Raw genomic sequence first — 113,792 nt, forward strand, 5'->3', positions numbered from 1 at the left:
AGTTCCGGGCGGTCCTGCCGTTCCGGGCGGTCCTGCCGTTCCGGGCGGTCCTGCCGTTCCGGGCGGTCCTGCCGTTCCGGGCGGTCCTGCCGTTCCGGGCGGTCCTGCCGTTCCCGGCGGTCCTGTTATCCAGACCGCAGAACCCCTTGCCCGACTTCACCCCCACCCAGCCCCGCCCCTCACCCGGATCAGCCCTCCGGGTTCCGCTTCCCGCGCTGATCAAGAGGAATACGTCAGTTGGATCTCTAGGAATGACCTGAACCTCTTGATCAACACGGCGGGCTGGCTGCGGGGGCGCGGGGGTGGGGGTGGGGGTCTGGGGTGGGCGGGTGGGTGGGGGGGTCAGATGACCTGGAGGGTGGTGCAGAGCCAGCTGCCTCGGCGGTGTTCCAGGCGGAGCGCCATCGCCCAGGTCCGACCACCTGCGGCGACCACCACAGCCACCTCGACAGCTGCCGCGTGCGGCTCGAACACCCGCAGCCGGCGCAGGTGGACGGCGGGACGGGTGGAGCGCCGACGCACCGGCGGGGTACGCGATGAGGCGCGGGCGAGTTGTTCGCTCACCTCGGCGGTGTGCCCCGGCTCGACCAGTGCCCGGATCTGGCCGGGCGGCCGGTAACCGTTGAGGATTTCCAGGCAGGTGCCGACGAACCGGTGGGCCGCACGGGTCGCCTCGGGGGTGGCGGTGGCGGGCGGGGGCAGTGCCGGGGTGGCCGGATGCCCGGGGTGGGGTCGGGGGTCGGGCCGTCGGCCGGCCGGGCGACCGACGGGCGGCTGCCCGGTGCCGAACAGGTCGAGGGCGAGTTGGCCGGGCGGTCGGGGCCACAGATCCGGCACCTCGTCGACGTAGGGCGGGTCGGCGATGGGGGCGGGGCGCAACCGGATCGGTGGTCGGGTCGGCCCCGGACGGCGGGAGTCGGCCATCGCTGCACCCTCAATCCCTGCGTTTGCCTTCGTTTGCTTTCGACAGCGTCGATTGTCGACCACGGCAACGCCCAGGGTCAATGGCTCAGGGGGACGGGGCGATCACTCCGGGTCGCGGTCGGTGAGCGGGTTGCCGCGTACCCACTCGGCGGTCTCGGCGTACTTGAGCTGGATGTATTCCTCAAGCCGGGCGCGCTCCACCCGCCACTGACCCCGCCCGCCGATCTTGATGGCGGGCAGTTCGCCGCTGCGTACCATGTGATAGACCTGCGAATCTGAGACGTTCAGCTCGGCGGCCACGTCGGAGAGCAGGAGAAACCTCGGCTCCACGGAAACCCCTCGGCTTGACGTCGTTCGGATCAGTTTGCCACCGACAGCCTTCCCCGCCCAGCACCGGACCGTCCGCCCGGTGCGGCGTCTTCCACCGCAGCGGTGTGCGGTGTATGACGGTCTCGGCCGTCGGGTCCGCGCCCGTACCGCCCGTACGGCATGATCGGCGTTCGGGCGGGCGGTGCGGCCACGGTCCCGGGGGACGCGGCGAAACAGCCGGCACGGCAACGAGCGGGGGAGACGATGGCGGGCGACGAGCTGGTCCGGGTGTACGTGCCGGCGACCGTGCCGATGCTGGCCCTGCTGCGCGAGCGGGGACTGCCGGTCAGCGACGGGCACGCGGTCACCCCCACCCTGCGCGAGTGGTACGCCGAGGGCGACGAGGAGGAGTTGGAGTACGTCGCCTTCACCCGGGCCGCCCAGGACGCCCTGCAACTGTTGCGGGAGGACCCGGCCGCACCCCGACGGCGGGTGGTGGTCTCAGTCGACCTGCCCGGTGCCGCCGTCGGCCGGGGTGACGGCGAGCTGGGCTCCAGCGTGGTGGAGCTGGACGGACCGGTGCCGGCGTCGGCCGTGGCCGCGCTGCACGTGGACGGGGACGAAGCGGTCGAGGACGTCACCGCCGCCGTCGACGTGGTGCACGAAGCGCTCGCCGGCGACCCGGACGCCCAGTTCACCGTCGACGGGGCCGAGGACCACGAGTTGGAGTGGTACGCCCCCTCCGAGTGGGAGTTGCTGCTGCGTACCGCCTCCTGACCCGGGTCAGTCCTCGACGGTCTCGGGGTCGTCGTCGCGGTGGGTCGGGCCGAGGGTGCGGCCGAAGAGAACCACCGAGGTCAACGCGCCCACGAAGAGCACCCAGATGCCGTTGTCGATCCGGGAGGTGCCCATGCTGGTCTGGGCCACCGCGTCCGCCTCGCTGAGCGCGCCGGCCAGATCCAGCAGGGTCCGGCCGCCGATCCGGATGATCACCTCGGTGAGCAGCAGGAGCAGACCCGGACCGGCTCCGGCGAGCAGGTAGGCGGGCCAGCGTGGAGCAGGGGCGTCGGGGGCGCGGCGGACGGCCCGGCGGCGGGCCCAGCTGAGGTAGCCGAAGGCGAGCAGCCCGGCCAACAGTCCGCCGAGCAGCGACTCGGTGCGGGAGACCCACTTCGCGGCGCCGACCAGGGACGCCTGCGAGTCGTCCGCACCGAACAGGTCGAACAGCGGGTCGCGGGCCTGGCTGAACAGCACGACGAAGAGCAGGGTGCCGAGGGCGGCGGCGACCACCGCGCCGACCGGTGCCGGGGTACGCGCCCCGGCGATCGCCCCGCCGATGATGGCCGCCGCCGCGCTGGTGCCGGCGATGGTGTTGGTGGTGGCGTTGTCGGCGTAGGTCAGGTTGACGGCCAGGGCGGTGCCCAGCCCGACCAGCATGCCGGCCCCGAGCGCCGCCGCGAAGCGCAGTGCGGCGCGGTCGCCGAGCCGGCGGGCGGCCAGTTCGCTCGCGGCCAGCGCGACGGCCGTCCCGGCGACCAGCGCGGCGGAGATCACCCCGGGTAGGGCGAAGGCGGAGAGGGTGATCGCGGTGAGGCCGACCGCCGCCGAGTGGATCGCTTCCCGGGTGGACCACAGCATCGCGGCCAGCCATCCGAGCGCGAGCACCGCCAGCAGGGGCGTGCCCGGGGCGTACCCCGCCGGTGCGGTGTGGGTCTCCCCGCCGCCCTGCCCGGTGTCGACCGTCCGTGTGGACGCCGCCGTGGAGCTGCCGGGCTGCTTGCTCATCGTCTCCCCTTCGACACCGCGCCACCCCGGCACCGGGAGGGCCTCTGATCGCTCGAACCAGCGTACGCGGGCTGACGGTGCGGTCCCTGGCTGGGCGCGGACCGTCCCCACGCCCGGCCGGGCAGCCGGAGGGGGCGGGTGGCATGGGCGGTGCGGCTGCGGTCTGCCCGTAGCGCCGCCGGCCCGCGCCGGTCCGCCCGGCCGGGCCCGCGTCGGTCCGACGGCGGCTGCCCTCCCGGTGCCGCCGCCGTCGGACCGCCCTGTCTTTCTGCTGATCGACGGGGGCTGTTTGATACGAATCGTCGCCCTGAAGGTGTCGTGGCCTCGCGATCATCGGTGCGGGGCGGGCGGGGCGTGGTTCCGTCGGGGTCGGCGTGGGAGAATCCCCGGAGGTCCCGCCACCGCGCCAGGCACGCCGCGCGGTGTCCGGTGTCCGGCCGTCCGGTCGGTGCCCGCGGGGCCGATTTCGCCGCCGCTGTCGAGATCGCCCAGGAGCTGTGATGGACGCCGTGTTCTCCGTACCCGAGCCGCACAACGAGCCGGTACGCACCTACGAGCCGGGCAGCGCCGACCGGGAGCGGCTGCAACGGCGGCTGACCGAGCTGGCCGCCGAGCGGATCGACCTGCCGATGACCATCGCCGGTGAGCAGCGGATGGCCGGTGGCGACCCGATCGACGTGGTGCAGCCGCACCGGCACGCGCACGTGCTCGGGGTCACCGGTCACGCCACCCACGACGACGCCCGCGCCGCCGTACGGGCCGCCAAGGACGCCGCGCCGATGTGGCGGGCGTTGCCGTTCGAGGAGCGGGCCGCGGTCTTCCTGCGCGCCGCCGAGCTGCTGGCCGGCCCGTGGCGGGACACCCTCAACGCGGCCACCATGCTCGGCCAGTCCAAGACCGCCGTGCAGGCGGAGATCGATGCGGCCTGCGAGTTCATCGACTTCCTCCGGTTCAACGTGCACTTCGCCCGGGAGTTGCTGGCGGCCCAGCCGAACTCGTCGCCGGGGGTGTGGAACCGGTTCGACCACCGCCCGCTGGAGGGCTTCGTCTACGCGGTGACCCCGTTCAACTTCACCGCGATCGCCGGCAACCTGCCGTCCGCGCCGGCCCTGCTCGGCAACACCGTGGTCTGGAAGCCGGGCCCCACCCAGCAGTTCGCGGCGCACTTCACCATGCGGCTGTTCGAGGCGGCCGGCCTGCCCCCCGGCGTGATCAACATGGTCACCGGGCGGGGCGAGGAGGTCTCCGACGTGGTGCTCGCCGACCCGGACCTGGCCGGCATCCACTTCACCGGCTCCACCAGGGTCTTCCAGCAGCTGTGGCGCACGGTCGGCGAGAACATCGCCGCCTACCGGGGCTACCCCCGGCTGGTCGGCGAGACCGGCGGCAAGGACTTCGTCGTCGCGCACCCCAGCGCCGACGTCGACGCCCTGCACACCGCGCTGATCCGGGGCGCCTACGAATACCAGGGCCAGAAGTGCTCGGCCGCCTCGCGGGCGTACGTCCCCCGGTCGCTGTGGTCCGGTGGGCTGCGGGACCGGCTGGCCGCCACCGCCGACGCGTTGACCTACGGCGACGTGACCGACTTCGCCAACTTCGGCGGCGCGGTGATCGACGCCCGCGCGTTCGCCAGGCACACCGCCGCGCTGGACCTGATCGCCGGGGACGACAGCTGCCGGGTGCTGGCCGGGGGCACCGCCGACGACTCGGTCGGGTGGTTCGTCCGCCCGACGCTGTTCGAGTGCACCGACCTGGCCCACGAGACGTTCACCACCGAATACTTCGGGCCGATCCTCGGCGTGCACGTCTTCGACGACGCCAACTTCGACGACGTGGTCACCCAGGCCGAGTCCATCGCCCCGTACGCCCTGACCGGGTCGATCTTCGCCACCGACCGCCGGGTGGTCGACGCGGTGGCCGAGAAGATGCGGTACGCGGCCGGCAACTTCTACATCAACGACAAGCCGACCGGGGCGGTGGTCGGGCAGCAGCCCTTCGGCGGAGCCCGGGCCAGCGGCACCAACGACAAGGCCGGGTCGTGGCACAACCTGGTGCGCTGGATGTCGCCCCGGACGATCAAGGAGACGTTCGTGGCGCCGACCGACCACACGTACCCGCACATGGGGTGAACCGGCGACGACCGGCGGTGGCGGGTGATCCGGCCGCCGCCGGTCGGGGTCGTCCCGGGCGCGGGCGGCGCGGGACGGCCACCGCGCCGGCCACCACGGTCGGTGCGCCCCAGGTCACCGCCGATGGTGCGGGCCAGTGGGCGGTCGGGGGCGGTCCTGGGAGCACTGTCGTCCGCCGACAGTGCACATTGGAAATCCTCCCGGGTGGCAAATCCGGAAATCCTGGACGCCGGGACGGCAAAGTGGCAGCTTAGAGGGCATGGCGGATTCCGGAGTCAACCCCACTGCGGCGGCCCTGCTGGGGTTGTTGCATGAGGGCCCGATGACAGGCGGCCAGCTGATGGCCGCCGCTGAGCGCCGACTGGCGCCGTACTGGTCGATGACACGCAGTCAGGTCTACCGTGAGTTGCCGGTCCTGGCGGAGCGTGGTTTCGTGCGGCTGGGCAAGCCCGGGCCGCGGATGAGTCAACCCTACGCGATCACGGCGGCGGGGAAGCGGACCTTCTCCCGATGGCTGGCGGAGAATCCCGGTCGGGACACCATCCGCAACCCGATCGCCCTGCGGATCGCGTTCGGCAACCTGCACTCGGCCAGCCAGCTCAAGAACCTCTACACCTCGGCCAACGAATACCACACCGAGGCCCTCGCGTACGTCCGGGAGCAGGTCAAGACCGCCAAGAAGGAGGGCGACGAGTACGACGCCAGTGCGCTGGAGTTCGCCGTCGCCTACCACAAGGCGGCGCTGTCCTGGCTCAAGACCGCCCCGGTCGGCTGATCATCGGCCCTGGTAGGTGGTGTGACGTGAGCGGACCGCCGCACGCACAGTACCCTTGTCTGTCGTGACCGCTGCCGATTACGCCGAACAGCTCAAGGAACTCGACGCGACCCTGCGCAACATCGAGGCGGTGCTCGACCTCGACCGCCTGCGGGAGGAGAAGGCCCGGCTGGAGGAGCAGGCGTCCGCGCCGGATCTCTGGGACGACCAGGCCAAGGCGCAGCAGGTGACCTCGCAGTTGTCGTACGTCAACGGCGAGATCAGCAAGCTGGGCAGCCTGCGGTCCGGCCTCGACGACGCGCGGGTGCTGCTGGAGTTGGCCGAGGACGAGGCCGACTCCGGGGTGCTGGGCGAGGTCGAGTCGGAGATCGCCACGCTGACCAAGGCCATCCAGGAGATGGAGGTCCGCACCCTGCTCTCCGGCGAGTACGACTCCCGGGAGGCGCTGGTCGCCATCCGGGCGGGCGCCGGTGGGGTGGACGCGGCCGACTTCGCCGAGATGCTGCTGCGGATGTACCTGCGGTGGGCGGAGCGGCACGGCTACCCGACGGAGGTCTACGAGACCTCGTACGCGGAAGAGGCCGGCCTGAAGTCCGCCACGTTCACCGTCAAGGTGCCGTACGCCTACGGCACGCTCAGCGTCGAGTCGGGCACCCACCGGCTGGTCCGGATCAGCCCGTTCGACAACCAGGGCCGCCGGCAGACCAGCTTCGCCGGGGTCGAGGTGCTGCCGGTCACCGAGCAGACCGACCACATCGACATCCCGGAGAACGAGATCCGGGTGGACGTCTACCGGTCGTCCGGGCCGGGTGGGCAGAGCGTCAACACCACCGACTCGGCGGTGCGGTTGACCCACATCCCCACCGGCATCGTGGTGACCTGCCAGAACGAGAAGTCCCAGCTGCAGAACAAGGCCTCCGCGATGCGGGTGCTCCAGTCCCGGCTGCTGGAGCGCAAGCGGCAGGAGGAGGAGGCGAAGCTGGCCGGCCTGAAGTCCGGCAGCACCAGCTCCTGGGGCGACCAGATGCGCTCGTACGTGCTGCACCCCTATCAGATGGTGAAGGATCTCCGAACCGAGCAGGAGACCGGCAATCCGTCGTCGGTCTTCGACGGGGAGTTGGACAGCTTCCTCGAGGCGGGTATCCGCTGGCGCAAGCAGCAGCAGCTCGCCAACGACGCTGCGTGATCGATCGTGAACGGGGCGCGTCGTCGATTCCGGGTTGACCGGGCGAATCGATGACGCGCCCCGCTTCGGCGGGGCGTGCCACTTGGCTCTGCGGTTACACCGCGTAGACTCACGACCCGTGATTCAGCTTGAGCAAGTGACGAAGACGTACCCGAAGGCGTCCCGGCCTTCGCTCGACAACGTGTCCGTCTCGATCGAGAAGGGCGAGTTCGTCTTCTTCATCGGGCCATCAGGCTCCGGCAAGTCCACGATCATCAAGATGCTGCTGCACGAGGTCGCCCCCAACAAGGGCCGGGTCGTCGTCAACGGCAAGGACGTCACCTCGATGCGGTCCTGGAAGCGACCCCACTTCCGGCGCTCCATCGGCTGCGTCTTCCAGGACTTCCGGCTGCTGCCGAACCGCACCGCCTACGAGAACGTGGCGTTCGCCCTGGAGGTGATCGGCAAGACCAAGGCGGTGGCCCGCCGGGTCGTGCCCGAGGTGCTGGAGTTGGTCGGGCTCGGTGGCAAGGAGCACCGGTACCCGCACGAACTCTCCGGCGGTGAGCAGCAGCGGGTCGCGGTCGCCAGGGCGTTCGTGAACCGTCCGCTGATCCTGCTGGCGGACGAGCCGACCGGAAACCTGGACCCGGACACCTCGATCGAGATCATGCGTTTGCTGGACCGGATCAACCGCACCGGCACGACCGTCGTGATGGTCACGCACGACTCCAACATCGTGAACCAGATGCGCCGTCGCGTCGTCGAGATCGAGAGTGGCCGCATCGTGCGCGACCAGGCCCGCGGCGTCTACGGGTGAGCCGGCGCTCCACCCCTGCCGTACGACCTGACGACGAACACCTCACGCCGGAGAGCCGGAGGAACACCCGATGCGGATAAAGTACGTCCTGTCCGAGGTACTGGTCGGACTGTGGCGCAACGTCACGATGACGATCGCGATGATCATCACGATGGCGGTCTCGCTGACCATGCTCGGCGCCAGCGGCCTGATGTACAAACAGGTCGGCGACATGAAGGACCTCTACTACAAGAACGTCGAAGTCTCGATCTTCTTGAAGACCGACGTCACCGAGCAGCAGCGCACCGACCTCGACGCCAAGTTGAAGGGCGACCCCCTGGTCAAGGAGGTCCTCTACGTCAACAAGGACGAGGCGTACAAGACGTTCAAGGAGATGTACCAGGACGCGCCCGACCTGGTGAACGTCGTGAAGCCCGACCTGCTCCCCGAGTCGTTCCGGCTGAAGCTGGTCAACCCGGAGCAGTACAAGAACATCTACGACCAGTACCAGGGCACCGAGGGTGTCGACGTGATCGTCGACCAGAGCCGGCTGCTGGACAAGATCTTCAACGTGCTCACCGCCATCCAGAACATCGCGCTGGCCGCCGCAGTGGTGATGGCCATCGCCGCGTTGCTGCTGGTGGCGAACACCATCCAGGTGGCCGCGTACAGCAAGCGGCGTGAGGTCGCGGTCATGAAGCTGGTCGGTGCGTCGAACTGGTTCATCCAGGCGCCGTTCGTGCTGGAGGCGGTGGTCGCCGGCCTGATCGGCTCGCTGCTGGGCCTGATCGCGCTGATCGGCGCCAAACAGCTGCTGTTCAGCGGTTCGTTGAAGGCGCTCGAGGGGCTGCTCTCGCCGATCCAGTGGTCGGACATCTTCCTGATGTTCCCGCTGATGGCCGGCGTCGGTGGCCTGATCAGCGCCGCCACCGCCTGGGTCACGCTCCGCTTCTACCTGCGGGTCTAATCGCGGCAGGGGTCGACGTGCGGGCCCTCCCGCGCCGGGAAGAAACGGCGCGGGAGGGCCCTTGTCATTCGGGTAGCATGATCCCCGCTCACCGACCGGCCGGTCGGTGAGCGCACACGGAAGGGGGTGCGCCGGATGCCACGGGAAAAGGGCCGCAAGGTGGTCGCCTCCAACAAGAAGGCCCGCCACGACTACGCCATCCTCGACACGTACGAGGCGGGCATGGCGCTGACCGGCACCGAGGTCAAGTCGCTGCGCGCCGGGCGGGCCTCGCTGGTCGACGCCTTCGCCCAGGAACGCGACGGCGAGCTGTTCCTGCACGGCATGCACATCCCGGAGTACACCCAGGGCACCTGGACCAACCACGAGCCCCGGCGTACCCGCAAGCTGCTGCTCAAGCGGTTGGAGATCGACAAGTTGATCGGCAAGACCCGTGAGGGTGGCCTGACCATGGTCCCGTTGCAGGTCTACTTCTCCGACGGCTGGGCCAAGGTCGAGATCGCCCTGGCCAAGGGCAAGAAGTCGTACGACAAGCGGCAGGACCTCGCCAAGCGGGACGCCGACCGGGAGATCGCCCGGGTGTCGGGCCGGCGCGGCAAGGGAATGGACGACTGATTCATCCTGTTTGCCCGGCTCGGCACGCTGGGCCGGGCCTCGGGATGAAACCCGTTGCGGTAGGCGTTAGTCTGGACAGTGCCGCCACATCGGTGGCCCGTCGAGGGGGTGACTGGTTTCGACTTCGTACGCAGCGACAGGGGAAGCGAGCCGAGGAAGCCGACGTCGTCTCGAGAATCGGTCGTCGGAAACTTATAAGCGCCAAGCAAAATCGCGCTGACTTCGCTCTCGCCGCCTGAGGCGAGTAGTGAGTCTGTCGGCCTGGGAACGCCTTCGTCCCAGTTAGCCGGCATCAGTTAGGAGGCTGGCCAACCGGACCCGGTCGCGGGGTCCGTGCGGCGAGATCAATCAGCGACTGGGCCCGTCACACCAACTTGCTCGCGTGAGCGGTGGGGCCGAGTAGAGGCATAGCGAGCTGCGCTCGGAGAAGCCCTGACAAACCGGCGAAGGACCCGGGTTCGATTCCCGGCACCTCCACCACACGATGCGCCCCGGTCCCCAGGACCGGGGCGCATCGCCCTTCCCACCCGGCCCTCCCCCTCCCCCCTCCCGCGCTCCCCGCGCGTCCCGCGCTCTCCCCCGCGCGTCCCGGTCGCGTTGATCAAGAAGTTTGCGTCATTTTTGGAGATCAACTTGACCTGAACCTCTTGATCAACGGGGGGCAGGGCGGGGTGGGGGGAGAGGGCGGAGGGAGGGGGCGGGGGGAGGGTGGGAACCGGGGGCGGGGGTGGAGCGTCACAGGGGGTATGCGGCGACTTGTTGTGGTGGGGTGGGGGCTCGTGGTGGCGGTGGCGGGCGGGTGTGCGCCGGTAGGGTCGGTGCCGGTGGGGTCGGTGCCGGGTGGGGCCGGTGGGGCGGTCGGGGGTGATCCGGGGCGGCACCGGGAGGCGTTCGACGAGCGGGCCGCCGAGGTCGCGGGGGCGTGGCGGCCCGGGTCCGACTGGTCGAGTGGATACCTGCCGTTGCAGGACGCCACGGTGCTCACCGGTCAACCCGGCTTCACCGCCGACACCGAGATGGCCTTCCGTTCCGGTTGGTACCGCGACCAGATCCCGATGCCGACCGAGGTGCCCGCCGACGCGGCGATCCGCTTCCCGGACGGCGCACTGACCGTCCCGCTGATCAGCGCGGCCGAGGCGTACCGGCAACTGGACCAGGGGGACCCGCCACCGTGCGACGGGCGGCCCCGGGTGCCCCGGGCCGCCGCCCCGACGGCCGGCACCAGGCCGGACGATTCGGTCTCCACGCAGGCGGCCACAGCCTGCATCCCACTCACCGTCACCGGCGTGACGCTCGGCGAGGCCGAGGTACGCACCAGTCGGGGCGTCGCCGCCGTGCCAGCCTGGTTGTTCACCGTGGCCGAGTTGACCGCCCCGGTTGCCCGCCTCGCGGTAACGGCCCGGGCGGTCGGCGCCGTGCCCGAGCCGGCTGCCCCGACCCGGCCCCTTCCGGGCGGCGTGGCCGGTGCCGATCGACTCCAACGCGTCGATCACGCCCGGTTGACGTACACGGTGAGCATGGGCGCCTGCGACACCGGGCCCACCGCGCTGGTGTGGGAGAGCGACGGCGTGGTGGTGGTCGGCGGCGGAGTGGTCCAAGGCACCGGGGAGTGCGTCGACCTCGCGGTGCTCAAACCGGTCACCGTGACCTTGACGGCCCCCCTCGGCACCCGCCCGGTCCTCGACGTGGCAACCGGCCGCCTCCTCACCCTCACCCCCTAACCCCTCCTCTCCCCGTCCACCCCCACCCAGCTGGGTTGATCAAGAGGTTTGGGTCAAGTTGATCTCTGGAAATGACGCAAACCTCTTGATCAACGCGGGCGGGAGCGGGGTGCGGGTGGGGGCGGGGTGCGGGTGGGGGCGGGGTGTGGGTGGGTGGGAAGGTGGGCGGGCGGGGGGTCAGAGGAGTTTGGGAGGGGTGGGGTCGATCGGGGTGGACAGGAGGGTGGGGGTGTCGGCGTGGAGGGCTTCGGTCAGGGCGGGCGCGAGGTCGGGCAGGGCGTCGATGACGCGGGTGGCGCAGCCGTAACCGCGGGCGATGGCGGTGAGGTCCAGGCCCGGCAGGTCCAGCCCGGGCACGCCGGGAGTGGACTTCAACTCGGCGAACGCCTTGAGGATCGCGTACTGCTGGTTCACCGGGACCAGCACGACCACCGGCAGCCGTAGTCGCGCGGCGGTCCACAGTGCCTGCACCGAGTAGTGGAAGGAGCCGTCCCCGATCACCGCGACCACCGGCCGGCCCCGCCCGGTGTCCCGTTCGGCGAGGGCGATGCCGACGGCGGCCGGCAGCCCGTAGCCGAGCCCGCCGCTGGCCATGGTGAAGTACGACGCCGGGCGGGTCACCGGGAGCCGGCGTCGCAGCGCCGCCAGGTTGGACGGTGACTCCTGCACCAGTACCCCGTCCGTGGGCCAGCAGGCGGCCAGGGCGGCGAAGAGCGCGTCCGCGTCGGGCGGGTCACCGGGTTGTGGTGGTGACGGGGCGGGGCGGGGCTCGGGTGGGGGACGGTCGGCCGCCGGCAGCAGGTCCAGCAGCGCGGCCAGGGTCAGCCCGGCGTCACCGAGCAGGCTGTCGCCGACGGGGGCGCGGGCCGCCTCGTCCGCGTCGTCGGTGACGTGCAGCAGCCGCGCCCCGGGCGGCAGGTGGTCACCGGGCAGGTGCGGGTAGTAGCGGAACACCGGCGCACCGACCACCAGCACCACGTCGTGCCCGGTGAGTTTCTCGGCCAGCGGGGCGATCGCGTACGGCAGCACCCCCCGGTAGTGCGGGTGGTGCTCCGGGAAGGCGGCCCGCTCCGGTGCCGGCGCGGACCAGACCGGCGCGGCGAGCCGCTCCGCCACCGCCACCGCCACCGGCCAGCCGGCGGCCCGGTCCACCGCCGCACCGAGCACCAACACCGGGTTGCGGCTGGCCGCCAGCAACGCGGCGAACTCCCGCAGCCGACGCGGGTCGGGGGCGAACCGGGTGGCCACCGTGCGCACCGGCGGCGGCGGGTCCGCCGGCTGCTGCCAGTCGTCCAGCGGCAGGGAGAGGTAGACCGGGCCGGCCGGGGGTTGGGCCGCCGTGGCGTACGCCCGCATGAACGCCGCCGGTACGTCCTGCGCCCGCGTCGGCTCGTGGCTCCACTTCACGTACGGCTGGGGCAGTTCGGTGGGGCGTCGGCTGGCCAGCCGGGGCTCCAGCAGCAGCATCTCCCGGCTCTGCTGCCCGGCGGTGACGATCAGCGGGGTCCGGTTGTGCCACGCGGTGACGAGATTGCCCATGGCGTTGCCGGTGCCCGGGGCGGTGTGCAGGTTGACGTGCGCCGGTCGGCCGGTGGCCTGGGCGTACCCGTCGGCCATCGCCACCGCCGACGCCTCGTGCAGGGCGTGCACGTAGTGGAAGTCGGCTGGGAAGTCCTGGAGGAAGGGCTCCTCGGTCGAGCCGGGGTTGCCGAAGACCGTGGTTAGGTCGAGGGCCCGGAGCAGGTCGTAGGTGGTCTCCCGGACGGTCGCCATCGCCCCCGCCTCCGTGTCCCCGGCCCGTGCCGCTGCCCGCCGGGGCCGATGGTCTGCCGCCGACCTGCCGAATCTATCGGGTGGCAGGCGGTGGTTCGGGTGCTTTGCCGGCTATCGCCCCTGTGGCTGTGCCGCCATTGTGGCGGCACAGCCACAGGGGGGCAGCGCGTCGTCGCGTCGGCGGGTGCCCGAGCGCCCGGCCGGCCGGGGTGGCGGCGCGGCGTGGTGGGGGCGCGGTTGCGGTGCGGTCGCGGGAAGCGGTGGGGGCGGGAAGCGGTGGGGGTGCGGGAACGGCTCAGGGGAGGGGGAACGGGGTGCTGATGCCGTCCAGCGCGTGCCCGCAGGGGCAGTCGCGGTCGGCGGGCAGGGCGGCCACCGCGTCCAGCAGTACGCCCCGCAACCGGTCGGTGTTCTCCCCGAAGACCCGGAAGACCTCCTCCTGGGTGACCGAGTCGCCCGCCTCCACCCCGGCGTCCAGGTCGGTGACCAGCGCGATGGAGGTGTAGCAGAGGGCGAGTTCGCGGGCGAGCACGGCCTCCGGGTGGCCGGTCATGTTGACCACCGTGCCACCCATCGAGGCGTACCAGCGGGATTCCGCACGGGTGGAGAAGCGGGGCCCCTCGACCACCACCACCGTGCCGCCGTCCACCGCCGGCACGTCCCGCCCGGCCGCCGCGCCGAGCAGGGTACGCCGCCCCACCGGGCAGTACGGGTCACCGAACGCGACGTGCACCGCGCCCTGGTCGTAGTAGGTCTGCACCCGGCCGCTGGTGCGGTCGATCAGCTGGTCGGGCACCACGAAGGTGCCGGGGCCCAGCTCGGGGCGGAGCCCGCCGACGGCACACGGGGCGAGGACCTGGCGGACCCCGAGGGACCGCAGCGCCCACAGGTTCGCCCGGTACGGGATCAGGTGCGGTGGGTGGCGGTGGTCACGCCCGTGCCGGGGCAGGAAGGCCACCGGTCGACCGCCCACCGACGCGATCGTGACCACGTCCGAAGGGGCGCCGTACGGGGTCTCCACCTGGTGTTCTGTCGCGTCGTCGAGCAGCGCGTACAGCCCTGAACCACCGATCACCGCGATGTCCGCCGTCGGACCCATCGATCCTCCCTCGACCGCCTTCGATCACCTGTCGGTCAGACCTTAGCCACCGCACCGGGTGCAGGCTATGGTGCCAGACATGGCGGTGACAGCACGGATGGTCGGTGGTGCCCGGTTGTCGGACCCGGTGCGCGGCTGACGATGTCCGAGATGCAGGGGGAGGGACCGGCGATCAGCGGTCGTGCCGTGGAGTCGATGACCGGGCGGCTGCTGGTCGCGACACCGGCGCTCAAGGACCCGAACTTCGATCGTACGGTGGTGCTGTTGGTCGCCCACGAGGCCAACGGCGCGCTCGGGGTGGTGCTCAACCGGGCCACCGAGGTCGCCGTCGCGGACGTCCTCGGTGAGTGGAGCGACCTCGCCCGCCACCCGGCGGTGCTCTTCGAGGGCGGCCCGGTGCAGCCGGAGTCGGCGATCTGCCTGGCCCGGATGCGGCACCCGATGCGGCGGTTGAAGGGTTTCCAGCCGATCTCCGGCGCGGTGGGCACCGTCGACCTGTCGGCCGACCCGGAGCGGATGCGGGACAGCATCGGCGGCATCCGGGTCTTCGCCGGCTACTCCGGTTGGGGCTCCGGGCAGTTGGAGCAGGAGATCGAGGATGGGTCCTGGTTCGTGCTCGACGCGCTGCCCGGCGACGCCTTCGTCGACCGTCCGGACGACCTCTGGCCGATGGTGCTGCGCAGGCAGGGCGGCATGATGGCGGCGGTCGCGCACTTCCCGCCGGACGTGGCGTTGAACTGATCCGTCGGGCGCTCCCGGGGCCGGTCCGGGGGGTACCCCCGTGAGATGACCATGCCGGGCGTCGTGTGTATAGTTCTCTCCGTGCCCGGGCGACCGGGACGACCGCAAGGGGCCGTGGCGCAGCTGGTAGCGCACCACACTGGCAGTGTGGGGGTCAGGGGTTCGAGTCCCCTCGGCTCCACCCTTGAAGTGTCAGGTCAGCGACCTGGTCGAGTGATCATCGACCGGGTCGCTGATTCGTTTCCGCCCGCCGTCCGGCGGGTTCTCACCTCAGCCTCGCACGGCACACCCTGCCGGGCGCGTGGACACCGGGCAGCCGGGTCGTCGGCGATCGGTCACCGTTCCCGACCGGGGCCGGTCGCTACGTGTCGTCCTCGTCCGCATGGCTACGGATCACGGCTACCGGACAGGGGGAGCTGACCACGCACCGGGTCGACACCGAACCCATCAGAAGTCCCTTCCACCCCCCGTACCCGCGCGATCCGACGACCACCAGATCCGCGTCGTCGGCGGCCTCCAGCAGCGCCGGGGCGGGGGAACCTTCGACCAGCCGGATCTCGACGTCGGTACGCATGGCATCGACTGCGCCGCGTCGCATGCTGTCCTGCAGCGTCTCCGCCGCCTGGACGGCGATCTCGTCGACAGCCTCCTCCCGGAGGCCCCCCGGACCTCCGGCGAATCCGAGGTAGGGCCGGGACCAGGCATGTACGACCTGCAACGAAGCATGACGCCGGCGGGCCTCGTCATCGGCGAACCGCAGTGCACGTACCGACTGGGGTGATCCGTCGACCCCGACGACCACGCGTCCCGCTTCGGGCCTCGGCTCCGGCGCGGGGACGACGATCACCGTGCCGGTCGCGTACTGGACGCAGCCCTGGCTGACGGAGCCGAACAGCGAACCGGTGGTGCTGCCGTGTCCGCGTGAACCCACGACAAGGACGGAATCGCCGCCCGCCGCCCGGGTCAGTTCCCTGACGGGGTGGCCGTAGACGACATGCGAGGTCGTCGCGACGTCCGCCGCGCCTTCTCGTGCGATCACCGCATCCACGCTGGACGTGACGTCCCGAAGGAGACCGGCCCGGAGGTCGGCCACGGAGTGCAGGGCCGCGATCCGCTCGACCTCCAGGGGTGCGCCGCTCGGTTGCCAGACGTTGATCGCCCGTACGGGCAGATCCCGTATGCGGCCTTCCGTGAGCGCCCAGACCAGTGCGCGGTCGGATCCCATCGAACCGTCGACGCCAACCACCATGCTGGTAAGAGGCACGCGTACCGCCTTCGATCGGTAGTCGACTTCGGGGGAGAGGCTGGTCGTGGCCGGGCCCGGACAGGTGACCGTCTGCGGTTCCCTCGGCAGTCGCGCTTGAGGGACAGTATCTCGATCCGCAGCCCTCGACGTAACCCGATCTATGATCCGCGAGGAGCGTGCTTCGGGCCGGAGCCGCAGCGAGGTGGCACTATCGTGAGATTCAGGGCCGGCAGCCCGCGCCGTACGAACCGGTCCGCCCGGAGGGAAGCTCACGTGTCTTCAGACGTACCACCCGCCCCGGAGGTCGTGATGCCCGCGGCGTTCCTGGGCCACGGCAACCCGATGAACGCTCTCGAGGTCAACCGGTACACCTCGGCGTGGAAAGCCTTCGGCGCCGCGGTGCCGCGTCCACGCGCGATCCTGGTGGTGAGTGCTCACTGGTACATCAATGCCACGGCCGTCACCGCGATGCCCCGGCCGAGGACCATTCACGACTTCTACGGGTTCCCCCGGGAGTTGTTCGAGGTGCAGTACCCGGCTCCAGGGCTGCCCGAACTGGCCGAGGAGGTCAGTGACGTCGTCCATCCGACCTGGGTCGGGGCCGACGTCGACAGCTGGGGCATCGACCATGGCACCTGGTCGGTGCTGATGCACGCCTTTCCTGAGGCGACGATTCCCGTCGTCCAGCTCAGCATCAACGCGGACAAGTCGTTTGACTACCACCTTCAACTGGGTGCCAGGCTCGCTCCACTGCGCCGGCGTGGTGTGCTGATCGTGGCGAGCGGCAACGTGGTGCACAACCTGGGTGGCATGGACTGGGCGCTGACTGACGACGGGTTCGACTGGGCGCGGCGCTTCGACGAGGACGCCACCTCCCGGATGCTGACCGACCCGGGCGAGTACGCGACTCTCGACGCCCACGGGGACTTCCGCCGGGCGGTGCCGACGCCTGATCACTTCATTCCCGCGTTGTACCTCGCGGGTCTCGCCGCTGCCACGGACGCGCCTGACACCGGAATTCTTGTGGACGGTTACGCCTACGGCTCGTTGTCGATGACCGCGTACACCCTGGGGATGTCCTGCCCGCAGTTCGACGGCCGGGGCGGATCGCCCCAGCCGCCGTCCGGCCTGCCGCCGGACGGGTCCAACATCTGAGGGAGTGCCGGCTGTACCTGGCGGCAGGCTCAGTCCAGCCGGGTCGCGGACTACGTCGTCACCTTCGCCGAGGCACGCGAGCGGGCGTTAAACTCGGCGGAATCGCTGGAGTTGATCCGGCGGATCGCCAGGAGATGACGTGATGACCGCTCTCCCCACCCCCGATCGTGGCTGGTTCAAGTCCTCCCGCAGCGCGAACAACGCGGCCTGCGTCGAGGTGCGGTTCGTCGATGGCGCGGTGGACGTCCGCGACACCAAGGACCGCACCGGCCCGGTGCTCGCCTTCGACGGCCGCTCCTGGGCCAGCTTCCTGACCGGCCTCAAGGCCGACACCACGAGCTGACCTGCACCCTGAACCCGGAAGTTACCCCTGCGGCGTTGGCGGCCAGATCCGTTCTGGCCGCAGCCCCGCTCCGGCGGATCGACCGTTCTGGGCGGTAGGGCAGGCGCGCTCTTCTCGTCGGCCTGGTCGCGCTGTAACCCTGCGGCTCAGATGGACGCCGGGAAGTTGGCCTTGGCCGCGCGGCCCACCAGAGCAGTGAGGGCGGCATCCATCCCGGCTCCGACGAGGCCCCCCGCGATCGGGATGCCCTTGGCCAGGGTGATGGCCGAACGCTGCGTGCCGTACTTGGCGAGAAGCATGAAGCCGACCCGTTCGTTGATCTTCCGAATGGCGGTCATCGGGATCGCCCTGATCATCTGAGCGGTCAACTTCGCCCCGACCTTGACTCCCGCCCCTTGGAGCGAGCCTGCCAGCGTTCCACCTGCGGTGGTGAGAACGATGAAGGTCTGGAATTGCGGGTCCGAGATGTCGTAACCCCGCAGGTACGCGATCGACCCGACGAGTCGCGCGTTGATCACCAGTGACCCGGCGATGTTCGCGGGGAGGGTGACGGGCATGGCCACGAAACCGCCCAGACCGGTGACGAACCCGTTCGTCGACGCCGCAGCCACCGACTCCTTGATCAGTCGATCGATCACCCGCTCGATCGCCGCTTCGCTCGCGTTGTCACGCAGGGGCGCCCCGTCGGAGTCGACGATCGAGCAGGCCGGGAGGGCCTTGCCGAGGCGGGCCTCCGCGTAGGGGATCGACCCGGTGATCGGGCCGACGCCATCCTGGATGACCTTCACGGTCAGGTTCTGGAAGTGGCGGGCTATCGCGTTGGAAGGACCCTCGCTGTGCTCGTCCGCGTCCATCGTTGCTCCGTTCCTGGCCCTACAGATCAGCCGGCCGGTGACCAGGTGCGGGGTCGCACCGGTGCAGGCGTCGACCGCCGGACGTACGTATGATCCAGATAGGAGATACCAGATCGTCGGTTCGATCGGCTAACTGACAGACCCGGTGCGACGCGGCCTGCCGGTACACGTGCCGAGGGGAGGGATCCTCCGGGATCCCTCCCCTCAGTGCTGGGCCGTCACGACCTGATCAGGGTCACCTGCACCGTCTCACCCGGGCTCTGCCCGGCCGCGTTGGCGAACCCGACGGTGAACGCCACGTCCAGCCGACCGGTCCTGACCAGCGTCTGCCGGTACGCGGGCGCGACCGTCACGGTCACCGTCACCGTGTTGGCCTTGGCCACCTGCCGGCTGACCGCGTTGACCTTCTCACCGGTGAGGGTGAGGGTGCCGGCCGTGTTGACCGTCGCGGTGAGCGTCGCCGTACCCGAGGTGGGGTCGGCCTGCACCGACCCGATCCGTACGGTCGGTGCCGGGGTCGCCGGATCCACCGTGCCGACGACCGGCTTGGACAGCGTCGACTGCCCGGACGAGTCGACGACCATCGCCTGGAACCTGACCTGCTTGCCGGCGTCCTTCGCCGCCGGTGTCCAGTCGAACAGGTAGGGGGCGGTGGTGCTGGTGCCGACCAGGGTGCCGTTGACGAACAGGCTCGTCGAGGCGATGGCGAAGTCGTCGGTGCCCCGGATCAGCGGGTGCACCGTCGACCCGACCTGGAACACCGCCCCGCGTCCCGGGTCGGCCAGCTCGGCTGAGGGTGCGGCGTCGGCGACCCGACCCACCGTGGTCGGCACCGCCGGTGGCGGGGTCGGTCGGCGCTTGGTGACGGTGACCGTGGCGCTGCCGGTGCCGTCCACGCCGGAGATCGCCTCGATGCCGGTGGCCGGGACCGCCGGACCGCCCGGCACCGGCTGCCCGCTGCCGAGGTAGCTGCCGGTCAGCGCGAACGGTGCGCCCTCGCGTACCGCGGTGTTGTCGGCGTTGGCGTTGTAGACGGCGAAGCCGTTGCCGGTGAGGACGTTGCGGGTGCCGGTGAGCGCCCCGGCCGTCTCGGTGCCGGCGTCGGTCAGCAGGATGCCGTACGACCGCGACGGCGCGGGCGCGAAGTAGTTCCCGGTGATCCGGCTGGTGTTGACGAAACCGTCCGTCCCGCTGGTGTACGCGATGCCGGTCTGCGGGAACCGGCTGTTCGGCTCGCCGGTGACCACGGTGTCGGTCACGTACCCGTGCTGGCGGATGCCGGAGCGGACGGTGGTCTCGGGGGTGCCGTCGCGGCCCCGCGCGCCGTCGAAGAGGATGCCCCCGGACTGGTAGCCGCTGACCACGCTGCCGGTGACGGTCAGCTCGCTCTCGACGGTGCCGGTGCCCGCCCCCCGGATGATGCCGGTCTTGACGATGCCCCAGCCGTGCGGGTGCGCGACGAGTTCCTCGTCGGTGGTCGCGACCCGCAGCGGGCCGACGACGCTGTCGGCGACCCGGCCGGCCGCGCCGAAGAACGCGATACCCGCCTCGGCCCAGACGTCGCCGGAGGTGACCGTCACGCCGGAGAGGTCGAGGAACATCTCGTTGGTGTCGGTCGAGCCGAGCGACTGCCGGGACACGGTGATCACGTTGCCGCCGCCGTCACGCAGGTACGGCTGGTCGCCGGCCAGGTTGCCCAGCGACGGGTCCGGCTTGATGGTGACCTTGTCCGCGCCGGCCCCCTTGATCTTCAGGGGCTTGGTGATGGTCAGGCCGTTGCGGGCACCGGTCTGCACCGGGTTGGACGCGTGGTTCACCGGTGTCGACGACTCCTGGTAGACACCCGCGCAGACCACGATGGTGTCCCACGGCGACGCGAAGTCGACGGCCCGCTGGATCGAGGTGAAGTCCGCCGTCGGGCACTGCTTGCGGTCGTCGTCGACAGTCCAGGTGGTGTTGCCCTGCGGGTTGGCCACCGGGTCGACGAGCGCGACGGTGCCCGGGGTGTTGTCGTAACCGGCGAGGTAGGTCGCCGGGTCGGGGCCGCCGAGGGCGGACGGGCCGTGACCCGCGCCGTCGGCCCGGTCGCCGTCCGACAGGAGCCGCGCCCCCGCGTCGGATTCCTGGAAGCGTACGTCGGCCAGCTCGATCGAGCCGGACTTCGGCAGGTCGCCCACCCCGAACCGGAGTTCCAGCTTCGCCAGCGCGCCGACGTCGACGCCCTGCGCCGCGAACTCGGCCAGCGGGACCCGGATCTGGTCCAGGACGATGTGGGTGTTCGGGGTGTTCGTGCCGGTCGACATGTGCAGGGCGTTGCCCCAGCGGGGGTCACCGGCGTCTACGGTCCCCTCGTGACCGGCGGCGTCGCGCAGCGCGATCACGAACCGCTGGGTCGTCGAGGCCGGGTCGTACGACGTGGGTTTCTCGTTGGGCCACACCGGGTTCGTCGGGGTGCCGTTGACGGTGGTGTCCCGGGTGTTGTCGCCCCGGTTGTCGGCCCCCGGGTTGCGGGTGTCGAAGAAGTTGACGGCGGCGCTCATGGCCAGCGCCTTCAGGTGCCGTACGTCGGCGGACGCGGCCGGGATCGCGGCGGTCAGGGACGCGGTCGAGCCCGGCTCCCAGGCGAGGGTGAGCTGTCGGCCGTAGGAGTGGTTGATCGGGCTGTTCTCCCGGGTGCCGTTCTGCCCGCCGAGCGCGCCCGCCGTCGGCAGCGGGCAGGGCTTGGCGGCGGTCGGCAACCCGGTCTTCCCGAGCTGCGCCGGGGCGAAGTCCTGCGGCTCCGGGTTGCACCAGTCGTACCCGCCGAGGGTGCTCGCCGGTTTCGGGGTGACCCCGGCGGCCTGCGCGTACGGGTCGGCGAAGCCGGTGCCGGTCAGGGTGCCGCCGAGGGCGTTGCGGGTGAGCGGGTTGTTCACCTCGGGCCGGATCACGTCCACCCGTTCCTGCGGTGCGGCGAAGTAGCTGGTGTTGACCCGCTCGTTGCATCCGATCGCCGTGCCGGACGGGCTGGTCGGGCAGGCCGACGCGGGGACCTGCAACCCGCCGGGGGTGTTCGCCAGCTCGCCGGTCAGGTAGGGCTGGAACGCGCCCTCGCCGCCGACGTACCGCCTGAAGAACGCCGCCATCGTCGCCAGCCCCAGCTTCTCCTGGTCGCCCATCCGGGCCGGATCGCCGGAGAACTTGGTGTTCACGGCCGGGTTCAGCGGGTCGGAGTTGTCGATGGCGTAGTTCAGGTCGGGGTCGGTGTAGCTGGCCGCGCCGCTGAGCCGCAGGTTGTGCGGGTGGATGTTGTTCGTCGCGAACGGCGCCGAGTTGCCGCAGGCCGCGTCGTTGTTGGCCTGGCCGTCCGCGCCGCCGTCGGCGTACCAGACGGTGTTGTACCAGTTGTGGATCGCCCCGAGGTGCTCCACCTGGATCCGGGGGAACGGGTCGCCCGGGTTGACGTACTGGCTGCGTTCGAACAGCCGCGCGCCCTGCAGGTTGGACACGTCACCGTCGCACATCGGCAGGATCGACAGGTACGGCATCCCGTACGGGGCCTTGCGCTCGTAGTCCACCGGGGCGAGCGAGATCACCCCACGCAGCGGGTAGCGCGGCCCGTCGGTGCGGATGCGGTTGTAGTCGATGAAGCTGGAGACCGCGTCACCACCGCGCGAGTGGCCCATCAGGCCGATGCGGGTCAGGTCGAGGCGGCCGGCGAGGGTGGTGCCGACGGTGGTGTGCGCGTCGACCGGCAGCCCACCGGGGCGGTTCGCCGCGCTCAGCGCGTCCAGGGTGGCGGCGATGAGCATCCGGCGGCTGTGCATGCCCTTGCCCTTGTTGCCGTCCTGCCGCATCATCAGCTGGTCCTGGGACACCGAGAAGGTGGTGTAACCCCAGGTAGCGAGGTTCTCCGCGAGGTAGCCGTAGCCGTTCTCGTTGTGCTTGAACTGGGCGCAGGTGAGCTGGGCGGTGTCCTGGCCCGAGTCGCACGAACCGTGGTTGCCGTGCACCAGCACGAGCACCGGCGACGGCGCGGTGCGTCGGGTGAAGTCCGGTGTGTAAAGCTGGCCCCGGATCTCGATCCGCTCCGGGGCCTGCGCGGTCCCGGCCGTCGGGTCGGCGCCTGAGGAGTTCGGTTCCTGGATGCTGGCGAGGCCGAACTTGGCCTCCTGGACGGCCTGGTGGCCGAAAGGGCCACGGGCCGTCGGGTCGGGCAGGTCGGTCGTGGACGCCGGGGGCGGTGCGACCACGGTGGGTGACGCCGCGGCGGCCGGTGCCGCCAGCGCCAGCGGGGCGGTCATCGCGACGATCACCGGGAGGAGTACGCGCATGCTCCTCGATGTTCGTACCGTCAAAGGATTCTCCTCGGAGCGAGTTGAGCGTTCAACGATCGCGAACGCTAACCAGCCCCCGTTTCTCCGAGGTTTCCGTTGACAGCCGTTTTCCGGCTGATCGAATACTGTCCTACCAGGGGAAATGCGCCATCGGCGGTGATCGGGCGGATGATCGGACGGATGCTGGAATTGCGGATGGCCGCCGCCAATCAGGCCACCCGCTCATCCCGGTCACGTCGGGTCAGCGCACCTGGAACCGGTCGTCGGCGGCGAGGGCCGCGAGTCGATCCACCGTGAACGGCAGCGCGGCCAGTTCCGGTTGCCCGTCGCCGAGCCGCCGCGACTGCGCCACGAAGACCACCACCCCGTCCGGATGCCGGTACGCCGCCCACTGGTCGAACCGGTCGTCGTCGCCGGGGCGGACCACCACGCCGACCTGCGCCGCCCCGACGGTCACCACCTCGCAGTCGCCCGGCATGCCCCAGAACTGCCGGGCCAGCGGGCACGGCTCGGTCGGCAGTTGGTTACCGGCACTGTGCACCTCGACGAGCAACCGGCCCATCCGTTGCCCCTGCTGCAGGGTGAGCGAGGACGTGTAGCTCCACACCTCGACGCCGTCCACCCTGTCGGCGAACTGTGCCTGGTGGTCGCGCAGCAGTGGCTGGCCGGCCGGGGGGTTCGCCGGGTCCGCCGGCACGGTGTAGCCGGCCGGCACCACCGCGACGAGGTCGTCGAGCAGCCGGGCCGCCTGGTCGTACCAGGTGCCGGCCCGGGCCGTCCGGTCCTCCTGGGGCCGACCGTCCGGCCCGGTCGGCCAGGCCGGTTTGGTGTCGTGCACCGACGGCGGCGGGACGGGGCCGACGCCCGGGGTGAACCCGTCGGAGCCGGGTGCGCCGACGGCCCCGATGGCCCCGACCCCGACCACCGCCAGCAGCGCCGCCGTCAACCCGACGCCGGCCCAGGTGGCACGACGGCGTACCCGGGCCCGGCGGCCGGAACGCAGCGCGGCGTCCACACTCAACGACGGCGGCCGGGTGGCGACCGGGTCTCCGGTGACTCGGGGGGCGTCGGCCGGTCGGTCTGCTCGTCGCCCACCCGTTCCCGCCGCCACCAGCCGCGCCGCCGTTCGTCGAGGAACGTCCGGACCAGGATCTGGCGTACGTAGGCGTCCAGCACCTCGTGCCGGGACACCCGGTTCCAGACCAGGTAGAGCTTCGTGAACGCGGTCTGCACCAGGTCCTCCGCCCGGTGCCAGTCGCCGCAGAGCAGGTACGCGGTGCCGCGCATCGCCTCCGACCGCGCCGCGAAGTACGCCGCGAACGCCGTGTCGCGATCACCCATCCAGGCCTCCGATCACCGATTCGAGATAGTCACGCGGTGTCCTGGGCCGTGGGTTGCCTGGGCGGGCGGAAAACGTGTGCCGGCAGTCCGGTGGTGGCCCGCCCGCGCCGTCGCCGGGCCCACCTGACGCCGCTGCCCGGCCGGTGCGTCACCGGGCCGGGCAGCGGGTGGGGGTCAGCGCGGGGTGCGTCGGGTCTTCGGCAGGTCGAACTGGTCGGCGGCCTTGCAGTCCTTCTGCCCGCCGATCGCGCGGGGGCCCAGCCGGTCCAGCTCCGCACGGGCCCGACTGCGGCCCAGGTTCCAGGCGTACCACGGGTCGGGCTCGGCGAGGTCGTCGTCGATCCAGCTCAGCGTGCAGCGGCGGACCCGGTCCGGCAGGTTGGCCAGGGCGGGGGTGGCGTCGGCGGAGAGCGCCCGCAGGTACCAGGCGTCGATCTTGCCGGTCTGTTCGTAGCGGGCGATGTTGCGGCGGGCCGCGTAGTCCTCCGGGTTGAGCACGGCCAGGCTGAGCAGCATCACCACGGCCAGCCCGACGGTGACGCCGGGGATCCACCGGCCCCGCCACCGCACCCCCGCCACCAGGATCATCAGGAAGACCGCGCCGAGCAGCAGCTCGAAGGCCATCACGAAGATCCGCTCACCGGTGAAGCTGTAGACCTTCTGGTAGGTGTACATCCGGGACAGTGCCGACACCACGATCACCACGCTGAGCGCGCTGATCAGTCCGAGCAGGACCCGCAGCAGGACCCGTTCGACCCTGGTCTCCCGGCGGGCCCACCGGCTGACCCCGCCCAGTACCGCCACGGTCAGCAGCGTGACCACGGTCAGCTGCCAGAACCCGCTGCGGGCGTACTCGGCGTAGCTCAGGCCGGCGGTGCGCAGGACGTGCCGCTGCCCGCCGAAGAGCACGGTGAACTGCACCGCGACGAAGCCGACGAAGAGCAGGGTCAGGGCGGCGATGGCCGGCGCCCACTCCAGGGTCCCCCAGTGACGTCGACCCTCCCGGTCGACCGTCGACAGGTCCGGCGGGGCGGCCAGGGTGTAGGTGGCGGCGACCGCGATCAGCCCACCCACCACGGCCAGGAAGAGCCAGCGGAACACCGTACCGGCGTTGATCTCGGGCACGATCGCGCCGAGGACCTGGTCGAAGGCGGCGTCGGCGGAGGAGAGCAGCAGCCCGAAGACGAGCAGCACCACGGCGGTGGCGGCGACCGATCCGACGACCCGGGGCACCAGCTGGCCGGAGCCGGTGGTGCTCACGTGCCGGCGTACCCAGGGCAGCCCGCGCAGCGCCGCGAACGGGGCCGCGACCAGGCTGAACAGGATCGAACGGACCTGTCTTCCGCCCACGATGGCCAACGTCGCACAGCCCAGCGCCCCGAGCACGCAGAAGGTCACCAACCACCAGGCGTTGCGGAAGGCCAGCACGGCCAGCAACGCCAACGCGCCCGCCGCCCAGCCACCCCGGATCAGACGATCGGTGCGGGTCAGCGTCCCGGTGCTGCGGCGGACGGCGGCGACCACCCCGACGGTCAGGATCAACCAGCCGAGGAACCAGCCGATGCCGGTGCGGCTCAGGGGCACGAAGAACGCCACGCCCAACGCCCCGGCCAGAACCCCCGCCGGCACCGCCCACCCGGTGGCGGGCCGGGGGCCGGGCCACCGGGTGCTGAGGAACGACGGCGGGGGTGAGGTCGGGTGCCAGCCCGTCGGTGGGCCACCCCAGTGCGGAGCCGGCCGCCCACCGGCCGCCGGCCCGGGCGTCCCGGGCCAACCGGGCCCCGCCGTCGCCGTCCCGCCGGTGCCGGGTGTCGCAGGCTGCCCGACCCCGGGTCGGTCGGGCCCGGGGGTCGCCGTCCCGCCGGTGCGGGGCGTCGCGGGCTGGCCGGCCGCGCCCGGCGTCGCCGTGCCGCCGCCGGCCGTCGCGGGTTGGCCGGCCCCGGACGGCGTGGGCCCGCTGGTGGCGGGTGTCGCGGGTTGGCCGGTGCCGGACGGCGTGGGCCCGCTGGTGGCGGGCGTCGCGGGTTGGCCGGTGCCGGGCTGCGGGTCGCCCACCGTCGAGGTCGGTGGGGTCGGAGCGCCATCGGCCGTGGTGCCATCGGCCGTGGTGGCGGCGGTTGGAGTGCTGCCGGTCGGGGTGGCGGCGGTGCGTGGTGCCGGGACGGTCACCGACCTGGCCTGCTCGCCGACCACCGACCCACCGGACGCAGTCGCCGCCGACACACCGGGAGCCGACACACCGGGAGCCGACACACCGGGAGCCGGCCCACCGGCCGGTTGGTCGCCGGGCGGCGCGGTGGGGTTGCCGTCTGCGTGGTCGGCCGGCGCGACGGCGGGCGGGACCGCGACCGGAGTGACGTCGCCTGCCGGCACCAGCGGCAGGAAGATGGCGTACCCGAGGGTGCCGTCCGGGATCTGGACGGGGATGGCCCACCCGGGCTCACCCTCCCGACCGGGCCACCTGATGGCCGGGGGCATCCCCGCCACGGTGGGCATGGTCAGCAGATGGGGCACCCCGTCGGCGGGCGGGGACCCGGGCGGCGGTGGGCTGCCCCCCGGGGAGTCTTTCGTCGGCTCCGGCTCGGACACGGTGTGCTCCTTGATGCGGGAAGTGCGGTCACTGTAGAGCGAACCGGTCTCCGTCGCGGCCCCGCCGCCGGCACGACGCGTCGGATCGTCGAACCTTTGCCCGCCCGCATCCGTACCAAGGGCGGGAGGTCGACCAGATGACCGTACGCCGAACGTTCGCCGCGCTCGCGGTCGTGGCGGTGACCGTGCTGCTCCCGGCGGCTCCCGCCGCCGCGCACGGCGCTCCGACCAGCCCGCTGAGCCGTTCGGCGGCCTGTGGCCCGGAGGGGCCGCACGTCTCCACGCCGGCCTGCCTGGCCGCGGTGTCGGCGGGCGCGGCGCTGCGCGAGTGGGACAACATCCGGGTGTACGGCGTGGCCGGCCGGGACCGGGAACGCATCCCGGACGGTGAGCTGTGCAGCGGCGGGCTCTCCGCCTACCGGGGGTTGGACCTGGCCCGGGCCGACTGGCCGGCGACGGAGCTGACCGCCGGGGCGAGGTACACGTTCCGTTACCGGGGCACGATCCCGCACAAGGGCACCTTCCGGCTCTACACCACCCGCTCCGGGTACGACCCGCGGACGCCGTTGCGCTGGGCCGACCTCGACACGATCCCGTTCCTGTCGGTGACCGACCCGCCGTTGCGGGACGGGTCGTACCAGATCCCGGGGCGGTTGCCCGCCGGGTTGACCGGCCGGCACCTGATCTACACGGTGTGGCAGAACTCCGACACCCCGGACACCTACTATTCCTGCTCGGACGTGCTGTTCCGATCGGCGGGCAGGGTGCTCGCGGCCACCCCGACGGACACCGCCCCGACCCCGTCGTCGACCGCTGCGGCGACCGGTGCCGACCCTGACCCGGTGGCCCCCACCGACGCCACGTCGGACGTCGACGGGTCCGGCGGCGCGGGGGAGGAGGCCGGCGTGCCGGTGGCGTCGGTGACCCAGGTCGGGGGCGGCAACCTGCGGCTGGTCGTGGGCGCGGCGGTGGTGGTGACCGTACTGCTGGTGGCGGCGGTGGCGACCCGGCTACGTCGACCGGCTCCCGTGCCGCCCGGCCGGCCGTGTGGCGTCCGCAACCACCGTGCCGGCCGCCGCCGCATCTGGTGAGCCCGCCGTGCGGGCCACCCGGGCCCGCATGATCCACGCAACGTCGCCCAAGTAGCGGTATCCCCAGGCAGGGATACCGCTACTTGGGCCGACGCGCCTCGTCCGGGCATCCGCGGCGGTCCCGCCGCGACGTCCGTCTCTACCCCGTCACCACGGTCGCCCCCGGCCTCGCCCGGCGGTCATCCCCCGGCGGGTCAGGGGAGGAGATGATCGATTTCGGTCAGCTCGTCGGGGGTGAGGTCGAGATGGCGTACGGCGGCGATGTTGCCCTCCAGTTGGGCCACGCTGCTCGCCCCGATGATCACGCTGGTCATCCGGGGGTCACGCAGCGCCCAGGCGAGCGCGAGCTGGGCCAACGTCTGCCCCCGCCGCCCGGCGATCCCGGCGAGGCCCCGGATCGTGGCCAGCTTCTCCTCGGTCACGTCGTTCTCGTCGAGGAAGACGCTGGTGCGCACCCGGGAGTCGGCGGGGATGCCGTCGAGGTAGCGGTCGGTGAGCAGCCCCTGGGCCAGCGGACTGTAGGCGATGCAGCCCGCACCGACCTCGGCCAGCGTGTCGAGCAACCCGTCGGCCTCGGTCCACCGGTTGAACATCGAGTACGACGGTTGGTTGATCAGCAGGGGCGTACCCAGGTCACGCAGGATCGCGGCGGCCCGCGTGGTCTGCTCCGAGTCGTAGTTGGAGACGCCGACGTAGCGCGCCCGACCGGACCGGACGATGGCGTCCAACGCGCCCATCGTCTCCTCCAGCGGGGTGTCCGGGTCGAAACGGTGGGAGTAGAAGATGTCGACGTGGTCCAGGCCCATCCGCCGCAGCGACTGGTCCAGCGAGGAGATCAGGTACTTGCGGGAGCCCCACTCGCCGTACGGGCCGGGCCACATCAGGTAGCCGGCCTTGCTGGACACCACCAGCTCGTCGCGGTACGGCTTCAGATCGGTGGCGAGCAGCCGCCCGAACGCCTCCTCCGCCGCGCCGGGCGGTGGGCCGTAGTTGTTGGCCAGGTCGAAGTGGGTGACGCCGAGGTCGAACGCCCGGCAGACGATGTCCCGCTGGCGGGCGAAGGGGCGGTCGGGCCCGAAGTTGTGCCACAACCCGAGCGAGATGGCGGGCAGTCGCAGGCCACTGCGCCCACTGCGGCGGTAGGTCAGCTGGTCGTAGCGGTCGTCAGCGGCGAGGTAGGTCACGCCGTCGACCCTAGCCCCGCCGCCCGGGCCCGGGCCGGCATGTCGGAAGAGCGATCCCGGTGCCGGCGGCACAGGGGGCCCGACCGCGCTAGCGTGGGTCGGGTGACTGCGCCCAACCAGGCTCTCCCGGTCCCGCCCGCCGACCTGCCGGGCACCCTCGGCGCACTGCGCGCCGCCGGACACCGGTACCAGACCGTCAAGCAGGAACTCCGCCACAACCTCCTGGCCCGGATGCGCTCCGGCGAGGACCGTTTCCCCGGCATCGTCGGCTACGACGACAGCGTGCTGCCCGAGGTCGAGCGGGCGCTGCTCGCCGGCCACGACATGGTGCTGCTCGGCGAACGCGGCCAGGGCAAGACCCGACTGATCCGCGCGCTGGTGGCGCTGCTCGACGAGTGGACCCCGGTGCTGCCCGGCTCGGTGCTCAACGAGCACCCGTTGCACCCGCTCACCCCGGCCTCCCGCGCGTCGGTCGCCGAGGCCGGCGACGACCTGCCGATCGGCTGGCTGCACCGTTCGATGCGGTACGGCGAGAAGCTGGCCACCCCGGACACCAGCGTGGGTGACCTGATCGGTGACGTCGACCCGATCCGGATCGCCCAGGGTCGTACCCTCGGTGACCCGGAGACCATCCACTTCGGTTTGGTGCCGCGCACCAACCGGGGCATCTTCGCCGTCAACGAGCTGCCCGACCTGGCCGAGCGGATCCAGGTGGCGCTGCTCAACGTGCTGGAGGAGCGGGACATCCAGGTCCGCGGCTACCAGCTGCGGCTGCCGCTGGACCTGTTCCTGGTGGCCAGCGCCAACCCGGAGGACTACACCAACCGGGGCCGGATCATCACCCCGCTCAAGGACCGGTTCGGTGCGGAGGTCCGCACCCACTACCCGGTCGACCTGGAGCTGGAGCTGGCCCTGATCCGCCAGGAGGCCGACCTGGTCGCCGAGGTGCCGGAGCACGTGCTGGAGGTGCTGGCCCGGTTCGCCCGCGCGGTGCGCGAGTCGCCGTCGGTGGACCCGCGCTCCGGCGTCTCCGCCCGGTTCGCCATCGCCGCCGCCGAGACGGTCGCCGCCGCCGCGTTGCGCCGCGCCGGCCTGCTCGCCGGCCCCGCCGGCGCGTCGGCCGCCGGCTCCGCGTCGGGTGCCGGCGACGCCACGGTACGGCCCGAGCAGCCGGTCGCCCGGGTCGGCGACGCGGTGTCGGTGACCTCGACGTTGCGCGGCAAGGTGGAGTTCGAAAGTGGCGAGGAGGGGCGGGAGATCGAGGTCCTGGCCCACCTGCTGCGGGCCGCCACCGCCGAGACGTTCCTGGCCCGGCTGGCCGGGTTGGACCTCTCCGGTTTCACCGCGCTGGTCGCCGAGGGGGCGGTCATCGAGACCGGTGAGCTGGTCTCCTCGGCGGAGCTGCTGCGCCAGGTCGGCACCGTGCCGGGGCTGGCCAAGGCGCTGGACCGGTTGGGGCTGGGCGACGCGCCCACCCCGGAGCAGGCCGCCGCCGGGGTCGAGTTCGTGCTGGAGGGGTTGCACCTGACCCGCCGGCTCGGCAAGGACGTCACCGATTCCGGTCGTACCGTCTACGGCGGTCGGAGCTGAGGATGGCCGGCAACCGGTTCCGGTACGGCCAGTGGCAGGGCGGCCCCGATCCGCTCGCCCCGCCGTACGACGTGCGTGCCGCCGTGGACTCCGTCGGCGCGGAGGTGCTGGCCGGCGGCAGTCTGCGGGAGGCGCTGCGGGATCTGCTGCGTCGTGGCCCGCAGGGCCGGGGCGGCCTGGACGACCTGGCCGCCCGGGCCCGCCGGCTGCGCCGGGAGGCGCTGCGCCGGGGTGACCTGGACGGCGCGGTGACCCGGTCCCGGGCTTTGCTCGACCAGGCCCTCGCGGCGGAGCGGGACGCGCTGCGTGAGCGCACCGACGACGACGCCCGGTTCGCCGAGACGGTGCTGGACAACCTGCCCCGGTCCACCGCCCGTGCGGTGCAGGAGCTGGCCGGCTACCGGTGGACCAGCGACGAGGCCCGGCAGGTGTACCAGCGGATCCTCGACGGGCTGCGCGGGGAGGTGCTGGAGCAGCGGTTCGCCGGGCTGCGCGACGCCGCGCGGGCCGCCGGTGACCCGGCCGTGCAGGTGCAGCTCGCCGAGATGATGCGGGACCTCAACGACCTGCTGGCCCGGCACGCCCGTGCGGAGGACACCACCGACGCGTTCGCCGAGTTCATGCGCCGGCACGGCGAGTTCTTCCCGGAGCAGCCGGGCACCGTCGACGAACTGGTCGACGTGCTGGCCCGCCGGTCGGCGGCCGGTGAGCGGCTGATGCGGTCGCTGTCCGACCGGCAGCGCGAGGAGCTGGCCGGGCTGATGCGGCAGTCGCTCGGTGACCGGCTCGCCGGTGAGCTGTCCGCCCTCGACGCCCACCTGCGCGCCCTGCGCCCCGACCTGAACTGGCAGCGCGGCGAGCGGGTCCGGGGCGACCAGCCGCTCGGCTACGGCGAGGCGACGGGGGCGCTGGACGAGATCGCCGAGCTGGACGAGCTGCTCGACTCCCTCGACCAGCAGCAGCCGGGGGCCACCCTGGACGACGTGGACGTCGAGGCGGTCGCCCGGACGTTGGGCCGCGACGCCGCCGACGACGTACGCCGGCTGCGGGAGCTGGAGCGGGAGCTGCGCCGGCAGGGCTGGGTGGGCCGGGACGCCGACGGGTTGACGCTCAGCCCGAAGGCGTTGCGCCGGTTGGCCGGGACCGCGCTGCGCCGGGTCTTCGCCGACCTCACCGCCGGCCCGCGCGGCCAGCACGACCTGCGTACGGCCGGGGCGGCCGGCGAGGTCAGCGGCGCCTCCCGGCAGTGGGAGTACGGCGACGAGCAGCCGTTGGACGTGGTGCGCACGCTCACCCGGGCGGTCCGCCGGGCCGGCCCCACCGTGCCGCTCCAGCTCGCCGTCGAGGACTTCGAGGTGGTGGAGACGGAACGGCGGGCGTCGGCGGCGGTGGCGCTCTGCGTGGACCTGTCGTACTCGATGGTGTCGCAGGGGCGGTGGGGGCCGATGAAGCAGACGGCGCTGGCCCTGTCGCACCTGATGGCGACCCGGTTCCCGCAGGACGCGTTGCAGATCGTCGGGTTCGGTCGGGAGGCGGTGACGCTGACCCAGCGGGAGCTGGCGGCGGTGGAGCCGGACATGGAGCAGGGCACCAACCTCCAGCACGCGTTGCGGCTGGCCGGCCGGCACCTGCGCCGGCATCCGGGGGCCGAGCCGGTGGTGCTGGTGGTCACCGACGGTGAGCCGACCGCGCATCTCGACCCGGACGACGGTGAGGCGTACTTCCACTGGCCGACGCTGCCCGAGACGGTCCAGGCGACCATCCGCGAGGTGGACCGGCTGGCCCGCGCCGGTGTCACCCTCAACCTGTTCCTGCTGGGCGACGACCCCGGCCTGCGCCGCTTCATGGATGCCGTCGCCAAGCGCTCCCGGGGCCGCCTCTTCACCCCCGACCTGGGTGACCTGGGCGAATACGTGGTCTCCGACTATCTCCGCTCCCGCCACACGAGCTGACCCCCACCCACCCCGCGTCGGTCATGCGGTCGTGGCGGACCCCACCACCGGATGATCGACGGAGGGTGGGGGGCGGCGGAAGGTGCGCCGGTAGGTCGAGGGGGAGACGCCGATCCGGGTGTGCAGGTGCTGGCGCAGGGCGGCGGTGGTGCCGAAGCCCGCCCGACGGGCCACCTGGTCGACGGTGAGGTCGGTGGTCTCCAGGAGGAGCCGGGCGTGGTCGGTGCGCTGCTGGAGCAGCCACTGTGCCGGGCTGAGCCCGGTCTCCGAGCGGAAGTGCCGGGTGAAGGTGCGTACGCTCATCCGGGCATGGGCGGCCAGTTCCCGCAGGGTGACCGGCTCGTGCAACTGTTGGCGGGCCCACTCGCGGGTGGCCGCCGTGCCGCTGGCCGGGCTGCGTGGCACCGGTCGTTCGATGTACTGGGCCTGGCCGCCGTCGCGCCAGGGCGGCACCACGCACCGCCGGGCCGCCCGGTTGGCGACCTCGCTGCCGTGGTCACTGCGGATGACGTGCAGGCAGAGGTCGATCCCGGCGGCCACCCCGGCCGAGGTGAGCACCTGGCCGGAGTCGATGAAGAGCACGTCCGGGTCGAGGTCGACCTGCGGGTACAGCCGGCGGAACGGTTCGACGTGCGCCCAGTGGGTGGTGGCCCGGTGCCCGTCGAGCAGCCCGGCGGCGGCCAGCGCGAACGCGCCCGTGCAGATCGACATGATCCGGACGCCCCGGTCGTGGGCCTGCCGCAGGGCCACGGTCACCGCCGGGTCGACGGTGCCGTCGGTCATCGGCGGGCCGCCGTGCAGGCCGGGCACCACCACCGTGGCGACGGTCGTCAGCAGGTCGAGCCCGTGGTCGGGGAGGACCCGGAAACCCGAGGAGCTGCGGACCGGGTGGCCGCCGGGGGTGCAGGTGTCGACGGTGTAGAGCGGTTGCCGGTCGGCGGTGCAGGCGGCCCCGAAGACCTGGGCCGGGGTGCCCAGGTCGAGGCCGACGACGCCGTCGAGGGCGAGCACGCCGATCCGGTGCGGGACGAGGGTCATGGCCCGATTATTGCGTACGATGGCTTTCCGGCCACTCGTCGCAGGTCGAGTGGGCCCCGAGACTCGGAGCGTGACCCGAGCCCGTCGTCTCCACCCGGCCTGGACCGTGGCCGCCGTCGCCTTCGTCGCGCTGGTCGGCGCGGCCGGCTTCCGCGCCACCCCGTCGGTGCTGCTGCACCCGCTGCACGCCGAGTTCCGCTGGCCGTTGGCCACCATCTCCGCCGCCGTCTCGGTCAACCTGCTGCTCTACGGCCTGACCGCGCCGTTCGCCGCCGCGCTGATGGAACGGTTCGGCATCCGCCGGGTGGTGACCTGCGCGCTGGCACTGGTGGCGCTCGGCAGCGGCCTGACCGTCTTCATCACGGCGAGCTGGCAGCTGATCCTCTGCTGGGGTGTCCTGGTCGGGCTGGGCACCGGGTCGATGGCGCTGGCGTTCGTCGCCACCGTCACCGGACGCTGGTTCGTCGCCCGACGAGGGCTGGTGACCGGGGTGCTCACCGCCGGTGGGGCCGCCGGTCAACTGGTCTTCCTGCCGCTGCTCGCGGTGCTGGTCCGCGACCACGGCTGGCGGGCGGCGGCACTGGTGGTGGCCGGGGCCGCCCTGGCGGTCGTACCACTTGTGGTGTGGTGGTTGCGGGAACACCCGGCGGACCTCGGCCTGCCCGCCTACGGCGCGACCGAGGTGACGCCCCGGCCGCCGGCAGCCGGCGGGGCCGCCGCGCGGGCCGTCGGCGCGTTCACCGCCGCCGCCCGGACCCGTCCGTTCTGGCTGCTCGCCGGCGGCTTCGCGATCTGTGGCGCGACCACCAACGGTCTGGTCGGCACCCACTTCGTGCCGGCCGCACACGACCACGGGATGCCGCAGACCACGGCGGCGGGTCTGCTCGCCCTGGTCGGGCTCTTCGACATCGTCGGCGTCGTGGCCTCGGGGTGGCTCACCGACCGGGTGGACAGCCGGCTGCTGCTGGCCGGCTACTACGCGCTGCGCGGTCTGTCGCTGTTGCTGCTGCCCAGCCTGTTCACCGGCGGCACCGGGCCGAGCATGCTGGTCTTCGTCGTCTTCTACGGCCTCGACTGGGTGGCGACCGTGCCACCGACGGTGGCCCTGTGCCGGGAGTACTTCGGCGCCTCGGCGGCGGTGGTCTTCGGCTGGGTCTTCGCCGCGCACCAGTTCGGGGCGGCGGTCGCGGCGACCGGCGCCGGTCTGGTCCGCGACCGGCTCGGTGACTACGCGCTGGCCTGGTATGTGGCGGGGGCGCTCTCGGTCGGCGCCGCGGTGCTGTCGCTGCTGCTGCGCCGACGTCGGTCGCTGCCACCACCGCTCCTGCTGCCGGCCCGTCCCGCCGGGGCGTGGAGCTACCGAGGCTGACCGACGCCGGTCGGGCCTGCCGCCGGTCCGCCGGCCGGGCAGCGGGGTCGAGGTCGGTCCGGTGCGCCGACCGGGCTACGGCCACCCCCGCCGCACCCGTCAGCCGAGGGCCCACTGTTGGCCGGCCGACGCGGTGCAGGTGGCCTGCACCAGGTCGTCGCCGGCCGCGGTGCCGTCATTCCTGACCTGCACGCACTTGCCGGACTGGACGCCTACCAGCAGGACCGGGCCGGTGCCGACCGGGGTCAGCCGCCACTGCTGGTTGGCCTGCCCGTGGCAGCCGAACTGCTGGATCCTGGCTCCGTCGTCACCGCTGCCGCCCTCGACGTCGAGGCACTGGCCGTGCCCGGCGTTGGTGAGCGTCACCAGGTCCGGTGCGACCGGGTTGGCGACCCACCGCTGCTCCGCGCCACCGGTGCAGGGCGCCAACTCGGCGGTGGCCGTCTCACCCGCGCCGTCGGTGCCGACACAGAGGCCGGAGGTGACCGCCCGCAGCACGGTCGGCCCGCTGAACGTGGCCGGGGTGGTGGGTGGCGGGGTCGGCGAGGGCGGCGGGGTGGTCGCCGGTGGTGCGCTGGTCTCCGGGGCCGCCGTGGCCGGCGAAGCGGGGGTCGGCGCAGCGGGGGTCGGCGCAGCGGCGGCCGGCACCACCGGCTGGGTCCGCCCGTCGCCGCCGCCCAGCACGCCGGTGGCGAAGAAGACCCCCAGCAGTACGCCGGCCAGCCCGGCGGCCAGCGCGAACCGCATCAGCGGATCACGGGGCAGACCGGGGCGGGCGGCCCGCCGGGCGCCGTACACGGTGCCGGACGGGTCGCGGTGCGGATCGGGGACGGCCATGCAGGCATGGTGACCCACCGGGCGGGCCGACGGCCAGTCGGCCCGCTCCCGAGAGGGATCAGTCGACGACCCGGACGTCCTTCCAGAACGCCACCCGGTCGCGGATCTGCTCCGCCTCGGGCTTCGGGTCGGGGTAGTACCAGACCGCGTCGGGGCTGGTCCGGTCACCGTCGGTGAGGGAGTAGTAGGAGGCGGTGCCCTTCCACGGGCAGACCGTCTGGGTCGTCGACTCGGTGATCAGGTCGTCGCGCAGGGTGCTGCGGGGGAAGTAGTGGTTGCCCTCCACCAGGACGGTGTCGTCGCTCTCGGCCACGACCTGGTCGTTCCACACGGCTTTCGGCATGCCACCACGCTACGCCCCACCCCGGTCGATGCTCCCGCACCCCTCGCCGCCGGCGGTTCCGACCGGTGCCCGTGTGCCGGCCGCCGGGCCCCGCCCCGCACCCGCCTCCCGGAGGGCTCGGCTGATCCGAAACGGCCAGCGTTGGGGTCCCCCCGGAACGGCGCTTCGCGCGTAAAGTGATCTCATGCGCGCGCAGCGTGATCATGAACTGGCGGTGGACGCGTTGCGGCGGTCGTACGCCGCCGTGCCTGCGGGGCAACCCGTTCGACTGGCCAAACGCACCTCCAACCTGTTCCGGCCCCGGTCGGCCACCGGCGTGCCCGGCCTCGACGTCAGCGGGCTGGACGGCGTGCTGTCGGTCGACCCGGTCACCCGCACCGCCGAGGTGCAGGGCATGTGCACCTACGAGGACCTGGTCGACGCGACCCTCCCGCACGGGCTGATGCCGCTGGTCGTGCCCCAGTTGCGCACGATCACCCTGGGCGGCGCGGTGACCGGGCTGGGCATCGAGTCCACGTCGTTCCGCAACGGGCTCCCACACGAGTCGGTCGTCGAGCTGGACGTCCTCACCGGTGCCGGCGAGGTCGTCACCGCCCGGCCGGACGGCCCGCAGTCCGACCTGTTCGCCGCGTTCCCCAACTCGCTGGGCAGCCTGGGGTACGCCACCCGGCTGCGCATCGAACTCCAGCCGGTGGGGCGGGCGGTGGCCCTGCGCAACATCCGGTTCACCCGGCTGGAGGAGCTGACCGACGCGGTCGCCGAGGTGACCGCCAAGGGGGAGTGGGAGGGGCGGCCGGTCGACGCGATGGACGGCGTGATGTTCAGCCCCGGCGAGTCCTACCTGGTGCTCGGCTCCTTCACCGACGAGCCCGAACGGCTCAGCGACTACACCGACCAGGACATCTACTACCGGTCGCTGCGTCGCCGGGTGCGGGACACGCTGGGCACCTACGACTACCTGTGGCGGTGGGACACCGACTGGTTCTGGTGCTCGGCCGCGTTCGGCGCGCAGCATCCGGTGGTGCGTCGGCTCTGGCCGGCCCGCTGGCGGCGCAGCGACGTCTACCACCGGCTGGTCCGGCTGGAACACCGGCACCAGGTGGCCGCCCGGGTGGACCGGTGGCGGGGCCGGCCGGCCCGGGAACGGGTCGTGCAGGACGTCGAGATCCCGCTCGACGGCACGGCCGACTTCCTGCGCTGGTTCGACCGGAACGTCGGGATGACCCCGGTGTGGCTGTGCCCGTTGCGGCTGCGCGAGCCCGCCGGTCCCGGTTCGGCCCGGGCGTGGCCGCTCTACCCGCTGCGCCCCGGCGTGACCTACCTCAACATCGGCTTCTGGGGCACCGTCGAGGTCGTGGACGGTGCCGCCGACGGCGACGTGAACCGCTCCATCGAGCGGGCGGTGTCGGAATTCGGTGGACACAAGTCGCTCTATTCCGACGCGTACTACGACCGGGCGGCCTTCGACCAGCTCTACGGCGGGGAGACCTGGCGTGTGGTGAAGGACCGCTACGACCCGGACCATCGGCTCACCGGACTCTACGAGAAGGCGGTTGCCCGAAAATGAGCCTGACCGACCGAGAACAGGGGGCGGCGAGCGCCCCGGCCAGCCCGCCGGCGGGAAGTCGGCCCGGCCCGACCGTCGCCGACGTCGTCCGCGCGGTCACCACCCATGACCTGCCCGTCCGCGTCACCGGCTACGACGGCAGCGCGATCGGCCCGACCGACGCCGGGATCACCCTCGACATCCGCTCCGAGCGGGGCCTGTCCTACCTGCTCACCGCCCCCGGCGACCTGGGCATGGCGCGGGCCTACGTCAGCGGCGACCTCGGGCTGGGCGGGGTGCACCCCGGCGACCCGTACGACGCCCTGCGGGTGCTCCTGGATCTGCGGCTGCGGGTGCCCTCGGTGGCCGAGGGGCTGGCCCTGGTGCGTGGCCTCGGCTGGGAGCGGCTGCGGCCCCCACCGGCGCCGCCCCAGGAGGCACTGCCCCGCTGGCGGCGGGTGATGGGTGGGCTGCGGCACTCCCGGGGCCGTGACAGCACCGCCATCTCACACCACTACGACGTGTCGAACGCCTTCTACGAGAAGGTGCTCGGCGACTCGATGACGTACACCTGCGCGGTGTACCGCAGCCCGACCGACACCCTGGAGCAGGCCCAGGCGGCCAAGTACGAACTGGTCGCCGGCAAGCTGGCACTCCAGCCGGGGATGCGCCTGCTCGACGTGGGCTGCGGCTGGGGCGGCATGGTCCGGCACGCCGCCCGCGAGTACGGCGTCAAGGCGATCGGGGTGACCCTGTCCCGGGCGCAGGCCCAGTGGGCGCAGGAGGCCATCGCGCGGGAGGGGCTGACCGGCCTGGCGGAGGTGCGCCACCTCGACTACCGCGACGCGCCCCGGGAGCAGTTCGACGCGATCTCCTCGATCGGGCTGACCGAACACATCGGGGTGCGCAACTATCCGGCCTACTTCCGGGCGCTGCGGGACCGGCTGCGACCCGGTGGCCGGTTGCTCAACCACTGCATCACCCGGGCCGACAACCGGGCTCCGCACCGCTCCGGCGCGTTCATCGACCGGTACGTCTTCCCCGACGGCGAGCTGGCCGGGCCGGGCCGCCTGGTCGGCGAGGTGCACGACGCCGGCTTCGAGGTGCACCACGAGGAGAACCTGCGGCAGCACTACGCGCTGACCCTGGCCGCCTGGTGCCGCAACCTCGTGGCGAACTGGGATTCCTGCGTCGCCGAGGTGGGCCTGGGCACCGCCCGGGTCTGGGGCCTCTACATGGCGGGGTCGCGGCTGGCCTTCGAGCGCAACGGCATCCAACTGCACCAGGTGCTGGCGACCCGCAACGCCCCGCACGGCGTGAACGGCTACCCGCTGCGCCCGAACTGGACGCCCTGATCCGCCGTCCGGCCGCCCCGACGAAGCCGCGCCATCTCGGCGCGGCTTTTGTCGATCCCATTGACAAGGAAGATTTTTACGTACAGGATTGTTTTTGCGATGAGAGACGTCCTGTACCTGGAGCAGATCGAGCAGGCCGAGACCCTGCTCAAGCCGCAGCGCGTGGACGTGCTGCGGCAGTTGGCCGAGCCGCGCACCTGCACCGAGGTGGCGGCCCGGCTGGAGCAGACCCCGCAGCGGGTCTACTACCACGTCAAGCAGCTCGCGGCGGCCGGCCTGGTCGAGCAGGTGGCCAGCCGCAGGGTGCGCGGCATCAGCGAGGGCATCTGGCAGGCCGTCGCCCGGTCGTACTGGCTCTCGCCCCGGCTGGTCGGTCGGATCGGCGGCGTCCGCCGGGTGTCCGACGAGCTGAGCCTGGGCCACCTGCTCGACCTGATGGAGGAGGTCCAGGCGGACGTCGCCGCGCTCGACCGGAGCGCGCCGGAGCTGCCCTCGATCGGGGTGTCCGGCGAGATCCGGGTGCCGGCCGAGCGCCGGCAGGAGTTTCTGCACGACCTGCAGTCGACGTTGCAGGACCTGTTCACCCGCTACGGCGGCGTCGAGGGGGACGCCTTCAAACTCGCCGTGGCCTGCTACCCCAAGGGGGAAGACCATGACTGAACCACTCACCCTGGGCGCCCGCCTCGCCGCGCCGGTGCAGGCCGTGTGGCGGGCGCTCACCGACCCGGCCGAGCTGCGCGTCTGGCTGACCGAGCACGCCGAGGTCGAGCTGCCCAGCCGGTACGAGTTCTGGGGTCGGCACACGCCCGAGGGCTACGCGCCCCACCAACGGCTGCGGCACGCCGACCCGTACACGCTGCGCTTCGACTGGCTGCTCGACGGGGTCGAGACGACCAGCGAACTGCGCCTGACCGCGCAGGGGCCGGGCAGCGCCCTGCTGACCCTCAGCCAGAGCCACTTCGACTTCGCCGAGGCGATGGACGGCAGCAGCATCCGTGGTGTCCTGCAGACCTGGTGGTCGCTGTCGATCGCCAATCTCGCCGCGCACCTGGAGGGTCGTCCGCTGCTGCCGAGGACCGACTTCACCTCCGCCGAGCTGAGCGGTGAGCTGACCATCGCCGCGCCGGTCGACCGGGTCTGGACCTCGTTGACCGACTCGGCGCAGGCCAGCGCCTGGTTCGGCTACCCGATCGGCATCGAGCCCTGGGTCGGCGGCCGGTACGCCATGGGCGGCTTCGACACCGGGTACGCGGCGAAGGTGATCGACCTGGAGCCCGGCCGGAAGATGTCGGTGGACTGGGGCCCCGTCGGTGTCACCACCTGGGAGCTGGCCGATTCCGACGGAAGGACGAAGCTCACCTTCGTGCAGAGCGGCTTCGACGAGGGCAACCCGCCGTACGCGGCGTGGAGCGGGTCGGTGGCCGGCCTGTCCGAGCTGCGCCGCTTCCACGAGATGGCCGACTGGCAGCCGATCTGGGTGGCCGAGGAGATCCGCACCGGCGCTCCCGGCATCTGAACCACCCCCGGCACCTGTCCCGGGGCCGGTTCTCAAGGTCGGGGTGCGGGTGGTGGCCTGTCCTGGGCCGGAGTCGCCCTGGGCCGGAGTCGCCCTGGGCCGGAGTCGCCCGGCAGCAGCACCATGCAGGTGACCCCTGTAGAGCTGATGACGTTGACGATTCACGGGTGGCAGGGGTAGACGGGCACACCACCGGCTCTTGGCTGTGCGCATCCTGCGGGGTCCTGGCTGTGTGCGACCCGTGGGTCCCGGGCAGTGTTGTCCCGGACCGGGTCGTTCCAGCCCCGCTCCTGTCGGTGTTCGCGCCGGTGGTGCCGGCTGAATCGCTGACGTCATCAGCTCGAAAGGACGCCGGACAGAGGTTGGTGACCCGGGCGGGTCACGGGGCACCCGGGTCACCGCGCGCCACGCACGGCGGACGCACAGGTACGCCACAAGGGGGCCTCAGCCCGGCGCGGCACGGTGGCTTCATCGCCGCACCGAGGAGGCCCCATGTCGCACCCCGACAACCACCGTCACCGCTCCGACCGCGACCAGCCCGACCACCACCGGCCCGACCATCCTCGGTTCGACCGGTCGACCCTCGTCGAGGGGTGGTGACCTGATGTCCGACACCATGCTGCGCCCGGCGCCCACCAACCCGGTCCCACCGGCTGTCCCGGTCTCCGAGCCGCCGTCGTCCTCACCGCCACCGCCCTCGGCAGCGCCGTCGCCGACCTCGCCGCCGTCGCCGCCGGTCTCGCCGTCGCCGCCGTCGCCGCCGGTCTCGCCGTCGTCGCCAGCGCCGTCGTCGCCGTCGCGGTGGCGGCGGGGGCTGCTGGCCGGTGGCGCGGCGGTGGTGCTGATGCTCGCGGGCGGCGGCACCGGCGCGCTGGTCGTGGACCGGTTCGCCGGCCAGGGTTCGTCCGTCACCGCTACGACGGCCGCCGCCCCGGTCTCCACCGCCACCATCGACTCCCTCGCCACGGTGGTCGCCGTCGTGTCGCCCAGCATCGTCACCGTCGAGGTGACCGGGGCCCGGGAGTCCAGCCTCGGATCCGGCGTCATTCTCGACACCGACGGACTCGTCCTCACCAACCAGCACGTGGTGGACTCCGGCGGCCAGGTCGACGTGGCCCTCGCCGACGGCCGTACCGCCCCGGCGACCGTGGTCGCGCAGGACGCCAGGGCGGACATCGCGCTGCTGCGGGCGACCGGCTTGACCGGGCTCACCCCGGCGACGCTGGGCAGCGACTCGACCCTGACCGTCGGGGACACCGTCCTGGCGTTCGGCAGCCCGCTCGGGCTGGTCGGGACGGTCACCTCCGGAATCGTGTCGGCCCTCCACCGGTCGGTGGACGACCTGTCCGGGCTGGTGCAGACCGATGCGGCGATCAACCACGGCAACTCCGGCGGAGCGCTGGTCGACACCGCCGGGCGGGTGGTGGGCATCAACGTCGCGATCGCCACCACCGGAGAGGACGAGGGCAGCGTCGGCCTCGGCTTCGCCATCCCGATGGACACCGTCCGCCAGGTCGTGGCCCGGCTGACCGCGAGCTGACCCCCGGCCCCGCCCCGCTTCCCGGTCGGCGGGCAGCGCAGGTCAGCGGGCAGCGGGTCAGCGGGCAGCGGGTCGGCGGGGCAGTGCCGGGTCAGGGTGACGGAGTCAGGTCGTCCGCACGGCGGAGCAGGGCCCGGCGTTCGGCGTCCGAGCCGACCAGGTCGGCGGCGCCCCGGAACAGGAGGGCCGCCCCGAACGGGTCACCACGGCGGGCGGTCAGCTCCGCCTCCGCCGCCAGCGCCGGTGGGTAGCCGTCCAACGCTCCGCCGGCGCGGGCCTCGGCGAGCAGGGCCAGCCCGGCCGTCGGTCCGTACGCGTAGCCGTGGGCCACCGCACGGTTCAGCCCGATCACCGGGGTGGGCCGCAGTCGCGACAGTTCGTCGTAGCAGTGGGCGATGGCCGTCCAGTCGGTACGGCCGGCGTCCGGCGCGGTGGCATGGCAGGCGGCGATCCGGGCCTGGAGCAGATACGGGCCGGGCCGGTCGGCGCGGGCCGTGGTCGACGGTCTGTCGGCCCGGGCCGTGGTCGACGGTCTGTCGGCGGGGGCCGGTGCCGACCGGCGCTCGGCGTGGGCCAGGGCGGTCAGGGCCTCGGCGATGGCGGCGTGGTCCCAGCGGGAGCGGTCCTGCTCGGCGAGGGTGAGCAGGTCACCGGCGGCGTCGCGGCGGGCCGCCCGGCGGGAGTGCTGGAAGAGCAGCAGCGCGCACAGGGCGGCGACCTCCGGCTCGGCCGGCATCAGCTCGTCGAGCAGCCGCGCCAACCGGACCGCCTCGTCGGCGAAGGCGGGCTCGCCGTCCGCGTCGTACCCCCGGGTGAAGAGCAGGTAGAGCACGGCCAGGACGCCCGGCAGCCGCTCGGCCAGCGCGGACCCGGTCGGCACCCGGTAGGGGACGCCGGCGGCGGCGATCCTGGCCTTGGCCCGGGTGATCCGCCGGGTCATGGTGGACTCGCCGACCAGGAAGGCCCGCGCGATGTCGGCGGTCGGCACCCCGGCCACGGTACGCAGCGTCAGCGCCACCCTGGCCTCCAGCGTCAGCGCCGGATGGCAGCAGGTGAACACGAGCCGCAGCCGGTCGTCCACCACGTCCTCCGGATCGTCCGGGGTGGGGTGCTGGTCGGTGAGCACCGCCAGCTCGCGTAGTTTGCGGCGTTCCACGGAGGCCCGCCGCAGCACGTCCGTCGCCCGGTTCCGGGCCACCGTCATCAGCCAGCCGCCCGGATTGCCCGGCACGCCGTCGCGGGGCCAGCGCTGCACGGCGGCCATCAGCGCCTCCTGGGCGCAGTCCTCGGCGAGCGTCCAGTCCCCGGTCACCCGGATCAGCGCGGCCACGATCCGCGGGTACGCCTCGGCGCCCGCCACCGCGACCGCGCCGACCGGGTCCCCGGCGACCGGGCCCGCCGGCCCACCCCCGTGGTGCGGGCCCGGCGGTCCGCCCGGGTCGACGGCCGTGGCCCTCAGAGGTCGACCAGGGGACGCAGTTCGAGCCGCCCCTCGTAGGCCATCGGGTGGCGACGGGCCACCTCCACCGCCTCGTCGAGATCGGAGCACTCCAGCAGGTCGAAGCCCACGATCACCTCCCTGGTCTCGGTGAACGGCCCGTCGGTGAGCAGCAGCTCACCGTCGCGTACCCGGACGGTGGTGGCCGCCGACACGTCCGCCAGCCGGCTACCCAGCACACGCTGCCCGTTGCCGTCGCGCTCGGCGACCCACGCCTCGATGTCGGGGGCGGCCTCCGGGTCGGTGTCCGGCGCGGTGTCGGTGCAGACCAGCATCAGGTACTTCATCGGGACGCTCCTCGGTGTCGTTGTCGTCACCAGGGTGACGTTCGGGAGGCCGGGTTCCGGACAGCGGTGGGCAGGATTTTTCCGCCTGTGGTTCCCGGGGCGTCGGGCGGGGTAATGCCGGGCGATGTTCTTCATCTTCGGACTCCGTACCAAGGTCACCCGGTCGGGGGTGGTGACCGCCGTCTGCCGGCACTGCGGCAACCAGGCCGCGCAGGTGATCAGCCGCCGGTCGACGAAGTTCACCCTGTTCTTCGTCCCGCTGATCCCGATCCGGACGAAATACGTGCAGCAGTGCTCGTTCTGCGGCGTCGAGTACGCCGTCGACGCCGACGAGGCCCGCCGCCTCCCGGTCGGCTGACCGTGGCCCGCTTCCTCTGCTGGCTGGTCGGCCGCCCGCCGACCGTGCCGGTGCACACCGCCTCCCGCCCACCCTGCACCCCCGGTCGTCGCCCGTCGCGCCGCCGCCACCGGCCGGCCGCCGGTGCCCGTTCGCCCCGTTCGCCCTGGAACCGGTCCGCCGGCCGCTGACCCGCCCGCGCCACCCCGCACCGCCGGCTGTCGGCCGGGGTCGGTCGGGGCCGCTATCGTGGCCTGTCGTGACGAGCACCGCACGACGCCTGGCCGCGATCCGGGGCGACGCGCCCCCGAAACGCCACAACGCCCGGACGATCGCCGCGCTCACCGGCAACCCCGGCTGCGCCCGGCGGGCCGTGCTGGACGGGGCCGGGGTGGACAAGTCGGCGCTCGCGCAGCGGGTCGGCTTCCCCGCCCGGTTCGGCCAGTCCCGGTTCGCCATCACCCGCGGCAACGCGTTCGAGGCGCAGGTCAAGGCGGACGGCGGGGCGGAGCTGCTGCGGCTGGTCGCGACGCGGTTGGGCGTACCGGTGCCGCAGCGGGCGAGCTGGACGGACCTGGGTGGCGCGGACGACCTGCCGGACCGGCGGGAACGGTCCCGGGCCGCGTTGACCGCCACCGGGCCGGACGCGGCGCTGTTCGACCATCCGCTGCTCGGCCTGGACGTCGCCGGTCAGCGGGTGCACCTGGAGCCGGATCTGGTCGCCGCCCGGCTCGGTGGCCGGTTCCACGTCGTGGAGATCAAGTCGTTCCCGGTGATCGACGGCCAGGCCGACCCGGCGAAGGTGTCCGCCGCCGCCGTCCAGTCGGCCGTCTACGTGCTGGCGCTGCGGGAACTGCTCGCCGCCGAGGGGCGGGACCCGGAGTCGGTGTCGCACGAGGTGGTGCTGGTCTGCCCACGTGACTTCGCCAACCAGCCGGTGGCCAGCCTGATCGACGTGCGTAAGCAACTGCTGGTGCTGCGTCGCCAACTGGACCGGATGGCCCGGCTGGACGACCTGCTCACCGCCGTACCGGCCGGCTTCACCGCCGATCCGGCCGCCGATCCGGCGACGCTGACCGCCGCGCTGCGTACCGTGCCGGCCCGTTACGCGCCGGACTGCCTGGCCGGCTGCGAGCTGGCGTACTTCTGCCGGGACGAGGCGCGCGGGCAGACCGGCGCGCTGGGTCGGCCGGTGCGGGAGGCGCTCGGCGGGATCGCCGAGGTGACCGAGGTGCTGGCCCTGGCGACCGGCGAACGGGCCGCCGACCCGGAGCGGGAGGAGGCCGCCGCGCTGCTGCGGGCCGCCGCCCGGTTGCGCGCCGACGCCCTCGCCGGCCACCCCGCATGAGTACGCTGCGCGCGCTGGCCCGGGCCCAGGCCGTCGCCGCCGGGGTGGCCCAGCCGGTCGCCACGGTCCGGCACCTGCACCTGGCGCAGCGCCCACTGGTGCTGGTGCCGCTGGGGATGGCCGGTGAGGCGCACGCCCCGCTCGCCGCGTTGGTCGGCACCGCCCCCGACGACGCCCGGTTGCTGATCGTGCCGCAGCCCCGCAACCGGGACCAGCGGTTCCGTTTCGTCACCGAGCTGGCCGGGATCGTGCTGCCCTGGCTGGACGACTTCCGGGGCGTGGCGGAGGCGGTGGCCGTGGACCGGGGACGCGACGTGCGCTACCGCTACTCCGACGCCCCGCAGCTGTGGGTGCCGAACCCGGCCGGGATCACCTTCCTGCGGCTGCTCGGCCGGTCCACCCGGTTCCGCCGGCCGGACGGCGACTATCCGGTGCATCCGGCGGTGCCGCTGCTCGGCCGCTGGCTGACCTTCTTCGCCGAACGGGCCGAGCAGCCCGGCTCGTCGACGCTGCTGGCGATGACCGACGCGCTCACCCTGCACTGGGCGACCGGGCAGAGCGCGGTGGAGGACCTGCACCTGCCGGCGCTGCTCGGCTGGATCGACCCCCCGGCCGGCTGGACCGGTGCGGCGGCCGCCGCCCGGGCGGAGGACCCGGGGGTGTGCCCGCCGGCCGGGCCGGCCACCGACCCGGAGTTCGACAACGCGGCGCTGGCCCCGGCGATGGCCGCCTGGGCGGCGGCCGACGACGACCCGGCCGCGCGCGACGAGGCGTACACGGAGCTGGTGGGGTTGCTGCGCGGGCAGCTCGCGCCCACCTGGGAGCTGATGTGGCGTGGCCTGGGGTTGCTCGGCGCGCTGCCACCGGGGGCCCGGGTGGCCGGGCGGTGGGCCGGCGACCGGGACGCCTTCACCTCGTATGCCGAGCATCTCGACGCCGACGGTGGGCCGCAGCCCCGACACGACGGCGCGGTCGCGGCGGCGGTCCGGCTGCACCGGCTGGAACGTGCCGCGACCAGCTACGCCGTGCAGCGCGCCTACGACGACCCGTTGGTGATGGCCGAGCACCGGCTGACCGGGGAGGCGTTCGTCGGTGACGTGACGCTGGCCGATCCGGCGCGGGTGGACGACAGCGGCAAACGGCCGGTGCTGCGGCCGAGGATCCAGGTGGTGACCACCGAAGCGGTCCGGGTGCCGGTCGGGGCGACCCTGTGGTCGACGGCGCGGCCGGGGCAGAAGGCGAAGGTGGTCTTCGTGACCCCGGCGGCGGACGGCCGGACCGAGGTGGTGCTGGAGTTGTCGGGCGGGATGGGCCGGGGGCTGACCGCGCTGCCGGGCACCGTGCCGCAGGTGGGGGAGCGGCTCTGCCTGACCACCCTGTCGGAGGCGTTCCTGCCGGCCGGCGCGTTTCCGACGGCGGACGAGACACCGTGGACGCACGGCGGGCCACCGCTCACCGACCCCTCGTCCGGGCTGTCCTCAGTGGTCGGATAACCGACCCGGTGAGTGTGGCGGCTACCCGCCCGGCTGGCTAGGCTTCGATGGTTCGCCGTCCGTGGCCCGTCCGCACGGTCGAGGTGCGCGTTGGAGAGAGAGCCGGAGCGATCACCGTGCTACCCCAGGACGCCGTCTCCGGCACGCCGACCCGACCGCTGGCCCTTCCGCGGGTGGGTGCGATCGTCGCCGCGGTGGTCGTCGTGCTGGAGCTGGGCTGGCTGCTCGCCGCGCTGCCCGGGGCGGCCCTGGCCAGCGACGTGACCGCCACGGCACTGGCGAGCTGGGCAAGTTACGCCTGCACCCGGACGATGCGTCGGCACCCCGCCCCGCTGCGCCGGTTCTGGGCGCTGCTCGCCCTCACCATGGGCCTGGCGGCCGCCGGTCGGCTGCTGTGGACGGTGGACCGGTTGCGTGCCGACGAGTTGCCGCACACCCCGCTGATCGGGGCGATCTTCACCGCCGGCATCGTCACCGGCACGGCCGCATTGCTGGCCGCGCTGACCGCACCACGCAGTGTGGTCGGCCGGGCCCGCACGGTGCTGGACGGGGTGATCGTCGGACTGGCCCTGATCCCGATCGGCTGGGTGGTGGTGTTCCGCGACATCGCCGCCGCCGACCTCGACGATCCCCTGCGGACCCTCGGCCTGCTCTACCCGATGATCGACCTGATGCAGTTGACCATCCTGGTGGCGGTGGCCGGCTCGGCCCGCCCGGTGTGGCCGCCGTTGACCCTGATCGGGGCGAGCCTGGTCACCCGGGCCGGCGCGGACGCCGTCTACGTCTCGCTGGTCGCGCACGGCACCTACGCCCCGGGGCACCCGATCGACGTCTGCTGGCCGCTGAGCTACCTGCTGATCGGCATCGCCACCACCCGACCACCGCCGCCGACCTGCGACGGCGCCGAGGAGATCGGCGAGTCCCCGCTCCCGTCGTGGTGGCGGGTGGCGCTGCCCTACCTGCCGGTCGGCGGGGCGATCATCGCGGTGGTGCTGGCCCGCCGACCCACCGGGCAGACCCCGCCCCTGGTCTTCGTCGGCATGATGACGCTGCTCGGGGTGCTCGCCCTGCGGCAGGGGCTGGCGGCCAACGAGAACCTGCGGCTGGTGGCCCGGCTGCGTCGGCTCGCCTACGCCGACCAGCTCACCGGCCTGCCCAACCGGCTGATGTTCAACCGGCGGCTGCGCCAGGCCCTGCGCGAGGGGCCGCCGGTGGCCGTCCTGCTCCTCGACCTGGACGGCTTCAAGCAGGTCAACGACCGGTTCGGGCACGCCACCGGCGACACCCTGCTGTCCAGCATCGCGGTCCGGATGCGGGCGGCCGTCGGTGGCGACGGAACCATCGCCCGGCTCGGTGGCGACGAGTTCGCCGTGCTGGTCGCCGGTGACCGCCCGGTCGCCCCGGAACGGCTCGCCGAACGGCTCCTCGCCGCCCTGCAACCGTCCGTCGGCGAGGAGGACGTCGGGGTGCACCCGTCGGCCAGCATCGGCATCGCCGAGTTCGGCCCGCAGCACGCCTCCCACACCGACCTGCTGCGCGACGCCGACATCGCCATGTACGCGGCGAAGGCCGCCGGGAAGTCCGCGTACCGTACCTGCACGCCCGCGCTGCGGGAGTCGGCGGTCAGCCGGGCCGAGCTGATCGCCGACCTGCGACGCGCCGTCGACGAGCGGCAACTGCACCTGGAGTACCAGCCGATCGTCGACCTGGCCACCGGCGTGGTCCGCAGCGCGGAGGCGTTGGTCCGCTGGCGGCACCCCCGGCTCGGCCTGCTCGCCCCGGCGGCGTTCCTGCCGCTGGCGGAGGAGACCGGGTTGATCGTGCCGATCGACAGGTGGGTGATCCACGAGGCGTGCCGGGCCGCCGCGACCTGGCGGGCCCTGGTGCCCGAGGCGACCGTGGCGGTCAACATCGCCGCCGCGCACCTGCGCCGCCCCGACCTGATCGCCACCGTCACCGCGGCCACCGCCACCGCCGGCCTGGCGCCCCGCGCGCTCACCCTGGAGCTGACCGAGTCGGCGCTGATCGACGGCAGCGAGGCGGTGCTGGAGCGGCTCGCCCAGCTCCGGGAGTTGGGCATCCGGATCGCCATCGACGACTTCGGCACCGGTTACTCGTCGTTGAGCTACCTGCACCGCATCCCCGCCACCGACCTCAAGATCGACCGGTCGTTCGTGGCCCGGCTGGACACCGACGCGCGGGCGTACGCCACGGTCGAGATGGTCACCCGGTTGGCCGGGGCCTTCGACATGGAGGTGGTGGCCGAGGGGGTGGAGACCGAGGGGCAGCACGCGGCGGTCACGGCGATCGGCTGTGTCCACGGCCAGGGCTACCGGTACGGCCGCCCGGGCCGGTTGGCCGCCCTGCACACCCCACGCTGACCCGCCCCGGCCCCCGCCCATTCCCTTCTCGGTCCGCCCCGGTGTGGGCTTACGGGATCGGGGGACCGGCGCAGAATCGGGCTTGACCCTCACGTCGCGGCAGGCCGGAGCCTTGGTGTCGGAAAGGAGGAGACCATGGCGTACACGGTGGGTCAGGTGGCGAAGGCGGCCCGGGTGACGGTCCGGACGCTGCATCATTACGACGAGATCGGGTTGCTCTCGCCGAGCGGCCGGACGCCGGCCGGCTACCGCCGCTACGACGACGCGGACCTGGAGCGGTTGCAGCACGTCCGCTTCTACCGGGAGCTGGGGTTTCCGCTGGAGGAGATCGCGATGATCCTCGACGACCCGACCGCCGACCCGGCGGCGCACCTGCGCCGGCAGCACGACCTGCTGACCGGGCGGATCGGGAAACTCCAGGAGATGGTCGCGGCGATCGAGATCGCGATGGAGGCGAGACGAATGGAACTCAAACTGACCCCGGAGGAACGGTTCGAGGTCTTCGGTGACGTCGACCCGGCGGAGCACGCCGAGGAGGCGCGGGAGCGCTGGGGCGACACCGAGGCGTACCGGGTGTCGACCCAGCGGGCGGCGAACTACTCGAAGGAGGACTGGCTGCGCCTCAAGGCGGCGCAGGAGGAGTGGGGCGGGCGGATCGTGGCGGCGCTGACCGGCGGGACGCCTGCCGACTCGGCGGAGGCGATGGCGCTGGCCGAGGAACACCGGCAGCTCATCGTCGGATGGTTCTACGACTGCTCGTACGAGGTGCACACCGGGCTGGCCGACATGTACCTGGCCGATCCCCGGTTCACCGCCTACTACGAGGCGATCGCACCGGGGCTGACGGAGTACCTGGCGGAGGCGATCCACGCCAACGCGATCAGCCGGGCCTGAACGGTGCCGCCTGCGGTGGGCGAGGATGGGGGTTCGTCCCGCTCACCCACCGGAGGTCGTCCGTGTTCATCGTCGCCGGAAGTCTCTACGTCGAACCCGCCGAGCGGGACACCTACCTGGCCTCCTGCGTGGAGGTGGTCCGGCAGGCCCGCTCGGCGCCCGGCTGCGTCGACTTCGCCATCGGCGCCGACCTGGTCGAGCCGGGCCGGATCAACGTCTACGAACGTTGGGAGTCCGACGACGAACTGCTGGCGTTCCGGGGGTCCGGCCCGGAGCAGGAGCAGATCGCGACGATCCGTGGCGCGGAGGTGCACCGCTACCGCATCTCCGCCGTCGAGGCCCCCTGACCGGCCCCCGGTCTGTCGTTTCTGCCGGGGCACACCCGGTTCCGGTGACCCCCGGTGCCCCGGCGGTGGTTGCGGCGTCCAGTCGCCGGACCGGTCGGAGGGTCCGGGTGTACACGGGTCGGACCCGTCGTCGCCCGGGCCGGACCGGTGCGGTCGGGGGTGGCCGGTCGGCGGCCGGGTGCCGGGCTAGGCTGGCGCGACCGCTCTGTCACCAGCGTCGATCGGCTCGGCCGGCGGGCGCGCCACCCGGGGAGACCGCCGTGAAGCACCCGAAGCTGGCCGTCGCCACGGCCGCCCTCGTCGCGCTGGTGACAGCGGCCGGCTGCACCTCGGACGACGGCGGCGCGGGACCGGCACCGACCACCGGCTCGGCCACGACCGGACCGGCCCCGACCGAGCCGGCCGCCGTGCTGGCCACCGCCGCGCAGCGGGTCGACCAGCAGTCCTACCGGCTGACCCTGGGCGACGGCGCGGGCGGTGGGGACACCACCAGCCTGGTCTGGGACCCAAAGGGCCGGCGTGGACTGGAGACGACGACGCTGGCCGTGGCGAACGGCAAGGTGGTCATCGAACGGCTCGCCACCGGCACCGACGTCTACGTGAAGGTGACCGCCCCGGACCGGCGGGTGCCGGTCTGGGACGGGCGTACCTGGTGGCACCTGGGCACCGCCGAGGCCGCTGCCGCGAAGCGGACCGGGCTGGACAACACCCGGCTGGCCAGCACCCTCGGCACGGCCACCGGGGTACGCGCCACCGGCGAACGGGCCTACGCCGGCACGCTGGACCTGCGGCGCAGCACCGAGGTGCTCGGCGACGGGGTGGGTGGGGTGCTCGGCGAGCGGGCCGCCACGGTGCCGTTCACCGCGACGGTGGACGCGCAGGGGCGGCTGGTCCGCTACCGGATCGAGCTGGCCAGCGAGCCGGGCAAGACCTCGGCGCTCGACCTGACGTACGCGGACTTCGGCCTGCCCGTGTCGGCGGAGAAGCCGGCGGCGGGCCTGATCGGCGAGGACCCGCCCAGCAACATCCCCGGCGCCTGACCCGCCCCGCAACGACCCCGGCGCCTGACCCGCCCCGCAACGACCCCGGCGCCTGACCCGCATCGTCGCCGGCGCCTGACCCGCATAGTCGCCGGGTCGGGGTGTCACAGGAGCAGGTCGAGCAGGAGCACACCGGCGAAGCCGACCACCGAGATGATCGTCTCCAGCACCGACCAGCTCTTGATGGTCTGCCCCACGGTCAGCCCGAAGTACTCCTTGACCAGCCAGAAGCCGGCGTCGTTGACGTGCGAGAAGAACAGTGACCCGCAGCCCACGGCCAGCGCCAGCAGCGCCACCTCCGGTCGGTCCAGGGTGGCTGCCAGCGGGGCGACGATGCCGGCGGCGGTGATCGTGGCGACCGTCGCGGAGCCGGTGGCGACCCGGATGCCGACGGCGACCAACCAGCCCAGCAGCAGCGGGGAGAGGTTGGCGTCCTTGGCCGCGTCGGCGACCAGGTCGCCCACCCCGGCGTCCACCAGCACCTGCTTGAAGCCGCCACCGGCGGCGACGATCAGCAGGATGCCGGCGATCGGCGGCAGCGAGCCGCCGAGCACCGAGGAGACCTGGCTGCGGCTGAAGCCTGCCTGGTAGCCGAGGGTGAACATGGCGACGATCACCCCGGCCAGCAGCGCCACGATCGGGGTGCCGACGATGTCGAGGGCCTGTCGGGCGAAGGTCCCCTCGGTCAGGGCCAGCTCGCCGACGGCGCGCAGCAGCATCAGCACCACCGGCAGCAGCACGGTGAGCACCGCCGGCCAGAACCTCGGGGCACGCCGGGCGGTCTCGGTGCCGCTGTCGTCGACCGGGGCGCCCGGCCGGCCGGTGCCCGGGTTGACCAGGTCGTCGTCGGTGAGCAGGTCGTCGTCGCCGGCCGGTCCCCGCCCGGCGTCCCGGCCGGCCGACTTCCGGTCGGGGCGGGCGTCGGGGCTGCCGGGTCCGCGCCGGCCACCGCCGGAGGTGGCCGGTTGCCGGGTGGGCAGCAGCGCGGCCGGGGCGGTGGCCGGCACGTACCGGGCGATGAAGTTGCCGAACACCGGGCCGGCGACGATCACGGTGGGGATGGCGATGATCAGGCCCAGCCCGAGGGTGAGCCCCAGGTCGGCGTTGAGGGAGGAGATCGCCACCAGCGGGCCGGGGTGCGGCGGGACGAGGCCGTGCAGCACCGACAGGCCGGCCAGCGCCGGAATGCCGATCTTCATCAGCGGTACGTCGGTCCGCAGCGAGACCAGCAGCACGATCGGCACCAGCAGCACCACGCCGACCTCGAAGAACAGCGGCAGGCCGATCAGCGCGGCGACCCCGGCCATGGCCCAGGGCAGGGCGGTGCCGGAGACCCGCCCGACGACCCGGTTGACGATGCCGTCGGCCCCACCGGACTCGGCGAGCAGCCCACCGATCATCGCACCGAGCGCGATCAACAGCCCCACCCCGCCGACGGTGGAGCCGACCCCGGCGCTGAACGACTCGATCATCGTGTCGGGGGCCATGGTGGCGACCACGCCCAGCACCGCCGCGCCGAGGATCAGCGCCAGGAAGGGGTGCACCTTGCCCCAGGCGATGAGCAGCACCACCGCGGCGATGCCCAGCAGGGCGGCCACGACGAGCTGGGCGTCACCGGCGCTGGTGGCCGGTTCCGCCGGTGCGGCGAGGAGAGTGAGCACGGTAATCACGACCTTCGGACGGTGTCCGACCCGGTGCGGTGCGGACGGTCACATGGGTGCGGGGGTGGGCGGTGGCTCCGCCGGCAGGCTGGGGGCCAGCCGGCGCAGCGACGCGAAGGTGGGCACCAGCGCGTCGTACAGCTCGGAGTGCAGGGGGAGCAGGGCGGCGTAGGTGGCGGCGGAGGCCGGCTCGGGGCGTACCGTCTCGTCGATGCGGACCAGGTCGGCGGCGACGTCGATGGAGTCGATCAGGCCGAGCGCCTGCATGCCGAGCAGCGCCGCGCCGAAGCTGGAGCCCTCGTGGCCGGCGGGGAACCGCACCGGCATGCCGAGCGCGTCGGCGAGCATCTGCCGCCACAGTGGACTGCGGGCGAAGCCGCCGCTGGCCCGCACCTCGCGGACCTCGTTGCCGGCCGCCCGGACCGACGCCAGGACCAGGGCGAGCTGCTGGCACACCCCCTCCAACGCAGCCCGGACGAGATGCTCGCGGCGGTGCCCGTGGGTCAGCCCGACGTACGCCCCGCGCGGCAGCGCGCTCCAGTGCGGGGCCCGCTCGCTGAGCAGGTACGGCAGCATGATCAGCCCGCCGGAGCCGACCGGGGCGGTGGCGGCCAGCGCCAGCAGTTCCTCCTCACCGTGCTCGCCTAACTCGGGGGCGAGCGCGTCGCCGGCCCACTGGAGCACGATCCCGCCGTTGTTGATCGCCCCGCCGACGACCCACCGGTCCTCGGTGAGCGCATAGCAGAACACCCCGCCGAGCGGGTCGACGGCGGGACGTTCGACGGCCACCCGCATCGCCCCGGAGGTGCCGATGGAGCAGGCGACGACGCCGGGGCGTACCGCGCCGAGACCCAGGTTGGCCAGCGGGCCGTCACCCGCGCCGACCACGAGCGGGGTGTCGGCGGGCAGGCCGGTGGCGATGGCGGCGCGGGCGGTCAGCCCCGGCAGCACGGTGGTGGTGGGGACGAGCCGGGGGAGCTGCTCCTCGGTGATCTGGGCGATCCGCAGCGCCTGCGCGTCCCAGGTGAGTTGGTGGATGTCCATCAGGCCGGTGGCCGAGGCGACCGAGTGGTCGGTGACCAGCGTGTCGGTCAGCCGCAGCAGCACGTAGTCCTTGATGCCGACCCAGTGGGCGACCCGTGCGTGCAGCGTCGGCTCCTGCTCGGCGTACCAGAGGAGTTTCGGCAGCGGGGCCATCGGGTGCACGGGGGTGCCGGTGCGCCGGTGCAGGGCGAGCCCCCAGGGGGCGGCACGCAGCCGTTCGGCCTGACCGCTGGCCCGGGAGTCGGCCCAGGTCACCGACGGGGTGAGCGGTACGCCGTCCGGGTCGAGGCCGATCAGGCTGTGCATGGCGGTGCTGAACGACAGACCGGCGATGCCGGTGCCCAGCTCGGTGACGACGGTGCGGATGGTCTCCACCACCGCGTCGAAGATGAGCTGGGGGTCCTGCTCGGCATAGCCGGGGTGCGGCTCGTCGAGGGGGTAGCCGACGGAGTGGCTGGCGAGCTGGTGGCCGTCGGTGTCGTACCCGACGGTCTTGGTGCTGGTGGTGCCGATGTCGACGCCGAGCACCACGCGGCGGCGCTGGTCCGGGCCGGTCACGGGTCCCCCTTGGCGTCGGCGGTGCGGGCGGTGCGGCCCGGCTGCGGCTGACGTTACCCACGCCGGCAGCACCCCGCACGGCGTCGGACCGGAAGGTGAGGCATCGTGCGGTGCGCCGCCCGGCGGGAAATCCATCCCCCGATCGGGTGGTAAATCGGCAATGCCGGGTCCGTCGGGCTTGTTCCTGCCGTTGAGCCGGGTGAACACCGGTTGGTGGCTCGCACGGCGGAGGGATCGGCGTGGCGATGACTGATTCGACGGGTTCCACCTGGCGCTACACCTGGGCTCGCCAGCAGAACGAACGACGGCGGCGGGTCTTCCGCACCGCCGAGCGGGCCTGGCGTCGCCGTGACGACGAACTGCGTCGGCTGCGGGCCCTCGCCGTCGGCCTGCGGGGCAGCGCGGCGGCCGGGGGCGGCCTGCCGCTGGCGTTGAGCCCCGGTGAGTCGGCGCTCTGGACGACGCCCGGCGTGCAGCTGGTCGAGCTGCGGCACACCACCGTGCTGCCCGCCCCCGACCTGGTCGTCGAGGCGGATCCGGGGCGGCTGCGCCACCGGTTGCCCGACGGGGTCCGGGTCACCGACGCCGGCATCGCGGTGGTCACCAACCGTCGGTTGGTCCTGGTCGGCGGGCGCGGCCGGCGCGACTGGGCGTACGGCAAGATGACCGGGTTGCTGCACGACCCGGCGGCCCCGGTGAGCCTGATCCAGGTCCTGGACCGGCGGCAGACCTCCGGTCTGCTGCTGCCGGCGGGTGTGGCGACCGAGTTCCGGTTCGTGCTGACCCTGGCCTTCGCCGACGCCATCGAGCAGCGGCCCGCCGTCCTCGCCCAGCTCGACGAGCTGATCGCCACCCATGCCGAGGCCACGCCGTTCCGGCCGGAGATCGCCACTCCCGCGCAGGCCCGGATCAGCGCCCGGATCCCCGGTGGTCGGCGGACCGTCGCGGTGGCCGCCGCGCTGACCCTGGTGGTGCCGGCGGTGCTGGTCGAGTCGGACCCGCCGGCTTCCCCGGAGGTGGCGGCGGCGGCCACCGCCGCGCCCGGCCCCGTCCCGGCGCGGACCCGACCCTCGTCGCCGGCCCCGTCCCCGTCGGTGGTGCGGGAGCGACGCTGCGGGGCACCGGCGAACCCGATGGGGTACGACTACTGCGGCGGCGAGCGGGTGCGTAAGCCCGACCACCGGGTCTGCGACTGGTTCGACTGTGTGCCGCAGTTCTGGGCCGGGCGGGGTTACCTGGTGTCGTGCCGCGACGGCGCGGTCAGCCTGACCGGCGGCCAGCCGAAGCCCTGCGCCGGCCACGACGGGGTACGCCGCACCGTCCACCACTGATCCACCGGGGCTAGCGGTGTCAGGCCCGGGTCGATACCGCTGCTTCGGCCCATCGGCCCCGACAGTGGGACTGGCGCGGCCGTCGCATCATGTACGGCGTGATCCATTTCAAGCGTAAGCAGCGCAAGAAGAAGCGCGACTGGTGCGATGCCGACTGCGACGGTTGCGACGGCTGCGACAGCCTGCCCTGCTGCGACTTCGGCCTGTTCTCCCTGCTGCTCACCCTCGGCGCGACCACGGCCCGGGTGAGCCGGGCACCGGTGGTCGACCGGGCGGGCCGGGCGGCGATCCTCGGTTACCGGCGGTGGTTGTCGCACCGCTGGCCGGGCCAGTGCCGCTACACCCCGACGTGCAGCGCCTACGGCCTGACCGCCGTCGAACGGCACGGCCTGGCCGTCGGCGGCCGGATGGCGGCGGACCGGCTGCGCCGCTGCCGGCCGGGCGTCCCGCGCGGCACCCACGACCCGGTCCGCTGACCGTCCGGTGGCCCCGCCGCCGACGGGCACCGGCTGCTGCTGACCAGCCCGGCCCACCTCACGCCGTCACGTCGCGGTAGACCTCGACGTCGTAGATGAGCCGGACGGGTTCGCCGTTGGTGGTGCCCACGAAGACCGGTTCGCCGGCAGGGGTGCGCCCGCGCCGCCACACCTCGGCGCGGGCGGCATCCCGGGATTCGCGATGGACCTTCCCGGTCCGGTGCAGCTCCACCACCCGGCGGGCGGTCTGCCGGTCGCTGTCCAGCTGTATCCGCATCAGCGGCACGGGGTGCCACCGTCCTTCCTGGAATCGCCACTGCCCGCCGAGGGGTCCGGCGGGTCCGGCTCAGGCAGTTCCTCTAACGCTGAACATTTAACTTAACGGCGTTAACTCAACTGAGCACTGTACTAGGCTGCTGCGGGTGGACGCGACTGAATTGAGTGGGGCTTCCGCCGAGCGGCACGGCGGCCGGTCCGATGCCAGGGCCGGCGCGGTCTGGCTGCGCGCGGAGCCGACCCGCAACCGCCGGGCCACCCCGCTGACCCGGGAACGGATCGTGACGGCGGCCGTCGCCCTGCTCGACCGGCACGGCATCGACGGGCTGACGATGCGCCGGTTGGCGGAACACCTGACGGTCACCCCGACCGCCCTCTACTGGCACGTCACGACGAAGGAGGACGTCCTCGACCTGGCCGTCGACCACATCTTCGGCGAGGTGCCACTGCCGGCAGCCGGCTCCGACTGGCGGGACGACGTACACCTGCTGACCTCGGGGTGGCGGGCGGCCATGCTCCGCCACCCCTGGGCGCCCGGCCTGATCGGCCGGCCGATGCTCGGCCCGCACGTCCTCGCCCGCACGGAGTTCCTCCAGTCGGCGCTGGTCCGCGCCGGCTTCACCGGCCTCGACCTGGCCGTCGTCACCCGACTGGTGGCCAACTACGTGATCGGCGCCGCGCTGACCGAAGCCACCTGGCACCAGACCGGCGACCCGGAGGTACGTGCCGAGGCCCGCCGGCACCTCGTGGCGAACGCCGCCAGCTACCCCACCCTCACCGCCTCCGGGCACCTCGACGATCGACAGTGGAGCGACGACGACCTCTTCCGCCGGGGCCTCGACGTCATCCTCGCCACCCGACCGGGAAGCTGACCGCAGCATCCCGGTCGTCGGACGGACCACCGGCGGCATACGGACCGGCGGTATTCCGCTCGCCTGTCGCGTGGACCGCCGCTACCGTCCGGGGCATGTCCCGCACCATCCGACTCGTCCTGGTCGACCCCGCCGGCCGCCTCCTCGGCGCACTGCCCGACTTCGACGTGCCGGTGCCCTGGTGGCATGACACGACGGCGGTCGTCGCGGGGGCCCGCGCCGCGTACGGCGTCGAGGTGACGGTGCTGCGGCTGCTCGCCGGGCAGCGCGGGCGGCCACCCGGGGGCCACGTCAGTTACCTGGCCGAGGTGGCCGGCCCGGTGCGCGTACCGCTGCTGCCGGCGGAGGCGGTGCAGCCGGCGGCGCATCCGCTGCGCGCGCCCTACGCGCAGCCGGGCGGGCCGGCGGCGAGCCTGGCCTGGGCCGCCGCGCAGCTCGACCGGCTGGGTCGGCCGGCGACCGTGTCGGCCCAGGAGCGCACCTGGAACCTGTCGGCGGTATGGCGACTCGACGGGCCGCACGGCACCGCCTGGCTCAAACAGGTGCCGGTGTTCTTCCGGCACGAGGCGGCGGTGCTGCGGCTGCTCGCCGGCGACCCGGCCACCCCGACGCTGCTCGCCGCCGACGACGAGGGGCGGATGCTGCTCGACCACGTGCCGGGGGAGGACCGCTACGGCGCCGACCCCGCCGAACGCGCCGCGATCGCCGTCGACCATCACGCCCTCCAGGTGCGCACGGTGCCCACCGTCGACGGGCTCGCCGCCGCCGGCGTGCCGGACCTGCGTGGTGCCGCCCTGGCCCGGTGGCTGCGCGCGAAGCTCGCCCCGCACCCCGCCGCCGACCCGCTCGTCGCCGGGCTGCAGGGGCGGCTCGACGAGGTGGCCCGGTGCGGGCTGCCCGACACCCTCGTGCACGGTGACCTGCACCCCGGCAACGTCCGCGCCGACGGGTCGCGGTACACCATCATCGACTGGGGCGACGCGTTCGTCGGTCACCCCGCCTTCGACATCCTGCGGCTGACCGAGCAGCTGCCCGCCGGGCCGGCCGCCGCCCTGGTGGCCGACTGGTGCGCACGCTGGCGGGCCGACGTGCCCGGCTGCCGGCCGGAACGGGCGGTGGCGCTGCTGCGGCCGGTGGCCTGGCTGCGAATGGCGGCGGTGTACGCGATGTTCCTCGCCGGCATCGAGCCGAGCGAGCGGATCTATCACGACCGGGACGTGCCGGAGAACCTGGCGCTGGCGGCGGCCGAGCCGGGCTGACCGCCAGCGCGTCGGGCCCGGTAGTCGTGGGTCGGAGGTCGGAGGTGGACCGTCACTCCGGCCGGTGGCAGACCGCCTCGACGTTGTTGCCGTCCGGGTCGCGGACGAACGCGCCGAAGTAGGTCGGGTGGTATTCCGGCCAGACCTTCGGGGCGTGCAGCACCTCGGCGCCGGCCGCCACCGCCGCGTCGTGGAACGCCCGGACGGCGGCCCGGTCGGCGGCGGCGAAGGCGATGTGCGCCTCGTGGGCCGGGCCGGACGTCGTGGTCGGACTGAGCCAGAAGTCGGGCCGCTCGACGCCGTAGCCGACCACGTCGCCGTACTCCAACAGCCGGCGGGCGCCCAGCGGGGCGAGGACGGCGTCGTAGAAGGCGAGGCTGGCGGGGATGTCGCGGGCCTGGATGCCCAGGTGGTCGAGCACGATGGTCTCCCTCGGGTGTGGTTGCCGGCCCAGGCTAGAACGGACCTCCGACAACGGACCACCGACACGGTCGCGGTCAGGAATGCCGACCGGAGGTCCCGTCCGGGAGGAATTCGCCGGTAGGGTGCCGGGGACCGCCACAGCCAGCAAAGGTGCCGCATGCTCCCCCGCGCCACGTCCGACACTGAACCGCCCGCGCTGATCCTGGAGCGCACCACCGCGCTGGTCGACTACCTGATGGCGGTCCGCGCCCAGCTGGAGAAACCGGTCCGGACGGTGCCCACGGCGGACGCGCTCTGGCAGCACGACCTGCCCGAGCACCCCGACTGCCAGGTGGGCGTCTCGGCCGACGGGGTGAGCTGGCTCCAGGTCGGCCTGCCGGCGGCACCCCGGCGACTGAAGACCCCCGTCGAGTTCGTCGCGCACCTCGCCGACACCCCGCCCTACCCGGCCGAGCCGAGGTTGACCGGCGACGAGGAGACCCTCGCACGGCTGCGACCCCGCTTCGAGCAGTGGCGGGAGCAGGACTGGCGGCCCTGGGCCGAGCAGGCCGCCCGCACCGACCGGGTACGCCAACTGCACCGCGCCCTGTTCGACCTGATGCACCGGGTCGACATGACCGCCGCCAGTCACGAACTCGTCTGGGGCCACGGCGTCATCCGCGTCGACGTCGCCGGCCACCCGGTGCGGTACCCGCTGGTGGTGACCCCGGTCGCCGTCGAGTTCGACGCGGACCGGTCGGTCGTGCGGGTCGTACCGCAGGGGCCGGCCAGGTTGCAGACCGACCCGCTGACCGGCCTCGACGAGCGTTACCTGCGGCAGCTGCTGGCCCTGGCCGGCGTCGGCGGGCAACTCGACCTCGACGTCTGGGCGGACCTCGACCGGCGGGAGTTCTTCGAGCGGGCGCTGCGCCGCCTCGGCCACGACCCGGTGCTGCGCGACGCCGACGCCCCCGCCCCCACCGGCGCGTACGTGCACGACACCGGGGTGCTGTTCGTCCGGCCCCGGCAGCGGATGCTGCGCCGCTTCCTGGAGGAGCTGCGGACCCGGCTGCTGGGCGGCGACACCACCGGCATCGGCGCGCTGGCCGCCATCCTCGCCCACGAGCCGAGCCGGCTGGAGATGCCGCAGGACCAGCCGCAACGGTGGCAGCCGCTGGGGGAGCGGCTGCTCATGCCGCTGCCCACCAACGAGGCGCAGGAGTCCATCGCCCGCCGGCTGGCCCAGCACCGCAACGTCGCCGTGCAGGGGCCGCCCGGCACCGGCAAGACGCACACCATCCGCAACCTGATCTGCCACCTGATGGCACACGGCAAGCGGGTGCTGGTCGTCGCGCAGAAGGAGGACCCGCTGCGGGTGCTGCGCGACGGCCTGCCGGCCGAGATCCAACCGCTCTGCCTGGCGGTGCTCGGCCGCTCGGCCGACCAGCTGGTGCAGCTCCAACTCGCCGCCCGGGAACTCTCCGACCGGGGCGCCACCCTGGACCGTCGCGCCGAGCAGCAGCGGGTCGACCGGCTGCGCCGGCAACTGGAGGAGGCCGAGCGGGACCTCGGGCTCGCCCTGGCCGGTCTGCGCGCGTTGGCCGAACACGAGTCCGCCCGCTACGAGATCGACGGCATCCGGCTGTCCCCCGGCGACGTCGGGGTGTGGCTGCGCGAACGGGCCGACCGGTACGGCGACATCCCCGACCCCCTCGCCCCCGACCTGGACGCCCCGCTGACCGGCGAGGAGTTCAGCGAACTGCTCGACATCGCCCGGCGTACCCGGCGACCCGACCGGGCGCAGGCGCTGCGTCAGCTGCCGACGGCGGCCGACCTGCCGGCCGCCGAGGCGATCCGGGGCGACCGCCACGAGCTGGCCGCGACCCGACGCGAACTGGACCGGCTCGCCGACGCCGGGATGCTGGTCGCCGAGGTGCGCGCCGTCGGGCAGCCCGCCATGGAGCAGCTCGGCGGTCAACTGCGGGAGGCGCTGACCCTGCTCACCGAGCGGGAGGGGGCGTGGACCGACCGGCTCGGCACCCTGCTGCAGGCCGACGCCAACTGGCGCATCCGGTGGGAGGACCACGTCGCCGCCAGCCAGCAGGCGCTCGCCGACCTGGCCACCGCCGCCCGGGTCATCGCCGGACACGAGGTCACCGTCGCCGAGGCCCACCTGACCGAGCCGCGCCGGCTGCTGGCCCTGCTCGACGAGCTGCGGCAGCGGTTCGCCACCGGCAAGGGCGTCAGCAGGCTCTTCCAGGGCACCCTGGCCCGGATCGCCACCGAATGCCGGATCGACGGCGAGATGCTGCGCAGCGCCGACGACGTCGACATCGTCGTCGCGTACGTCACCCGGCGTCGGCTGCGGCAGGCGCTGGCCACCCGGTGGGCGGAGTGGCGGGCGTCGCTCGGGCTGCCCGCCGAGGTCGGCGACGAGCCGGAATACTGGACCGGCCAGCTGCTCACCGCCGCCGCCACCGCGCTGGACTGGGACCGGCGGCGCTGGCCGGCCCTGCTGGGCACCGTCCGCCGGGTGCTGCCGCGCACCGAGCACACCATCGACGTACGCCGGCTGACCGCGCTGATCACCCTGCTCGGCCGGGCCACCGCGGTGTTCGCCCACGACGAGCTGGTGGCCGAGGAACACCGACTCGACGCGTTGCTGCAACACGGCATGTCCGGCGTCGACGCCAGCGACCTGTGGCGGCTGCTCGACCACAGCTTCCAGGGCGACGTCGACGGCTGGGACGCCCTGCTCGACGAGGTGCGCCGGCTCGCCGCCCTGCGCCCCGAGGCGCAACGCCTCGCCCAGCTCACCGACCGGCTGCGACCCGTCGCCCCCGACTGGGCCGCCCAGCTCGAGGACGGCACCGCCGTCGCCCTGCACGGCACCGGCGCGGACTGCCTCGACCGGTGGCGGTGGCGGCGCGCGCAGACCTGGTTCGACCAGGTCGTCGGCAGCGTCGACCCGGTGGCCCTGGGCCGGCGCGTGGACCGCACCCGGGAACGCATCCGCCAGCTCACCAGGGAACTCGTGGTCGCCTCCGCCTGGTTGGAGGTGTCGTTGGCGTTGGACGACCGGCGGCGGGCCGCCCTCGCCGACTGGACCACCGCGCTGCGCAAGATCGGAAAGGGGACCGGGAAGAACGCCGCCCAGTGGCAGGCCCACGCCCAGAAGGCGATGACCGCCGCCGTGGACGCCGTGCCGGTGTGGGTGATGTCCGTCGACCGGGCCATCGAACAGTTCGCCGGGGGCGCGCGCTTCGACGTCGTCATCGTCGACGAGGCGTCCCAGGCCGACCTGTTCGCGCTGCCGATCCTCAGCCTGGCCGAACGGGCCGTCGTGGTCGGTGACGACCAGCAGATCGGGCCGCAGCTCTCCTTCGTCGGCAGCGTCACCGGCCTGATCAACTCACACCTGGTCGACGTGCCGTCGGCCGAGCACTTCGACCCGGAGAGCAGCCTCTACGACCACGCCGTCCGCCGCTCACCCGAGCGGATCCTGCTCACCGAGCACTTCCGGTCCGTGCCGGCGATCATCGGGTTCTCCAGCGACACCTACTACGGCGGCGAGATCGAACCGCTGCGCACCGACCGGCCCGCCGGCATCGGCGACCCGGTCGTCGCCGTGCACGTGCCCGAGGGCGTCCGCCAGGACCTGCCCACGTACGGCAACGTCAACGTCGCCGAGGCCGAGGCCCTCGTCGCGCGGGTCGCCACGATCGTCGCCGACCCGGCGTACGCGGGCCGCAGCATCGGCGTGGTCAGCCTGCTCAGCACCAGCGGGCAGGCCCTCTACCTGCTGGCCCGGCTGCGGGAGGAGATCGGCGAGGAGGAGATGGAACGCCGCCGGCTGCGTGTCGGCGACCCGTACACCTTCCAGGGCGACGAACGCGACGTGGTGCTGGTGTCGACGGTGGTCTCCCCGCACCACGGGCCGGTCGCCGCGTTCACCAAACGCGACCACCACCGGCGGGTCAACGTCGCCGCCTCCCGGGCCCGCGACCAGCTCTGGGTGTTCCACTCCGTGCAACCCGACGACCTGCGCCCCGACGACGCCCGGGGTCTGCTGCTGCGCTACTGCCAGAACGTCACCACCGCCGAGGAGGCGTACGACAACCTGGAGCAGCGCTGCGACAGCGACTTCGAACGCGAGGTGCTGCGGCGCATGCTGCGCCGGGGGCTGCGGCCGTTGCCGCAGTTCCGGGTCGGCTCGTACCGGATCGACTTCGTGCTGCCCGCCCCGGACGGGCGGCGGCTGGCGATCGAGTGCGACGGGGACGCCTATCACGGGCCGGAGCAGTGGGAGAGCGACATGCGCCGGCAGGCGGTGCTGGAACGGGTCGGCAACTGCGTCTTCGTACGCATCCGGGGGAGCGTGTTCAGCCGGGACCCGGACGCGGCGTTGGTGCCGCTGTGGCAGCGGATCGAGGAGTTGGGCATCGGGGGGAGCCGGGTGGCGGAGACGTCCTCCTGCTGAACGACCGCTTCCGGCTGACGCCTCTCCCCGCACTCGCCGCCAAGCCGGGAAACTGACGCGACACGTGATCGTCGCCAAGGGTGTCTGATTACCTGGGGCTATAGCATCAACGCTATGGCCTGGGTAGCGTGGAGCTGGAGCCAGAAGTCCGAGACTGGCTGGAGGAACTGCCGAGCACAGACTTCGCCCGAGTGGCGTTCTATATTGATCTTCTTGCCAGTCGAGGTGTTCTCCTCGGCGAACCTCATACCAGGCAACTGGACGGCAAACTCAGAGAATTGTGCTTCTACCTGGAGCGCAGCGCGGTACGCCTGACGTACTGGATAGCTGGCGAGCGGAGGATCATCCTGCTGACGGTGTTCCGGAAGACGCGGATGCGGGAGGACCGGGAGATCCAGCGGGCTCGCCGGGCGCTTGAGCAGTGCATGACGGAGCGGCACATCGTGACGAGGGGGCAGAACGATGAGTGATCGCGTCGACTGGAACGACCTGCGTGACCGCCGGCTGGCCGAACCTGGAGCGGCTGAGGCGTACGACGCGACCAGGATCGCCTTCGAACTGGGCCAGGAGGTTCGCCACCTGCGCGAGCGCAGTGGCTGGAGCCAGAGTCGGCTGGCGCGAGCTGCCGGAATGACGCAGTCCGCCGTGGCGCGGTTCGAGGCTGGCGGGACGATACCCACCCTGCCCGTCCTGGAACGACTGGCCGGCGCCCTCGACATGCGGCTCGACATCAGGTTCACGCCGAACGCCGATGCGGCCTGAGGATCCCATGGGGACGACCTCAGGCGGCGATGGTGCGGGCCGCCGCGTACAGGTCGGCGGGTAGCGGGGTCGCCAACTCCCACACGATCCGCATCGGCCGTTCGCCGCTGTGCCGCTGGTAGGTCATCGGCCCGGCGTACAGGTAGGCCGGAGCGCCGAGGTCCCGGTCCGGCACCCGGGTCTCCCGGACGAACAGGTGCACGGTCGAACCCCGGGCCGCGTGGTGGATGTACCGCTGCCCGGTGGGGGACAACTCCGAGGTGGTGCTCTGCGACTCCCACTGGAACAGCCGCTCGGTGACGGCCCGGTCGGCGTACATGGTGGTGGGGGAGTAGTGCTGCTCCGACTTGACCAGGGTGACGAAGAACAGGTCCGCCTGCTCGGCTTCCAGCCATTTCACCCCTTCCCGTAGCGACCCGGGGTTGGTCATGCCGAACGCCGCGCACGCCTCGTTGCGGCTGTACCGGGCGTGCACCCGCAGTACGCCGACGGGCGCGGTGACCCGGTGGATGCGCTCCCGCAGCACCTCGGCGACCTGGCGCAGTTCGGCGCAGCGGGCCGGTTCGGCCCACAGCCGTTCGAGGCGTTCCTCCCGGGCGGCCAACAGCGCCTGCGGCCCCCACAGGTCGAAGTGCACCATGTTCCACAGCCGTCCGGCCGGCGGCGGGTCACCGGCGGCGACCCGCGCCAGCAGGTCGAGCCGGTCGACGTCGTCGAGGTGCAGCATCCGGCCGATGGCCCGGCCCAATTCGCGGTCGGCCGGGCCGGGGGCCGAGGGGTCCAGGCCGGCGAGCCGACGCAGCCCGGTCCACCCGCCGACAGAGGCCGATCGGTAGACGTCCTCCACCTCCAGGCCGGTCTCCCGCAGGAACTCGGCGAGGCTCACGTCGCCGAGTTGCCGCAGTTCGGCCACCAGGCCCTTCTTTGACGTGGGCAACGCGGTGCGCAGGTTGTCGAGCACGATGTCCTTGGCGACCCGGTCGAGCTGCACGTGGCAGCCGCTGGGCAGCGACGGGAAGTCCTGCTCGACGGCGGCTCTGACGGCCCGCCGGCTGATCCCGGTCAGCGCCCGCCAGCGCAGGTCGAACCGGAAGTTGGCGTGCTGCCCGCCGATGAAGTCGAGCACCGTCAGGCACGGCTTGTCGTCGTCGAGGCGCAGCCCACGGCCGAGCTGTTGCAGGAAGATGGTGGCGCTCTCGGTGGGCCGCAGCATCAGGATCGTGTCGACCATCGGCAGGTCGACACCCTCGTTGAACAGGTCGACCGTGAACAGCACCCGCAGCTTCCCGGCCTTGAACTCCCGCAGCAGCCGGTCGCGCTCCGCGCGGTCCGCCCGCGAGGTCACCGTCGCCGACGGTACGCCGTGCCGGGTGAACCAGTCGGCCATGAACTCGGCGTGCCCGATGCCCACGCAGAACCCGAGCGCCCGCATCCGGCCGGTGTCCACGGTGTCCCGGACGGCCTTCAGGATGATCCGCGCCCGCGCGTCGTCACCGGTGTAGACCCCGTCGAGGTCCGCCAGGTCGTATCCCTGGCCGCGCCGCCACCGCAGGTGCGACAGGTCCGTGTCGTCGTGTACCCCGAAGTATTGGAACGGTGCGAGCAGTTGCCGTTCCAACGCCTCCCACAGGTGCAGCTCCACGGCCGCGCGCCCGTCGAACCACCGCCGCACGTCGCCGCCGTCGGCCCGGTCGGGCGTGGCGGTGAGCCCCAGCAGTACGCGCGGCGCGAGCCTCTCCAACAACCGGGCGTACGTCGGCGCTTCCGCGTGGTGGAACTCGTCGACGATCACCATGTCGTACGCCTGCGGGTCGATCTCCCGCCGGTGCAGCGACTGGATGGAGGCGAAGACGTGCCGCCAGCCCGTCGGCTCGTTCCCGCCGACCAGCAGCTGGCCGAAGCTGCCGTCCCCCATGACCTGGCGGAACGTCGACAGGCTCTGCCGCAGGATCTGCTCCTGGTGGGCGACGAACAGCAGCGAGTCGACGGTCTTGTTTCGGTGCAGCCGCCGGTAGTCCAGCGCCGCCACCACCGTCTTGCCGGTGCCGGTCGCCATCACCACCAGGTTGCGGTGCCGGCCGTGCACCTGCCGCTCGGCGTCCAGGTCCGCCAGGATCTCCGCCTGGTACGGGTACGGGCGTACGTCCAGGTTGGCGATCTGCGTCGGCGAGTCCTCGCGCCGTTCCCCGCGCAGCGCGCGGCGCAGCCGTTCGGCGTCCCGCCCGGTGTCGTAGGTCTCGAACGCCGGGTCGTTCCAGTAGTCCTCGAAGGTGGCGGTGAAGGTGTCGATGACGTGCGGCTGCTCGACGTTCGAGATCCGGACGTTCCACTCCACCCCGTCGACCAGCGCCGCCTTCGACAGGTTGCTCGACCCGACGTACGCGGTGGTCAGACCGTTGCCGCGACGGAACAGCCACGCCTTGGCGTGTAGTCGGGTGGTCCTGGTCTCGTAGGAGACCTTGACGTCGGCCCCGAGTTCGGCGAGCCGGTCGAGGGCGCGTTGGTCGGTCGCGCCCAGGTAGGTGGTGGTGATGACGCGTAGTTTGCCGCCGCGCTGGATCAGCTCCCGGATGGCGGGTTCGACGATGCGCAGGCCGTGCCACTTGATGAACGCGCAGAGCAGGTCGACACCCTGCGCCGACGCCATCTCGTGGTTGACCTCGTGGCCGATGCGGGGCTGGTGTCTGCCGTTGACCAGCAGTGCGCCGGTGGAGAGCGGGGTGGTGGGGCGCTGCGGGAAGGTCGGCTGGGCCGGGGGTGTGGGTGGGGCGGCGATGGCGTGCAGCAGGTTGCGGGCGTCGGCGATCTGGTCGTGCTGGTCGGTCGCGGCGGGGCTGAGGGTGGCGATGGCCTCGGCGATCCGGTTGGTCAGCTCGACCTGGTGGCGGAGCTTGTCCTCGCCGTTCGGGACGGCTTGCAGGGCACGGCTGACCAGGGCGGCGAGGTGCCGGGTGAGGGGCTGGTGCGAGTCGCCGGGGTCCAGTGGGTGGTGCTGGACGTGGGCCGGGTCGAGGTGGCGAAGATGGGTGGCGAGCTGGTGCGTGATCAGATGTTCATACAGGCCCTGCTCAAGATCCATCACATAAGAAAGATACCGTCGGCTCCATTCGCCGTGGCCCCGTGCTGCATGCCGCCATGCGTCTGTCGGTTCCCCGACACTTCAAGGTAGCCAGCAGCGAAGAAGACCGCTACTTGCATGCCCACTCGAGGTTGCCCTGATCTGACTTCGGCCGGGTGACCTGCGGTCTTCCGCCTAGCAGCCGCTGTCGCTGCACTCGATCAAGCTGCGTGCCGTTCGACTTCTGAGTGTAGAAGCCACGTTAGGGCTTACCTTTGATCAATTCGGGGTCCCAGCCGCAAGGCCCTACGGGTATGGTCAGAGGCCTTGTGGGGAGGCGGTGGACCCGCATTGCCGGACTTGAGATAGCTCTGGGATCGATGCCAGCAAGGGTGAGGGCTTCTGATGTCGCATTTGGATCCGTTCTGACGGTTCATGCCGGCGCCCATTGAACCAGAATGCCTGATATTCAGGCATTCTTCGGATTGCCATTAGGCGAATAGTGTAAACCGCATTCCTGTTAACGGACTGCAGGCATGAAGCAAGTTGAATTTAGTGACGAACTTGTGAGGTAAGCGTGAAACTCGTCGAGGGCAGTAGGGAGCCAATCGACATCCGCACCCGTATGACTAGATCCCGGCTGTATATATTAATCGACTCTTTCGAGAATGACCTTAGGCGGAGCTTCACCCATTATGTCCTCGATCACCTCGACGAGGTGGAGGCGCTCGGCGTAGTTTACTCCAAAGTTAATGATCGTAGAGAAGCTACGGATATCGCCTCAGGCGTCTCTATTGTAGAGTTTTTGCACCTCCAAGAGGCTTACGACCTGCTGAACCAGCATCGCGATTCTCTTCCGGCTGAGCTTGGCAGAGAATTGCGACAAAACGTAGGTGTACTCGCGGAATTGGTGTCTATTCGTAATCGAGTAATGCACGGGCGGCCGTTGTCGCCGGGGGATGCCGAGAAGGCAGTTAGTTGCTGTCGCCTCTACGTCACTCGTTACTGGCAGTCAACCAGAGAGACCTTGGATCATTTAGTTGCGGATCCACAATGGGAGCCGTCCTTTTCTCTCGGGCAGAAATTCTCGGAGAGGATCCTGCATAACCTCCCTCTTCCTGAGTATGACGAGACGGGCCTGATTGGGCGAAATGCAACATGCCAGAAGATATTAAAGCAACTTCTGAGAAGGCGTGAACCGATAATCACTATTGTCGGCGAAGGGGGCATCGGAAAGACCGCGGTTGCGTTGGAGGTTGCTTACAGCATCCTGGATCATCCTGAATCACCTTATGAGTGCATCCTGTGGACCTCGCTCAAGACTGAGCGATTGACTGCTGATGGCGTTATGCAGATCGCAGGCGCGGCGAGGGATGTTACAGGGGTGGCGCAGACTTTGGGGGCGGCAATTGATGAGAGCTTCACGGGCGGAATTGAAGAACTGGCGAACGCTCTGGATGGGATTGATACGCTACTAGTGATAGATAATCTTGAGACTGTTAGTGGTTCTGAGGTCATTGCTCTTTATGACGCTTTGCCTGATAGTGTCACCTATCTTTTCACGAGTCGAATCGGTATTGGTCAATTTGAGAGAAGAGTTCCCCTTGAGCCCTTGAAAGAAAGCGACTCGGAATTCCTCTTCCGAAACTTTGCGCGATCTCGTGGGGTTGAAAGGCTGGCATCGGTAAGTAAGAGTACGGTGCAAGAGGTCGTTGCGCGTCTTCGGCATAGCCCTCTAGCTATCAGATGGTATGTCCTCTCTGTTGAGGCGGGCAGGCAACCCCTCGAAGCCCTTGCCAATCAAGACGAGTTGCTGGCGTTTTGTGTCGAGTCTGTATATAAATCTTTCTCGGCCGATCCCCAGACGGTGCTTGCAATGCTGTTCGCTCTTGATAGAAGTGCAACTTACGACGAACTGGTTGTCTTTGCGGAGATGGGTCCGGATCGACTGCGCCGAGCAGTTCAGTCTCTATTGAGCGGATCCATGGTTTCTCTTGAATCTGACCTTGAGAATCCGCTTGTCTCTCGAGTGCGGTTGACTGAAGCTGCACGACATTTCCTTAGAAAGATCAGCCCTCCAAACGCTGAGATGTTAGACCGGACTGCGAAACAGGAATCTGACTTTCGGAAATCCGAGGAGAGCCGGCGGGCGGATGAGCTGGCTCGGCAGCTTGCACCGAATGTCGTGCGGGTGCGATCGAGTCATGACGCGCCTACGGCGCATCTGCTGCGCCTTGCGCTCCTCGCCTGTAGGCGGAGGAATGTAGAACAGGCGCTTGAGTATATAGCCAGGGCGCGTACGTTGAACCCTGAATATTGGGAAGTGGATCGCGTTGAGGCATTTATTCACTCGGTCCGTGGTCAGGTCGAGCAGGCAACGGCAATGTATCGGTCGGCGCTTCGTCGGGCTGAGGATGAAGAATCAAGAGCAGTTGTTGCCTACTTCTTTGCGGGGCACTTGGCTCGTAAAGCGCATGATCCGGCCCAGAGCTTAGAGTTTGCTGAGATTGCCCATCGTTACTTTCAATCGTCGGACACCAGTCAGCAGCTTGGACTATTCCTGATTTGGTCTAGACGATTCGTAGAGGGGCAGGAGTACCTCGAGGCCGCGCTTGATATGGCCGAGGGGCGGGTCCGATTGATCACGCTCACATCGCTTGCAGAGTCTTGGCGGCGATGGGCTGAGTTTTTAATGGATAATGAACGAAAATACTCAGAAGCAGCCCAAAAGGCTTACGCGGGGTTCAGCCTGGGTGTCAAAGAGCTTCAATCGGGGGTGGTGGATAATAAGTTGGCAGCCGCAGTTCTGGAAAGCGGCTCAACTTTTATTCGAGCTGTTACGGCTAGTGGTATATCAACTAACGATTATGGTCGGCAGTTGGGTGAGATATTGCGCCTTGTTGCGTCGCATGAAGCGCTTTTCAGAGACACGGCACCTTGGAGACATTTCCCGGGTTATGTGGGAAAGCTATACAGGGGCGTCGGTTTGGACGATCGAATCCGTGGACTCTGTGAGCCGCTCGTCATGGGCGGTGAGCGTAGTCGTAGCAGTATAGTGGAAGTCGGAGAGGTGAAACTAGGAAAGGTGTGTCAGTGGCGGCAGACCTACGGCTTCATTGAGCATCAAGACTATCCAGATAACGTCTTCTTTCCTGCTACCGTAGTCGATGATCTTGCTCAGCGTGGAGAAAGGATTGATCTTACGGGTAGATATGTCAAGTTCGTTGTGGAAGAGTCGCCCGGTTCGGGTAGATTGCGTGCAAGTTGGGTATCTCTTAGTGTGTTGGATGAAATATAGACGGATTGCCGATTTTCTAGCTGCCGGTGCTAGTAGGTCAAACTGAAAGGCAGTAGAGAGAGTCGTCGATTCGGATGACCACCGCCGTGCGCCTAGTACGCAGCCATGGATCGTGATCACGGTTCGATGAGGCCTGTCGTCGTAGTGGCTGGTGATGCATCTGGCTTGCTGGCGGCATCGGCGGATTGACCAGTGCAGCGGTCGCAGCATCGAGGGTCGGGCGGCCGGGGCGGGGATACCGTTTGCCATGAGCCTCGTCACCGTCGTGCCGTCCACGGCATGGCAGCCCGCCGGTGACCACAGCCTCGATCATGCGGGCCGCTAGTTGAGTTTGGTCGCTAAGCGCACCCACTCAGCTCAGGAGGCTTCCTTGCCGGTCGACTTAGCTAGGATCTGTCGGGTCGAACCAGAACGTCGTACAGGGGAGCGCCGTTCCAGCTTGGCTGGAGCCTAGCGATCTTTTGCCAGCCCCATGAGCGGTAAGCCGCTTGGGCCACGAGGTTGTCGGGATCGGCGAGCAGAGTCGAACGATCCTCGGCCCGGTTGTTCACGAGTTCGTCGTGTAAGGCCCTGCCGATGCTGCGATGCTGCCAGGCTGGATGTACGAGTAGCTCACTCAGGGCGAAGGTCCGCAGTCCGTTCTCCTCCGTGAAGCCAGCGGGAACGGGTTGCTGGATACCGGCCCACCATCGCGTCTGTGCGGACAACGGGAAACCGTAGGCGTATCCGATCAACTCGCCCTTAGTCGTCGCCGTGACGAGATCCCATCCGGACGCCTGCATGTGCCCCCCGAGTTGACGGCGGTAGCGGTCCTCGCCGTGGAACTCGCCACCGTCGGGATATACCGCTAGGTACAGGGCTACCAGGTCATCGACGATCCGCTGTGCCTGGTCGGCATCGTAATGGCGTAGCTGTAAATCCGTGCTCATTGCCTCACCGTCTGATCATAGGCATCGACGAAATTGCGGGCTTCTGAGCTAGCCCGGCGATGTTGGCCGACCTTCTTTCGAACCTGCGAAAGAAGGCGGTTCACCCGACCCGAATTCATCTGGCTCAGCGCGAGCAGAGCATCCTGGCCGTGGTGAGCGGCTCCGTTGAAATCTCCTTGGCGGTACATCGCGTCCGCGAGCTGGACCGTGTAGTATGCGTGGTTTCGCCGGAATACCGGAGACGGGCTCGTCGTGATGGTTCGAAACGAGTCGGCGGCGCGATCCGGCCGGTTCAGGTCGAGATAGGAAAGCCCTGCGATGCCATCTAACTCTTGTACCGTCACGAAGTGGAGGAATGCGAGGTCGTCATCGCTGGTTCCGTGTTCGAATGCATGCCTGGCCTTGGTTAGCTCGCGGGTAAAGCCGGTCGCATCCTGAAGTGCAGCATGGGACCGGGCAGCGCGTAGGTGTAGGAGGGTAGTCAATCGAGGCGTGGCCCAACCGGCGGATGATCGGAAGGCGGCGTCCGCGCAGTGTAACGATTCGCTCGGTCGGTCGTCTCGTATCAACAACATGGCAAGGCAGGACAGGGCGCGCACCTCGGTTTGGTGGTCATCCGCCATGCGAGCACGCGCGATGGCCTCGTTGAGGTAGGGCCTCGCCTCCGACCGCCGGTCGGCGTCTATGGCGAGCCAGGCGGCCTCGACGGAGAGATCCGCCAGTGCACTTTGGAGCGCGTTGCCCACCTGCCTGCTGTAGGTAGCCTTCGCCGCCCAGAGGGACATCCGGGCGTGTACCTGGCCCGCTACGTCGCAGAGCGCGTTTGCTCCGACCGCCGCATCGACCCGTCGCAGCTCTTCGACCAGTGAGCTGGCGAAGAGCACATGCTCCAACTCGATGCTTCTGGGGACATCCGACTGCGTCGACATCAGACCGAGGTAGCCGGTCGCGCCGAGTCCTGCGAGCGTAGCCAATGTGTTGAATCGTCGTCGGTCCGTAGTGCCACCCCCAGTGTCCGCCGTGATTGATGCTTCATCCGCAGCAACTGCTTCGCTGTCGATCCTGTTTGTTTCACCGACGCCGCGACCACGGCTGGGCGGGCGTCTGCTGCCGGGAAGCTCGAACCAAAGGTGCCCGGCTGGTATCCGCAGGAGTTGCGCCCAGTGCGCCATCCGGTCCAGATGTACCAGCGGCGGGCCGTTCTCCACTCGGCTCAACTGAGCCTGGGTGATCCCCATCCATCCCGCCACCACGGTCTGCGGCAACGAATGTCGACCGTGGTACGGATGGCACCGGTACGCCCGGATGACCTGGCCCAGATGACGTGACGCGAGCGCCTGTCGTACCGGCTGGTGCTCCCAGAAGGAAGCCGGCACTTCGGGTGGCGCGCTGAGCCGGTCGCGTTCGGCGGCCTGGCAGGGCGTGCAGCGTCCGCTGTCGTTGTCGCGGGCGAGTCGTCCGCCGCAGCGTGGGCAGTTCGCAGATGTCACCGGCAACCTCGCCAATCGCGGGCGGCTGAGTCCGAAGTCGAGCGTATCCATTCAACCCGCTCCGTGCGGGATCGGTATACGCAGCGCGCATATCGAGGACGCTCACGCTTCTCAGCCCGCCGGGTTCCTCGCGTGCCGAAGGCAGTCGACCACGGTCGCCCAGCGGTCGGGCATCATCTCGTCGCCGGGACGCAGGAAATCGTCGTATCGGTTGGCTGAGTAGTCGGCTGGATGCGGAGCGCGCATGATGCTCACGATCATCAGGGCATAACAGAACCCCTGGTCAGCAGCGATGGTCGACCGCATGGCCCGGGGCGGGTGCTGGGCTCCGGGGCGTGTCGACCCGAACGACGCGACCTCGTCCCCGCCCGCCCCGGCGCCCGTCACCCTTCCGCCGAGAAACAGGGGCCGCAGACACCATGAACACCGCCGTAACAGACCTCCCCGTCCCCGCCACCGACCAGGAGGAAGAAGCGCACACCCCGGCCCCGGGTCGGCTGTCCGATCGTGCGCAGGTCACGCCCGAGGGCGGTGCGCAGGCGTGACCCCTGAGGAGATCGTCCACCGCTGGTTGCGGCTGGTGACGGCGGACGCGGAGCTGTCGCCGTACCTCGTGGGGGTGGATCGGGTCCGGCTTGCCGCGCACCTGACGGCGAGCGTGACCGCCGCGCTGGCCGGGGAGCCGGCGGACGCCTGGGGTGGGCTCGGCCTGTCCGAGGAGCAGCATCGGCGCATCGGTGACTACCTGGTGGGAGTGTGCTGGGCGGCCGACCTGCCCGACGAACGGATCGCCCAGGTGCGTCGGGCGGTGGCCCGATGAGCGCGGCCGGTGACGGCGTGCCGGCGAGGGTGATCGGTCACGACCGGCCGTGCCCCGGCATCGTCATCCTGACCCTGCGTCCCTGGTCGCGGTTGCCGCACCGCCCCGGCCAGGCGGTTCCCGTCGAGACCCCACGGCACCCCGGTCGCTGGCGGTGGTACTGCCCGGCCAACGCACCCCGCCCCGACGGCACCGTCGAGCTGCACGTCCGCGCCGTGGCCGCCGGCACCGTCTCGGGCAGCCTCGTCCACGAGGTACGCCCCGGCGAGCTGCTGCACCTCGGCCCGCCCCGCGACACCGGCCTGCACCTGCGCGACGGCGACCTGCTGCTGGTGGCCGGTGGCACCGGGCTGGCCCCGCTGCGCGCCCTGGTCGAGCAGGTCGCCGCCGCCCCCGACGGCCGCCGGGTCACGCTGGTCGTCGGCGCACGCACCTTCGTCGAGCTGTACGACGCCATCGCCCTCGACAAGCTCCAGTGCGCCCACGACTGGCTGACCATCGTGCCCGCGTTCTCCCACGACCCGCACGCGGAGTCGGCCGGGCGGGGTGACGCGCTCACGGTCGCCCTCGACCACCTGCGCCCCGACCAGGTCGTCTACGTCTGCGGACCGCCTCCGATGCTGGCGGGTTCGCGACTGCGGCTGCTCGCCGCCGGTGTGCCCGCCGACCGCATCCACCTTCCGCACCGGATTCCGGCGTCAGACCGTGGAGCGGGAGGGGCTTCTCCGCAAACGTCTTCCTGACATTCCGGTCCTACGTTCCCCGTCATGACATTGAAGCCAACCCCCGGTCTGCGTCGTCGCGTCGGCGTCGCGGGAGCGGTCACCGCGCTCGTGACGACCACGCTGACCGGGCTCGCTCAGCAGCCCGCCACCGCCACGCCCGGCCCCGTCGCCACCCACGCCGTGACCGTCACCGCCGCCGAACGGCAGGCGGTGCTGGCGTACTGGACGCCGCAGCGGATCGCGGCTCTGAAGACCCCGTCGGCGCAGGTGCCGCCCGTGGCGAAGCCCGACGGCGCACCCTGGACGCGGGCGGACGCCGCGTCACGGACCGTCGGCAGGCTCTTCTTCACCGACCACGGTGAGGACGCCAGCTGCACGGCGACCGTGCTGGACAGCGCCAACCGCAGCACCGTGGTGACCGCCGCGCACTGCGTCAACAACACCGACCTCATCGGTGAGGACAACCAGTGGTCGCGCAACGTGCTGTTCGTCCCCGGCTACGCCGACGGCCGGGCCCCGTACGGCAGGTTCGTCGCCCGGCTGTCGGTGGCCCCGTCGACGTGGCTGCTCAACGACCAGATCGAGAGCCTCTACGACTCGTACGACCAGGCGTTCGTGGTGCTCCACCCGGACGGTGACGGACGCCGGGTGCAGGACGCGGTCGGCGCCGCCCAGCGGATCGGCTACGACGTGCCGGGCGCGCGGGTGGTGCACCAGTTCGGCTACCCCCGGGCCAGTTCCGACGAGGCCCGCGAGGGGTTGCCCGAGTACACCGGTGAGCGCCTCGCCTACTGCGCCGGCCCGGCGGTGGAGCAGCAGGCGACCGAGGAGTGGCCGGAGCCGCCCGGCCAGTGGGGCACCGCGTGCGTGATGGGCGGCGGCTCCAGCGGCGGCCCACGCTTCGCGAACTTCGACCGGCACACCGGGCTCGGCACCGTCGTCGGCGACAACTCCCACGGCTATATCCCGGGGAAGCGCTACCTGGTGGGTCCGCAGTTCAGCACGGCGATCACCCGTCCGCTCTTCCAGCGGGCGCAACACGGCTGAGCCGGGCCGGGCAGCCCATGCCGTCACGGGCGTGGGCTCTCTGCCGTAGTCAGCCGCCGATCAGGCCCCATGACCAGCTGCGGCGACCAGTGCCAACATCTGCTCGGCGAGGCCGGGGGTGATGGACGAGCCGAGGTGGTGGGCGCTGCCGTCGTGGTCGAGGACGACGGCGCCCGCCTCCCGCGTGGCCGTCCCGCCTCCCGCGTGGCCGTGGCAGCGGCTGCGCTACCGGCCGGGCTAGGCCGTCGCCGTCAGCACGGCGCGTAGTCCCGGCCGGTGGCGCCGGTATTCCCCCGCCAACGCGCCCCGCCTCGACGGTACGCGTCACCGACCCCACCAGCAGGTGTACGTGTGCGGTCCTTCCGCCATGATCGACGATGCCCGCCGCTGGCCGGGGTGTCCGCCGACCGCCTCCACCTGCCCGGGTGATCCGGGTCGCGCCGCTGCATCCACGAACGCGATGAGGCGCTCGCTGAGAAACGGCGTGCCACGAGTGCCCTCCGCGACCGGCAGACCACCCGAGCCGCCTGACGCCAGGGCTACCACTTCGCCGCGCGGCTCAACCGACGAAGCCGACCCGGGAAGCGGCCCGGCTCAGGTGGACCTGAAGCCGGTCAGGCCGACGACGCGGCCAGGCGGGGTAGCAGGCTGGCGGACTGCAGACGCTCGTGTGCGGTGGTGACGTGCGCCGGGGTGAACAGGCGTGCCTTCCGCCCGTTCCACGCCCGGACACGTTCGATCAATTCGTCGAGGTCGCTGGTCGGAGGCTCCACCTCACCGGCGAAGTGCACCGTGGCGAGTAGTTCGAGGCTGTACGGAGACTCGAATCCGTCCATCAGCGCAGCGATGCGGTCGAGCGCTTCCGGCATCCGGTGACCGGCGGCGAACCACGCGGAAACGGCCTCGCTGGTTCCGCCGGTGAGGTGGATGGGACGCAACTCCTCGACCCGAGAGGTCCGGTCGCCGAAGCCGATCAGGTAGTGGCCTTCGAGTCGATTGAGAACGTGGTTGAGATTCTCCGCGTACGGCCCGTAGCGGCCCCGGGTGAAGGACAGGCGCAGCGGTTCTCCGAAGACCTGGAGGAAGTAGGCGAGTTTCTGGATCTCCAGGTTGGTGATGCCGTCCCGGGGCTCCAGCGCGCGGGCGCGGTCAAGATAGCGTTCGATGGCCCGCAGCAGGGTGGCGCGTCCTGCGGTCAGCGCCGGCTTGGCGGTGGCGACCGGCATGTCCACCGGCTCGGGAGCGCCCTCCGGAGGGAACACCAGCACCTGGACGTCGGGCAGTTCGGCGAACGCCTGCTCGATCATTGGTCGGACCACGTCCCAGTCGAGCCCACCGTTGCCACAGCCGAGTGCCGGTAGCGCCACCGAGCGGATCCGCCGTTCCCGGACGACCCGGACGAGATCTGCGAGGCCGGATTGGATGTCGGACAGCTTGGATCTGGCCTTCCAATGCCCCTTCGTGGGGAAGTTGATCACATAGCGGCGGGTGCCGAGTAGGCCTGAATCGAATACGAACATTCTGCCCAACTGGACACTTTTCGCCGCACAGGCGGCCCGGTAGGCCGCGTAGTTGGCGGGGAAGGCGCGCTTGAACTGGAGGGCGATCCCCTTGCCCATCACGCCCACCGTGTTGACGGTGTTGACCAGCGCCTCGGCGTCGGCGGTGAGCAGGTTGCCATGGCTGACGACGATCATTCGCGTACCTCCCTCCGGGTGTAGCCGTAGTACCAGCCTGGTCTGACAACGACGTACGGGTTGATGATGCCAGCAGAACGGAGGAGCCGCCTCAGCTGTGTCTCCCGAGCCTTCGTCCGTACTGAGTAACCGACGAGCAACTCCAGCGGGAACTCCCGGTGTACCAGCAACTCGGCCATCCGCCGTCGCATCCGGTCCTGGTCCTCTGGAATGTTGTTCCAGGAGACCTCCCGCATCAGCGGCCAGTCGACCATCGAGACAAGATCGTCAAGGCTCCCGGAGAAGCGGGTGAGCGCGGAGGCGCAGTTGCCGTCGCTGACCACCCATGGCAGCCCTGCCCGGTGTATGCGGTCGACCGAGCTCACCAGGTATACCAGTGGATCGTCACCATCCGGATACAGGCCGATCTTGCCGGCCTGGTGATCCTTTGCGATCCGGTACATCATCGGCGAACGGGGCGCGAAGTAGAACGGCACGTAGTCGGCGACGAACCCGCCGGGTGGGCAGGTCACCTGCCTGGATCGTCGACTGGCCTTGATCTCCACCGACCCCACCTCGGTCACCAGATGTCGGCCCACAGTGCTGTCCGCGATGAGCCTTCCCGTTCCCAGAATCGCCGGCAGGTTGTCGACGTGGGTGAAATGCATGATCCGGGCTTGTCCGGGTGGACGCCGCATGTCCATGCTCAGTCCAGATCATTCGGGTCGATCCGGGCCGTCACCCCCGCATGTTCGCCGAGCAGGTAGAGCAGGTTGGAGCCGTCGATCAACTCCAGCGGCTTACCCGAGGCGAACTCGTACGAGGCCGGTGCGTAGCCGCTGGTGGTGACGAGAATGCCCTTCGATGCGCCCTCGTTCTGGAGGGTGCCGAAGAGGTCCCGTACGGCGGACACGTCGACCGTGTTGCGGTAGCGCTTGGCCTGGATGACGACCTTGCCACCGAAGATGGGGCGCGGGTCGAAGGCGACGCAGTCCACGCCGCCGTCCCGGGACGGGCGGGTCTGCTTGGTGTCCAGGCCCATCTTGGCGAAGAGGTTCTGGATCAGACTCTCGAACTCGTTCGGGGTCAGCCTGAGCAGATTGGGCCGCTGGTCCAGGTCGGCCAACACGTCGACCTCGTCGATGAACCGCTTGTCGACCATGTCGAACTCCAGCACCGGCCGGACCGGTGCCAGCTCGGCGGGCCGTTTCGACACCGAGGCGTTGAGATGCGTCAGGCAGGCGAGCGGCTCGACCAGGCGCAGGTTGAGCGCGGTGAAGGTCTCGCGGGTGGTCCGCAGCGTCACCAGGCACGGCTGGACTGAAGCGCCCGTCCGAGGATCGGTCGTGTCGACGATGCCGTTGAACACCACCGTGTCGACGAGCTTGGACCGGTCGGCCTCGAACAACTCGTGCACCGTCCGCAAGGTGACCCGGGCGACGAGGACGGCGTACCGCTCCTTGATCTCCTTGCTGGGCCGCGCGGTGGTGGTGGTCTCGTCGCGGGACTTGACGTAACGGTATTCGCGTACGGCAGGGATCACATCGAGCGTTGGCAGGTGATACTCCACCACCAACTGGCGGGATTCCGGAACGTAGGCCAGCCGGTAGTGCTGCGGGAAGTCGTCCGGGTAGACGGAGTTACCCAGGACCATGCCGAAGTAGTCAACCACCGCAGCCGGCTCGGCTGCGGCGACGGCCGCCGCGAAGCGGTCGATCTCCGCGTTGTGCGCGTTCACCTCCGCGTCGACCTTGGCGCACTTCTGGAGATAGCGCTGATGGGCGGCGGCCAGCTTCCGTTGACGTTCGGCCTCGGCGGCGCCGTGTTCCGCCTGTGCCTGCCCGAATGCCCGTTGAGATGCGGCGAACTGCTGCTGGTACCTGGCCTGGCCGCCGAACATCTTGCTGAGGAACCCGGGCGGGACCGGCACGAACCGCTGCCAGTCGGGCGGTGTCAGCGGTACCCCGAGGTTGCCCGGCTTGAACGGGGCGTGCTCAGCCGACTTACGCAGCCGGCGGAAGTCGATGTAGTCATCGACGTCGAGGGTCGCGGCCAGGAGATTGTCCAGGTCGTCGAGGTGCGCCTGGAGGCCGGAGTTGTCGGCGGCCACCTCGGCCATCCGTGCCTCGACATACAACCGCTTGCGCTCGCGCTCGTTGGCGACGGCGGTGCGCTGCGCGGCTTTCAGCGCGCGTTCGGCGTCTCGGCGAAGTTGCTGGTGGTGGCGGTGTGCGGCAGCTTGCGCCTGCTTTTGGGCGCGCACCTGTCGTGCGTGCGCCCGCTGCATCTCCTGAAGGATGCCCACGTGAGTCCTATGTGCTGCGAGGGATGACGGAGCCGACACCATAGCCAGCAAGCGACTGATCGGACACCCTGCGCATACGCGACCACGCGCATGGGGGCATCAGATGACTGTTTGCTCCCGGCTTGTCGACCAGTACGGTCCGATGACCGACAGGATTCACCGGCGTGCGATGACCGTGGTGGATGTCCTTCCACCGCACAACCGCCCAGGCTGTGACCCGCTCCGATCCGCAAGGGCCGGTGGGGTGAACCCACCGGCCCTCAACGGAACCGCCGTCAGTGCTGACCGGTGGCCGGACCCCCATCGGTCGGGTCCGGCCAGGGGTCGACGGTGGCGGCGTCGAGCTGTGCGTTGAGCTGCTCGGTCAGGGCCGTCTGCTCCGCGCTGAGCATTTCGGGCCGGTGCCGGTCGAGCAGGTCCTGCGTCACCCGCAGCGTCTCCAGCCGCAGCGACGGGCCGGTCAGCCCCGCGAACAGGGCGCGGGTCGACGCGTCGGTGTCCGCGGAGGTGACGAAGCCGGGGGCGACCATACCGGTGAGCCCGTGCCGGGCCCGCCCCTCGGCGATCTCGGTCCAGGCGTCGGTGACGTGCCGCCAGACGCCGGTCACCGCGTCCTCCACCGCCAGGTGCAGCTCCTGCCAGGCCTTCTCGTGCTTGGCCAGCTGCTTCTCCGATCTGGCCTTGAGTCGGTCGTAGCGTCGCGTGACGTCCCGTCGGCGCAGGCCCACCCGCTTCGCCCGGTCGGCGGCGGGGTTGTGCGCGCCGGCCTTGAACGCGATGGCCGACACGCTGAGCAGCACCAGCAGACCGACCAGCGGCCACTTGAGGTCGGTGTTGAACAGGTGGCTGCCGCGTAGCTTCGCCCACAACGCCAGCACCCCGACCACCAGCGTGGCGAAGCTCACCGGCAGCACCCAGCTCGGCCAGGGCAGCTCGCCCGGCTGCCGCTCCTCGTCCTCCGGGCGCCACATCACGAAGACCCGGCGGAGCAGGATGCGCCATCCCAGCTGTCGCCGCCAGCGCCGCCGTTCGGCCCTGGCCCGGTGCCGGAACAGCGGCACCCCCAGCCAGTAGCCGGCGAGGGTGAGCGCCATGAAGATCCCAGCCCCCGGCAGGAACGCCACCCAGTATTCGACGGACCCGCCGCTGTCGAGGGCGTCGCGGAACGAATCGGCGAGGAAGACCGTGTCGTAGACCGCGCTGAGCAGGATCACCGTCCATACGAACGCCGGATGCTGCCAGCCCGGACGGTACCGCCGGTCCTCGACGCCGTCGGCGGCGTGGTCCGACTCCACCTGTCGTTCCTGGCGTGCCGCCGCGCCGAGTTCCCGCTCGGCGAGCAGCACCTCCAGCCGGTGCAACCCCAGCTTCGCCCGGTGCCAGGCGTCGACCATCCGGTCGCCCGCCGTCTTCAACCGCTGGTGGTACGCCGTCAGCGCCTCCTCCGCGTCAGCCTTGGCCTGGACCAGGCGGGCCGACTCGGTGTGTGACAACTGGTCCGGCCGGTACGGCTCCGGCGTGGCGACCGGCTCGGCGAACCGGTTCGCGCCGAGGGTCAGCAGCGGGGGGCACTGCACTGAGGGGTAGCGGCGGCCGTTGCCGCTGTCGTGGTGGCGTACGAGATTGTCGGTCATCGCTCATCCGCTCTCTGTGCTGATCACGATTTCGACCCTTCGGTTGCGCTGCAGGCAGTCCTCGTCCCAGGCGCCGCCCGGCCGCTGCTCGGTCAGGCAGATCCGGCCGGTCTCCCCGGCGCCCCTGGTGACCGGCGTGGGTAGCCCGAGGCCGTGCAGGACCGCCCCGACCGCTGCGGCCCGGCGTTCGGACAGGTCCTGGTTGTGGCGGTCGCTGCCCCGGGAGTCGGTGTAGCCGACGACCTCGACCCGGGTGACCTTGTCCTCGCCGATCTCCTTCCTGATCTGCCCGAGCCGGGCGATCCCGGCCGGCCCCACCTCGTCGGAGTCGGTGGCGAACAACGCGGCCGACGGCACCGGCCAGACGGTGCCGTCCGGCTCCGGCAGCGGCGGTCCCCCCTCGGGACGGAAACTGACCGGTGGGTCGGTGGGCGACTGGCCGGCCCCGCCCCCCGTCCCCCCGGACCGCACGGGCACCGGGGCGGTGGAGACCTCGCAGGAGGCCGCCTGTGCCGCCGCGCAGAGCCGTCGCCAGTACTGCCGCAGCCAGGCCAGCTGCCCGGTCTCCGGAATCGGCTGGCCCTCGGCGGGATGCCCCACCCCGAGCATCACCAGGTGGGTTCCGGCCAGCTCGGTGGGCCATCCGGCGCGCGCCGGACAGTCCCGGACGGCGGCTTCGATCATTGCCGCCCCACCGGCCGGGGCCCGGCTGAGGTCGGTGCAGCCGACGGTGCCCAACCCGTCCGTGGCGATCACCACCGTCCGGCGGGCCTCGCCAGCGGGGGCGGTCTGTCCACTGGCGACACCCAACGCGCCCAACACGTCGGTGCCGTCGGTACGGGCCGGCATCCGCGCCGCCTGGGTGACCGACCTGTGCAGGCAGGACTTCGTCGCTTCGCGTTCCAGCCGCTGGTTGTTGGGTCGTGTGCTGGTGGGTGCGGTCGCCCGGTCGCGGATCGCCCAGGCGACGGTGGACGCTGAGCCGTCGAAGGCGCCGATGGAGACCACGTCCCCACGGTCGACGGCGGCAGCCACCTGGGCGTCCACCTCCGCCGCCCAGTCCGGTGCCGACCCTGCCCCCCGGGTGGACGCCGAGACGTCCAGCAGCACGGCCGTGCGGCCCACCCCGGTCGGGGCCGGAGACCCGGCGGCGGTCACGCACGGGTCCGGCGGCTCGTCCTCGCCGCCGCATCCGGCACCGAGGCTGAGCGCCGCGACGGTGACCGCCGCCAGCGTGACCCGGCCGAGCGTCGTGCCCCTGCTGTGCCCGCTGCCCCGGCCAGCCTTCCCGACCGGGCCGGACCCGTCGAGCACGCCGAGCACGCCGGGCCCGTCGATGCGGTCGGGGCCGTGGATGCGGTCGGGGCCGTCGGTGGGGTCGGGCCTCATGACTCGGCCCCGGATTCGACCGCCGCGATCGGGAAGCCGCCCTCGTCGAGGTGCATCTGCCGGCGCAGCGTCTGCAGGGCCGCGTCGTAGGCGCTGGCGAACTCGTAGAGGCCGACGTTCTCGTGGTCCTTGCTGGCCTGACGCAGCACGTCGACCAGCTGCACCGCGCTCGCCCGCCGGTGGTTGACCAGGTTGGTGACCACGGCCGAGACGGTCGGATCGGCGAGCTGCGCGGCGTACGCCACCATCGCGTCGTGGCCGAGGGTGTCGAACAGTTGCTGCCAGCGTCGCGCCACCTGCTCGAACCGGTCGGCGCGCAGCAGGGCCAGCGTGGTGTTCGCCTCGACGTCGAGTTTGCGCTGCTCGAACGGCAGCAGGTGGTCACGGACCCGGGGGTCGGGCAGCACCCGCACCTTGGCCCGGCACCGCACCATGCCGGCGGCGCCCCGGTAGCACCACTGCGGGTTGAGCGCCTCCTGGATCGCCTGCTCCGCCTCCACCGACTGGTAGGGCGAGAAGTTCCGCGCCACCTCCCAGATCCGCTCGCGGACGGTGTCCCGGGCGCTGGCGGTGAACTCACCCGCCTCGGCGACGAGGTCGTGGTAGGGCAGGAAGGCGGACCAGACCAGTGTGGTGTGCACCTGGAACTCGTAGACGTCACCCTGGCAGAGCGCGGTCAGCAGGGTGCTGTCGTCGGTCGGTTGGTAGGTGATCTCCTCGTCCCTGGTGACCTGCCCCCGTGGGGTGCCACGGAACCAGTCGACCAGCCGACGCCACAGACTGCGCCGGGCGACGGTACGGCCGGATGTCGGGATGCTCACGGGTTGCCTCCTCAGGCGGGCTGTGACGGATCGGTGGTGGCCCCACCGACGGCGGCGGCGCCGGGCGGGGCGAGCAGGCGGCGGGCGGTGGCCGACTGCCGGGACCAGTCGCGCAGATAGAAGCGGCTGCGTCCGACCAGCCGGCCGACGAACACCGCGGAGAAGAGGGCGACCAGCAGGTCGGCCAGCACCGGGTCCTCGTCGCCCAGCTGCAGCCACATGTGCAGCGTCTTCCAGGACCGGGGGGCGGTGGTCGGGTCGCCGAGCGCACCCCGCCAGAGCGCGGCCAGCTCAGCCGGCTCCGGGGTGAAGCCCTCGACGGCGGTGAGCAGCAGCGGCCACCCCTCGTGGGGGGCCGGACCGGCGAGCCGTCCCAGCAGGGTCATGCCCCGGGCGGCGTGGACCCGCAGCCGGTGCAGGTCCTCGTCGTTCCAGGCGACCAGCGTGCGCCAGGTCTCCTCGGGGGCGACGGGGTAGAGGTCCATCAGCGCCCGCGCCACCGAGGCGCTGCCGTTGAGGTCGTCCCGGCTGGCCAGGGTACGCAGCTCCCGCAGGGTGTCGGCGGGGGCGAGGCGACCGATGCGGGTGCTGTAGACGCGGGCGGCGGTGTCGTGCAGCGCCGGGTTGGCGCTGCGTACCCAACTGAGCACCCGACCCTGGATGCGGGCGACGAGCCGGTCGTCGTACGCCGCGACGTGCAGCGCCCAGGCGGCGGCCTGCCGGCCGGTGCCCCGTTCGTCGGCCGCCCACTGCCGGAGCATCCCGTTGCAGACCTCGTCGAAGTCGTACGTGGCGAGCCAGCCGGTGATCTGTGCGGCCCGCCGCCGGACCTCGTCGCGGCGGGTGAAGACCAGCTCCTCCAACCAGACCAGCAGCGGCAACCGGACGCCGTCGAAGTCGTGCCACACCACGTCGAGGACGTCGAAGAGCAGGCGGGGATCGGCGAGCCGGGCCCGGCGGGGTTGTTCGCCGGTCTCGGCCGCCGCGAGGGGGGACTCGCCGCCCCAGGCGTGCAGCATCTGGTCGACGCCGCCGTCGAACACCACCCGGAGCGGCCGTTCGGCACCGCTCTCCACCGCCTGGAGGATTCCCAGCAACAACTCGCTGGCGTCGAAGACGTCAGCCAACGGGAGGTCGTGCAGGGCCGCGTAGGCGAGCTGGAACGCCTGCCGGCGCGGGGCGGCCTGCGGGTCCTCCAGGACTTTCTCCGCGCTGTCCTGCTTGAGCAGGCGGGCGACGACGTCGCGGCGACGGCGACGCAGTCCGCCCAGGGCGATGCCCAGCTCCTCGTCGGCCCCGCTCCAGCCGGCCAGCGACTGGGCGAGTTCGACGGTCTGCCGGGGGCGGGGGTGCGCGGCCAGCTCGGTGGCGATCCCGTCGTGCGCCACGCACCGGTCGATGAACTTTTCCCAGCAGTCGCCGTCGCACGCGGCGTGGCTGTCGGCGCAGCCCCGCTGCCGCAGCAGCAGCCGCCGCAGGTGCCGCCGGAGCACGTTCTCGGGCGGCGGCGGGGTGTAGTCGACGGTGTGCTGGGCGAGGGTCGGGTCGGCGGTGTCGCCGTGTCCGTCGAGGATCACCACGTAGGCCGAGTCGGTGCGGGCGAGCAACTCGAAGGCACGCAGGGTGCCGATCGTCACCGCCTCGCTGGCCGGCAGCTCCAGCACCGTGCCGTGGTCCTTGAGCAGCAGCCCCTCCTGCCGGGCCAGCTGGGTGAGGGTCACCTCGGGGTCTTCGATGCCGACCACCCGGTCGAGCCCGACGACGTGCCGCAGCATCAGCTCGGCGGTGGTCCGCCGACCGGTGCCGACGCCGCCGCGCAGGACGACGACCCGCTTGTCCCGGAGGCGTTCGAGGGCGTCGTCGAAGCAGGCCACCATCACCGAGGTGTGGTCCGTCTCCAGCAGTTCGGCCCTGGTGCGCTGGGACCGCAGGAGGGTGATCCGACGCCCGTCGGGGAGCTGGATGTTGAAGAGCGTGGCGTGGTCGCCGTAGACGGTCTGCCCGACGTTGGAGAAGACCGGGTCGGGCCCGGTGCCGCCGCGCACCGGGTCGTCGGCGTGGTGCCAGCTCTCGTCCTTGCCGCCGGAGTCGCCGGGGTCGGGCTTCGCGCCGGATGCGCGGATCTGGTTCATCCGGTTGCGGGCGTCGCCTTGCCCGGGGCCGGACGGGTCCGGCGCAGGGGAGCGACCGGGCTGTTCGGCCGGGTCCGGCGCGGCGGCCTCACCGGGGTCGGGCGACGACTTCTCCTCCGTGACGGGGTGGTCCGGCGTGCCGTCGCTCGCCGCGGTGTTCTTCTCGTCGCCGTTGGCGGGCGGGTCGGTGTTCATGCCGATCCTCCTCCCTTGCTGATCGGACCGTGGTTGGTCACGGTCGCGTGGTCGCCGTAGACGATCTGTCCCACGTTGTCGCCCTGCTGGCGGGCGTCGTGGTTGCGGTGGAGGCCGGCGGCCTGCCGGGCCAGGCGGGCCAGGTCCCGTGGGTCGCCGGCCGGCGCGGATGCGGACCGGTCGGGGGTCTGCGCCGTCCCGGGCCCGTCGACCGCCGCGCTGACCGCCGGCGGCGGCTGGGACGGCAGGTGGAGCCAGGCGTTGGCCTGGAACGTCTTGTCGGGCACCACCGCGCGGACGGACCGGAACATCCACGACTCCATGCCGAGGGCGTTGACCGGTACGACCCGGCGGTAGACCTCGTCGGAGACGACCGCCACCACGGGCGCGGCCGGCACCGCGACCGCCGCCTCCCGGCTGGCGCCGCAGTCGCGCAGTCGGGCCGCGTCGACGATCGCGTCGCCGCCCCGGGGCACGCCTGCGGTGTCGACGCTCACGTCTCCGCAGTCGATGCCGACCCGCAGCCGGAGCAGGTGGTCGGGGTGCTTGTTGCGGTTGTGGTCGAGGATCTCCTGTCGCAGCTGGGGCAGCAGACCGGCGAGGACCCAGGCGATCGGCACGTCGGCCGGAACGAGGATGAGTTCCCCGTCGCCGCGTTCGCGACGGATCCAGCGGCCCGGGTAGGGGCACCGGTGCTCGATCCGGCCGACTATCTGCTCCACCGTGGTCGCCAGATCGGACTGACGCGGGTATCCGCCCGCGCTGGAATTGACGATGTCCAACGAGACGACGGTCCAGTGTCGTGGAAGTTCCATGGCGATTGTTCGTCCTTTTCTACTGAGGGGTGGGTCGGTTTCGACTCTGCGGCGGGAATTGTGAAACCGGCTAGTTGATCTACATCAGGTGATGGGGTCGGCCGCCGAATCGGCGAACCGTCCCAACCCGACCTCGTCGACGATCACGATCGAGCCGTGCCGGGTCACCAGCAGGCCCAGGTGCGCCAACCGGCGCAACGCCCGGTGCACCGAGATCTGCGACGCGCCGACCAGTTGGGCCAGCTCCCGTTGGGTGGTGGGGGCGACCAGTTCGTCGTCCACCAGGACCGTCAGATCGGCCAGCACGGCGGCGACCCGGGTGGTCGTGTCGAACGACGCGGTGACGGTCCGCTTGTCGGCCGCCCGAAGCCGATCGGCCAGCAACCGGGCGAAGGACCGGTGTGCCGTCGGATGCCGCCGCAGGTAGTCGTCGAACGCCTCGGCCGGGATGCGGCGGACCACCACCGGCCCGACGGCGACCACCGAGGCCGACCGGGGGCCGTCGTCGAGATAGGACAGCTCACCGACCAGGTCACCGGCGAACCGCAGCGCGATCCCCCGCGGCCCCTGTCGGCTGCCCTCGACCATGATCCGGGCCTGTCCGGTGGTCAGCAGCAGCAGGTGGCGACCCCGGTCGCCCTGCCGCAACAGGGCGTGCGCGGACGGGAACTCCTGCCGCCCGCCGATGCGCAGCAGGGCGGCCCGGTCGGCATCGGACAGCCGGCCGGCGAAACTCGTCCGCGACCACCAGGTGGACGTCCTGTTCGGTTCCTCGGTGTGGGAAGCCACCGGTCTCTCCTCTCCTCGGTCGGTCAGGTGTCGACGGGTCGGTCAGAGCAGCGCCAGCGCGACCAGGGCGGCGGCGAGCGCGATGAGCACCGTCCCGATGCGGACCCAGCGGTACTTGGTCATCACCAGCCGGCTGAGCCAGCAGAGCTGCGAGATCAGGCCCGGCATGGTGTCCTGTGCGGCCCGCTCGACGTACCGGCGGACCAGTGCCGGGTCGCGCAGCCGGTACACGTGCCCGAAGTACGCGACCTGCCGCACCTCGGCGGCGCCCGCCGTCCTCGGCAACAACGCCATGGCCAGGGCGAACAGGGCAACCGCGGCGCAGGCGCAACCCGACCACCAGGCCCAGGCCGCCGCACCGGTCAACCGCCCCGGCGACCAGCGGGTGCCGGTCAGCACGGTCAGCATCGCCAGCACGACGCCGCCCGACATGGTCAGCCACTGCGACGCCTTCGCGTCCGCCCGCCGCAGCTCGTCGCGGGCCTCGGCGATCAGCCGCTCCGCCAGCCGCAGCGCCGCCTGCCGGTCCCCCTCCGGCCGGCCGGGACGGTCGACGCCCCCGCCCGGGGCGGCGACGGCGGCGCGTACCCGTCGGTGCAGGACGCGGTCGTTGGGGACACGGGCTGCTCGGTACATGGGACTCCTCGGAACCGCAGGACTGCCGTCCCGATGAGGGTCCCGAAATCGGGCCCTGCGCTCGATGTCGAGCCCTACGGCTCGGATGTCGACATCGACACAGAACCGGCCAGGGACCGCAGCAGCTCCGGCTGCACCACCACGATCCGTCGCCGTCGGGTGAGCAGCACCTGCCGGTGCCGCAGCACCCGCAGCGTCCGGGCCACCACCTCCCGGGACACCCCGACGGACGCGGCGAGGTCCTGCTGGGTCAGCGGCAGGTCGAGCGCGATCCCCTCCGGCGTCGGCACACCGTGCCTGTCCAGTAGTTCCACCAGCAGGACGACCAGCCGGTGGTCGCCGTTGCTGGACCCGTACTCGACCCGCCGGCCGTCGGCCTCACGCAGGCTGGAGGCCAGGTGACGCAGCAGCGACAGGGCGACCTCGGGGTTGTCGGCCAGACAGCGGTGCAACCGTTCGGCGGTCAGCACCACGGCCCGGATGGGCGACAACCCGGTGACGGTGGCCAGCCGGGGCCGGGCGTCCACAGCGGACAGCTCACCGAGGATGTCGCCCGGTCCCCGGATGGCCAGCAGCGCCTCCCAACCCTGCCGTGAGGTGGAGGTGACCTTGACCCAGCCCTGCTCGATCAGCACCACGTGCCGGGACGGGTCGCCCTGGTGGAACAGCGTGGCGTTGGCCGGGTAGTCGTGCCGGGTGCCGGCCTGGGCCAGGGCGTCGCGGGCGTCGGCCGAGAGGCCGCCGAGAAAGCTGCCGGTCGGAGGGGAATGGGCGGGAACTGCGGCCGGGTCGCTGCTGGCAGAGTCGCTCCGAGAACGAGATGTCATGGGGAACGCTCTCCTCTTCGTGAATCGCGTGCTCCGCCTCGCCCGTCGACGTTGAATCGGGCAGTCCCGTGCACAGGACGCGGGGTGTGGTTCAGGTCCCGGGGCGGAAGAACGGGAAGGCGTCCTTTCTATCGTTGCCGTCAATAGCCTGTGATCCGCCGAATGGGTAAGCGGAGGTGCGAAAGGGCGACCGCCGGTGGCATCTGTTCGGGGGCGGATCACACCGTTCGTGCCGCCGACGCCGACGTCGTCGCCGACCTCGGCGTCGCCCGGTGGGCGGACCGGAACAGTCCCGACGACACCGGCAGATCTGTCGACGTCGCTGGAATCGTGGAGAACGCGCCGGTCAGCCGGTCGCGCCGGGCCGGTGGCGTCCCGGTCGGCGGCCCGGGTCCGGCCCGTCGCACCGGCCGCCGCCGGGAGCAGCCACGTCACCCCACCGGCCTTTCCGACGCCGTGTCGGACACCGGACAAAACCGCCGTGTCGGAAAGGACCGTCCAACGCTGGCGGTCCGACCGGCCGGCCGGACCCCTGCCGGTAGGGTCCAGACTCAGCAGGCAGGAGGGGAGCCGATGATCGGGCTTGAGGTGCCGCCCGCCGTCGAGGCGGAACAGGTCGTCGCGGCCGTCCTGGCCGACCTGCGCGCAGGCGACCACCGGGGCGTGGTGGTCGACTCCCCGCCCGGGGCCGGCAAGTCGACCCTCGTGGTGCGGGCCGCCGTCGAGCTGGCCGTCGCCGGTGAGCCGCTGATGATCGTGGCGCAGACCAACGAGCAGGTCGACGACCTCATCGACCGGCTCGCCACCAAAGCCCCCGAGCTGCGCATCGGCCGGCTGTCGGCGACCGACTACCGGCCGTCGGAGCGGGTCCGGGGCCACGACACGGTCCGGGTCGCGTCGAAGGTCGCCGACCTGGGCGACCCGGCCGTCACCATCGGTACGGCGGCGAAGTGGGCCACGGTCACCACGGGTCAGTGGCCGTGGGCGATCGTCGACGAGGCGTACCAGATGCGGTCGGACGCGCTGCTGCGGGTGGCCGGGAGGTTCGAGCGGGCGCTGTTCGTCGGTGACCCCGGGCAGCTCGACCCGTTCTCCACCGTCGAGACGCTGCGCTGGACGGGCCTGAGCTGGGACCCGATGCAGGCGGCGGTGGCGGTGCTGCTGCGGCACAACCCGCAGCTGCCCGTGCACCGGCTGCCCGTGTCCTGGCGGCTACCGGCGTCGGCGGCCCCGGTGGTCGCGGCGGCGTTCTACCCGTTCACCGGGTTCCGTGCCGGCACCGGCCCGGCCGACCGGGCGTTGACGCTGACCCGGCCCGGGCCTGGCGACGCGCTCGACGCGGCGGTGGAGCTGGCCGTCGGCACCGGCTGGGCGTTGCACGAGCTGCCGGCCCGGCACACCCTGCGTACCGACGCTGAGGCCGCCGCGGCGTGCGCCGCGCTCGCCCTGCGCGTGCTGCACCGGGGCGCGGTCGCGGTCTCCGAGCACGCGCCGGCCGGCACGCCGGTCACCGCCGACCGGATCGCCGTCGGCGCCGCGCACCGCGACCAGGCCGCCGCGATCCGTGCCCACCTCGGCCCGGAAGGGGCGGGCATCACCGTGGACACCGCCAACCGGCTCCAGGGCCGCGAGTACGACGTGACGATCGTGCTGCACCCGCTCTCCGGCCGGCGGGACGCGACGAACTTCCACCTGGAGTCCGGTCGGCTGTGCGTGCTGACCTCCCGGCACCGGCACGCCTGCATCGTGGTGGCCCGCGCCGGCATCGGTGAGCTGCTCGACGCCCACCCGTCGACGGAGTCGGTGCACCTGGACGTGCCGGTGAAGTTCCCCGACGGCTGGGCCGCCAACCAGACCACCCTGGCGTTCCTGGCGGACCACCGGGCGTCGACCTGAACCCGATGCGGTGCGCGCCGGGGTCGGGGCCGGTCTCGCCGGTGGTGACGACGCCCGACGGGACCGCTCCGGCCAGGTGACGACGCCGGCTGAAGTGGTCATGCCTGCCGGGGATGAACTGAGCGTGCGCCGTGATCCGTACTGACGGGTGTGCGGACGACGGAGTTGGTCACCTGCCCCCGGAACGCGTTCGACTGGCTCGGCCCGGCCGGCGTACGGGCGGTGGTGATCCGCTGGCTGCGCCTGGTCGCGTCGGACGCCGAGCTGGCGCCGTACCTGATCGGGCTGGACCGGCCCTGGCTCGCCCGCCGGTTGACCGCCCTGCTGGCCGTGGCCCTCGGCGACCCCGGCGGGGACGGTGGGCGGGCGGCCGGCGGGGCGTGGCGGCGGCTCGGGTTGACCGACGAGCAGCACTGGCGGGTGCTGGACTACCTGGCCGCCGTGCTCTGCGGCCTCGGCCTGCCGGTCGACACGGTCGTCGCGGCCCAGCGCGCCGTCGCCGGCGACGCCCATGCGTGACGCGTGCCGACGGCGAACGGCCGTCGGCGGGCAACCTCACGCCTGACGGCGGTCAGCCCCAGTTGTCGCCGTACTCGCGGACCCCGTCGACGTCGAGGGTGATCCGGCTGTTGGGGGTCCACGCGCCGGTGGCCGCCTGCCAGCTCGGGTCGTCGCGTTCGTCGATCGCCGTCCAGTTCGGCCGGTGCAGCCGGAGCTGGATCGGCCCGGAGGAGGCCCCGGGGGCGAGGACGCCGGTGGTGAAGGTCAGCTCCACCCAGCCGGGGAAGGGGGTGCCGGGCACCGGGTAGACGGTCGGGGTCGGCGTCGGGCCGGGACCGGGCGGCGGCGCGGGCGGCGGAAAATACTGGAGGGTACGGCGGATGGTGGCGCAGCCCAGCGTCGCCCAGTCGCACTCGCTGCTCAGCGCCGCGTTGCCGTTCTCGAAGCGCAGGTGGTAGCGGACCCGCACGGTGGTCAGGTCCAGTGGTGCGGTGCCGGTGTTGGTGACGGCGAGCCGGAACTGGGCCTGGTTGTCGGTGGGTGCCCAGTCGAGGTTGAGGTAGTCGACCTTCGCCCGCCCGTACGCGGTGCGCACGGTGGTGACCGCCGAGGTGTCGGAGTAGCCGCCGACGGCGTACGCCTGGAGGGCGATCCGGTAGTCGGTGCCCGGGGCGAGGTCGGTGAGGGTGACGGCGTTGGTCTCCGTGCTGCCCAGTCCCCGGTAGGCGTTCGGCCCGATCGGCGAGCGCACGTCGTAGGTGATCGGGCCGCCCGGCTCGCCCTTCCACGTCGACGGGGTCCAGGTCAGACTCAGCCGGTGCGGGTCGTTGGCGACCACCACCGGTGCGCCGGGGGTGGTCAGCGCCGGGGTGTCGTCGGCGCGGGCGGCGCTGACCGCGACCAGGCTGACGAGCGCGGCGACGGTGGCGGTGGCGGTGACACGACGGGCACGCATAGCCCGGATGGTACGGACTGGCATGCACGTCCATCAATGCAGAGGTTGATGGCTGATTCGTTTCCCCGTTCGGCTGGGCGGGCGGGCGGGCGGGCGGACGCGACGGAGCGGGACCCGTGACCGGGTCCCGCTCCGTGGGTCGCGCCGCGCCGCGGCGGCCGGTGCCGCTCAGGCGGGGATGTAGTCGAACTCGTCCGGGTTCGGGCCGGTCCGGCCCGACTCGCCCCGGTCCAGCCCGCTGAGCCGCTCCATCGCCGTGTCGTCCAGGGTGAAGTCGAAGATCCGGAAGTTCTCCTCGATCCGCTTCGGGGTGGTCGACTTCGGGAAGACGATGTCGCCGCGCTGCACGTGCCAGCGCAGCACCACCTGGGCGGGGGTGCGCCCCACCTGCTCGGCGACGTCGACGATCGCCGGGTCGTCGAGCACCCGGCCCTGGGCGATCGGCGACCACGCCTCGGTGAGGATGTTGTGCTCGCTGCCGTACGCGCGCACCTGCTCGTTGGTGAGGTACGGGTGCACCTCGATCTGGTTGACCGCCGGCACCACGTCCGCCTCGGCGGCCAGCCGCTCCAGGTGCGGCACCTGGAAGTTCGACACCCCGATCGAGCGGGCCCGGCCGTCGCGCTGGAACTCCTCAAACGTCTTCCAGGTGGAGACGAAGTCGCCGTCGTAGCGGGTCGGCAACGGCCAGTGGATGAGGAACAGGTCGACGTAGTCCATCTTCAGCGCGGACAGCGTCGACTCGAACGCCCTGCGGGCGTCCTCGGGGCGGTGGAAGCCGTTGTTCAGCTTGCTGGTCACGAAGACCTCGCCCCGGTCCAGCCCGGAGGCGCGGACCGCCTCGCCGACCTCCGCCTCGTTGCCGTACATCTGGGCGGTGTCGATGTGCCGGTAGCCGATCTCCAGCGCCCGGCGCACCGCCTCGGCGGTGTCCTTCGGCTCGATCTGGTAGACCCCGAAGCCGAGCTGCGGGATGGTGTTGCCGTCGTTGAGGCTGATGTCGGGAACGGTGTGCGCCATGTCGGCTGTCTCTCCCATCGTCGTGTTCGCCCGGTTCGGCGCGTCGATCGGCCGCCGGACCGCAGCCCGCACGCCCGCCGGGCGGGTGTGTCACGACGAGGGTGTACCCGGTCGGGCCGCGTCCTCACGGCCCGACCGGGGTGATCTGCGACAACCGGACCGTTCAGCCCCAGATCGCGGTGGCCCACTCCGGGTGGTCGACGAACGGGTTGCGGTTGCCCTGCCAGCGCTCGTAGATGCGCTGGTTGCGGCGCTGTTCGAAGGCGTCGGGCGGGTCCTGCCGGTGCCACTGGAGCAGCACCGGCAGCCGGCCCAGGTAGGGTGCGCTGCCGTTGGTGACGGAGTTGTTCATCTCCAGGTTCGGCCAGCCGTCGTCACCCTCGTACCGGATCGCCATATACATGATCATGCGGGCGACGTCGCCCTTGACCGCGTTGCGGGGCTCGAACGAGTCGGCGTCGGTGTAGCTGCCGGCGGCCTCGGCGACCGCGCTGCCACCGGTGTCGAAGTCCTTGTTGCCGCGCGCGGAGTTGACCGTCACGTCCTCCGGCCGCAGGTGGTGCACGTCGGTGCCCGGCCCGGTGGCGGTGCCGAAGTCACCGTGCGACTTGGCCCAGACGTGTTCCCGGTTCCAGTCGTTGGCCCCGCCGCCGTTGCTGCTCTTGCTCTGCGACCGTCCGCTGTAGAGCAGGATGACGTTGTTGGCGTTCGCCGGGTCCTGGTCGGTGTCCTTCAACGCCTCCCACACCTGGTCGTAGTTGAGCTTCGTCTGGGTCTTGATGATGGTGTGCAGGGAGGTGCGCAGCGCGCTGCCGCTCTTGCCGACCGCGCTGGCGTAGTACGTCGAGTCGTACGGCCCGGTGGAGCCGGTGGGCGCGGGGGTGGGGGAGGCGCTCGCGGTGGGCGTCGGTGTGCCGCCGCCACCGACGCTCATCGCGGTCGGGCTCTTCAACCCCCCGTGACTGAAGTACGCGGTCAGCGTCCCGGTCGCGGTGACCTGCCGGCCCCGCAGCGACGGGTTGGTCAACAGCCCGAACGTGCTGCGGTAGTCGGCGGTGATCTGGACGTAGAGCATCCGGCTGGTGCCGGTCTCGGTGGCCGTGTCGGCCAGGGCGATGGCGGTGTCGGCGGTGTAGCCGGAGGTGAGCACCGTGCTGGTGGCGGTCGGCTGGCCGATCACGTAGCCGGTGACCGTGGCGGTCCGGCCGTCCTGGGTGGCGAGGGCCTGCGCCACGGTCGACGTGGCCGCCGCGGACGCCGACGTGGCGGACACCGCCACCGGGACCGCCAGGGTGACGACGGCGATGAGCGCGGCGATCAGCCGCCCGGGTCGCGGGCGGGTGCTGCTCTTCATATCCATGCCCGGCGATGTTATCGGCCGGAACCCGACCGGCGGGAGGTCGACGAGGTGAATTCCCGGCCACCGCGAACCGCTACGCGGCGGGGTCCCGCCCGGCGGGCAACCCGCTCAGCGGGCGGGGTCCCGCCCGGCGGGCAACCCGCTCAGCGGGCACGGACGGCGGCGGAGGCGACGCGGAAACCGATGGTCCGCTCGACCAGCCGTTCCACCAGCTCCGCCTTGCGCAGGCCGCCCACCCCGCGCAACCCGAGGCGGGCGGCCAGCGCCCGCAGGTCCCGGATCGACCAGGGCGTCAGGTACGCCGTACCGTCCCCGCGTCGTGCCATGGCGTCGAGCGCGGCCGACGCGGCGTCCAGGTCGACGCCCGACGGGGCGGGCTGCACCGGCGCGGTCGGCGACAGCGGCGTCGGGGCGGCCGGCCGGTCCGACGGGCCGTCGGCCGCTGCCGCCAGGTCGCCGGCCGGCGTCACCGGGACGACGGCCAGCCGGGCCCGGCCCTGCGCCAGCGCGGCCACGTCGGCGGCCGACAGCCCGGCCAGCAGCTCACCCACCCGGGCCAGCACCCCGGCCGCCAGGTCCCCGCCGGGTGGCGTCCCGGTCACACCGTCACCGCACGGGGTTGCAGGTGGGCGATGAACTCCGTGGTGATCTGCCGCAGCTCCTCCTGCACCACCGGCGAGGTGACCCGGTGCCGCAGCACCACCGGCACCCCGCGCGGGGTGTTCCCGGCGAACAGGGTGATGTTCTCCCGCAGCGCGGTGGGAAAGACCGGCAGCCCCAGGGCGCGTACCTGATCCAGGTAGCCCTGGTGGGCGGCGATGGGCCGCTGCGCGGTCAGCTGGATCATGGTGAAGACCACCCCGGCGATGTCCGGTGCCACCTTGTGGTGCCGGCGGCTGGTGGCGAACCGGCGGGCGTCGGCGTTGTAGCGGTCGACCAGCTCCCGGACGCTGCCGCAGAGGTGGTCGATGCCGAGGGTGGACAGGTAGTCGGCCTTCGCCGGGATGAGCAGGTGGTCGCTGGCGATGACGGCGGACTGGGTGACCACGTTGAAGTTCGGCGGGCAGTCGATCAGCACCAGGTCGTAGCCGTCGAGCGCCGCGTCGTGCAGCCCCTCGGCCAGCGCGCCCCGGACCCGGAACAGCTCCCGGTCGTAGTCCTCCCCGTCGGCCACGCCCCGGGCCAGCGCCAGGTCGATGTCGGCCAGCCCGAGGTGCGAGGCGATCAGGTCCAGCCGGCCGGCCCCGGTCAGGTGCGCGTTGGCCGGGCCGGGGGAGACCACCAGATCACCCAGCGTAACCTCCGGGGTGTCCCCGCGTAGCCCGTCGTACCAGCGTTTCACGGTGCGGCCGTCGCGCAGCCGCTCCCGCCAGTCGTCCGGGTCGTAGAAGCTGAACGTCAGGCTGGTCTGCGGATCGAGGTCGATCAGCAGCACCTTCATCCCCCGGTTCGCCAGTTCGGCACCGAGGTTGGCGGTCACGGTGGTCTTGCCCACCCCGCCCTTGTAGTTGATCACGGACACGACGTACACCGGCGGCACCTCCCCAGAGGGGGAACCGTAACCGCCCGGATGTCGTCTGACCATCCATGATGCCCACCCCGCCCGGTCACGCTCCGCGACCGGTCATCCGGCTCGCCGCCGTCGGCACCGGGCTCGCCGGCGTGGCCGTGGTCTGCTGGGCGGTCGGGATGACCCGCTGGCAACCGCTCACCGAACCGGCCGGCCCGTGGTCGGAACGACTCCCCGGCGCGCACACCTACTGGGCCCGTGACCTGCGTTTCCTGACACTGGTGGCGGTCGTGTCCGGGCTGGTGCTGGCCGGTGGCGGCCGACGGTCCTGGGCCCTGCCGGCCGTGCTGCTCGGCGGTGCCGCGCTGGTCGCCGACGTCGCCGTCGACCGGGCCGACCCCACCGGCCCCGGCGCGACCGCGCTGCTGGTCGCCGCCGGCTGGCTGGCCGTCGCCAGCACCGCCGCCCTTGGCGTACGCCGGGACGCGGCGACCGGTGTGGACGGTCCGATCCACCGCGCGGGCGTGGCCGGCCGGGACCGGAGGGTGCTGACCGGGATGGCCGGTGTGACGGCGGTGTCGGCGCTGGTCGCCGTACTGACCCGGTCGCCGACCGACCGGGAGCCCGCGCTCGGCCCGGCCACCCTGGTGACCGGCCTGCTCCTGCTGACGTTGACCGTGGCGGGCGCGCTGGCCGCCGCCCCCGACCGCGATCGGGCCCGGATCACGTTGGCGGTCGGGTCGGCAGTCGTCGGTGGGATCGGCCTACCGCTGGTCCGCCTGGTCGGACCGGGGGACCGGCTCGTCGCGGCCGCGCTGCTCGGCGCGGTGCTGCTCGTGGGGGTGACACTGCTGGTCCGGCCCTGGCCGGGTGGTCGACCGGCGTGGTGGTGGCACGCGCGGTTCGTCCCGTTCGCACTTGTCGTACCCTCGGCGCTGCTGTTCGTCGCGGTGTTGGTCAGCGCGGCTCTGAGCGTCGGGGCGCCGTGGACCGCGCTTGCCGGCAACAGTCCGATCGCCGGTGGGGACCGGGACGTCCTCCCCGCGCTCGCCGGGCTGCTCGCCGAGCTCGGCACCGCACTTCTGCTGACCCGGCCGACCGTCCTGGGTCACGACCGGCCCGCCCCGGACGTCGCGGCGGTTCGGGTGGCCGACGCCGGTTGACCGGAACGACGGGCGTAGCCGGCCGGATCCGTCCGCCGTCCGGCCGAAGGTCCGGTGTGGAGACCCTCGGGTACGAGGCTGAGAGCACGGCGATCACCTACAGTGATTGCCTGTCCACTGCCGCCGCGTCGAACGGGGACCGTGATCGCCTCGGTCGGCACCTCCGGGACGGCAGGCGTCCCGGGGCAGCGTCACCGGCAGGGTTCGCCGGCCGGCACGTCGTCCCCGCCGCCCGGAGCACAGCGACGGTAACCCCGTCGAGGGGCGCGGGCGGCGGTCACTCGACGACCGGCAGCACCACCTCGTTGTGCCGCAGGAACCACGGCTTCCACGGCGGGTCGAACCGGGCGTACCGGATCGCCCCCGACGGGGTCAGCCCGGCGTCGGTGACGGCCCGGCCCAGCGCGGTGGCCCGCTGATCGAAGGCCCGGTCGGTCCACCGCCCGGCGAACCGGACCGCTGCGGCCAACTGCTCCGGGATCTCCCGGACGGTGATCCGGGGGTCCTCCGGTTCGGGCACGGTGGCCGGGCTGAGCCGCGCCGGCAGCACGAACCACACCCGCCAGGCCCCGGGCCGGTCGCCCTCCTCCTGGACCACCGGTGCGGTCATCGCGATCTGCTCGGAGCCGGTCGCCGCCTGGACCACCGGCCCGTTCGTGCCCATCCGGCGGCGGGACCGGTTGGCCCCGGACAGATACGCCGCCAGCGGCCGGAACGCGGCGGTGCCGGCGGCGGCGAACCCACCGTCGATGCGCAGTTCGGCGACCAGGTGGGCCGGGTACCGGCGCAGCTCGAAGCCGGGGTGCCGGCCCAGCACCCGGTACGGCTGCCGCTCGGTCATCGGACACGCTCCCGGTCGCGGGGGATCTTCTCCACCGCAACGCTACCGCCCGTGCGGGGTTTCCTCCCGGGGAAGCGGAACGGTCCGCCAGTACTGCCGTCTGCCCTCATCCCGGACGACCACGCCGAGCCGGGCCAGTTCACCGCGCAGTTCCCGGGCGTCGCGCTGCCGGCCGGCCTCGACGGCCCGCTGCCGCGCGCCCAGCAGCGGGTCCGCCCCCGGCGGCAGTTCGGGCAGCCCCGCCACCCACCGGCGGTAGGCGTCCCGGTGCGGATCGCCGTCCTGCCACGGCCAACCGTGCTCACGGAAGGCGTCGCCCAGCCGTCGTCCGCTCAGGTCGGACCGATCCCGGGCCAGTTCCGCGCCGGCCGGGCCGAGCAGCACCAGCTCCTTGCGGTCGACGAAGACGGCGGTGACGGTGCGTCGGGCCAGCTCGCGGTCGACGCCGTCGCGGCGTAACCGGACCCCGCCCCGGTCCACCGTGACGATCAACCGCTCCCGGGTGCCGACGTAGGCGAGGAGCAGCCCGGCCAGCATCCCGAGCAGCAGGCCCCCGACCAGTGCCCGCTGGTACGGCAACCCGGCGACCAGTTCGAACCAGCCCTGCACCGGAGCCCAGGGCAGCCCGGCCACCCAGTCGGCGACCATGGGCAGCCGCCCGCCCAGGGCGCCGCCCAGCAGCGGGAAGCCGACCCACATCACCAGCAGCTCCCCGACGTCACCCCCGACCGTGGTCGGTGCGCCCGGCTCCCGCGCCCGCATGGTCAGTGCACCTCCCGCCGCATCGTGCGCACCAGCCCGGCGGCGAGCGGCGCGACCACCCAGACCAGCAGGGACACCCCGAGCCGACCCCACTGCCCGGCGGTCACGTCCGGGCCGAGCAGCGGCTCCATGGTGATCGAGGTGTCCAGCCAGCGGGCCGGGCCGTGCAGCGCCGAGATCATCGCGGACAGGATGCCCCACACGGTCGGCAGGAGCAGCGAGGTGACGATCGCCAGTGGGGTGTTGAGCAGCAGCAACCCGAATCCCGCGCCGATCAGCACGTTGATGGCCTGGAACACGGCGGCGTGCCCGGCCAGTGCCGGGTCGAAGTTCCAGTCGCCCGCCCCGCCGGTGACCCCGGCCAGCAGGGTGCCGACGGCGGCGACGGCCAGGCTCACCAGCACCGACGCCAACGCGGCGAGCAGCACGGCGGCGAGCTTGGCGACGATCACCCGTTCCCGGCGCGGCACCAGGGCGAACGTGGTCAGCGCGGTGCGCTGGGACCACTCGGCGGTGATCGACAGGATGCCCAGCACCGGCAGCAGCAACGCCACCGGCGCCAGCGACGCGGTGAAGAAGTTGCTGAAGGTCTGCCCGGCGTCGTCGACGAAGCGCAGTTGCAGCGCGACGATCGCGGCGGCGATCAGCCCGATCGAGGCCAGCAGCCAACGGCCGGCCCGGGTGTCGCCCAGCTTGCGCAGCTCCACCCCGATCAGCCGGGCCAGGGACGGGCCGGGGACCGCCTTGCGGACGGTGCCGGGGGGAGTGGTAGTCATGGTGGTCACTGCACGGCCTCCTTGGTGCTCGCGCCGGCGGTCAGGGTGAGGAAGAGCTGTTCCAGGCCACCGCCGCCGGCCGGCCGCAGCTCGGTGAGGACCAACCCGGCGTCGGCGGCGGCCTGCCCGACGGCGTCGGATTCGGCGCGGACCACGCACCCGCCGTCGGCGTTGGCGGTGGCGTCCAGCCCGGCCCGGTCGAGGGTGAGCCGCAGGGCGTGCGGGTCGCGGGCCCGGACCAGGGTGCCCGCCCCGGCGAGCAGTTCGTCCTTGCCGCCCTGGGCGACCACCCGGCCGCCGCCGATCACCACCAGCCGGTCGGCGACCGCCTCCACCTCCCGCAGCAGGTGGGAGGAGAGCAGCACGGTGCCGCCCCGGTCGGCGAAGTCGCGCAGCAGGCCGCGCATCCAGAAGATCCCCTCCGGGTCCAGGCCGTTGGCCGGCTCGTCGAGGACCAGCACCCGGGGCTCGCCCAGCAGCGCCAGCGCCAGGCCGAGCCGCTGCCGCATCCCCAGCGAGTACGCCCCGACCCGCCGCTTCGCCGCCACCGGGTTCAGGCCCACCCGGTCCAGGACGGCGGGCACCCGGTCGGCGTCCACGCCCATGGTCCGGGCGGCCAGGGTCAGCGTCTCCCGCCCGCTGCGCCCGACGTGCTGCGCCGAGGCGTCCAGCAGCACACCCACCTCCCGACCCGGGTTGGGTAGCTCCCGGTAGGGCTGGCCGGCGACGGTGGCGGTGCCGGAGCTCGGTCGGGTCAGCCCGCAGAGCATCCGCATGGTGGTGGACTTGCCCGCCCCGTTCGGGCCGAGGAAGCCGGTCACCGTGCCGGGCTCGCAGCGGAAGGAGACGTCGTCGACGGCGGGGTGCGGGCCGTACCGCTTGGTGAGGTTCTTCACGGTGATCATGCCGTCGAGCCTGTCGCGACCACCCGGCCGGGCGCTGCGGCCGGCGGTCGAGTGTCACCCCTACCTAGGTCTACCGGCAGACCTCGACTTTGGTTGGTGTCCGGGCGGCCGGCCGGGTTTCTAGCATGGGTGGGTGAGTGCTGCCGTCGTACCCGATCATCCCTGGCTGCTGCCGGGGGCGCTGACGCCCGAGACGAGGGCATCCCGCCGTACGCCCCGGGACTGGCTGGTCGACACGGTGGCCTTCCTGCTCGCCGTCGGCTGGGCGCTGGTGGGCTTCGGCGACGCGGTGTCGCCCGACCCGCAGTTCGCCCACAACGCCGGGCCGCCCTGGCTGGTCGGGGTGGACCTGGCGGCGGGCCTGATCTTCTGCGCGGCCCTGTGGCTGCGCCGGCGCTGGCCGGTCGGGCTGGCCGTGGCGGGCCTGCCGCTGGCCCTGTTCTCGGTGACCGCCGGGGTGGCGCTGCTGGTCGTGGTGTTCACCGTGCTGGTCCACCGGCCGCTGCCGATCGGTGCGGCGCTGGTCGGCTTCCACCTGGCGGTCATCCCGCTCTACACCGTCGTGCGCCCCGACCCGACGCTGCCCTACCTGGCGACGGTGGCCTGGACGGTGATGTTCGTCGGGATCGTGGTGGCATGGGCGCTGTTCGTCCGGGCCCGCCGGCAGCTCGTGCTGTCGCTGCGCGACCGCGCCCACCGGGCCGAGGCCGAGCAGCAGCTCCGCATCGAACAGGCCCGGCAGCTGGAACGCAACCGGATCGCCCGGGAGATGCACGACGTGTTGGCGCACCGGATCTCGCTGCTCAGCCTGCACGCCGGGGCGTTGGAGTTTCGCCCGGACGCGTCACCGCAGGAGGTGGCGCGGGCGGCCGGGGTGATCCGGGGCAGTGCGCACGCCGCGCTACAGGACCTGCGTGAGGTGATCGGGGTGCTCCGCGCCGACACCTCCGGCGGCGACGCCGCACCGGAACGCCCCCAGCCGACCCTCGCCGACGTGCCCGCGCTGGTCGCCGAGTCCCGGGCCGCCGGGGTACGGGTCACCCTGGTCGACGAGGTCGCCGACCTGGCGGGGGTGCCGACGGCGGTGGGGCGCAGCGCGTACCGGATCGTGCAGGAGGGGCTGACCAACGCGCGCAAGCACGCCCCCGACACGGCGGTCGGTGTCCGGCTGGCCGGCGGGCCGGGTCGGGAGTTGGCCGTGGAGATCCGTAACCCCTGGCCGGTGGGCTCACCGGCTGCGGGCCTGCCCGGTGCCGGCACCGGGCTGGTCGGCATCGCCGAGCGGGTCAACCTGGCCGGTGGCCGGCTGACGCACGGCCGGGACGGCGCGACCGGCGACTTCCGGCTGGCCGCCCGGCTGCCGTGGCCGGCATGAGTCGCCCGGTTGCCGTGCTCGGCACGGGCTGTCCGGTTGCCGTGGCCGTCCCGGCCTGTCCGGTCGTCCTGGCCTGTCCGGTCGTCCCGGTCTGTCCGGTCGTCCCGGTGGGCCCGGGCCGCCCGGTCGGGACTGCCGAGCGGGTGGCCGGTGGTGTCCGGTGACCGGTCTGCCAGACAGCGACGACGGCCCGGTGCGGGTGTTGATCGTCGACGACGACGCGCTGGTCCGCGCCGGGCTGTCGATGATCCTCGGTGGGGTGCCGGACGTCCGGGTGGTCGGCGAGGCGGCCGACGGCGACGAGGTGCCCGCCGCCGTCGCCGCGTGCGCGCCCGACGTGGTGCTGATGGACATCCGGATGCCCCGGGTGGACGGGCTGGCCGCCACGGAGGCGCTGCGGGCGCTGCCGCACCCGCCGGAGGTGCTGGTGCTGACCACCTTCGACGCCGACGAGCAGGTGCTGCGGGCGTTGCGGGCCGGCGCGGGCGGTTTCCTGCTCAAGGACACCCCACCCGCCGAGATCGTCCGGGCGGTGCGGCGGGTGGCGGCCGGTGAGGCGACCCTGTCGCCGACGGTGACCCGCCAGCTGATCAGCCACCTGACCATCGGGCCGACACCGGGAGCGGACCCGCGTCGGGACCGGGCGCTGCGGCTGCTGGCCGGGCTCACCGAGCGGGAACGGGAGGTCGCGGTGGCGCTCGGCCACGGCCGGAGCAACGCGGAGATCTCGGCGGAGCTGTTCATGAGCGTGGCGACGGTCAAGGCGTACGTGTCCCGGCTGCTGACCAAGCTGGCGCTCAACAACCGGGTCCAGGTGGCGCTGCTGGTGCACGACGCGGGCCTGGCCTGACAAGCGGAAACCGGACCTGGGTCGGTCCGGCTGCCCGGTGCCGACGAACAGGTGGCGCTGCTGGCGGTCGCCCGGGCCGGTGCGGTGGTGGACGGCGTGCAGGTGTTGACGCCGGAGGATCTGCTCACCGCCTGGGGGGATTGAACCGACGCCGGTCACCGCCCGTACCACTGCGCGAGGATGCGTTGCGGCGATTCAGCCGCAACTGCTGCCGAGCTGCGGGAGGCCTGCCGTGCGAGTTGGTGAGCAGTCGACGGACCCCATCGATCAGGTTCTGGGTGAGGTGCCGGTGCCCGTCTCGTTGACACCCGAGGACGTCCGGCTCGCGGTACGGGCGGTCGTGGTGCACGCCGCCGAGGAGTGGCCCAACGGGCCGCTGTGCCGCAACGACGGGTCGTCGTACCCGTGCCGGTTGCACCGTTGGGGACGACGGGTGCTGGAGAACCACGGGTTGAACGATCGTCAGATCGACGCGCTGATCCGGCACGGAAATCCGTTCGTGCACGTGCCCTTCCCGTTCACCTACACCACGCCCCGGCCCGGGACGGCACCGGCGCGGACCGCCCCGGCGGCGGCCGGCTATCCGGCCCGTGGCCAGGTCGGCCGGCCCGGGACACCCGGGGCGCGGCCGTCCGCTGCGGGGATGCGGCCCGCAGTGCGTGGCGGCGTGCCGGGACGGCCGGTGACACCCCCGGCCGCCGCGCCGCGCTGGCCCCGGGCGAGCTGAGCGCTCAGGCCCGGCCGACGCCTCCGGTACCCCGATGCCGGCCCGGCCCCGATGATCCCGTGGGGCCGGGCCGGCATCGGCTGCCGCGCGGGTCAGCGGCTGACGCCACAGTCGGGCGCCGCCCAGCTGGTGCGGTTGGTCGACTTGTCGCGGTTGTTCTCCCGCCGGGAGTCGACGTGGACGTGGTCGTCGTGGCCGGCGTACCCGGGGCCGTAGATGCCGCTGAACCCGTGGTCACGGGAGGCGCGGGCCACCTCGCACAGTGACCTGCTCCCCGAGGTCAGGTCGGCGGCGTTGCCGTAGAGGTGCTGGCTGTCCGAGGCCCCGCCGACCTGCTTGTTGCAGCGGGAGTCGCGGAAGCCGCTGGTGACGTTGAGCGGCTTGTCACCGAGGCTGCGCCGCAGCGCCTCCAGTTTCCACATGGTGCGCACCGAGGTGGCCTTGGTGTCGGTGGCGGAGAGCGGGCCGCCGCTCCACCCGCCCTTGCCGCAGCCGGCGTCCAGCTCCCGGTAGCTGAAGTGGGCCGGCGTGCAGTCGTTGTCCTGGAGCTGGTAGAGCTTGTTGAAGGTCTGCTTGCCGGCGATGCCGTCGCTGCGCAGCCCGTACGCGCTCTGGAAGCGCTTGACCGCCGCGGCGGTCTCGGGACCGAAGTCCCCGTCGATCCGGACGATTCCCCCTCGTCCCGCCCAACCGGCGACCCGGATCTGCAACTGGCGGACGTCGTCCCCGGAGCGACCCTGGTAGAGGTCGCGTTTCCAGGTGTAGCAGCCGTCGGCGTGGGCCGCTGGCGCGGCGGCCACCGTGGCGATCGCGGCTCCCGGCAGAGCCAGGGCGAACGCGACGAGTGCCCGCTTCACAGTGTTCTGGCGCACAGAAGTCCTCCCGATTGGAAGTGATTGGGGTGGTGAACAGGGCATCGCCCGGGACGTCCTGCGACCTCCACCCTGACAGCTGACGAGCTGATTCGTGGTGATAAAGGGGAATTGTCCTCGCGATTAGTGATACCTGGGTATTGCCTGTGAAATGCGGGGAATAGTAATTCGGTCAGGTCGTACCGACCGGGGACGGATTTCGCTACCAAGGCGAAGCCTGTCGAAACTGACCAGTCGGGCACCGAGGGCGATGGGGGTTCGTGACCGGGACCCGGTAACGTCGTCCCGGCCGGCGAGGTCGGGGAGGTGCACGTGGCGCGGGGCGGGGTCTTCTGTGTCGAGGGGCAGTGGCACCGCGACCTCAACGAGCGCGGCTCCGTGCTGCCCACCCTCGAACTGCTCGAACGCCTCGGCCGCATCCGCTACATCCACAAGGACGCCGCCACCCGCGACGAGCTGTTCTACTTCCTCGACCGCTGGCTGCTCAAGCAGTACGCCGATCACCGGGTCGGTTTCTTCGCCATGCACGGCGAGCCCAGCCGGCTCTGCCTCACCGACTGGGATTCCGTCGAGCTGGCCGACGTCGCCGAGCGGATGGCCGGCCGGGGTGAGGGCCGGCGGCTCTACTTCGGCAGCTGCTCGGTGCTGCGCGCCTCCGACGCCACGCTGCGCGACTTCCTCGACGTCACCGGCGCGGCCCTGATCTGCGGCTTCACCCGCGAGGTCGACTGGGTCGAGTCGGCCGCCTTCGAGACGGTGCTGCTCGACGTGCTCGCCAACGGCCAACGGCACAACGCCGCCGAGCTGCGGATGGGCTCGGCGCACTGGGCGCCGCTCGCGGCGTACCTCGGCTTCCGGGTCATCTATGCCAACGGCCGAGCCTGGCGGCCCACCGTCCGCCCCCGGGTCCCCGCCCAGCCGGCGCGGGGTCGGGTCACCGGTCGCCCCGGCTGACGCCACCGGGGCCACCGGCCGGCGGACCTGGTAGAACCGGGGGATGGCACGCAGCATCGCAACCAACACCCGGGTCGACCGGGACGCCCTGATCGAATTCGTCCGCCCCCGCCACCGGGTCCTGCTGATGACCACCCGGGCCGACGGCCGGCCGCAGTCCTCCCCGGTCGCCTGCGGGGTCGACGCCGCCGGGCGACTGGTCATCTCCAGCTACCCGCAGCGCGCCAAGGTCGCCAACATCCGCCGGGACCCCCGGGTCTCCGCCTGCGTGCTCTCCGACGACTGGGACGGCCCCTGGGTGCAGGTCGACGGCACGGCCGAGGTGCTCGACCTGCCCGACGCGCTGGACCCGCTGGTGGAATACTTCCGCAGCATCTCCGGCGAGCACCCGGACTGGGACGAGTACCGGGCGGCCATGGTGGCGCAGGGCAAGTCGCTGATCCGGGTCACCATCGGAAGCTGGGGCCCGATCGCCACCGGCGGCTTCCCGGCCAGCCTCGCCGACTGACCCCGCCGGCCGGGCCGGCACCGCCGTCGCCCGGCCCGGCGCGGCTCAGCCGACCAGGGCGGCGTAGACGAGCTGACGCAGCTGGGAGCGCAACGGGTAGGTGCTCGACGGCATCAGCTGGGTGAACAGCAGGGCGGTGATCTCCTCGGCCGGGTCGACCCAGAACGCGGTGCTGGCCAGCCCACCCCAGTAGAACTCGCCGACGCTGCTCGGCACCTTGGCCGGGACCGGGTCCTGCACCACGGCGAAGCCCAGGCCGAAACCGATGCCGTCGAGCACCGTCTCGGCGAACCCCTGCGGCTGCAACGACGCCAGGTCACCGCCGCCGGGCAGGTGGTTGCGGGTCATGTAACGCACCGTGCGGGGCCCGAGCAGTCGTACGCCGTCCAGCTCGCCGCCGCGCAGCAGCAGCTGGGTGAACCGGTGGTAGTCGGCGGCGGTGGAGACCAGCCCGCCCCCGCCGGAGAAGCACTCCGGGCGGGTCAGCGCGGCGGCACCGAGCTGGTCGGCGCGGACCGCCCGGCCGGTGCCCGGGTGCGGGGTGTAGAGGGCGGCGAGCCGTTTGGCGTCGGCCGGGTCGACCCAGAACCGGGTGTCCGTCATGCCCAGCGGGGTGAGGACCCGCTCGGTGAGGAAGTCGGCCAGGCTCTGCCCGGAGACCACCTCGATGAGCCGGCCGAGCACGTCGGTGGAGACCCCGTAGTTCCAGCCGGTGCCGGGCTGGAACAGCAGCGGCAGCTGCGCCATCCCGGCGCTCGCCCCGGCCAGGTCCAGCCCCGGCGGCACGCCGAGGTCGTAGCCGGCGGCCCGGTAGAGCGCGTCGACCACCGAGGTCTGCGCGAAGCCGTAGGTGAGCCCGGCGGTGTGGGTGAGCAGGTGCCACACCCGGATCGGCTCGACCGCCGGCACGGTGTACGGCTTGAGCGCCGAACCCCTGTCGAAGACCCGGACGTCGGCGAACTCCGGCAGCCAGCGGCTGATCGGGTCGGTCAGCTCGAACCGGCCCTCCTCCCACAGCATCATCGCCGCGACCGAGGTGATCGGCTTGGTCATCGAGTAGATCCGCCAGATGGTGTCCGGCTCGACCGGGCTGCCCGCCTCCACGTCGCGCAGCCCATGGACCGAGGAGTGCGCCACCTCGCCGCGACGGGTGACGACGATCTGCCAACCGGCCAGCCGCCCGTCGTCGACGTACCGGCCGAAGTGTTCGTCGATGCGGGCCAGACGGGCCGGGTCGAAGCCGGTACGGGCCGGGTCGGTGCTGGGTGCCACGCTCACCCGCCGAAACTACTAGCCGGTACGCGCCGGACGAAAGGTGCGGTGGTGGTGTCGGTGCTCGCACTTAGGGTGGGGTGGTGCCGCAGACCATCGAGGACGAGACGTTCCGCCACACCGACTGGTACGCCGAGGAGCTGGTCGACCGGCACTTCGTGCGTTGCGTCTTCACTGACGTCGACCTGACCGAGGCGGTCACCCGGGGTGCCTCGTTCACCGGGTGTGACTTCGGCGGGGTGTCGTTCAACTCCTCCCGGCACACCGACTCGGCCTTCGTCCGCTGCGGGTTCCGCCGGTGCAACCTGTTCGAGGCCGAGTTCACCGGTTGCAAGCTGGTCGGCAGCACGTTCGACCAGTGCGCGTTGCGTCCGTTGCGGGTGTCGGGCGGGGACTGGTCGTTCGTCGGGTTGCCCGGGGCCGACCTGCGGGGCGCGCAGTTCAGCGACGTCCGGATGCGGGAGGTCGACCTGTCCGGGGCGGACCTGACCGGCGCGACCCTGGCCCGGGTGGACCTCTCGGCGGCCCAGCTGCGCGCGGTGCGTCTCACCGGGGCCGATCTGCGGGGCAGCGACCTCACCGCGTTGGACCCGACGGCGGTCGAGCGGGCCGGCGCGGTGATCGACCCGACCCAGGCGATGGTGCTGGCCGGGGCGCTGGGTTTCGAGATCCGCTGACGGCCCCCTATCGTTGATCTTCTGGCCATTTCGCGGCTGAGCTGGTCTTTCATATTAGGTAGGAAACTTTCCGCGGCACGCACTTGGTAACAAACTGGAAACGCCCACCCGCTGGCATATGGCGCATGGCGGCCCTGGAATGAAAACGTGAGAACGCTCACGGCGCGACCGCACCCCCTCCCCGACCGGTCGCGGGCGTCGGGCTGGGGAGTGGGACATACGTGAACGACCAAGAGACCTGGCGGATCGGGCCGGGCCCGACGACGCGCATCGCCCAACGGCGGGAGGCCCGTCGTCGGCAACGCCGCCGCTGGGCGATCGGTTCGGTGGCCGGCCTGGCCTGCCTTGCGGTGCTGGTGACCTATCTGGGCCCGGACCCGGACCCGGCGGAGCCCGACCTGGTGCTGCCGGCCGGTGCGCCGACCCCGGCCGGTTATCCGACCGGGGCGACGGGGGTGGGCGTGTCGGCCGAGGCCGGGGTCGTCGCACCCGGCCTGCAGCCCCGGGAACGCACCCCGCCGCCGCCGAGCGGGCCACCGACGCCGACGGCCACCCCGGCGGCGTCCCCGGCCGCGCCGACGCTGAGCGTCTCCCGGGCCGAGGTGCCCGCCGAGGTGGACCTGACCGCCCTGGGCGCCCGGGACTGGGTGCACTGGGGCCTCAACCGGCCGGAGACCCTGATCCGTAAGAGCGGCGGCACCGGTGAGATCCGCGACGAGGGCGGCCGGGGTGCACGCGACCGGTACGACACCAATCCCGAGTTGTTCGGGTGGCGTGACGGTGCCGGGGTGCCGGCAGTCTCCGCCACCGCCACCGGTGTGTTCGTCTGCGGGGTCGGTAACGGGTTCGCGCTGGCCGTGACCGGCGACGGTGAACCGCGTACGGTGCACCTCTTCGCCGGCACCTGGATGGCCCAGGGTCGGTTGGACGTGCGGCTGTCCACCGGCGGCGCGACCCGCACGCTGCGGCTGGAGGACCCGCACACCACCCACACCGCCCAGTTCGTCATCCGGTACCGGGTGCCCCGGGGTGAGCAGCTGCTGATCCGCTGGACCGTCGAGAAGACCTTCAACAGCAGTTGCGGCAACGTGAACCTCCAGGCGGCAGCGGTGCGTTGAGTCGTTCGCCCGCCTTTGGGGTTTATGTCGGGATAGCGTGGCCGGGTCGATGCCACGAGCTACCCGGAGGCGCAGATGTCGACCGACGAGCAGGTGCTGGACAGCCCCGAGGGCTGGGTCGCCGATCACATCCGGCGGTACGTCGCGACCGGCGGTGCCGAGGGGCACGAGTGGCAGCCGGGCGTCTACACGCTGCTGCTGACCACCCGGGGCCGGCGCAGCGGCAGGCTACGCCGCACCGCGCTCATCTACGGGCGGGACGGCGACGACTACCTGATCGTCGCCTCCCAGGGTGGTGCGCCCCAGCACCCCTCCTGGTATCTCAACCTGCTCGACGAACCCGACGCGCAGGTGCAGGTGGGCCCGGAGACGTTCGCCGTCCGGGCGCGGACCGCCGAGCCGGCGGAGCGGGCGCGGATGTGGCCGAGGATGACCGGCATCTGGCCGGCCTACAACGAATACCAGAGCAAGACCGACCGGGAGATCCCGGTGGTGGTGCTGCAACGGCGCTGACCACCCGGGTGGCGTCCACCGGTCGGGCTCAGCCGGTCGGCTGGCCCCGGTCGGCTGGCCCCGGTCGGCTGGCCCCGGTCGGGGTCAGGTCGGGTCCGGCGCGGCCGGATCGGGCGCGTCGGGTTCGGCACGGAAGTGCCGGCTCGGCGCCACCAGCAGCGGGGCGGCCAGCGCGGCCAGCGCCCCGCCGAGCAGCGGAAAGACGATGAACACCCACAGCTGCCGGAGCGCGGCACCGCCCTCGAACACGGCCGGACCGAACGACCGGGCCGGGTTGATCGAGGTGCCGTCCAGGGTGATTCCCACCAGCAGCACCGCCACCAGGGCCAGGCCGATCGCCAGACCGGCGAAGCCGGCGTGCTCGACCCGGCTCGTCACCACCAGCACCACCAGCACGAACAGGAACGTCAGGATGACCTCCAGCACCGCCGTGCCACCCCGGTTGATGTGCACCCCGTAACCGTTGGTGCCCAACGCTCCCGTCTGGTCCGCCACGCCACCCCAGCGGACCAGCCCCCAGATGACGAAGCCGGCCACCGTGGCCCCCACGAACTGCGCGATCCAGTACGCGACCGCGCCGACCACGGAGATCTTGCCGGAGAGCAGCACCCCCATCGTCACCGCCGGATTGAGGTGCGCGCCGGAGAGCGGGCCGATCGCGTACACCAACCCCACCAGCACGAACCCGAAGGCCAGCGCCACGGCCACCACGCCGCCCTGGAGTTGGGCGAAGACGGCGGTGCCCACCCCGGCGAGGACCAGCAGCAGGGTGCCGAGCAGTTCTGCGGCGTACCGTCGGGCAGCGTCCATGCGCTCAGGGTAGGAAAGATCAGGGGGCTGAGGAGCGGAAACGTGGATGTTCTGCGGATTCGCCGATAGCCGGCGCTCTATTTGACGAACCTCCGGGCGGCAGGCACCGTGGGTGGGGAGGGCGGCACGAAGACGCCCCGAATCACCCGGCGGGCACCGGTTCGCCGCAGGGAACGCGCACGTGTCGTCGAGCGACGTTCCGACCCTGATGATCCCGATGATCCCGAGGAGTCCCACCATGCTCACGATGACCGACAACGCCGTACTCGTGATCCGTGACCTCGCCGCCCAGCAGGACGTGGCCCAGGACGGCGGGCTGCGGATCGCCGCCGACACCGAGGCCGGTGCGCTCACCATCGAACTGGTGCCCGTGCCGGCGCAGGGCGATCAGGTCGTCGACACCGAAGGGGCCCGTATCTTCCTCGACCCCGACGCCGCCGAACTGCTCAACGACACCTCCGTGGACGCCTCCGTCGACGACGAGGGCGTGGTCCAGTTCGGCTTCACCGAGCAGGAGTGACCCGGTCAGCGGGCCCACCGGTGCTCCCCGCCGCGGTGCGGCCGGGTGAACCCGTCCCGGTCGTCGACGCCCGTCGGCGGGCCCCGACGACGCCCGTCGACCGGCCCGGTCAGCTCCGACAGCACGTGCGCCAGATGGTGCGACGTGCTCCATGCCGTCCAGTTCGCCGGTGACCCGGCCCCGGTGACCCGGCGGGCCCGCCGCAGCAACTCGTGGTCACCCCAGGAGAACCCCGCCCCGGCGGCCGGCCAGTGTGCGGCGGTGACCAGCGTGCGGCACAGGTCGGCGAACCGTTCGTCGCCCCGGCCACCCCGCCGCGACCAGCGGTAGATCCACCACCCGTCGTCGGTGGTGTACCGCACCGTCGGCAGCCGGTCGCCCGGCTCCACGTCGCCCGGCGGGGCGGGGACCACGCCGTAGTCGCCGTACCCGACGCCCAGGTCGGTCAGCCGACGCCAGAACAGCCAGTCCCAGCGGTCCACCCGGACCGGTTCGTCGGTGCGCAGCCGGGACAGCGACGGCGGCATCCCGCCGGCCGCCACGGTCACCGTGCGCCAGGCGTGCCGGCAGGCCCAGTCCACCACCCGGCGCACCCGGGGCTCGGCGACCCGCAGGTCGGCGAGGCAGCACACGTCACCGGTGTCGACCAGCAGGTCACACTGCTCCGGGACCAGCCCGGTCCGCCGCCAGATCCGCTCCACCGCCGTCGTCGTGGCGTCCGGGCCGGCCCGGTCCCGGCCGATCCGCAGCCGGACCACCGCACCCCGGGCGTACGCCCGACAGGCCGCGCCGTGTGCCGCCAACCGCCGGTCGCCACAGGCCAACCCGACCACCGGCAGGACGGGCAGGTCCCACCGGGCCAGCTCGCCGGCCGGCCCGTCGGGCAGGGCGCAGACGTCGACGGCCGGCACCAGACCGGCGGGCAGCCGGCGCAGCAGATCGGGCAGGCCGGTATCGGCCGGGGACACGTCGAGGACCGGGGCGACCAGGGGAGCCGAGGCGCTGTCGAGATGACCCAGCGCCTCCAGCTCACCGCGTCTGCTGGTGAGGATGGGGCGGTAGACCGGTTCCGCCACCCGACCCCCGGGGGCGGGCACCATACCTCAATCTACCGGGCCGACCGGCCCTGCCACAGGGGTTGCCGGCAATCGTCCTGACGGATCGGCACCGTACCCGGGGCCCTCCACATCGGGCATTGACAGTGGTCGGTGCCGGTGGTGGCATGGGTGGGCGGTACGCCGGGCGTGGAAGGGCATCCGATCACCATGTCCCCGCTCCATCCTGCCCGGAAGGCGTACCCCCATGACATCGTCGTGTCACCGTGCCGGCCTGCTCGCGGCGTTGACCGCCGCCGCGCTGCTGCTGGCCGTTCCGCTGCCCGCCCGTGCGCTCGCGGTGCCCGAGCCGAGCACCCCGGTCACCGGCAACGCCACCCACTTCGACGGCCTCGGTGCCCCGTACGGCGGCTGCGGCCTGCCCCAGGCGGAGCTGGACTCGCCGGACTTCGTCGCGCTCAACGCCTACGACCTGCCCGGTGACTACTCGTCGTACCCGCTGCGGCCGATCCCGGCCAGCCAGGCGGCGAAGATCGGGCTGTGGAACAACGGCCTCAACTGTGGTCGCTTCGTGCGGGTCACCATCGGCGACTACTGCACCGGCGTCAACGACGGCGCACCGGGGCAGCCGTTCTGCCGCAACGGTTCGTGGACCACGGACGCCTACAACGGGGCGACCCTGACCATGGTGGTGGCGGACAGCTGCGGCGACGGCAACGCCTGGTGCCGTGACGACCCCTACCACCTGGACCTCTCCACCGCCTCGCTCAACCGGTTCGTGCGCAACGGGACGCCGGTGGGGGACCTGAACCCCACCCACTGGAACAACCGGCACGTCTCCTGGTCGTTCGTGCCCGCGCCGGACTACTCCGGCGACATCCGGATCGGCTTCATGAAGGGCGCCCAGCGGTACTGGCCGGCGATCGCCGTCTCGCACCTGCCCAACGGCATCCACGGGGTGGAATACCTGGCCGGTGGGGTGTGGACGGCCGCCACCATGAACAGCGACATGGGACAGTCGTACGTGATCGGGGCGACCGCGTCCGGTGGCACCGACTTCCAGATCCGGGTCCGCGACGCGGCCGGCACGCTGGTCAACAACGGTCGGGTCTACCGGTTCGCGCTGCCCGCCTCCTGCGGTGGGACGTGCTCGGCGGCGTACACCCGGGCCGACTACACCACCTCGGACGGGACGACCCCGACCCCCACCGTGACGCCGTCGGCCACCCCCACCGTGACGCCGACCGGCATCCCCACCGGCACGCCCGCGCCGGTGGCCGGTTGCTCGGCCGGATACCGGGTGACCGGCTACTGGTCGGGCGGCTTCCAGGCCGAGGTGACGGTGCGCAACGTCGGCAGCACCACCATCACCGGCTGGACCACCGCGCTGACCTTCGCGGGGGCACAGCAGATCGCCTCGTCCTGGAACGCCACGGTCAGTCAGTCCGGCCGGCAGGTCACCGCCACCAACGCCAACTACAACGGCAGCCTGCCGCCCGGCGCGACCACCAGC

The 113,792-nt window shown here is 72.0% G+C and carries 101 protein-coding genes, 1 tRNA gene and 1 other RNA gene (1 of these 103 running past the window's edge); 54 read left to right on the forward strand and 49 right to left on the reverse strand.

Annotated elements, in window-relative coordinates:
* On the forward strand, window positions 1–260 hold a 260-nt coding region (locus tag AB0K25_RS12135; protein WP_363819992.1), incomplete at its 5' end, for a hypothetical protein.
* A gap of 82 nt (window positions 261–342) precedes the next feature.
* Here AB0K25_RS12135 and AB0K25_RS12140 read toward each other — a convergent pair.
* Together AB0K25_RS12140 and AB0K25_RS12145 are read right to left on the reverse strand one after the other, a co-directional pair.
* Window positions 343–924 carry an Rv3235 family protein gene (locus AB0K25_RS12140; RefSeq protein ID WP_219467466.1) on the reverse strand — a complete coding sequence of 194 codons (582 nt, stop codon included), beginning with the start codon at window positions 922–924 and terminating at the stop codon, window positions 343–345.
* A 102-nt stretch (window positions 925–1,026) separates the two neighbouring features.
* Window positions 1,027–1,254 (reverse strand): helix-turn-helix domain-containing protein, encoded by a 228-nt coding sequence (locus AB0K25_RS12145; protein WP_067306191.1) that lies wholly within the window; start codon window positions 1,252–1,254, stop codon window positions 1,027–1,029.
* A 243-nt stretch (window positions 1,255–1,497) separates the two neighbouring features.
* On the opposite strand from AB0K25_RS12145, the gene AB0K25_RS12150 reads away from it, so the two are divergent.
* A complete protein-coding gene (locus AB0K25_RS12150; protein WP_208570343.1) occupies window positions 1,498–2,010 on the forward strand; it encodes a hypothetical protein in 513 nt (170 codons plus the stop codon).
* 6 nt (window positions 2,011–2,016) lie between these two features.
* Here AB0K25_RS12150 and AB0K25_RS12155 read toward each other — a convergent pair whose 3' ends face one another.
* The gene (locus tag AB0K25_RS12155; RefSeq protein ID WP_219467468.1) at window positions 2,017–3,018 is read right to left on the reverse strand and encodes a hypothetical protein; all 1,002 of its coding nucleotides are present in this window, start codon (window positions 3,016–3,018) and stop codon (window positions 2,017–2,019) included.
* Window positions 3,019–3,518: 500 nt separating this feature from the next.
* Between AB0K25_RS12155 and pruA the strand changes: the two genes are divergently transcribed.
* From pruA to AB0K25_RS12195, 8 genes are all read left to right on the forward strand, one after another.
* Complete coding sequence (gene pruA / locus AB0K25_RS12160; RefSeq protein WP_219467470.1) at window positions 3,519–5,147, forward strand: L-glutamate gamma-semialdehyde dehydrogenase; 1,629 nt, start codon at window positions 3,519–3,521, stop codon at window positions 5,145–5,147.
* A 259-nt stretch (window positions 5,148–5,406) separates the two neighbouring features.
* Window positions 5,407–5,922 carry a PadR family transcriptional regulator gene (locus AB0K25_RS12165; RefSeq protein ID WP_145918036.1) on the forward strand — a complete coding sequence of 172 codons (516 nt, stop codon included), beginning with the start codon at window positions 5,407–5,409 and terminating at the stop codon, window positions 5,920–5,922.
* 64 nt (window positions 5,923–5,986) lie between these two features.
* Window positions 5,987–7,108, forward strand: coding sequence for a peptide chain release factor 2 (prfB, locus tag AB0K25_RS12170; protein WP_204927319.1), 1,122 nt, complete (start codon window positions 5,987–5,989; stop codon window positions 7,106–7,108).
* Between the two features lie 118 nt (window positions 7,109–7,226).
* Window positions 7,227–7,907: a cell division ATP-binding protein FtsE gene (gene ftsE, locus AB0K25_RS12175; protein ID WP_030331491.1), complete on the forward strand. Its 681-nt coding sequence runs from the start codon at window positions 7,227–7,229 to the stop codon at window positions 7,905–7,907.
* Between the two features lie 70 nt (window positions 7,908–7,977).
* A complete protein-coding gene (ftsX, locus tag AB0K25_RS12180; RefSeq protein WP_208570347.1) occupies window positions 7,978–8,853 on the forward strand; it encodes a permease-like cell division protein FtsX in 876 nt (291 codons plus the stop codon).
* A 135-nt stretch (window positions 8,854–8,988) separates the two neighbouring features.
* Complete coding sequence (smpB, locus tag AB0K25_RS12185) at window positions 8,989–9,468, forward strand: SsrA-binding protein SmpB (protein ID WP_208570348.1); 480 nt, start codon at window positions 8,989–8,991, stop codon at window positions 9,466–9,468.
* A 104-nt stretch (window positions 9,469–9,572) separates the two neighbouring features.
* Window positions 9,573–9,948, forward strand: a transfer-messenger RNA (tmRNA) gene (gene ssrA / locus AB0K25_RS12190).
* Between the two features lie 266 nt (window positions 9,949–10,214).
* Window positions 10,215–11,189 carry a hypothetical protein gene (locus AB0K25_RS12195; RefSeq protein ID WP_357534832.1) on the forward strand — a complete coding sequence of 325 codons (975 nt, stop codon included), beginning with the start codon at window positions 10,215–10,217 and terminating at the stop codon, window positions 11,187–11,189.
* Between the two features lie 177 nt (window positions 11,190–11,366).
* Here AB0K25_RS12195 and mdlC read toward each other — a convergent pair whose 3' ends face one another.
* Window positions 11,367–12,962, reverse strand: coding sequence for a benzoylformate decarboxylase (gene mdlC, locus AB0K25_RS12200; protein ID WP_219467473.1), 1,596 nt, complete (start codon window positions 12,960–12,962; stop codon window positions 11,367–11,369).
* Between the two features lie 295 nt (window positions 12,963–13,257).
* The gene (locus AB0K25_RS12205) at window positions 13,258–14,061 is read right to left on the reverse strand and encodes an S-methyl-5'-thioadenosine phosphorylase (protein WP_208569671.1); all 804 of its coding nucleotides are present in this window, start codon (window positions 14,059–14,061) and stop codon (window positions 13,258–13,260) included.
* A 150-nt stretch (window positions 14,062–14,211) separates the two neighbouring features.
* On the opposite strand from AB0K25_RS12205, the gene AB0K25_RS12210 reads away from it, so the two are divergent.
* Together AB0K25_RS12210 and AB0K25_RS12215 are read left to right on the forward strand one after the other, a co-directional pair.
* Complete coding sequence (locus AB0K25_RS12210; protein ID WP_208569670.1) at window positions 14,212–14,802, forward strand: YqgE/AlgH family protein; 591 nt, start codon at window positions 14,212–14,214, stop codon at window positions 14,800–14,802.
* A 108-nt stretch (window positions 14,803–14,910) separates the two neighbouring features.
* Window positions 14,911–14,983, forward strand: a tRNA-Ala gene (locus tag AB0K25_RS12215).
* Between the two features lie 180 nt (window positions 14,984–15,163).
* Here AB0K25_RS12215 and AB0K25_RS12220 read toward each other — a convergent pair.
* On the reverse strand, window positions 15,164–16,066 hold the full coding sequence (locus AB0K25_RS12220) for a universal stress protein (RefSeq protein ID WP_363820001.1): 903 nt from the start codon (window positions 16,064–16,066) through the stop codon (window positions 15,164–15,166).
* Between the two features lie 255 nt (window positions 16,067–16,321).
* Between AB0K25_RS12220 and ygiD the strand changes: the two genes are divergently transcribed.
* Together ygiD and AB0K25_RS12230 are read left to right on the forward strand one after the other, a co-directional pair.
* Window positions 16,322–17,203 carry a 4,5-DOPA dioxygenase extradiol gene (ygiD, locus tag AB0K25_RS12225; protein WP_308291024.1) on the forward strand — a complete coding sequence of 294 codons (882 nt, stop codon included), beginning with the start codon at window positions 16,322–16,324 and terminating at the stop codon, window positions 17,201–17,203.
* Window positions 17,204–17,345: 142 nt separating this feature from the next.
* Window positions 17,346–17,546, forward strand: a complete 201-nt coding sequence (locus tag AB0K25_RS12230; protein WP_219467478.1) for a DUF397 domain-containing protein — start codon at window positions 17,346–17,348, stop codon at window positions 17,544–17,546.
* A 146-nt stretch (window positions 17,547–17,692) separates the two neighbouring features.
* Here the strand turns inward: AB0K25_RS12230 and AB0K25_RS12235 are convergent, their stop codons facing one another.
* From AB0K25_RS12235 to AB0K25_RS12255, 5 genes are all read right to left on the reverse strand, one after another.
* Window positions 17,693–18,400 carry an EcsC family protein gene (locus AB0K25_RS12235; protein WP_357534826.1) on the reverse strand — a complete coding sequence of 236 codons (708 nt, stop codon included), beginning with the start codon at window positions 18,398–18,400 and terminating at the stop codon, window positions 17,693–17,695.
* 218 nt (window positions 18,401–18,618) lie between these two features.
* Window positions 18,619–22,713: an Ig-like domain-containing protein gene (locus AB0K25_RS12240; protein ID WP_363820006.1), complete on the reverse strand. Its 4,095-nt coding sequence runs from the start codon at window positions 22,711–22,713 to the stop codon at window positions 18,619–18,621.
* A gap of 244 nt (window positions 22,714–22,957) precedes the next feature.
* A complete protein-coding gene (locus tag AB0K25_RS12245) occupies window positions 22,958–23,731 on the reverse strand; it encodes a hypothetical protein (protein WP_363820231.1) in 774 nt (257 codons plus the stop codon).
* Between the two features lie 2 nt (window positions 23,732–23,733).
* Window positions 23,734–24,057 carry a sigma factor gene (locus tag AB0K25_RS12250; protein WP_255597899.1) on the reverse strand — a complete coding sequence of 108 codons (324 nt, stop codon included), beginning with the start codon at window positions 24,055–24,057 and terminating at the stop codon, window positions 23,734–23,736.
* 174 nt (window positions 24,058–24,231) lie between these two features.
* Window positions 24,232–26,646: a DUF4153 domain-containing protein gene (locus AB0K25_RS12255; RefSeq protein WP_363820010.1), complete on the reverse strand. Its 2,415-nt coding sequence runs from the start codon at window positions 26,644–26,646 to the stop codon at window positions 24,232–24,234.
* A gap of 137 nt (window positions 26,647–26,783) precedes the next feature.
* Between AB0K25_RS12255 and AB0K25_RS12260 the strand changes: the two genes are divergently transcribed.
* On the forward strand, window positions 26,784–27,737 hold the full coding sequence (locus tag AB0K25_RS12260; RefSeq protein ID WP_219467491.1) for a lytic polysaccharide monooxygenase: 954 nt from the start codon (window positions 26,784–26,786) through the stop codon (window positions 27,735–27,737).
* A gap of 194 nt (window positions 27,738–27,931) precedes the next feature.
* Here AB0K25_RS12260 and AB0K25_RS12265 read toward each other — a convergent pair whose 3' ends face one another.
* On the reverse strand, window positions 27,932–28,921 hold the full coding sequence (locus tag AB0K25_RS12265; protein ID WP_219467494.1) for an aldo/keto reductase: 990 nt from the start codon (window positions 28,919–28,921) through the stop codon (window positions 27,932–27,934).
* A 93-nt stretch (window positions 28,922–29,014) separates the two neighbouring features.
* Between AB0K25_RS12265 and AB0K25_RS12270 the strand changes: the two genes are divergently transcribed.
* Together AB0K25_RS12270 and AB0K25_RS12275 are read left to right on the forward strand one after the other, a co-directional pair.
* Complete coding sequence (locus AB0K25_RS12270; RefSeq protein WP_208569658.1) at window positions 29,015–30,511, forward strand: magnesium chelatase; 1,497 nt, start codon at window positions 29,015–29,017, stop codon at window positions 30,509–30,511.
* A gap of 2 nt (window positions 30,512–30,513) precedes the next feature.
* A complete protein-coding gene (locus AB0K25_RS12275) occupies window positions 30,514–32,463 on the forward strand; it encodes a VWA domain-containing protein (RefSeq protein WP_219467496.1) in 1,950 nt (649 codons plus the stop codon).
* Window positions 32,464–32,484: 21 nt separating this feature from the next.
* Here AB0K25_RS12275 and AB0K25_RS12280 read toward each other — a convergent pair whose 3' ends face one another.
* Window positions 32,485–33,501, reverse strand: a complete 1,017-nt coding sequence (locus AB0K25_RS12280) for a helix-turn-helix domain-containing protein (protein ID WP_357534815.1) — start codon at window positions 33,499–33,501, stop codon at window positions 32,485–32,487.
* A 70-nt stretch (window positions 33,502–33,571) separates the two neighbouring features.
* Here AB0K25_RS12280 and AB0K25_RS12285 point away from each other — a divergent pair, with 70 nt between their 5' ends.
* On the forward strand, window positions 33,572–34,870 hold the full coding sequence (locus AB0K25_RS12285) for an MFS transporter (protein ID WP_357534813.1): 1,299 nt from the start codon (window positions 33,572–33,574) through the stop codon (window positions 34,868–34,870).
* A 99-nt stretch (window positions 34,871–34,969) separates the two neighbouring features.
* On the opposite strand, the gene AB0K25_RS12290 is transcribed toward AB0K25_RS12285, so the two are convergent.
* Both AB0K25_RS12290 and AB0K25_RS12295 read right to left on the reverse strand, forming a co-directional pair.
* Entirely contained in the window at window positions 34,970–35,707 is a 738-nt protein-coding gene (locus AB0K25_RS12290) for an RICIN domain-containing protein (RefSeq protein WP_363820016.1), read from the reverse strand.
* 58 nt (window positions 35,708–35,765) lie between these two features.
* Window positions 35,766–36,050, reverse strand: coding sequence for a DUF427 domain-containing protein (locus AB0K25_RS12295; protein ID WP_219467507.1), 285 nt, complete (start codon window positions 36,048–36,050; stop codon window positions 35,766–35,768).
* Window positions 36,051–36,234: 184 nt separating this feature from the next.
* Here AB0K25_RS12295 and AB0K25_RS12300 point away from each other — a divergent pair, with 184 nt between their 5' ends.
* From AB0K25_RS12300 to AB0K25_RS12320, 5 genes are all read left to right on the forward strand, one after another.
* A complete protein-coding gene (locus AB0K25_RS12300; RefSeq protein WP_219467511.1) occupies window positions 36,235–37,617 on the forward strand; it encodes an FAD-binding oxidoreductase in 1,383 nt (460 codons plus the stop codon).
* Window positions 37,614–38,951 (forward strand): cyclopropane-fatty-acyl-phospholipid synthase family protein, encoded by a 1,338-nt coding sequence (locus tag AB0K25_RS12305; protein ID WP_363820020.1) that lies wholly within the window; start codon window positions 37,614–37,616, stop codon window positions 38,949–38,951. Before AB0K25_RS12300 ends, AB0K25_RS12305 begins: the two co-directional genes overlap by 4 nt.
* A gap of 99 nt (window positions 38,952–39,050) precedes the next feature.
* Window positions 39,051–39,611, forward strand: a complete 561-nt coding sequence (locus tag AB0K25_RS12310; protein WP_219467513.1) for a helix-turn-helix domain-containing protein — start codon at window positions 39,051–39,053, stop codon at window positions 39,609–39,611.
* Window positions 39,604–40,467: an SRPBCC family protein gene (locus AB0K25_RS12315; RefSeq protein ID WP_219467516.1), complete on the forward strand. Its 864-nt coding sequence runs from the start codon at window positions 39,604–39,606 to the stop codon at window positions 40,465–40,467. The genes AB0K25_RS12310 and AB0K25_RS12315 overlap by 8 nt, the downstream gene beginning before the upstream one ends.
* Before the next feature lie 604 nt (window positions 40,468–41,071).
* Window positions 41,072–42,007 (forward strand): trypsin-like peptidase domain-containing protein, encoded by a 936-nt coding sequence (locus tag AB0K25_RS12320; RefSeq protein WP_357534806.1) that lies wholly within the window; start codon window positions 41,072–41,074, stop codon window positions 42,005–42,007.
* A gap of 91 nt (window positions 42,008–42,098) precedes the next feature.
* On the opposite strand, the gene AB0K25_RS12325 is transcribed toward AB0K25_RS12320, so the two are convergent.
* Together AB0K25_RS12325 and AB0K25_RS12330 are read right to left on the reverse strand one after the other, a co-directional pair.
* The gene (locus AB0K25_RS12325) at window positions 42,099–43,367 is read right to left on the reverse strand and encodes a sigma-70 family RNA polymerase sigma factor (RefSeq protein ID WP_308291027.1); all 1,269 of its coding nucleotides are present in this window, start codon (window positions 43,365–43,367) and stop codon (window positions 42,099–42,101) included.
* 95 nt (window positions 43,368–43,462) lie between these two features.
* Complete coding sequence (locus AB0K25_RS12330; RefSeq protein ID WP_219467520.1) at window positions 43,463–43,792, reverse strand: YciI family protein; 330 nt, start codon at window positions 43,790–43,792, stop codon at window positions 43,463–43,465.
* Between the two features lie 124 nt (window positions 43,793–43,916).
* Here AB0K25_RS12330 and AB0K25_RS12335 point away from each other — a divergent pair, with 124 nt between their 5' ends.
* The 7 genes from AB0K25_RS12335 to AB0K25_RS12365 all read left to right on the forward strand — a co-directional run bounded on the left by AB0K25_RS12335 (window position 43,917) and on the right by AB0K25_RS12365 (window position 51,632).
* Window positions 43,917–44,150 carry a zinc-ribbon domain-containing protein gene (locus AB0K25_RS12335; protein ID WP_219467522.1) on the forward strand — a complete coding sequence of 78 codons (234 nt, stop codon included), beginning with the start codon at window positions 43,917–43,919 and terminating at the stop codon, window positions 44,148–44,150.
* 238 nt (window positions 44,151–44,388) lie between these two features.
* On the forward strand, window positions 44,389–45,477 hold the full coding sequence (locus AB0K25_RS12340) for a hypothetical protein (RefSeq protein ID WP_219467525.1): 1,089 nt from the start codon (window positions 44,389–44,391) through the stop codon (window positions 45,475–45,477).
* The gene (locus tag AB0K25_RS12345; RefSeq protein ID WP_357534802.1) at window positions 45,474–46,970 is read left to right on the forward strand and encodes a hypothetical protein; all 1,497 of its coding nucleotides are present in this window, start codon (window positions 45,474–45,476) and stop codon (window positions 46,968–46,970) included. Before AB0K25_RS12340 ends, AB0K25_RS12345 begins: the two co-directional genes overlap by 4 nt.
* Before the next feature lie 116 nt (window positions 46,971–47,086).
* On the forward strand, window positions 47,087–49,351 hold the full coding sequence (locus tag AB0K25_RS12350) for an EAL domain-containing protein (RefSeq protein WP_308291028.1): 2,265 nt from the start codon (window positions 47,087–47,089) through the stop codon (window positions 49,349–49,351).
* A 135-nt stretch (window positions 49,352–49,486) separates the two neighbouring features.
* Complete coding sequence (locus tag AB0K25_RS12355; RefSeq protein WP_363820026.1) at window positions 49,487–50,245, forward strand: MerR family transcriptional regulator; 759 nt, start codon at window positions 49,487–49,489, stop codon at window positions 50,243–50,245.
* Between the two features lie 62 nt (window positions 50,246–50,307).
* A complete protein-coding gene (locus AB0K25_RS12360) occupies window positions 50,308–50,592 on the forward strand; it encodes an antibiotic biosynthesis monooxygenase family protein (protein ID WP_219467533.1) in 285 nt (94 codons plus the stop codon).
* 260 nt (window positions 50,593–50,852) lie between these two features.
* Window positions 50,853–51,632 carry a hypothetical protein gene (locus tag AB0K25_RS12365; RefSeq protein WP_219467536.1) on the forward strand — a complete coding sequence of 260 codons (780 nt, stop codon included), beginning with the start codon at window positions 50,853–50,855 and terminating at the stop codon, window positions 51,630–51,632.
* A 104-nt stretch (window positions 51,633–51,736) separates the two neighbouring features.
* On the opposite strand, the gene AB0K25_RS12370 is transcribed toward AB0K25_RS12365, so the two are convergent.
* A complete protein-coding gene (locus tag AB0K25_RS12370; protein WP_219467539.1) occupies window positions 51,737–53,293 on the reverse strand; it encodes an SLC13 family permease in 1,557 nt (518 codons plus the stop codon).
* 48 nt (window positions 53,294–53,341) lie between these two features.
* Entirely contained in the window at window positions 53,342–54,895 is a 1,554-nt protein-coding gene (locus AB0K25_RS12375) for a gluconokinase (protein WP_308291029.1), read from the reverse strand.
* Between the two features lie 239 nt (window positions 54,896–55,134).
* On the opposite strand from AB0K25_RS12375, the gene AB0K25_RS12380 reads away from it, so the two are divergent.
* Window positions 55,135–56,226, forward strand: a complete 1,092-nt coding sequence (locus tag AB0K25_RS12380; protein WP_363820031.1) for a hypothetical protein — start codon at window positions 55,135–55,137, stop codon at window positions 56,224–56,226.
* Between the two features lie 89 nt (window positions 56,227–56,315).
* A complete protein-coding gene (yidD, locus tag AB0K25_RS12385; RefSeq protein WP_363820034.1) occupies window positions 56,316–56,702 on the forward strand; it encodes a membrane protein insertion efficiency factor YidD in 387 nt (128 codons plus the stop codon).
* Window positions 56,703–56,760: 58 nt separating this feature from the next.
* Here the strand turns inward: yidD and AB0K25_RS12390 are convergent, their stop codons facing one another.
* Complete coding sequence (locus AB0K25_RS12390; protein ID WP_255597905.1) at window positions 56,761–56,979, reverse strand: hypothetical protein; 219 nt, start codon at window positions 56,977–56,979, stop codon at window positions 56,761–56,763.
* A gap of 145 nt (window positions 56,980–57,124) precedes the next feature.
* Between AB0K25_RS12390 and AB0K25_RS12395 the strand changes: the two genes are divergently transcribed.
* Together AB0K25_RS12395 and AB0K25_RS12400 are read left to right on the forward strand one after the other, a co-directional pair.
* Window positions 57,125–57,850 carry a TetR/AcrR family transcriptional regulator C-terminal domain-containing protein gene (locus AB0K25_RS12395; RefSeq protein WP_219467557.1) on the forward strand — a complete coding sequence of 242 codons (726 nt, stop codon included), beginning with the start codon at window positions 57,125–57,127 and terminating at the stop codon, window positions 57,848–57,850.
* A 95-nt stretch (window positions 57,851–57,945) separates the two neighbouring features.
* Window positions 57,946–59,109: a phosphotransferase gene (locus AB0K25_RS12400; protein ID WP_363820038.1), complete on the forward strand. Its 1,164-nt coding sequence runs from the start codon at window positions 57,946–57,948 to the stop codon at window positions 59,107–59,109.
* A gap of 52 nt (window positions 59,110–59,161) precedes the next feature.
* Here AB0K25_RS12400 and AB0K25_RS12405 read toward each other — a convergent pair whose 3' ends face one another.
* Window positions 59,162–59,530, reverse strand: coding sequence for a VOC family protein (locus tag AB0K25_RS12405; RefSeq protein ID WP_219467563.1), 369 nt, complete (start codon window positions 59,528–59,530; stop codon window positions 59,162–59,164).
* A gap of 159 nt (window positions 59,531–59,689) precedes the next feature.
* Between AB0K25_RS12405 and AB0K25_RS12410 the strand changes: the two genes are divergently transcribed.
* The 3 genes from AB0K25_RS12410 (at window position 59,690) to AB0K25_RS12420 (ending at window position 64,753) form a co-directional block, all read left to right on the forward strand.
* Complete coding sequence (locus AB0K25_RS12410) at window positions 59,690–63,991, forward strand: AAA domain-containing protein (RefSeq protein ID WP_363820041.1); 4,302 nt, start codon at window positions 59,690–59,692, stop codon at window positions 63,989–63,991.
* Window positions 63,992–64,119: 128 nt separating this feature from the next.
* A complete protein-coding gene (locus AB0K25_RS12415) occupies window positions 64,120–64,461 on the forward strand; it encodes a type II toxin-antitoxin system RelE/ParE family toxin (protein WP_363820044.1) in 342 nt (113 codons plus the stop codon).
* The gene (locus tag AB0K25_RS12420; RefSeq protein ID WP_219467572.1) at window positions 64,454–64,753 is read left to right on the forward strand and encodes a helix-turn-helix transcriptional regulator; all 300 of its coding nucleotides are present in this window, start codon (window positions 64,454–64,456) and stop codon (window positions 64,751–64,753) included. The genes AB0K25_RS12415 and AB0K25_RS12420 overlap by 8 nt, the downstream gene beginning before the upstream one ends.
* Window positions 64,754–64,772: 19 nt before the next feature.
* On the opposite strand, the gene AB0K25_RS12425 is transcribed toward AB0K25_RS12420, so the two are convergent.
* The gene (locus AB0K25_RS12425) at window positions 64,773–67,835 is read right to left on the reverse strand and encodes a DUF3427 domain-containing protein (protein ID WP_363820047.1); all 3,063 of its coding nucleotides are present in this window, start codon (window positions 67,833–67,835) and stop codon (window positions 64,773–64,775) included.
* Between the two features lie 601 nt (window positions 67,836–68,436).
* Between AB0K25_RS12425 and AB0K25_RS12430 the strand changes: the two genes are divergently transcribed.
* Entirely contained in the window at window positions 68,437–71,109 is a 2,673-nt protein-coding gene (locus AB0K25_RS12430) for an NB-ARC domain-containing protein (protein WP_363820050.1), read from the forward strand.
* Window positions 71,110–71,495: 386 nt separating this feature from the next.
* Here the strand turns inward: AB0K25_RS12430 and AB0K25_RS12435 are convergent, their stop codons facing one another.
* Genes AB0K25_RS12435 through AB0K25_RS12445 form a run of 3 tightly spaced genes read right to left on the reverse strand, consistent with a single transcriptional unit; the run spans window position 71,496 to window position 73,789 of the window.
* On the reverse strand, window positions 71,496–72,038 hold the full coding sequence (locus AB0K25_RS12435; RefSeq protein WP_363820053.1) for a GNAT family N-acetyltransferase: 543 nt from the start codon (window positions 72,036–72,038) through the stop codon (window positions 71,496–71,498).
* The gene (locus tag AB0K25_RS12440; RefSeq protein WP_363820056.1) at window positions 72,035–73,579 is read right to left on the reverse strand and encodes a hypothetical protein; all 1,545 of its coding nucleotides are present in this window, start codon (window positions 73,577–73,579) and stop codon (window positions 72,035–72,037) included. Before AB0K25_RS12440 ends, AB0K25_RS12435 begins: the two co-directional genes overlap by 4 nt.
* Before the next feature lie 60 nt (window positions 73,580–73,639).
* Window positions 73,640–73,789: a hypothetical protein gene (locus AB0K25_RS12445; protein ID WP_363820059.1), complete on the reverse strand. Its 150-nt coding sequence runs from the start codon at window positions 73,787–73,789 to the stop codon at window positions 73,640–73,642.
* Between the two features lie 280 nt (window positions 73,790–74,069).
* Between AB0K25_RS12445 and AB0K25_RS12450 the strand changes: the two genes are divergently transcribed.
* The 3 genes from AB0K25_RS12450 to AB0K25_RS12460 are packed head-to-tail and all read left to right on the forward strand — an operon-like array spanning window position 74,070 to window position 76,120.
* The gene (locus tag AB0K25_RS12450) at window positions 74,070–74,348 is read left to right on the forward strand and encodes a hypothetical protein (protein ID WP_363820062.1); all 279 of its coding nucleotides are present in this window, start codon (window positions 74,070–74,072) and stop codon (window positions 74,346–74,348) included.
* Window positions 74,345–75,091: an FAD-binding oxidoreductase gene (locus tag AB0K25_RS12455; protein ID WP_363820065.1), complete on the forward strand. Its 747-nt coding sequence runs from the start codon at window positions 74,345–74,347 to the stop codon at window positions 75,089–75,091. Before AB0K25_RS12450 ends, AB0K25_RS12455 begins: the two co-directional genes overlap by 4 nt.
* 24 nt (window positions 75,092–75,115) lie before the next feature.
* A complete protein-coding gene (locus AB0K25_RS12460; RefSeq protein WP_363820068.1) occupies window positions 75,116–76,120 on the forward strand; it encodes a hypothetical protein in 1,005 nt (334 codons plus the stop codon).
* 614 nt (window positions 76,121–76,734) lie between these two features.
* Here AB0K25_RS12460 and AB0K25_RS12465 read toward each other — a convergent pair.
* The 11 genes from AB0K25_RS12465 to AB0K25_RS12515 all read right to left on the reverse strand — a co-directional run bounded on the left by AB0K25_RS12465 (window position 76,735) and on the right by AB0K25_RS12515 (window position 89,339).
* The gene (locus AB0K25_RS12465) at window positions 76,735–77,817 is read right to left on the reverse strand and encodes a macro domain-containing protein (RefSeq protein ID WP_219467589.1); all 1,083 of its coding nucleotides are present in this window, start codon (window positions 77,815–77,817) and stop codon (window positions 76,735–76,737) included.
* Window positions 77,814–78,464: a DUF4433 domain-containing protein gene (locus AB0K25_RS12470; protein ID WP_219467592.1), complete on the reverse strand. Its 651-nt coding sequence runs from the start codon at window positions 78,462–78,464 to the stop codon at window positions 77,814–77,816. The genes AB0K25_RS12465 and AB0K25_RS12470 overlap by 4 nt, the downstream gene beginning before the upstream one ends.
* A 38-nt stretch (window positions 78,465–78,502) precedes the next feature.
* Entirely contained in the window at window positions 78,503–80,059 is a 1,557-nt protein-coding gene (locus tag AB0K25_RS12475; protein ID WP_308291031.1) for a restriction endonuclease, read from the reverse strand.
* Window positions 80,060–80,376: 317 nt separating this feature from the next.
* Complete coding sequence (locus tag AB0K25_RS12480; protein ID WP_219467598.1) at window positions 80,377–81,735, reverse strand: hypothetical protein; 1,359 nt, start codon at window positions 81,733–81,735, stop codon at window positions 80,377–80,379.
* A 3-nt stretch (window positions 81,736–81,738) separates the two neighbouring features.
* Window positions 81,739–83,124, reverse strand: a complete 1,386-nt coding sequence (locus AB0K25_RS12485) for an OmpA family protein (protein WP_219467600.1) — start codon at window positions 83,122–83,124, stop codon at window positions 81,739–81,741.
* Window positions 83,121–83,945: a hypothetical protein gene (locus AB0K25_RS12490; protein WP_219467604.1), complete on the reverse strand. Its 825-nt coding sequence runs from the start codon at window positions 83,943–83,945 to the stop codon at window positions 83,121–83,123. Before AB0K25_RS12490 ends, AB0K25_RS12485 begins: the two co-directional genes overlap by 4 nt.
* An 11-nt stretch (window positions 83,946–83,956) precedes the next feature.
* Window positions 83,957–86,272: a hypothetical protein gene (locus tag AB0K25_RS12495; RefSeq protein WP_357534780.1), complete on the reverse strand. Its 2,316-nt coding sequence runs from the start codon at window positions 86,270–86,272 to the stop codon at window positions 83,957–83,959.
* Entirely contained in the window at window positions 86,269–87,087 is an 819-nt protein-coding gene (locus tag AB0K25_RS12500; protein ID WP_219467609.1) for a hypothetical protein, read from the reverse strand. Before AB0K25_RS12500 ends, AB0K25_RS12495 begins: the two co-directional genes overlap by 4 nt.
* 84 nt (window positions 87,088–87,171) lie before the next feature.
* Window positions 87,172–87,876 carry a Crp/Fnr family transcriptional regulator gene (locus tag AB0K25_RS12505; protein ID WP_219467611.1) on the reverse strand — a complete coding sequence of 235 codons (705 nt, stop codon included), beginning with the start codon at window positions 87,874–87,876 and terminating at the stop codon, window positions 87,172–87,174.
* 42 nt (window positions 87,877–87,918) lie between these two features.
* A complete protein-coding gene (locus tag AB0K25_RS12510; protein WP_357534778.1) occupies window positions 87,919–88,512 on the reverse strand; it encodes a Pycsar system effector family protein in 594 nt (197 codons plus the stop codon).
* A gap of 74 nt (window positions 88,513–88,586) precedes the next feature.
* Window positions 88,587–89,339, reverse strand: a complete 753-nt coding sequence (locus tag AB0K25_RS12515) for a Crp/Fnr family transcriptional regulator (RefSeq protein WP_219467618.1) — start codon at window positions 89,337–89,339, stop codon at window positions 88,587–88,589.
* Window positions 89,340–89,912: 573 nt separating this feature from the next.
* On the opposite strand from AB0K25_RS12515, the gene AB0K25_RS12520 reads away from it, so the two are divergent.
* Both AB0K25_RS12520 and AB0K25_RS12525 read left to right on the forward strand, forming a co-directional pair.
* Window positions 89,913–91,235, forward strand: coding sequence for an AAA family ATPase (locus AB0K25_RS12520; RefSeq protein ID WP_219467620.1), 1,323 nt, complete (start codon window positions 89,913–89,915; stop codon window positions 91,233–91,235).
* 150 nt (window positions 91,236–91,385) lie between these two features.
* Complete coding sequence (locus tag AB0K25_RS12525) at window positions 91,386–91,754, forward strand: globin (RefSeq protein WP_219467623.1); 369 nt, start codon at window positions 91,386–91,388, stop codon at window positions 91,752–91,754.
* Between the two features lie 52 nt (window positions 91,755–91,806).
* Here the strand turns inward: AB0K25_RS12525 and AB0K25_RS12530 are convergent, their stop codons facing one another.
* The 5 genes from AB0K25_RS12530 to AB0K25_RS12550 form a co-directional block, all read right to left on the reverse strand.
* Complete coding sequence (locus tag AB0K25_RS12530) at window positions 91,807–92,691, reverse strand: cellulose binding domain-containing protein (protein ID WP_219467626.1); 885 nt, start codon at window positions 92,689–92,691, stop codon at window positions 91,807–91,809.
* 168 nt (window positions 92,692–92,859) lie between these two features.
* A complete protein-coding gene (locus tag AB0K25_RS12535; RefSeq protein WP_219470711.1) occupies window positions 92,860–93,711 on the reverse strand; it encodes an aldo/keto reductase in 852 nt (283 codons plus the stop codon).
* Between the two features lie 163 nt (window positions 93,712–93,874).
* Window positions 93,875–95,071, reverse strand: a complete 1,197-nt coding sequence (locus tag AB0K25_RS12540) for an endonuclease (protein ID WP_357534774.1) — start codon at window positions 95,069–95,071, stop codon at window positions 93,875–93,877.
* Window positions 95,072–95,214: 143 nt separating this feature from the next.
* Window positions 95,215–95,673, reverse strand: coding sequence for a Rho termination factor N-terminal domain-containing protein (locus AB0K25_RS12545; RefSeq protein WP_363820078.1), 459 nt, complete (start codon window positions 95,671–95,673; stop codon window positions 95,215–95,217).
* Window positions 95,670–96,602: an AAA family ATPase gene (locus AB0K25_RS12550; protein ID WP_363820081.1), complete on the reverse strand. Its 933-nt coding sequence runs from the start codon at window positions 96,600–96,602 to the stop codon at window positions 95,670–95,672. Before AB0K25_RS12550 ends, AB0K25_RS12545 begins: the two co-directional genes overlap by 4 nt.
* A 56-nt stretch (window positions 96,603–96,658) precedes the next feature.
* On the opposite strand from AB0K25_RS12550, the gene AB0K25_RS12555 reads away from it, so the two are divergent.
* Complete coding sequence (locus tag AB0K25_RS12555; RefSeq protein WP_363820084.1) at window positions 96,659–97,744, forward strand: hypothetical protein; 1,086 nt, start codon at window positions 96,659–96,661, stop codon at window positions 97,742–97,744.
* A 277-nt stretch (window positions 97,745–98,021) separates the two neighbouring features.
* Here the strand turns inward: AB0K25_RS12555 and AB0K25_RS12560 are convergent, their stop codons facing one another.
* Genes AB0K25_RS12560 through AB0K25_RS12575 form a run of 4 tightly spaced genes read right to left on the reverse strand, consistent with a single transcriptional unit; the run spans window position 98,022 to window position 101,028 of the window.
* The gene (locus AB0K25_RS12560) at window positions 98,022–98,585 is read right to left on the reverse strand and encodes a heme-binding protein (RefSeq protein WP_219467641.1); all 564 of its coding nucleotides are present in this window, start codon (window positions 98,583–98,585) and stop codon (window positions 98,022–98,024) included.
* 42 nt (window positions 98,586–98,627) lie between these two features.
* Entirely contained in the window at window positions 98,628–99,347 is a 720-nt protein-coding gene (locus AB0K25_RS12565) for a hypothetical protein (protein ID WP_219467644.1), read from the reverse strand.
* 2 nt (window positions 99,348–99,349) lie between these two features.
* Window positions 99,350–100,123 carry an ABC transporter permease gene (locus AB0K25_RS12570; RefSeq protein ID WP_219470712.1) on the reverse strand — a complete coding sequence of 258 codons (774 nt, stop codon included), beginning with the start codon at window positions 100,121–100,123 and terminating at the stop codon, window positions 99,350–99,352.
* Window positions 100,124–100,128: 5 nt separating this feature from the next.
* On the reverse strand, window positions 100,129–101,028 hold the full coding sequence (locus AB0K25_RS12575) for an ATP-binding cassette domain-containing protein (RefSeq protein ID WP_219467647.1): 900 nt from the start codon (window positions 101,026–101,028) through the stop codon (window positions 100,129–100,131).
* A gap of 133 nt (window positions 101,029–101,161) precedes the next feature.
* On the opposite strand from AB0K25_RS12575, the gene AB0K25_RS12580 reads away from it, so the two are divergent.
* From AB0K25_RS12580 to AB0K25_RS12590, 3 genes are all read left to right on the forward strand, one after another.
* Window positions 101,162–102,403, forward strand: coding sequence for a histidine kinase (locus tag AB0K25_RS12580; RefSeq protein WP_219467652.1), 1,242 nt, complete (start codon window positions 101,162–101,164; stop codon window positions 102,401–102,403).
* A 73-nt stretch (window positions 102,404–102,476) separates the two neighbouring features.
* Window positions 102,477–103,253: a response regulator transcription factor gene (locus AB0K25_RS12585; protein WP_219470713.1), complete on the forward strand. Its 777-nt coding sequence runs from the start codon at window positions 102,477–102,479 to the stop codon at window positions 103,251–103,253.
* A gap of 289 nt (window positions 103,254–103,542) precedes the next feature.
* Complete coding sequence (locus tag AB0K25_RS12590; protein ID WP_307799679.1) at window positions 103,543–103,980, forward strand: hypothetical protein; 438 nt, start codon at window positions 103,543–103,545, stop codon at window positions 103,978–103,980.
* 92 nt (window positions 103,981–104,072) lie between these two features.
* Here AB0K25_RS12590 and AB0K25_RS12595 read toward each other — a convergent pair whose 3' ends face one another.
* Window positions 104,073–104,852, reverse strand: a complete 780-nt coding sequence (locus tag AB0K25_RS12595; protein ID WP_363820089.1) for a D-Ala-D-Ala carboxypeptidase family metallohydrolase — start codon at window positions 104,850–104,852, stop codon at window positions 104,073–104,075.
* Between the two features lie 312 nt (window positions 104,853–105,164).
* Here AB0K25_RS12595 and AB0K25_RS12600 point away from each other — a divergent pair, with 312 nt between their 5' ends.
* Together AB0K25_RS12600 and AB0K25_RS12605 are read left to right on the forward strand one after the other, a co-directional pair.
* Window positions 105,165–105,806, forward strand: a complete 642-nt coding sequence (locus AB0K25_RS12600; protein ID WP_208569675.1) for a hypothetical protein — start codon at window positions 105,165–105,167, stop codon at window positions 105,804–105,806.
* A gap of 43 nt (window positions 105,807–105,849) precedes the next feature.
* Window positions 105,850–106,314 carry a PPOX class F420-dependent oxidoreductase gene (locus AB0K25_RS12605; protein ID WP_219467658.1) on the forward strand — a complete coding sequence of 155 codons (465 nt, stop codon included), beginning with the start codon at window positions 105,850–105,852 and terminating at the stop codon, window positions 106,312–106,314.
* A 45-nt stretch (window positions 106,315–106,359) separates the two neighbouring features.
* On the opposite strand, the gene AB0K25_RS12610 is transcribed toward AB0K25_RS12605, so the two are convergent.
* The gene (locus tag AB0K25_RS12610) at window positions 106,360–107,592 is read right to left on the reverse strand and encodes a serine hydrolase domain-containing protein (RefSeq protein WP_363820093.1); all 1,233 of its coding nucleotides are present in this window, start codon (window positions 107,590–107,592) and stop codon (window positions 106,360–106,362) included.
* A gap of 77 nt (window positions 107,593–107,669) precedes the next feature.
* Here AB0K25_RS12610 and AB0K25_RS12615 point away from each other — a divergent pair, with 77 nt between their 5' ends.
* From AB0K25_RS12615 to AB0K25_RS12625, 3 genes are all read left to right on the forward strand, one after another.
* Complete coding sequence (locus tag AB0K25_RS12615) at window positions 107,670–108,263, forward strand: pentapeptide repeat-containing protein (RefSeq protein ID WP_219467663.1); 594 nt, start codon at window positions 107,670–107,672, stop codon at window positions 108,261–108,263.
* Window positions 108,264–108,484: 221 nt separating this feature from the next.
* Window positions 108,485–109,381 (forward strand): hypothetical protein, encoded by an 897-nt coding sequence (locus AB0K25_RS12620; protein WP_308291033.1) that lies wholly within the window; start codon window positions 108,485–108,487, stop codon window positions 109,379–109,381.
* Between the two features lie 75 nt (window positions 109,382–109,456).
* Window positions 109,457–109,894, forward strand: a complete 438-nt coding sequence (locus tag AB0K25_RS12625; RefSeq protein WP_208569599.1) for a nitroreductase family deazaflavin-dependent oxidoreductase — start codon at window positions 109,457–109,459, stop codon at window positions 109,892–109,894.
* A gap of 84 nt (window positions 109,895–109,978) precedes the next feature.
* Here AB0K25_RS12625 and AB0K25_RS12630 read toward each other — a convergent pair whose 3' ends face one another.
* Window positions 109,979–110,704, reverse strand: coding sequence for an aquaporin (locus AB0K25_RS12630; protein ID WP_208569598.1), 726 nt, complete (start codon window positions 110,702–110,704; stop codon window positions 109,979–109,981).
* Window positions 110,705–110,942: 238 nt separating this feature from the next.
* Between AB0K25_RS12630 and AB0K25_RS12635 the strand changes: the two genes are divergently transcribed.
* A complete protein-coding gene (locus AB0K25_RS12635) occupies window positions 110,943–111,224 on the forward strand; it encodes an iron-sulfur cluster biosynthesis family protein (protein WP_208569597.1) in 282 nt (93 codons plus the stop codon).
* 5 nt (window positions 111,225–111,229) lie between these two features.
* On the opposite strand, the gene AB0K25_RS12640 is transcribed toward AB0K25_RS12635, so the two are convergent.
* Window positions 111,230–112,324 carry a beta family protein gene (locus AB0K25_RS12640; protein ID WP_363820098.1) on the reverse strand — a complete coding sequence of 365 codons (1,095 nt, stop codon included), beginning with the start codon at window positions 112,322–112,324 and terminating at the stop codon, window positions 111,230–111,232.
* A gap of 202 nt (window positions 112,325–112,526) precedes the next feature.
* Between AB0K25_RS12640 and AB0K25_RS12645 the strand changes: the two genes are divergently transcribed.
* Window positions 112,527–113,792 carry the 5' portion of a cellulose binding domain-containing protein gene (locus AB0K25_RS12645; RefSeq protein WP_363820101.1) on the forward strand. It continues 63 nt past the right edge of the window, so 1,266 of the gene's 1,329 nt are visible here — the first part of the coding sequence; it begins with the start codon at window positions 112,527–112,529; its stop codon lies off the right edge, out of view.

Source organism: Micromonospora sp. NPDC049257 (assembly GCF_040678915.1).
GTDB classification, from domain to species: domain Bacteria; phylum Actinomycetota; class Actinomycetes; order Mycobacteriales; family Micromonosporaceae; genus Micromonospora; species Micromonospora antibiotica.

What these genes read in the sequence shown, in the direction of transcription:
- AB0K25_RS12560 (WP_219467641.1), bottom strand. Translation starts at nt 98,585, where the DNA reads ATGACCGAGCGGCAGCCGTACCGGGTGCTGGGCCGGCACCCCGGCTTC.
- AB0K25_RS12155 (WP_219467468.1), bottom strand. Translation starts at nt 3,018, where the DNA reads ATGAGCAAGCAGCCCGGCAGCTCCACGGCGGCGTCCACACGGACGGTC.
- AB0K25_RS12470 (WP_219467592.1), bottom strand. Translation starts at nt 78,464, where the DNA reads ATGCATTTCACCCACGTCGACAACCTGCCGGCGATTCTGGGAACGGGA.
- AB0K25_RS12515 (WP_219467618.1), bottom strand. Translation starts at nt 89,339, where the DNA reads ATGACATCTCGTTCTCGGAGCGACTCTGCCAGCAGCGACCCGGCCGCA.
- AB0K25_RS12290 (WP_363820016.1), bottom strand. Translation starts at nt 35,707, where the DNA reads ATGGCCGTCCCCGATCCGCACCGCGACCCGTCCGGCACCGTGTACGGC.
- AB0K25_RS12210 (WP_208569670.1), top strand. Translation starts at nt 14,212, where the DNA reads ATGCAGGGGGAGGGACCGGCGATCAGCGGTCGTGCCGTGGAGTCGATG.
- AB0K25_RS12240 (WP_363820006.1), bottom strand. Translation starts at nt 22,713, where the DNA reads ATGCGCGTACTCCTCCCGGTGATCGTCGCGATGACCGCCCCGCTGGCG.
- AB0K25_RS12330 (WP_219467520.1), bottom strand. Translation starts at nt 43,792, where the DNA reads ATGAAGTACCTGATGCTGGTCTGCACCGACACCGCGCCGGACACCGAC.
- AB0K25_RS12305 (WP_363820020.1), top strand. Translation starts at nt 37,614, where the DNA reads ATGAGCCTGACCGACCGAGAACAGGGGGCGGCGAGCGCCCCGGCCAGC.
- mdlC (WP_219467473.1), bottom strand. Translation starts at nt 12,962, where the DNA reads ATGGCGACCGTCCGGGAGACCACCTACGACCTGCTCCGGGCCCTCGAC.
- AB0K25_RS12520 (WP_219467620.1), top strand. Translation starts at nt 89,913, where the DNA reads ATGATCGGGCTTGAGGTGCCGCCCGCCGTCGAGGCGGAACAGGTCGTC.
- smpB (WP_208570348.1), top strand. Translation starts at nt 8,989, where the DNA reads ATGCCACGGGAAAAGGGCCGCAAGGTGGTCGCCTCCAACAAGAAGGCC.
- AB0K25_RS12445 (WP_363820059.1), bottom strand. Translation starts at nt 73,789, where the DNA reads ATGATCGTGAGCATCATGCGCGCTCCGCATCCAGCCGACTACTCAGCC.
- AB0K25_RS12230 (WP_219467478.1), top strand. Translation starts at nt 17,346, where the DNA reads ATGACCGCTCTCCCCACCCCCGATCGTGGCTGGTTCAAGTCCTCCCGC.
- AB0K25_RS12140 (WP_219467466.1), bottom strand. Translation starts at nt 924, where the DNA reads ATGGCCGACTCCCGCCGTCCGGGGCCGACCCGACCACCGATCCGGTTG.
- AB0K25_RS12315 (WP_219467516.1), top strand. Translation starts at nt 39,604, where the DNA reads ATGACTGAACCACTCACCCTGGGCGCCCGCCTCGCCGCGCCGGTGCAG.
- AB0K25_RS12455 (WP_363820065.1), top strand. Translation starts at nt 74,345, where the DNA reads ATGAGCGCGGCCGGTGACGGCGTGCCGGCGAGGGTGATCGGTCACGAC.
- AB0K25_RS12205 (WP_208569671.1), bottom strand. Translation starts at nt 14,061, where the DNA reads ATGGGTCCGACGGCGGACATCGCGGTGATCGGTGGTTCAGGGCTGTAC.
- AB0K25_RS12630 (WP_208569598.1), bottom strand. Translation starts at nt 110,704, where the DNA reads ATGGACGCTGCCCGACGGTACGCCGCAGAACTGCTCGGCACCCTGCTG.
- AB0K25_RS12410 (WP_363820041.1), top strand. Translation starts at nt 59,690, where the DNA reads ATGCTCCCCCGCGCCACGTCCGACACTGAACCGCCCGCGCTGATCCTG.
- AB0K25_RS12640 (WP_363820098.1), bottom strand. Translation starts at nt 112,324, where the DNA reads ATGGTGCCCGCCCCCGGGGGTCGGGTGGCGGAACCGGTCTACCGCCCC.
- AB0K25_RS12390 (WP_255597905.1), bottom strand. Translation starts at nt 56,979, where the DNA reads ATGCGGATACAGCTGGACAGCGACCGGCAGACCGCCCGCCGGGTGGTG.
- AB0K25_RS12440 (WP_363820056.1), bottom strand. Translation starts at nt 73,579, where the DNA reads ATGGATACGCTCGACTTCGGACTCAGCCGCCCGCGATTGGCGAGGTTG.
- AB0K25_RS12635 (WP_208569597.1), top strand. Translation starts at nt 110,943, where the DNA reads ATGCTCACGATGACCGACAACGCCGTACTCGTGATCCGTGACCTCGCC.
- AB0K25_RS12465 (WP_219467589.1), bottom strand. Translation starts at nt 77,817, where the DNA reads ATGATCGTCGTCAGCCATGGCAACCTGCTCACCGCCGACGCCGAGGCG.
- pruA (WP_219467470.1), top strand. Translation starts at nt 3,519, where the DNA reads ATGGACGCCGTGTTCTCCGTACCCGAGCCGCACAACGAGCCGGTACGC.
- AB0K25_RS12400 (WP_363820038.1), top strand. Translation starts at nt 57,946, where the DNA reads ATGTCCCGCACCATCCGACTCGTCCTGGTCGACCCCGCCGGCCGCCTC.
- AB0K25_RS12310 (WP_219467513.1), top strand. Translation starts at nt 39,051, where the DNA reads ATGAGAGACGTCCTGTACCTGGAGCAGATCGAGCAGGCCGAGACCCTG.
- AB0K25_RS12165 (WP_145918036.1), top strand. Translation starts at nt 5,407, where the DNA reads ATGGCGGATTCCGGAGTCAACCCCACTGCGGCGGCCCTGCTGGGGTTG.
- AB0K25_RS12235 (WP_357534826.1), bottom strand. Translation starts at nt 18,400, where the DNA reads ATGGACGCGGACGAGCACAGCGAGGGTCCTTCCAACGCGATAGCCCGC.
- AB0K25_RS12195 (WP_357534832.1), top strand. Translation starts at nt 10,215, where the DNA reads ATGCGGCGACTTGTTGTGGTGGGGTGGGGGCTCGTGGTGGCGGTGGCG.
- AB0K25_RS12260 (WP_219467491.1), top strand. Translation starts at nt 26,784, where the DNA reads ATGACCGTACGCCGAACGTTCGCCGCGCTCGCGGTCGTGGCGGTGACC.
- ftsX (WP_208570347.1), top strand. Translation starts at nt 7,978, where the DNA reads ATGCGGATAAAGTACGTCCTGTCCGAGGTACTGGTCGGACTGTGGCGC.
- AB0K25_RS12420 (WP_219467572.1), top strand. Translation starts at nt 64,454, where the DNA reads ATGAGTGATCGCGTCGACTGGAACGACCTGCGTGACCGCCGGCTGGCC.
- AB0K25_RS12345 (WP_357534802.1), top strand. Translation starts at nt 45,474, where the DNA reads ATGAGTACGCTGCGCGCGCTGGCCCGGGCCCAGGCCGTCGCCGCCGGG.
- AB0K25_RS12250 (WP_255597899.1), bottom strand. Translation starts at nt 24,057, where the DNA reads ATGGGTGATCGCGACACGGCGTTCGCGGCGTACTTCGCGGCGCGGTCG.
- AB0K25_RS12295 (WP_219467507.1), bottom strand. Translation starts at nt 36,050, where the DNA reads ATGCCGAAAGCCGTGTGGAACGACCAGGTCGTGGCCGAGAGCGACGAC.
- AB0K25_RS12570 (WP_219470712.1), bottom strand. Translation starts at nt 100,123, where the DNA reads ATGACTACCACTCCCCCCGGCACCGTCCGCAAGGCGGTCCCCGGCCCG.
- AB0K25_RS12430 (WP_363820050.1), top strand. Translation starts at nt 68,437, where the DNA reads ATGACTAGATCCCGGCTGTATATATTAATCGACTCTTTCGAGAATGAC.
- AB0K25_RS12555 (WP_363820084.1), top strand. Translation starts at nt 96,659, where the DNA reads ATGATGCCCACCCCGCCCGGTCACGCTCCGCGACCGGTCATCCGGCTC.
- AB0K25_RS12575 (WP_219467647.1), bottom strand. Translation starts at nt 101,028, where the DNA reads ATGATCACCGTGAAGAACCTCACCAAGCGGTACGGCCCGCACCCCGCC.
- AB0K25_RS12625 (WP_208569599.1), top strand. Translation starts at nt 109,457, where the DNA reads ATGTCGACCGACGAGCAGGTGCTGGACAGCCCCGAGGGCTGGGTCGCC.
- AB0K25_RS12510 (WP_357534778.1), bottom strand. Translation starts at nt 88,512, where the DNA reads ATGTACCGAGCAGCCCGTGTCCCCAACGACCGCGTCCTGCACCGACGG.
- AB0K25_RS12480 (WP_219467598.1), bottom strand. Translation starts at nt 81,735, where the DNA reads ATGACCGACAATCTCGTACGCCACCACGACAGCGGCAACGGCCGCCGC.
- AB0K25_RS12275 (WP_219467496.1), top strand. Translation starts at nt 30,514, where the DNA reads ATGGCCGGCAACCGGTTCCGGTACGGCCAGTGGCAGGGCGGCCCCGAT.
- AB0K25_RS12355 (WP_363820026.1), top strand. Translation starts at nt 49,487, where the DNA reads ATGGCGTACACGGTGGGTCAGGTGGCGAAGGCGGCCCGGGTGACGGTC.
- AB0K25_RS12335 (WP_219467522.1), top strand. Translation starts at nt 43,917, where the DNA reads ATGTTCTTCATCTTCGGACTCCGTACCAAGGTCACCCGGTCGGGGGTG.
- AB0K25_RS12565 (WP_219467644.1), bottom strand. Translation starts at nt 99,347, where the DNA reads ATGCGGGCGCGGGAGCCGGGCGCACCGACCACGGTCGGGGGTGACGTC.
- AB0K25_RS12460 (WP_363820068.1), top strand. Translation starts at nt 75,116, where the DNA reads ATGACATTGAAGCCAACCCCCGGTCTGCGTCGTCGCGTCGGCGTCGCG.
- AB0K25_RS12500 (WP_219467609.1), bottom strand. Translation starts at nt 87,087, where the DNA reads ATGGAACTTCCACGACACTGGACCGTCGTCTCGTTGGACATCGTCAAT.
- AB0K25_RS12495 (WP_357534780.1), bottom strand. Translation starts at nt 86,272, where the DNA reads ATGAACACCGACCCGCCCGCCAACGGCGACGAGAAGAACACCGCGGCG.
- AB0K25_RS12280 (WP_357534815.1), bottom strand. Translation starts at nt 33,501, where the DNA reads ATGACCCTCGTCCCGCACCGGATCGGCGTGCTCGCCCTCGACGGCGTC.
- yidD (WP_363820034.1), top strand. Translation starts at nt 56,316, where the DNA reads ATGTACGGCGTGATCCATTTCAAGCGTAAGCAGCGCAAGAAGAAGCGC.
- AB0K25_RS12540 (WP_357534774.1), bottom strand. Translation starts at nt 95,071, where the DNA reads ATGGATATGAAGAGCAGCACCCGCCCGCGACCCGGGCGGCTGATCGCC.
- AB0K25_RS12300 (WP_219467511.1), top strand. Translation starts at nt 36,235, where the DNA reads ATGCGCGCGCAGCGTGATCATGAACTGGCGGTGGACGCGTTGCGGCGG.
- AB0K25_RS12435 (WP_363820053.1), bottom strand. Translation starts at nt 72,038, where the DNA reads ATGAGCACGGATTTACAGCTACGCCATTACGATGCCGACCAGGCACAG.
- AB0K25_RS12605 (WP_219467658.1), top strand. Translation starts at nt 105,850, where the DNA reads ATGGCACGCAGCATCGCAACCAACACCCGGGTCGACCGGGACGCCCTG.
- AB0K25_RS12530 (WP_219467626.1), bottom strand. Translation starts at nt 92,691, where the DNA reads ATGCGTGCCCGTCGTGTCACCGCCACCGCCACCGTCGCCGCGCTCGTC.
- AB0K25_RS12320 (WP_357534806.1), top strand. Translation starts at nt 41,072, where the DNA reads ATGTCCGACACCATGCTGCGCCCGGCGCCCACCAACCCGGTCCCACCG.
- AB0K25_RS12150 (WP_208570343.1), top strand. Translation starts at nt 1,498, where the DNA reads ATGGCGGGCGACGAGCTGGTCCGGGTGTACGTGCCGGCGACCGTGCCG.
- AB0K25_RS12485 (WP_219467600.1), bottom strand. Translation starts at nt 83,124, where the DNA reads ATGAGGCCCGACCCCACCGACGGCCCCGACCGCATCCACGGCCCCGAC.
- AB0K25_RS12535 (WP_219470711.1), bottom strand. Translation starts at nt 93,711, where the DNA reads ATGGCGCACACCGTTCCCGACATCAGCCTCAACGACGGCAACACCATC.